General features: G+C 49.3%; 121 protein-coding genes, 1 tRNA gene and 2 pseudogenes (1 of these 124 only partly in view). 35 read left to right on the top strand and 89 right to left on the bottom strand.

Annotated elements, in window-relative coordinates; genetic code table 11:
- The 5 genes from era to rhaM form a co-directional block, all read left to right on the top strand.
- A protein-coding gene (gene era / locus U8T64_RS11745; protein WP_322183673.1) for a GTPase Era crosses the window boundary here: on the top strand, window positions 1-449 show its 3' portion. The gene continues 472 nt to the left of window position 1, outside the view; only the last 449 of its 921 coding nucleotides appear in the window; the start codon falls outside the window, past its left edge; its stop codon occupies window positions 447-449.
- 372 nt (window positions 450-821) lie between these two features.
- Window positions 822-1,565 carry a DNA repair protein RecO gene (gene recO / locus U8T64_RS11740; protein ID WP_322183671.1) on the top strand — a complete coding sequence of 248 codons (744 nt, stop codon included), beginning with the start codon at window positions 822-824 and terminating at the stop codon, window positions 1,563-1,565.
- A gap of 44 nt (window positions 1,566-1,609) precedes the next feature.
- Complete coding sequence (locus U8T64_RS11735) at window positions 1,610-3,961, top strand: endonuclease MutS2 (protein WP_322183668.1); 2,352 nt, start codon at window positions 1,610-1,612, stop codon at window positions 3,959-3,961.
- Between the two features lie 42 nt (window positions 3,962-4,003).
- A complete protein-coding gene (locus tag U8T64_RS11730; protein WP_322183666.1) occupies window positions 4,004-4,678 on the top strand; it encodes an HD domain-containing protein in 675 nt (224 codons plus the stop codon).
- A gap of 56 nt (window positions 4,679-4,734) precedes the next feature.
- Window positions 4,735-5,046 (top strand): L-rhamnose mutarotase, encoded by a 312-nt coding sequence (rhaM, locus tag U8T64_RS11725; RefSeq protein WP_322183664.1) that lies wholly within the window; start codon window positions 4,735-4,737, stop codon window positions 5,044-5,046.
- Between the two features lie 470 nt (window positions 5,047-5,516).
- On the opposite strand, the gene pdxT is transcribed toward rhaM, so the two are convergent.
- Window positions 5,517-6,098 (bottom strand): pyridoxal 5'-phosphate synthase glutaminase subunit PdxT, encoded by a 582-nt coding sequence (gene pdxT / locus U8T64_RS11720; protein WP_322183662.1) that lies wholly within the window; start codon window positions 6,096-6,098, stop codon window positions 5,517-5,519.
- Window positions 6,095-6,976 carry a pyridoxal 5'-phosphate synthase lyase subunit PdxS gene (pdxS, locus tag U8T64_RS11715; RefSeq protein ID WP_322183660.1) on the bottom strand — a complete coding sequence of 294 codons (882 nt, stop codon included), beginning with the start codon at window positions 6,974-6,976 and terminating at the stop codon, window positions 6,095-6,097. The genes pdxT and pdxS overlap by 4 nt, the downstream gene beginning before the upstream one ends.
- A gap of 454 nt (window positions 6,977-7,430) precedes the next feature.
- On the opposite strand from pdxS, the gene pdxR reads away from it, so the two are divergent.
- The 10 genes from pdxR to U8T64_RS11665 all read left to right on the top strand — a co-directional run bounded on the left by pdxR (window position 7,431) and on the right by U8T64_RS11665 (window position 16,271).
- Window positions 7,431-8,828 carry a MocR-like pyridoxine biosynthesis transcription factor PdxR gene (pdxR, locus tag U8T64_RS11710; protein WP_322183658.1) on the top strand — a complete coding sequence of 466 codons (1,398 nt, stop codon included), beginning with the start codon at window positions 7,431-7,433 and terminating at the stop codon, window positions 8,826-8,828.
- Window positions 8,829-8,902: 74 nt separating this feature from the next.
- Complete coding sequence (locus tag U8T64_RS11705) at window positions 8,903-9,637, top strand: YwaF family protein (RefSeq protein ID WP_322183656.1); 735 nt, start codon at window positions 8,903-8,905, stop codon at window positions 9,635-9,637.
- Window positions 9,638-9,997: 360 nt separating this feature from the next.
- On the top strand, window positions 9,998-10,447 hold the full coding sequence (locus tag U8T64_RS11700; protein WP_322183655.1) for an RNHCP domain-containing protein: 450 nt from the start codon (window positions 9,998-10,000) through the stop codon (window positions 10,445-10,447).
- A gap of 195 nt (window positions 10,448-10,642) precedes the next feature.
- A complete protein-coding gene (locus U8T64_RS11695) occupies window positions 10,643-11,236 on the top strand; it encodes a TetR/AcrR family transcriptional regulator (protein WP_322183653.1) in 594 nt (197 codons plus the stop codon).
- On the top strand, window positions 11,233-11,790 hold the full coding sequence (locus U8T64_RS11690; RefSeq protein ID WP_322183651.1) for a flavodoxin family protein: 558 nt from the start codon (window positions 11,233-11,235) through the stop codon (window positions 11,788-11,790). Before U8T64_RS11695 ends, U8T64_RS11690 begins: the two co-directional genes overlap by 4 nt.
- Before the next feature lie 43 nt (window positions 11,791-11,833).
- Window positions 11,834-12,565, top strand: a complete 732-nt coding sequence (locus U8T64_RS11685) for a histidine phosphatase family protein (protein WP_322183649.1) — start codon at window positions 11,834-11,836, stop codon at window positions 12,563-12,565.
- A 222-nt stretch (window positions 12,566-12,787) separates the two neighbouring features.
- Window positions 12,788-12,997 (top strand): FeoA family protein, encoded by a 210-nt coding sequence (locus tag U8T64_RS11680; protein WP_322183647.1) that lies wholly within the window; start codon window positions 12,788-12,790, stop codon window positions 12,995-12,997.
- A gap of 60 nt (window positions 12,998-13,057) precedes the next feature.
- Complete coding sequence (locus U8T64_RS11675; RefSeq protein WP_322183645.1) at window positions 13,058-13,285, top strand: FeoA family protein; 228 nt, start codon at window positions 13,058-13,060, stop codon at window positions 13,283-13,285.
- 255 nt (window positions 13,286-13,540) lie between these two features.
- On the top strand, window positions 13,541-16,042 hold the full coding sequence (gene feoB, locus U8T64_RS11670; RefSeq protein WP_322183812.1) for a ferrous iron transport protein B: 2,502 nt from the start codon (window positions 13,541-13,543) through the stop codon (window positions 16,040-16,042).
- 25 nt (window positions 16,043-16,067) lie between these two features.
- The gene (locus U8T64_RS11665) at window positions 16,068-16,271 is read left to right on the top strand and encodes a FeoB-associated Cys-rich membrane protein (protein WP_322183643.1); all 204 of its coding nucleotides are present in this window, start codon (window positions 16,068-16,070) and stop codon (window positions 16,269-16,271) included.
- A 73-nt stretch (window positions 16,272-16,344) separates the two neighbouring features.
- On the opposite strand, the gene U8T64_RS11660 is transcribed toward U8T64_RS11665, so the two are convergent.
- Window positions 16,345-16,908 (bottom strand): N-acetylmuramoyl-L-alanine amidase family protein, encoded by a 564-nt coding sequence (locus U8T64_RS11660; RefSeq protein ID WP_322183641.1) that lies wholly within the window; start codon window positions 16,906-16,908, stop codon window positions 16,345-16,347.
- A 273-nt stretch (window positions 16,909-17,181) separates the two neighbouring features.
- On the opposite strand from U8T64_RS11660, the gene U8T64_RS11655 reads away from it, so the two are divergent.
- Window positions 17,182-17,258: transfer RNA gene (locus tag U8T64_RS11655), tRNA-Arg, on the top strand.
- A 194-nt stretch (window positions 17,259-17,452) separates the two neighbouring features.
- Here U8T64_RS11655 and U8T64_RS11650 read toward each other — a convergent pair.
- From U8T64_RS11650 to U8T64_RS11605, 10 genes are all read right to left on the bottom strand, one after another.
- Entirely contained in the window at window positions 17,453-18,838 is a 1,386-nt protein-coding gene (locus U8T64_RS11650) for a site-specific integrase (RefSeq protein WP_213540032.1), read from the bottom strand.
- 20 nt (window positions 18,839-18,858) lie between these two features.
- Window positions 18,859-19,065, bottom strand: coding sequence for a helix-turn-helix domain-containing protein (locus tag U8T64_RS11645; RefSeq protein ID WP_016220545.1), 207 nt, complete (start codon window positions 19,063-19,065; stop codon window positions 18,859-18,861).
- A 680-nt stretch (window positions 19,066-19,745) separates the two neighbouring features.
- Entirely contained in the window at window positions 19,746-20,195 is a 450-nt protein-coding gene (locus U8T64_RS11640; protein WP_173892446.1) for a sigma-70 family RNA polymerase sigma factor, read from the bottom strand.
- Window positions 20,196-20,695: 500 nt separating this feature from the next.
- Window positions 20,696-21,139, bottom strand: coding sequence for a helix-turn-helix domain-containing protein (locus tag U8T64_RS11635; protein WP_213540033.1), 444 nt, complete (start codon window positions 21,137-21,139; stop codon window positions 20,696-20,698).
- Between the two features lie 148 nt (window positions 21,140-21,287).
- A complete protein-coding gene (locus U8T64_RS11630; RefSeq protein ID WP_257329151.1) occupies window positions 21,288-21,419 on the bottom strand; it encodes a hypothetical protein in 132 nt (43 codons plus the stop codon).
- Between the two features lie 15 nt (window positions 21,420-21,434).
- Window positions 21,435-22,133: an Rv2686c family ABC transporter permease subunit gene (locus U8T64_RS11625; protein ID WP_213540034.1), complete on the bottom strand. Its 699-nt coding sequence runs from the start codon at window positions 22,131-22,133 to the stop codon at window positions 21,435-21,437.
- A complete protein-coding gene (locus U8T64_RS11620; protein ID WP_213540035.1) occupies window positions 22,130-22,813 on the bottom strand; it encodes a fluoroquinolone export ABC transporter permease subunit in 684 nt (227 codons plus the stop codon). The genes U8T64_RS11625 and U8T64_RS11620 overlap by 4 nt, the downstream gene beginning before the upstream one ends.
- On the bottom strand, window positions 22,810-23,655 hold the full coding sequence (locus U8T64_RS11615; protein WP_213540036.1) for an ABC transporter ATP-binding protein: 846 nt from the start codon (window positions 23,653-23,655) through the stop codon (window positions 22,810-22,812). Before U8T64_RS11615 ends, U8T64_RS11620 begins: the two co-directional genes overlap by 4 nt.
- A 103-nt stretch (window positions 23,656-23,758) precedes the next feature.
- On the bottom strand, window positions 23,759-24,340 hold the full coding sequence (locus tag U8T64_RS11610; protein WP_213540037.1) for a TetR/AcrR family transcriptional regulator: 582 nt from the start codon (window positions 24,338-24,340) through the stop codon (window positions 23,759-23,761).
- Between the two features lie 78 nt (window positions 24,341-24,418).
- Entirely contained in the window at window positions 24,419-25,276 is an 858-nt protein-coding gene (locus U8T64_RS11605) for an alpha/beta hydrolase (protein WP_213540038.1), read from the bottom strand.
- A 324-nt stretch (window positions 25,277-25,600) separates the two neighbouring features.
- Between U8T64_RS11605 and U8T64_RS11600 the strand changes: the two genes are divergently transcribed.
- The 4 genes from U8T64_RS11600 to U8T64_RS11585 are packed head-to-tail and all read left to right on the top strand — an operon-like array spanning window position 25,601 to window position 27,680.
- Window positions 25,601-25,978: a GntR family transcriptional regulator gene (locus tag U8T64_RS11600; protein ID WP_016220536.1), complete on the top strand. Its 378-nt coding sequence runs from the start codon at window positions 25,601-25,603 to the stop codon at window positions 25,976-25,978.
- Between the two features lie 2 nt (window positions 25,979-25,980).
- Window positions 25,981-26,841 (top strand): ABC transporter ATP-binding protein, encoded by an 861-nt coding sequence (locus U8T64_RS11595; protein WP_213540039.1) that lies wholly within the window; start codon window positions 25,981-25,983, stop codon window positions 26,839-26,841.
- Window positions 26,838-27,485, top strand: a complete 648-nt coding sequence (locus U8T64_RS11590) for an ABC-2 transporter permease (protein ID WP_213540040.1) — start codon at window positions 26,838-26,840, stop codon at window positions 27,483-27,485. Before U8T64_RS11595 ends, U8T64_RS11590 begins: the two co-directional genes overlap by 4 nt.
- A gap of 27 nt (window positions 27,486-27,512) precedes the next feature.
- On the top strand, window positions 27,513-27,680 hold the full coding sequence (locus U8T64_RS11585; RefSeq protein WP_016220533.1) for a DUF6440 family protein: 168 nt from the start codon (window positions 27,513-27,515) through the stop codon (window positions 27,678-27,680).
- An 87-nt stretch (window positions 27,681-27,767) separates the two neighbouring features.
- Here the strand turns inward: U8T64_RS11585 and vanX are convergent, their stop codons facing one another.
- The 45 genes and pseudogenes from vanX to U8T64_RS11360 all read right to left on the bottom strand — a co-directional run bounded on the left by vanX (window position 27,768) and on the right by U8T64_RS11360 (window position 63,275).
- Window positions 27,768-28,376, bottom strand: coding sequence for a D-Ala-D-Ala dipeptidase VanX (gene vanX, locus U8T64_RS11580; RefSeq protein ID WP_213540041.1), 609 nt, complete (start codon window positions 28,374-28,376; stop codon window positions 27,768-27,770).
- A 5-nt stretch (window positions 28,377-28,381) separates the two neighbouring features.
- Window positions 28,382-29,413: a D-alanine--(R)-lactate ligase VanD gene (gene vanD / locus U8T64_RS11575; RefSeq protein ID WP_213540042.1), complete on the bottom strand. Its 1,032-nt coding sequence runs from the start codon at window positions 29,411-29,413 to the stop codon at window positions 28,382-28,384.
- The gene (vanH-D, locus tag U8T64_RS11570) at window positions 29,406-30,377 is read right to left on the bottom strand and encodes a D-lactate dehydrogenase VanH-D (protein WP_213540043.1); all 972 of its coding nucleotides are present in this window, start codon (window positions 30,375-30,377) and stop codon (window positions 29,406-29,408) included. The genes vanD and vanH-D overlap by 8 nt, the downstream gene beginning before the upstream one ends.
- Before the next feature lie 19 nt (window positions 30,378-30,396).
- On the bottom strand, window positions 30,397-31,506 hold the full coding sequence (gene vanY-D, locus U8T64_RS11565; protein ID WP_404852196.1) for a transpeptidase-like D-Ala-D-Ala carboxypeptidase VanY-D: 1,110 nt from the start codon (window positions 31,504-31,506) through the stop codon (window positions 30,397-30,399).
- 67 nt (window positions 31,507-31,573) lie between these two features.
- Window positions 31,574-32,719 (bottom strand): vancomycin resistance histidine kinase VanS, encoded by a 1,146-nt coding sequence (vanS, locus tag U8T64_RS11560; RefSeq protein WP_213540045.1) that lies wholly within the window; start codon window positions 32,717-32,719, stop codon window positions 31,574-31,576.
- Window positions 32,709-33,407 (bottom strand): vancomycin resistance response regulator transcription factor VanR-D, encoded by a 699-nt coding sequence (gene vanR-D, locus U8T64_RS11555; RefSeq protein ID WP_213540046.1) that lies wholly within the window; start codon window positions 33,405-33,407, stop codon window positions 32,709-32,711. Before vanR-D ends, vanS begins: the two co-directional genes overlap by 11 nt.
- Window positions 33,408-33,612: 205 nt before the next feature.
- Complete coding sequence (locus U8T64_RS11550) at window positions 33,613-33,906, bottom strand: winged helix-turn-helix domain-containing protein (RefSeq protein WP_244976534.1); 294 nt, start codon at window positions 33,904-33,906, stop codon at window positions 33,613-33,615.
- 305 nt (window positions 33,907-34,211) lie between these two features.
- Window positions 34,212-35,027, bottom strand: coding sequence for an AraC family transcriptional regulator (locus U8T64_RS11545; RefSeq protein WP_322183635.1), 816 nt, complete (start codon window positions 35,025-35,027; stop codon window positions 34,212-34,214).
- 130 nt (window positions 35,028-35,157) lie between these two features.
- Window positions 35,158-35,586, bottom strand: a complete 429-nt coding sequence (locus tag U8T64_RS11540) for a DUF3788 domain-containing protein (RefSeq protein ID WP_213540048.1) — start codon at window positions 35,584-35,586, stop codon at window positions 35,158-35,160.
- A 14-nt stretch (window positions 35,587-35,600) separates the two neighbouring features.
- Window positions 35,601-36,530, bottom strand: coding sequence for an AraC family transcriptional regulator (locus U8T64_RS11535; protein WP_213540049.1), 930 nt, complete (start codon window positions 36,528-36,530; stop codon window positions 35,601-35,603).
- Window positions 36,531-36,708: 178 nt separating this feature from the next.
- Complete coding sequence (locus tag U8T64_RS11530) at window positions 36,709-37,314, bottom strand: GNAT family N-acetyltransferase (RefSeq protein WP_213540050.1); 606 nt, start codon at window positions 37,312-37,314, stop codon at window positions 36,709-36,711.
- Between the two features lie 11 nt (window positions 37,315-37,325).
- Complete coding sequence (gene tsaA / locus U8T64_RS11525; protein WP_213540051.1) at window positions 37,326-37,799, bottom strand: tRNA (N6-threonylcarbamoyladenosine(37)-N6)-methyltransferase TrmO; 474 nt, start codon at window positions 37,797-37,799, stop codon at window positions 37,326-37,328.
- Window positions 37,800-37,917: 118 nt separating this feature from the next.
- On the bottom strand, window positions 37,918-38,730 hold the full coding sequence (locus tag U8T64_RS11520) for a MerR family transcriptional regulator (RefSeq protein ID WP_322183632.1): 813 nt from the start codon (window positions 38,728-38,730) through the stop codon (window positions 37,918-37,920).
- Window positions 38,731-39,194: 464 nt separating this feature from the next.
- The gene (locus tag U8T64_RS11515; protein WP_128125203.1) at window positions 39,195-39,959 is read right to left on the bottom strand and encodes a MerR family transcriptional regulator; all 765 of its coding nucleotides are present in this window, start codon (window positions 39,957-39,959) and stop codon (window positions 39,195-39,197) included.
- On the bottom strand, window positions 39,949-40,872 hold the full coding sequence (locus U8T64_RS11510; RefSeq protein WP_322183630.1) for a DUF2268 domain-containing putative Zn-dependent protease: 924 nt from the start codon (window positions 40,870-40,872) through the stop codon (window positions 39,949-39,951). The genes U8T64_RS11515 and U8T64_RS11510 overlap by 11 nt, the downstream gene beginning before the upstream one ends.
- A 206-nt stretch (window positions 40,873-41,078) precedes the next feature.
- Window positions 41,079-41,339, bottom strand: a pseudogene (locus U8T64_RS13935) (hypothetical protein); the annotation flags it as partial.
- 638 nt (window positions 41,340-41,977) lie between these two features.
- Window positions 41,978-43,342 (bottom strand): sensor histidine kinase, encoded by a 1,365-nt coding sequence (locus tag U8T64_RS11500; RefSeq protein ID WP_322183628.1) that lies wholly within the window; start codon window positions 43,340-43,342, stop codon window positions 41,978-41,980.
- On the bottom strand, window positions 43,333-43,992 hold the full coding sequence (locus tag U8T64_RS11495) for a response regulator transcription factor (protein WP_029471092.1): 660 nt from the start codon (window positions 43,990-43,992) through the stop codon (window positions 43,333-43,335). The genes U8T64_RS11500 and U8T64_RS11495 overlap by 10 nt, the downstream gene beginning before the upstream one ends.
- Before the next feature lie 61 nt (window positions 43,993-44,053).
- A complete protein-coding gene (locus U8T64_RS11490) occupies window positions 44,054-44,869 on the bottom strand; it encodes a NisI/SpaI family lantibiotic immunity lipoprotein (RefSeq protein WP_029471091.1) in 816 nt (271 codons plus the stop codon).
- Window positions 44,862-45,593: a lantibiotic immunity ABC transporter MutG family permease subunit gene (locus U8T64_RS11485; RefSeq protein WP_029471090.1), complete on the bottom strand. Its 732-nt coding sequence runs from the start codon at window positions 45,591-45,593 to the stop codon at window positions 44,862-44,864. The genes U8T64_RS11490 and U8T64_RS11485 overlap by 8 nt, the downstream gene beginning before the upstream one ends.
- A 4-nt stretch (window positions 45,594-45,597) precedes the next feature.
- Entirely contained in the window at window positions 45,598-46,317 is a 720-nt protein-coding gene (locus U8T64_RS11480; RefSeq protein ID WP_322183625.1) for a lantibiotic immunity ABC transporter MutE/EpiE family permease subunit, read from the bottom strand.
- Window positions 46,318-46,320: 3 nt separating this feature from the next.
- The gene (locus U8T64_RS11475; RefSeq protein ID WP_322183623.1) at window positions 46,321-47,022 is read right to left on the bottom strand and encodes a lantibiotic protection ABC transporter ATP-binding protein; all 702 of its coding nucleotides are present in this window, start codon (window positions 47,020-47,022) and stop codon (window positions 46,321-46,323) included.
- Window positions 47,023-47,130: 108 nt separating this feature from the next.
- Window positions 47,131-48,531 carry a relaxase/mobilization nuclease domain-containing protein gene (locus U8T64_RS11470; RefSeq protein WP_322183621.1) on the bottom strand — a complete coding sequence of 467 codons (1,401 nt, stop codon included), beginning with the start codon at window positions 48,529-48,531 and terminating at the stop codon, window positions 47,131-47,133.
- A 32-nt stretch (window positions 48,532-48,563) separates the two neighbouring features.
- A complete protein-coding gene (locus U8T64_RS11465; RefSeq protein ID WP_322183619.1) occupies window positions 48,564-49,076 on the bottom strand; it encodes a DUF3849 domain-containing protein in 513 nt (170 codons plus the stop codon).
- A 90-nt stretch (window positions 49,077-49,166) separates the two neighbouring features.
- Window positions 49,167-49,457, bottom strand: coding sequence for a CD1845 family protein (locus tag U8T64_RS11460; protein ID WP_322183617.1), 291 nt, complete (start codon window positions 49,455-49,457; stop codon window positions 49,167-49,169).
- A gap of 88 nt (window positions 49,458-49,545) precedes the next feature.
- Window positions 49,546-49,890, bottom strand: coding sequence for a plasmid mobilization protein (locus U8T64_RS11455; protein WP_322183615.1), 345 nt, complete (start codon window positions 49,888-49,890; stop codon window positions 49,546-49,548).
- Window positions 49,887-50,594, bottom strand: coding sequence for a hypothetical protein (locus tag U8T64_RS11450; RefSeq protein ID WP_322183613.1), 708 nt, complete (start codon window positions 50,592-50,594; stop codon window positions 49,887-49,889). The genes U8T64_RS11455 and U8T64_RS11450 overlap by 4 nt, the downstream gene beginning before the upstream one ends.
- Window positions 50,594-51,532, bottom strand: coding sequence for a DUF4316 domain-containing protein (locus U8T64_RS11445; protein ID WP_322183611.1), 939 nt, complete (start codon window positions 51,530-51,532; stop codon window positions 50,594-50,596). The genes U8T64_RS11450 and U8T64_RS11445 overlap by 1 nt, the downstream gene beginning before the upstream one ends.
- An 11-nt stretch (window positions 51,533-51,543) precedes the next feature.
- Entirely contained in the window at window positions 51,544-52,182 is a 639-nt protein-coding gene (locus U8T64_RS11440) for a hypothetical protein (RefSeq protein WP_322183609.1), read from the bottom strand.
- 11 nt (window positions 52,183-52,193) lie between these two features.
- Complete coding sequence (locus tag U8T64_RS11435; RefSeq protein ID WP_322183607.1) at window positions 52,194-52,718, bottom strand: hypothetical protein; 525 nt, start codon at window positions 52,716-52,718, stop codon at window positions 52,194-52,196.
- A 240-nt stretch (window positions 52,719-52,958) separates the two neighbouring features.
- On the bottom strand, window positions 52,959-53,336 hold the full coding sequence (locus tag U8T64_RS11430) for a cysteine-rich VLP protein (protein WP_213540063.1): 378 nt from the start codon (window positions 53,334-53,336) through the stop codon (window positions 52,959-52,961).
- Window positions 53,333-55,441 (bottom strand): DNA topoisomerase 3, encoded by a 2,109-nt coding sequence (locus U8T64_RS11425; RefSeq protein ID WP_213540064.1) that lies wholly within the window; start codon window positions 55,439-55,441, stop codon window positions 53,333-53,335. Before U8T64_RS11425 ends, U8T64_RS11430 begins: the two co-directional genes overlap by 4 nt.
- Window positions 55,442-55,459: 18 nt before the next feature.
- Window positions 55,460-56,353 (bottom strand): LPD28 domain-containing protein, encoded by an 894-nt coding sequence (locus U8T64_RS11420; RefSeq protein ID WP_213540065.1) that lies wholly within the window; start codon window positions 56,351-56,353, stop codon window positions 55,460-55,462.
- Window positions 56,322-56,486, bottom strand: a complete 165-nt coding sequence (locus U8T64_RS11415; RefSeq protein ID WP_213540066.1) for a DUF3789 domain-containing protein — start codon at window positions 56,484-56,486, stop codon at window positions 56,322-56,324. Before U8T64_RS11415 ends, U8T64_RS11420 begins: the two co-directional genes overlap by 32 nt.
- Window positions 56,487-56,649: 163 nt before the next feature.
- A complete protein-coding gene (locus tag U8T64_RS11410; protein WP_213540067.1) occupies window positions 56,650-57,075 on the bottom strand; it encodes an RNHCP domain-containing protein in 426 nt (141 codons plus the stop codon).
- Between the two features lie 170 nt (window positions 57,076-57,245).
- Window positions 57,246-57,359 (bottom strand): annotated as a pseudogene (locus U8T64_RS13930) (cysteine-rich KTR domain-containing protein); the annotation flags it as partial.
- 110 nt (window positions 57,360-57,469) lie between these two features.
- Complete coding sequence (locus U8T64_RS11400) at window positions 57,470-58,114, bottom strand: TetR/AcrR family transcriptional regulator (RefSeq protein ID WP_213540068.1); 645 nt, start codon at window positions 58,112-58,114, stop codon at window positions 57,470-57,472.
- Window positions 58,115-58,385: 271 nt separating this feature from the next.
- Window positions 58,386-58,937, bottom strand: a complete 552-nt coding sequence (locus U8T64_RS11395) for a DUF3795 domain-containing protein (protein ID WP_213540069.1) — start codon at window positions 58,935-58,937, stop codon at window positions 58,386-58,388.
- Between the two features lie 84 nt (window positions 58,938-59,021).
- Window positions 59,022-59,438: a pyridoxamine 5'-phosphate oxidase family protein gene (locus U8T64_RS11390; RefSeq protein ID WP_213540070.1), complete on the bottom strand. Its 417-nt coding sequence runs from the start codon at window positions 59,436-59,438 to the stop codon at window positions 59,022-59,024.
- A gap of 35 nt (window positions 59,439-59,473) precedes the next feature.
- Window positions 59,474-60,031 (bottom strand): CD3072 family TudS-related putative desulfidase, encoded by a 558-nt coding sequence (locus tag U8T64_RS11385; RefSeq protein ID WP_213540071.1) that lies wholly within the window; start codon window positions 60,029-60,031, stop codon window positions 59,474-59,476.
- Between the two features lie 250 nt (window positions 60,032-60,281).
- Window positions 60,282-61,034 carry an inositol monophosphatase family protein gene (locus U8T64_RS11380; protein ID WP_213540072.1) on the bottom strand — a complete coding sequence of 251 codons (753 nt, stop codon included), beginning with the start codon at window positions 61,032-61,034 and terminating at the stop codon, window positions 60,282-60,284.
- 86 nt (window positions 61,035-61,120) lie between these two features.
- Entirely contained in the window at window positions 61,121-61,534 is a 414-nt protein-coding gene (locus U8T64_RS11375; RefSeq protein ID WP_213540073.1) for a DUF3788 domain-containing protein, read from the bottom strand.
- Window positions 61,535-61,621: 87 nt separating this feature from the next.
- On the bottom strand, window positions 61,622-62,107 hold the full coding sequence (locus U8T64_RS11370) for a hypothetical protein (RefSeq protein WP_213540074.1): 486 nt from the start codon (window positions 62,105-62,107) through the stop codon (window positions 61,622-61,624).
- A gap of 49 nt (window positions 62,108-62,156) precedes the next feature.
- Window positions 62,157-62,621 (bottom strand): VOC family protein, encoded by a 465-nt coding sequence (locus U8T64_RS11365; RefSeq protein ID WP_173892412.1) that lies wholly within the window; start codon window positions 62,619-62,621, stop codon window positions 62,157-62,159.
- Between the two features lie 138 nt (window positions 62,622-62,759).
- A complete protein-coding gene (locus U8T64_RS11360) occupies window positions 62,760-63,275 on the bottom strand; it encodes an SLOG family protein (RefSeq protein WP_317786135.1) in 516 nt (171 codons plus the stop codon).
- A 148-nt stretch (window positions 63,276-63,423) separates the two neighbouring features.
- Here U8T64_RS11360 and U8T64_RS11355 point away from each other — a divergent pair, with 148 nt between their 5' ends.
- Complete coding sequence (locus U8T64_RS11355; RefSeq protein ID WP_213540077.1) at window positions 63,424-63,738, top strand: helix-turn-helix domain-containing protein; 315 nt, start codon at window positions 63,424-63,426, stop codon at window positions 63,736-63,738.
- A gap of 87 nt (window positions 63,739-63,825) precedes the next feature.
- On the opposite strand, the gene U8T64_RS11350 is transcribed toward U8T64_RS11355, so the two are convergent.
- The 28 genes from U8T64_RS11350 to U8T64_RS11210 form a co-directional block, all read right to left on the bottom strand.
- Entirely contained in the window at window positions 63,826-64,239 is a 414-nt protein-coding gene (locus U8T64_RS11350; protein ID WP_317786136.1) for a dUTP diphosphatase, read from the bottom strand.
- Window positions 64,236-64,988, bottom strand: a complete 753-nt coding sequence (locus U8T64_RS11345) for an FAD-dependent thymidylate synthase (RefSeq protein WP_404852197.1) — start codon at window positions 64,986-64,988, stop codon at window positions 64,236-64,238. The genes U8T64_RS11350 and U8T64_RS11345 overlap by 4 nt, the downstream gene beginning before the upstream one ends.
- A gap of 1 nt (window position 64,989) precedes the next feature.
- Window positions 64,990-65,277 (bottom strand): hypothetical protein, encoded by a 288-nt coding sequence (locus U8T64_RS11340; RefSeq protein ID WP_317786137.1) that lies wholly within the window; start codon window positions 65,275-65,277, stop codon window positions 64,990-64,992.
- Window positions 65,278-65,400: 123 nt separating this feature from the next.
- Complete coding sequence (locus U8T64_RS11335; protein ID WP_317786138.1) at window positions 65,401-66,399, bottom strand: nucleotidyl transferase AbiEii/AbiGii toxin family protein; 999 nt, start codon at window positions 66,397-66,399, stop codon at window positions 65,401-65,403.
- 2 nt (window positions 66,400-66,401) lie between these two features.
- Window positions 66,402-67,013, bottom strand: coding sequence for a DUF6088 family protein (locus tag U8T64_RS11330; protein WP_213540256.1), 612 nt, complete (start codon window positions 67,011-67,013; stop codon window positions 66,402-66,404).
- A gap of 200 nt (window positions 67,014-67,213) precedes the next feature.
- Window positions 67,214-67,696, bottom strand: coding sequence for a hypothetical protein (locus U8T64_RS11325; RefSeq protein ID WP_213540079.1), 483 nt, complete (start codon window positions 67,694-67,696; stop codon window positions 67,214-67,216).
- 66 nt (window positions 67,697-67,762) lie between these two features.
- Window positions 67,763-72,535, bottom strand: a complete 4,773-nt coding sequence (gene srtB, locus U8T64_RS11320; protein ID WP_317786139.1) for a class B sortase — start codon at window positions 72,533-72,535, stop codon at window positions 67,763-67,765.
- Between the two features lie 178 nt (window positions 72,536-72,713).
- Window positions 72,714-73,910, bottom strand: coding sequence for a DUF4366 domain-containing protein (locus U8T64_RS11315; RefSeq protein WP_213540081.1), 1,197 nt, complete (start codon window positions 73,908-73,910; stop codon window positions 72,714-72,716).
- Window positions 73,900-74,145, bottom strand: coding sequence for a DUF4315 family protein (locus tag U8T64_RS11310; RefSeq protein WP_213540082.1), 246 nt, complete (start codon window positions 74,143-74,145; stop codon window positions 73,900-73,902). Before U8T64_RS11310 ends, U8T64_RS11315 begins: the two co-directional genes overlap by 11 nt.
- 18 nt (window positions 74,146-74,163) lie before the next feature.
- Window positions 74,164-76,791, bottom strand: coding sequence for a CD1108 family mobile element protein (locus U8T64_RS11305; RefSeq protein ID WP_367575420.1), 2,628 nt, complete (start codon window positions 76,789-76,791; stop codon window positions 74,164-74,166).
- Between the two features lie 80 nt (window positions 76,792-76,871).
- Entirely contained in the window at window positions 76,872-79,343 is a 2,472-nt protein-coding gene (locus U8T64_RS11300; protein ID WP_322183598.1) for a VirB4-like conjugal transfer ATPase, CD1110 family, read from the bottom strand.
- Window positions 79,243-79,677, bottom strand: coding sequence for a PrgI family protein (locus U8T64_RS11295; RefSeq protein ID WP_162220586.1), 435 nt, complete (start codon window positions 79,675-79,677; stop codon window positions 79,243-79,245). Before U8T64_RS11295 ends, U8T64_RS11300 begins: the two co-directional genes overlap by 101 nt.
- Before the next feature lie 33 nt (window positions 79,678-79,710).
- Window positions 79,711-80,265 (bottom strand): MT-A70 family methyltransferase, encoded by a 555-nt coding sequence (locus tag U8T64_RS11290; RefSeq protein ID WP_322183596.1) that lies wholly within the window; start codon window positions 80,263-80,265, stop codon window positions 79,711-79,713.
- Window positions 80,265-80,708, bottom strand: coding sequence for a SpoVG family protein (locus U8T64_RS11285; RefSeq protein WP_065535491.1), 444 nt, complete (start codon window positions 80,706-80,708; stop codon window positions 80,265-80,267). Before U8T64_RS11285 ends, U8T64_RS11290 begins: the two co-directional genes overlap by 1 nt.
- Window positions 80,709-80,747: 39 nt before the next feature.
- Entirely contained in the window at window positions 80,748-81,611 is an 864-nt protein-coding gene (locus tag U8T64_RS11280; protein WP_162220583.1) for a VirB6/TrbL-like conjugal transfer protein, CD1112 family, read from the bottom strand.
- A 6-nt stretch (window positions 81,612-81,617) separates the two neighbouring features.
- Window positions 81,618-81,833, bottom strand: a complete 216-nt coding sequence (locus U8T64_RS11275) for a Maff2 family mobile element protein (protein ID WP_006861290.1) — start codon at window positions 81,831-81,833, stop codon at window positions 81,618-81,620.
- 244 nt (window positions 81,834-82,077) lie between these two features.
- Window positions 82,078-83,925 carry a VirD4-like conjugal transfer protein, CD1115 family gene (locus U8T64_RS11270; protein ID WP_322183589.1) on the bottom strand — a complete coding sequence of 616 codons (1,848 nt, stop codon included), beginning with the start codon at window positions 83,923-83,925 and terminating at the stop codon, window positions 82,078-82,080.
- Window positions 83,922-84,398 (bottom strand): PcfB family protein, encoded by a 477-nt coding sequence (locus U8T64_RS11265; RefSeq protein WP_257329229.1) that lies wholly within the window; start codon window positions 84,396-84,398, stop codon window positions 83,922-83,924. Before U8T64_RS11265 ends, U8T64_RS11270 begins: the two co-directional genes overlap by 4 nt.
- A gap of 30 nt (window positions 84,399-84,428) precedes the next feature.
- Entirely contained in the window at window positions 84,429-85,229 is an 801-nt protein-coding gene (locus tag U8T64_RS11260; RefSeq protein WP_257329230.1) for a hypothetical protein, read from the bottom strand.
- Window positions 85,230-85,235: 6 nt separating this feature from the next.
- Window positions 85,236-86,339, bottom strand: coding sequence for a DUF3846 domain-containing protein (locus U8T64_RS13925; protein ID WP_437126004.1), 1,104 nt, complete (start codon window positions 86,337-86,339; stop codon window positions 85,236-85,238).
- Window positions 86,336-87,166 carry a hypothetical protein gene (locus U8T64_RS11245; RefSeq protein ID WP_322183585.1) on the bottom strand — a complete coding sequence of 277 codons (831 nt, stop codon included), beginning with the start codon at window positions 87,164-87,166 and terminating at the stop codon, window positions 86,336-86,338. The genes U8T64_RS13925 and U8T64_RS11245 overlap by 4 nt, the downstream gene beginning before the upstream one ends.
- A gap of 15 nt (window positions 87,167-87,181) precedes the next feature.
- Window positions 87,182-89,206, bottom strand: a complete 2,025-nt coding sequence (locus U8T64_RS11240) for an LPD1 domain-containing protein (RefSeq protein WP_322183583.1) — start codon at window positions 89,204-89,206, stop codon at window positions 87,182-87,184.
- Between the two features lie 29 nt (window positions 89,207-89,235).
- A complete protein-coding gene (locus U8T64_RS11235; RefSeq protein WP_322183582.1) occupies window positions 89,236-90,138 on the bottom strand; it encodes a hypothetical protein in 903 nt (300 codons plus the stop codon).
- Complete coding sequence (locus tag U8T64_RS11230) at window positions 90,131-90,421, bottom strand: helix-turn-helix domain-containing protein (protein ID WP_322183580.1); 291 nt, start codon at window positions 90,419-90,421, stop codon at window positions 90,131-90,133. The genes U8T64_RS11235 and U8T64_RS11230 overlap by 8 nt, the downstream gene beginning before the upstream one ends.
- Before the next feature lie 32 nt (window positions 90,422-90,453).
- Complete coding sequence (locus U8T64_RS11225) at window positions 90,454-90,678, bottom strand: hypothetical protein (RefSeq protein WP_322183578.1); 225 nt, start codon at window positions 90,676-90,678, stop codon at window positions 90,454-90,456.
- Between the two features lie 13 nt (window positions 90,679-90,691).
- The gene (locus tag U8T64_RS11220; RefSeq protein ID WP_322183576.1) at window positions 90,692-91,672 is read right to left on the bottom strand and encodes a DUF3991 domain-containing protein; all 981 of its coding nucleotides are present in this window, start codon (window positions 91,670-91,672) and stop codon (window positions 90,692-90,694) included.
- A gap of 77 nt (window positions 91,673-91,749) precedes the next feature.
- Window positions 91,750-92,622 (bottom strand): DUF6017 domain-containing protein, encoded by an 873-nt coding sequence (locus U8T64_RS11215; RefSeq protein ID WP_322183574.1) that lies wholly within the window; start codon window positions 92,620-92,622, stop codon window positions 91,750-91,752.
- A gap of 29 nt (window positions 92,623-92,651) precedes the next feature.
- Window positions 92,652-93,173: a DUF5720 family protein gene (locus tag U8T64_RS11210; RefSeq protein WP_322183572.1), complete on the bottom strand. Its 522-nt coding sequence runs from the start codon at window positions 93,171-93,173 to the stop codon at window positions 92,652-92,654.
- Between the two features lie 640 nt (window positions 93,174-93,813).
- Here U8T64_RS11210 and rpsT point away from each other — a divergent pair.
- The 3 genes from rpsT to U8T64_RS11195 all read left to right on the top strand — a co-directional run bounded on the left by rpsT (window position 93,814) and on the right by U8T64_RS11195 (window position 95,539).
- Window positions 93,814-94,074, top strand: a complete 261-nt coding sequence (gene rpsT / locus U8T64_RS11205; protein WP_322183570.1) for a 30S ribosomal protein S20 — start codon at window positions 93,814-93,816, stop codon at window positions 94,072-94,074.
- A gap of 261 nt (window positions 94,075-94,335) precedes the next feature.
- On the top strand, window positions 94,336-94,485 hold the full coding sequence (locus tag U8T64_RS11200; RefSeq protein WP_322183568.1) for a hypothetical protein: 150 nt from the start codon (window positions 94,336-94,338) through the stop codon (window positions 94,483-94,485).
- A gap of 136 nt (window positions 94,486-94,621) precedes the next feature.
- The gene (locus U8T64_RS11195; RefSeq protein WP_322183566.1) at window positions 94,622-95,539 is read left to right on the top strand and encodes an aldo/keto reductase; all 918 of its coding nucleotides are present in this window, start codon (window positions 94,622-94,624) and stop codon (window positions 95,537-95,539) included.
- Window positions 95,540-95,674: 135 nt separating this feature from the next.
- Here the strand turns inward: U8T64_RS11195 and spoVAE are convergent, their stop codons facing one another.
- Both spoVAE and U8T64_RS11185 read right to left on the bottom strand, forming a co-directional pair.
- On the bottom strand, window positions 95,675-96,031 hold the full coding sequence (spoVAE, locus tag U8T64_RS11190) for a stage V sporulation protein AE (RefSeq protein ID WP_322183564.1): 357 nt from the start codon (window positions 96,029-96,031) through the stop codon (window positions 95,675-95,677).
- 127 nt (window positions 96,032-96,158) lie between these two features.
- On the bottom strand, window positions 96,159-96,965 hold the full coding sequence (locus tag U8T64_RS11185; RefSeq protein WP_322183562.1) for an HAD-IIA family hydrolase: 807 nt from the start codon (window positions 96,963-96,965) through the stop codon (window positions 96,159-96,161).
- 265 nt (window positions 96,966-97,230) lie between these two features.
- Here U8T64_RS11185 and U8T64_RS11180 point away from each other — a divergent pair, with 265 nt between their 5' ends.
- The 10 genes from U8T64_RS11180 (at window position 97,231) to U8T64_RS11135 (ending at window position 109,845) form a co-directional block, all read left to right on the top strand.
- On the top strand, window positions 97,231-97,704 hold the full coding sequence (locus tag U8T64_RS11180) for a hypothetical protein (RefSeq protein ID WP_322183560.1): 474 nt from the start codon (window positions 97,231-97,233) through the stop codon (window positions 97,702-97,704).
- A 29-nt stretch (window positions 97,705-97,733) separates the two neighbouring features.
- Window positions 97,734-98,369 (top strand): CpXC domain-containing protein, encoded by a 636-nt coding sequence (locus U8T64_RS11175; RefSeq protein ID WP_322183558.1) that lies wholly within the window; start codon window positions 97,734-97,736, stop codon window positions 98,367-98,369.
- Window positions 98,370-99,928: 1,559 nt separating this feature from the next.
- On the top strand, window positions 99,929-100,567 hold the full coding sequence (locus U8T64_RS11170; protein WP_322183556.1) for a redox-sensing transcriptional repressor Rex: 639 nt from the start codon (window positions 99,929-99,931) through the stop codon (window positions 100,565-100,567).
- A 36-nt stretch (window positions 100,568-100,603) separates the two neighbouring features.
- Entirely contained in the window at window positions 100,604-103,198 is a 2,595-nt protein-coding gene (adhE, locus tag U8T64_RS11165; protein ID WP_322183805.1) for a bifunctional acetaldehyde-CoA/alcohol dehydrogenase, read from the top strand.
- A 15-nt stretch (window positions 103,199-103,213) separates the two neighbouring features.
- On the top strand, window positions 103,214-103,963 hold the full coding sequence (locus tag U8T64_RS11160) for a phosphotransferase family protein (protein WP_322183554.1): 750 nt from the start codon (window positions 103,214-103,216) through the stop codon (window positions 103,961-103,963).
- Between the two features lie 51 nt (window positions 103,964-104,014).
- Window positions 104,015-104,254 carry a (2Fe-2S) ferredoxin domain-containing protein gene (locus U8T64_RS11155; protein ID WP_322183803.1) on the top strand — a complete coding sequence of 80 codons (240 nt, stop codon included), beginning with the start codon at window positions 104,015-104,017 and terminating at the stop codon, window positions 104,252-104,254.
- Window positions 104,255-104,359: 105 nt separating this feature from the next.
- Complete coding sequence (locus U8T64_RS11150) at window positions 104,360-106,033, top strand: [Fe-Fe] hydrogenase large subunit C-terminal domain-containing protein (RefSeq protein ID WP_322183552.1); 1,674 nt, start codon at window positions 104,360-104,362, stop codon at window positions 106,031-106,033.
- Window positions 106,023-107,198, top strand: a complete 1,176-nt coding sequence (locus U8T64_RS11145; RefSeq protein ID WP_496196606.1) for a SpoIIE family protein phosphatase — start codon at window positions 106,023-106,025, stop codon at window positions 107,196-107,198. Before U8T64_RS11150 ends, U8T64_RS11145 begins: the two co-directional genes overlap by 11 nt.
- 72 nt (window positions 107,199-107,270) lie before the next feature.
- The gene (locus U8T64_RS11140; protein WP_322183550.1) at window positions 107,271-108,713 is read left to right on the top strand and encodes a 4Fe-4S dicluster domain-containing protein; all 1,443 of its coding nucleotides are present in this window, start codon (window positions 107,271-107,273) and stop codon (window positions 108,711-108,713) included.
- Between the two features lie 124 nt (window positions 108,714-108,837).
- Window positions 108,838-109,845: a zinc-dependent alcohol dehydrogenase family protein gene (locus U8T64_RS11135; RefSeq protein WP_322183548.1), complete on the top strand. Its 1,008-nt coding sequence runs from the start codon at window positions 108,838-108,840 to the stop codon at window positions 109,843-109,845.
- Window positions 109,846-109,938: 93 nt separating this feature from the next.
- Here U8T64_RS11135 and U8T64_RS11130 read toward each other — a convergent pair whose 3' ends face one another.
- On the bottom strand, window positions 109,939-110,493 hold the full coding sequence (locus tag U8T64_RS11130) for a phosphatase PAP2 family protein (RefSeq protein WP_322183547.1): 555 nt from the start codon (window positions 110,491-110,493) through the stop codon (window positions 109,939-109,941).
- Between the two features lie 147 nt (window positions 110,494-110,640).
- Here U8T64_RS11130 and U8T64_RS11125 point away from each other — a divergent pair, with 147 nt between their 5' ends.
- A complete protein-coding gene (locus tag U8T64_RS11125) occupies window positions 110,641-113,280 on the top strand; it encodes a calcium-translocating P-type ATPase, PMCA-type (RefSeq protein ID WP_322183545.1) in 2,640 nt (879 codons plus the stop codon).
- Window positions 113,281-113,589: the final 309 nt, after the last annotated feature.

Genomic DNA, 113,589 nt, shown 5'->3' with positions numbered 1-113,589 from the left:
CCGCGAAAACCGGAAGCGGTATGAAGGCGCTTCTCGGTGAACTGAAGGAGCTTGCGGAGCCGGGCGGCTATTTCTTTTCCGAGGATATGCTCACCGACCAGCCGGAGCAGGTCATCGCTTCGGAAACAGTGCGGGAAAAGGTACTGCGGCTTTTGGAAAAAGAGGTGCCCCACGGCGTGGCGGCGGTCACGGAGAGAATGGTGGAGCAGGGAGATCTGCTGGAGATCGACGTCACGATCTATTGCGAGCGGCAGAACCATAAGGGAATCCTCATCGGCAAGGGCGGCGCCATGCTCAAGCGCATCGGTTCCGACGCCAGAGAGGATCTGGAACGGTTTTTTGGCTGCAAGGTGAATTTGCAGCTGTGGGTCAAGGTGAAGGAGGATTGGCGGCAGCGCCCGCAAACCCTGCAAAGCCTGGGCTTTTCTGAAAAGAATTTAGAGCTGTAGTTTTTTGCGGGCGATCTGGGTTGCCTCAACCCAGATTGCCTTAGCACAAAAACAATAAAAAGTCTGTTTCTTCCTGTCGAACAGACAATTATTTTCCAGTCATAGCGGCGGGTCTGTCTGCAAATACTTTTCTTAAGGCAACATCGCACAAAGATTGTGCGCAAGTTGTATTGTGTACAAAGGCTTCAAGCCGGTCTTTGTGCGGTATTGCCTTAAAGGGAATCTTGCCTTTCATAAAGGGGGAAGTATTTGTGGACGAAAAGCAGGCTTGGCGCAATTTTGCCCGTTCGGGAAAAATAGAGGACTACATCAGGTACACGCAGATCAGGAACCAGGCAGGGGCGCAGGGCGTCTTTTCCATGGAGGGATACGGTGCAGATCAAAACCCAGGGGATCATTATCCGGGAACAGGTGATCGGGGAAAGCGATAGGCTGATCACTGCCCTGACCCAGGACGAGGGCGTAGTGCGCGCCTTTGCCCGGCGGGCGAAAAACCTGAAGGACAGCAAGAATTCCGCTACCGGACTTTTATGCTATTCCCGCCTGAACCTTTACAAGGGGCGGGAAAAGTACATAGTAAACGACGCCTTTCCCATCGAGGTGTTTTTCGGCCTGCGGCAGGATATCGTCCGCCTGGCGCTGGCCCAGTATTTTTGCAGCCTTGCCGCGGAGCTGGTGCCGGAGGGGGTAGAGGCCGGGGAATATCTTCGCCTGGTCTTAAACGCCCTGCATTTTTTGAGCGAGGGGACAAGATCCCCGGAGCTGTTAAAGCCCATTGTGGAGCTCAGAATGCTGTCCCTTGCCGGCTACATGCCGGATCTTGTCTGCTGCGCCCAATGCGGGGCTTATGAAGCGGAGCGCATGTATTTTAAGATAAATCGGGGCACCATTTATTGCCAAAGCTGTTATTTGAATAACGGGGACCCCTGCGCGCCGCTTTCCAAGGCGGCGCTGACTGCTATGCGCCACATTATTTACTCGGATTTTGAAAAGATTTTCTCCTTTGCCCTTTCCGAGGGTGCCGGAAAAGAGCTTTCCACCGCCGTGGAGGCCTATTTACTCCACATTCTGGGAAAGCGCCCGAAAACGCTGGATTTTTACCAGAGTCTTTTATAGCTTTGTAAAACGGGGCCAACACGCTCCGGGAAGAAAGGATCGATATGGATAAAAATTACAGAGCCTTGGAGCTCGATAAAATTTTGGAAATGGTGGCAAACGAAACCACCGGTGAAGATGCCGCGGAGCAGGCGCGGAAGATCAAGCCTGTCTTTACCGCGGCGGAAGCCCGTTACTTATTAGAGGAGACAGATGCGGCCTTTGTGCTGATGGCAAAATTCGGCGCGCCCTCCTTTTACGGCTTGAAAAACGTGACCAACGCCCTGCGCCGGGCCCAGGCAGGCGGCGGGTTGGGCTTTCGGGAGCTTCTCGATATTGCCGGGACCCTTCGGGCCATTCGTTCCCTGTCTCAGTGGCATGGAAAAAGCGAGGGCATGCAAAACGCCCTTTCCGGCAGGTTCACGATTTTGGCACCCAATAAATATCTGGAAGAAAAAATCTTCACCTGTATTCTGAACGAGGAGGAAATGGCGGACGGCGCTTCTCCGGCGCTCGCTTCTATCCGGCGGAAGATCCGAAACGCCTCCGCCCGGGCCAGAGATCAGCTGGACAAGCTGATCCACTCCCAAAGCCATCAGAAGCATTTGCAGGAAAGCATCGTCACCCAGCGGGGCGGGCGGTATGTGGTGCCGGTCAAGGCGGAATTTCGCAGTGAGATCCCCGGCCTGGTACACGATACTTCCGGCAGCGGGGCTACGGTGTTTATCGAGCCCATGAGCGTGGTGGAGGCTAATAACGAGATCCGGGTGCTGCAAGCCGACGAGCAGGACGAGATCCACCGCATTCTGCTGGAGCTTTCCGGGGAAGCGGGAGAATTTGCGGATTCCGCCATTGAAAGCTATGAATACGCCGTACAGCTTAATGTAATTTTTGCCAAGGCTCAGGTGGCCTACCGCATGAAGGCCGTTGTGCCGGAGATCGATGAACGGGGCCGCACCGTGCTACAGCAAGCCCGTCACCCTCTGATCGATAAGGAAAAGGTAGTGCCCACCGATATTTCCCTGGGGGAGAGCTTTGATACGCTGATCATCACCGGCCCCAACACCGGCGGTAAAACCGTGGCCCTGAAAACCCTGGGCCTTTTGACCCTGATGGCCATGTGTGGTCTCATGATCCCGGCGGGGGACCACAGCCGGGTAGCGGTGTACCGCCACATTTTGGCGGACATCGGAGACGAACAGAGCATCGAGCAATCTCTTTCCACCTTTTCCGCCCATATGACGAATATCATTCATATTCTGGAGCTTGCCGGGGAGCACAGCCTTGTGCTGCTGGACGAGCTGGGCGCGGGCACCGATCCTGTAGAGGGAGCGGCGCTGGCCGCCGCCATCATTGAAGAGCTGCGCCTGAAGGGCGCCAAGCTTGCCTGTACCACCCATTACGCGGAGTTGAAGGCCTACGCCCTGCAAACAGAGGGAGTGGAAAACGGCTGCTGTGAATTTGATGTCGCCACCCTGCGCCCCACCTATCGGCTGTTGATTGGGATCCCTGGAAAGTCCAACGCTTTCGCCATTTCTAGCCGTTTGGGCATGGAGGAGCGTATCGTGGACAGGGCCAGGGCCCTGGTATCTCAGGAAAGCCGTGCCTTTGAGCAGGTGGTGGGGCGGCTGGAGGAGAGCCGCCGGAAAATGGAGAACGAAATGGAATCCATGCGGGCCTCCTCTCTTCAGGCGCAAAAGAGCGCCCAGCAGGCGGAAACCGCCAAGGCCCAGGCAGAAGAGCAGGCGAAAAAGGAGATCGACAGGGCACGGCAGGAGGCGGCCTTGATCGTGCAGAAAACCCGCCAACAGGCGGACGCTCTTTTAAACGAGCTGGATGAGCTGCGCCGCAGAAAGAACAAGGCCCTGTCCGCTGAGGAAAAGGCCCGGCTCCGCTCCGGTATGAACAGCCTGGAAACCCTTTCCGACCCGGTGCGAAAGCGGAGCAACGAGGGCTATACCCTGCCCAGAGACCTGGTACCCGGCGACAACGTGCTGATCTTCGACCTGGATAAAAACGCCACCGTGCTGGAAGCGCCCAAGGACGGTACCGTTCTGGTGCAGGCGGGGATCATCAAAACCAGAGTGGAGCTTGGAAACCTGCGCCTGCTGGGCGAAAAACAGAAACAGAAGCAAAAGGGCCGTACCGTGACCCGTTCCATCTCCTCCGCCGAAACCTCCAGCAGCCTGGATCTGCGGGGCATGAACACGGAGGAGGCCCTTCTGGAGGTGGATTCCTTCCTGGACCGGGTCTCCAGAATGAACCTTTCCCAGGCCACGATCATTCACGGCAAGGGAACAGGCGTGCTGCGCACCGCCGTGCAGCAGCATTTGCGGAAATGCCCCCAGGTCAAAAGCTTCCGGCTGGGCGTTTACGGAGAAGGCGAAAGCGGCGTCACTATTGTGGAATTGAAGTAGAGAAAAGCGTTTGGGAATTTGGACGATAGAAAGGGGAACGCCGTGAAACGGGAGAAGTATCAGGAGCTCAAGAGCTATATGCAGGAATGTATGTCCGACGCTGCTCACGATAAAGAGCATGTCTGGCGGGTGCTGGGCTATGCTTTGAGGCTGGCGGCAGAGCTCAAAGAACCTGTGGATCACGATCTCCTGATCGCGGCCTGTCTGCTCCATGATATCGGCCGTGCCGCCCAGTTCAGAGATCCTTCTCTGGACCACGCCGCCGTAGGGGCCGATATGGCCGCCGGGTGGCTCAGTGACCACGGCTATTCCCCGGGGTTCTGCCAGGCGGTTCGCAGTGCGATCCGCTCACATAGATACCGTACCGGCGGCAGGGCGGAAAGCATAGAGGCTCAGCTGCTGTTTGATGCGGACAAGCTGGACGTATGCGGGATCATGGGGCTGCTTCGCACGGTTTCCTATTGCGACCATGTGGGAGAGCCCTACTACACGGTAGGTGAAAACGGACTGGTGGAATTCACCGCCGATTCAGAAGCCTCCGTGGTGCAGGAATATTGCTATAAGCTGCGCCAGGTAAAAGAAAGGCTTTATACCGATGGAGCCAAACGCCTGGCGGAAGAGCTCTCTCATCAGCTGGACACGGCGGTGAACGCCGTGGTTCAGCAGGCGAATTTTGCCCGCACAGGTCTTGCGGAGCTGGAAAGCCGGCTGCTGTAGCAAACTGCCCTGGCCAGACGGCACAGATTTTGAAAAAGAGAAGGAAGGTACGCGGTATGATCCTTGGCTTTAAGATGAAGCTCTATCCCGGCAAAGAAGAGGAATATGAACGCCGTCACAGGGAGCTGTGGCCGGAAATGAAAGAGATGATCCATGAATACGGCGGCAGGAACTACACCATTTTTCTGGATCGGGAAACGCTGACGCTTTTCGGCACCCTGGAGGTGGAGAACGAAGAACGGTGGCGGCAAAGCGCCGATACGGCCATCTGCCGCAAATGGTGGGACTATATGGCGGAACTCATGGAAACAAACTCGGACAACAGCCCGGTCAGCATTCCGCTGAAGCAGGTGTTCCACTTGGAATAACTGATTAGTTGTTAGCTGTGAGTAGTTAGTTGTTAGAAAAGGAAAAGGTCTCTCCAAATTGTCATCCTGAGTCACCGAAGGTGGCGAAGGATCTCGTCCTTCGGTCTTTTTGAAGGGCTTTAAGGATGACAAGGGGGAACTGTGTGATAAATTGGAATTTGGCGGTGAGGAAAGCCTCCCTTTGCAAGCAGGGGGAGGGGGACCACCGTAAGGTGGTGGAGGGGATAGTCACACGCAGAAAGCGGGATAGAACCGCCAGTTTCAATCCCTTCAGTCACGGCTTTGCCGTGACAGCTCCCCTTACTCGCGCAAGTGGATCCCAAGGGCATTAAACTATAATTTACTGAGCATTGCTAATTGTATGTGCGCCGTCCAGTATCTAAAGAAAAGCAAAAGAACTGCTGCAAAATTTGGCATTTTGCAGCAGTTCTTTTGGTTTCTGTCTTGCAGCACATTGATTGTGCCCTGAGTCAAATACGTTCAGCTTCCAAAACCATTTCCAGAAAATACCGATGCAGGAGAAGGCTGTCCGTCAGCTCCGGGTGGAAGGCCGTCACCAGCTGGTTTCCCTGCCGGGCGGCGACGGATTTTCCGTCTACCGCCGCTAGAATCTCGGCGTTTCCCCACGCCTGCTCAATGTAGGGGGCCCTAATAAAGGTCATGGGAACCTTGCCGATCCCGCGGAATTCTTCTTCCGTGTGAAAGCTTCCCAGCTGCCTTCCATAGGCGTTTCGCCGGGCGCTGATACTCATGGTGGCAAGGTGGGGCCTCTCCCCGTCCTGAAGCCTGCTTGCCAGCAGGATCAGCCCGGCGCAGGTGCCGAATACGGGAAGACCATTTTGAATGGCCTCCCGCAGGGGAGAAAAAAGCTCCAGTTCCCGCAGCAGCTTTCCCATTACCGTGCTTTCGCCTCCCGGCAGGATCAGGCCGCCGAGGGGCGCCTCCAGATCCTTTTTCTGCCGAAGCTCCCGCCAGGGAACGCCCAGCCGGGAAAGGGCCTGCTCATGTTCTAAAAATGCCCCCTGTACCGCTAAAATCCCGATCTCGCTCATTGCCCACGCTCCGCCATCAGCAGGGCGATCTCCTGCTCGTTGATGCCTACCATGGCCTCTCCCAGGTCGGCGGAGAGCTCCGCCAGCAGCTTGGCGTCCTTGTAGTTGGTGACAGCCTGCACAATGGCGGCGGCCCGCTTTTCCGGGTTGCCGGATTTGAAAATGCCGGAGCCCACGAAGACGCCCTCCGCTCCCAGCTGCATCATCAGCGCGGCGTCCGCCGGGGTGGCGACGCCTCCGGCGGCAAAGTTCACCACGGGAAGCTTGCCGTTTTCCCGGACAAACCGCGCCAGCTCATAGGGAACCTGAAGCTGCTTGGCGGCCTCATAAAGCTCATCGTCGTTTAGAGAGGCAAGGCGGCGGATCTCGCTTTGCATTTTCCGCATGTGCCGCACCGCTTGTACCACGTCTCCGGTGCCGGGCTCGCCTTTGGTGCGGATCATGGAAGCGCCCTCCTGAATACGCCGCAGGGCTTCCCCCAGATCCTTCGCGCCGCAGACAAAGGGGACACGGAAGGCCGTTTTATCGATGTGGTATACGTCGTCGGCAGGGGAAAGAACCTCGCTTTCATCGATATAATCGATCTCAATGGCCTCCAGGATCTGCGCCTCCGCGAAATGGCCGATCCGGCATTTCGCCATGACGGGAATGGAAACCGCCTCTTGAATGCCTCGAATCATTTTGGGGTCGCTCATACGGGAAACGCCGCCTGCCGCCCGAATATCCGCCGGAATGCGCTCCAACGCCATGACGGCGCAGGCCCCGGCCTTCTCGGCGATTTTCGCCTGCTCCGGGGTGGTAACGTCCATAATAACGCCGCCCTTGAGCATCTGCGCCAAATTCCTGTTTAATTCCGCTCTGTTTTCCTGCTGTTCCATAGGTCACATTCTCCCTTCGGCAAATTTTTCTTGACAAACGCTCTGTTTTTTATCATACTCAAAACTGGACTGATGAAAATACCCATTTTGCAAAAATAATACCAGACCAGAGAGAAGGGCAGATACTTAAATGAGCAATTAGAAATGAGTAATGAAGGGAAAGCCTTCTCCTTGTCATTGCTGAGCAAAAAGTGCAGAAAGCTATGACTTTCTGCACTTTCCCGGCGAAGAATCTCGTCCTTGGTTCTTTTATAGAAGGACGAGATCCTTCACTTCGTTCAGGATGACGGAAAAAGAAGGCTGTCGTTTTCTCTAACAACTAACTACTCACGACTAACAACTAACACGCTAAATCCCAATTTAACGTACTAAGCCTTTGCCCTTCCTAATTATACGCGCCCTTCTCTAACCACTAACCACTAACTACTAACAACTACCAAGCGGGGTCACGGCAATGCTGACATATTCTTTAGAGCGGCGGGGAAAACTGCCGGTATATGAGTTTTTGTACAAAAGCATTCGGGAGGATATCCTTTCAGGAAAGCTGAAGGCGGGGGAAAGGCTGCCTCCGAAGCGGGGGCTGGCGGAGCACCTGGGTGTAAGTGTGATGACCGTGGAAAACGCTTATGCCCAGCTTTTGCTGGAGGGCTATCTGCGCGCGGAACAGCGCCGGGGTTATTTCGTGTGCGCGCTGGAGCAGCCGGTGCGGCAGCCTTCCGCTTTGCCGGTACGATCGGCGGAGCCGGAGGACACAGGGAAGGAATGGTTTGCCGATCTGAAAACCAACCGCACGCCTCAGGAACAGTTTCCCTTTTCCGTGTGGGCAAAGCTCATGCGGGAGGTGCTCACCGAGCGGGACCCCTCTCTGCTTGCCCCCATGCCGGGGCGGGGCCTTTTTCAGCTCAGGCGGGCGATTGCGGAATATCTGGACCGTTTCCGGGGTATGGCAGTCTCCCCAGAGCAGATCCTGATCGGCGCGGGAACAGAATTCCTCTATGGAATTTTGGTACAGCTTTTGGGAAGAGACACTGTTTTTGCGGTGGAGGACCCGGGATATTCCAGAATCCTTCAGGTGTATCGAGCCAACGGAGCCCGCTGTGTGCCTGTTCCTTTAGATTCCCAGGGCCTTTCCGTAAACGCGCTGCGGCAGAGCGAAGCAGAGACAGTCCATATTTCTCCCAGCCACCATTTCCCCACTGGGGCGGTTATGCCGGTTTCCCGGCGCAGAGAGCTTCTTTCCTGGGCGGAGGAGAAGGAGGATCGCTACCTCATAGAGGACGATTACGACAGCGAGTTCCGCTTTTCCGGAAAACCGGTTCCCACCATGCAGAGCATAGACCGGGCGGGACGAGTACTCTATGTCAATACCTTTTCCAAAACGCTTACCCCGGCGATCCGTATCAGTTACCTGGTGCTGCCGCCGGAGCTTTCCCGGCGGTTTTCCCGGCGGCTCGGTTTTATTTCCTGTACGGTTCCCAGCTTTGAGCAAATGACCCTGGCAAAATTTATCGCGGGAGGCTTCTTTGAGTCTCACCTAGCCAGAACCCGGCATTTTTACCGCCGCCGGCGGGACGCCATGGTCGAGGCGATCCTGAAAAGCCCCCTGGGAAGCCGCTGTCAGATCCGGGAAGCGGACGCGGGCCTGCATTTCCTGCTGGAAACACATTCACCTTATCCCGATGAAGAGCTGACGCGCCGGGCGGCGGAGCGGGGCATACAGCTTTCCTGCCTGTCCGGATATCACAGCCGCCCGGCACGGGCAGGCGGCGGGTGTATCGTGGTGAATTATTCCGGTATCGCTCCGGAGCGCATGGAGGAAACCGCCCGGCGGCTGGCGGAAGCCGTGTACTGAGTAAGGGCATAAGGCAAAGCCCATGACCGGCGTACTCGGCATGAACTTCGCCAAGGACAAAAGAGGTGATTCGATTGGCAAAATACTTTTGGGATACGGGTTTTACGATCTCGCCCGGAAAAGGATTTTCTCTGTTTAGCCTCGGGCATTTAGCCTGGCTGGGGGCCTGCCTTTTCTTGTGTCTTTTGCTGGGAAGCCGTTATCGGGCCTGGGGGGAGAGAAAGCGAAAAAGCTGTCTCCGGCTTTTGGCGGCTCTGCTGCTCCTGGACGAGCTTTTTAAGGTCTGCTCCACGCTGATAACCGGCCGTTTCCGGGTGGATTTTCTGCCCCTGCACCTTTGCAGCATCAATATTTTTGTGATCCTGGCGGACGTGTGCAGGCCCACCGCCGCTCTGCAGGAGATCCTCTATGCCATATGCCTGCCGGGAGCGGCCCTTGCCCTGCTGTTTCCCGGCTGGAGCTATCTGCCCTTGTGCAACGCCCTGTGTATTCACAGCTTTACCGCCCATATCCTGCTGTTTCTGTATCCCTTTTTGCTGCTGTGCGGCGGTTTTCAGCCCAGCCTTTCCCGATTCCTGAAGGCGCTGCCCTTCTGTTTGCCGGTGGTAGCGGCCGTCTATTGCTTCAACCGAAGCTTCGGCACCAATTTCATGTTCCTCAGCTCCGCGGGAGAGGGAAATCCCCTTTCCCTGTTTGAAGCCTGGCTGGGAACCCCCGGTTATCTGATCGGCCTGCCGGTTCTCTGCCTCCTCTGCTGGACGGTTCTTTATGGAGGACAATGCCTGCTGAAAAGAACCAGGCGATCATAGGCAATGGCAATTAGCAATTAGTAATTGATAATTAATAATAAAAGACAATTGCCCTTTGCCATTCTGAGCCGCAGGCGAAGAATCTCGTCCTTAATTTCAGGACAAAAGGACCAAGGACGAGATTCTTCACCGAGAAAGCAAGGCCTCCTTGCTTTCTGTTCAGTAATGACAGGAGGGAGGTGCGTGGATAGCCGCTAAATTCCAATTTAACGTACCAATCCCCTTGCCCTTCCTAATTGCTCATTCTTCATTGCACACGCTCTTCTCTAACAACTAACAACTCAAAATCCTGCTGGACGAACGGCTAAAAATTGTGTAGAATAGGCACAGAAGAATTTCGGCGAAAGGGGCCGCGATAACATGAACCGGGAAAACAAAAGAAGACAATACGAGAAGGGCTATTATAAAACCCATGCCTGTGACGAAACCTTTACCTGCAAAAACTGCGGGCGCACGGTGGTGCCCGGCGGCGCCGGCAGTGACCACCGCAATCATTGCCCCAACTGCCTTTCCAGCCTCCATGTGGATAACGAGCCGGGGGACAGGGAATCGGACTGCGGCGGCCTGATGGAGCCCATTGCCGTGTGGGTGAGGAATAATGGCGAGTGGGCCATTGTTCACCGCTGCCGCCGGTGCGGGCACCTCAGCTCGAACCGGGTCCTGGCGGACGATAACCCCATGAAGCTGATGTCCATCGCCTTAAAACCTTTGGCAAATCCCCCCTTTCCGCTGGAGCGGATCGAGGAGCTGACCGCCCTGATGGGCGGGGAAGGAAGCCTGCCGGAAAGAAAAACAGAGCCGGAGGAATAAGGCGGAAGGGCTTATCCTGCGGCTGTTCTGCAAAACGCGCGCCTGCTCGGGCAATCCGATGGGCGCGCCGCTTTTTGTGCCGCGGCGGCGCTTGGAACAGGCGGACGGAGAATATTTTGCTTACAGCATTGACAAAGGGCCGCAGCACACATATAGTTAAGTTATATAACTGGGTTATATATAGGTGGTGAAGCAGTGCCAAAGCAGAGAATTACAAAGGAAATGGTGGTAGAGGCGGCCTTTGAAGCGGCCCGGTCCGGCGGCATGGAGCAGATCACGGTAAAGGGGCTCGCGGAAAAGCTGGGCTGCTCCGTACAACCGATTTACAGCTACTGCGAAAGCATGGAGGGCCTGCGGCAGGATGTGATCCGCCGGGTCAAGCGGTTTGTTCGGGAATACGCGGCGGAACGCGCAAATCCGCAGGAGCCCTTCCGGTCTATCGGGCAGGCTTATGTTACGCTGGCAAAGGACGAGCCCCATCTTTTCAAAATTTTTATTTTGCACCAAAGGAATGGGATTTCTTCCCTGGACGATCTTTACCGGGAAGAGGCAGATCGGAACATGGCAAAGCGCCTTGCGGAGGAATTGCGGATCGGCAGGGAAGAGGCCCGGCAGCTCCACCTGCAAATGCTGATCTATACCATAGGTCTGGGGGCAATTTTTTCCATGACGTCGCCGGGGATCTCCACAGATGAAATATTCGCGCAGCAGGAAAAAGCCTACCGGGCTTTTTTGGAACAGGCAAAACGAGACCGGCAGGAGCAGGAACAGAAAGGTGGATTTGCATGAGCGGTAAAATTGTGATAGTCTATCAAAGCAAAACAGGCTTTACCGAAAAATATGCCAAGCTTGCGGCAAAAGAAACAGCCTGTGATTTGATGAAGCTCAGCGAAACGACGGCTAAGCGGCTTTCGGCGTATGACACAGTGGTATTTGGAAGCCGGGCCCACGCGGGGCGGATCGATGGTTACGGAAAAATGCGCAAGCTGCTTCAAAATGTGCCGGTTTCGAAATTTGCCTTATTTGTAACCGGGGCAACTCCCAACGAAGCGAAGGAAACCGTGGAAGGCTTTTGGAAACAGAATCTCTCGGAAACAGAGCTTGCAGAGCTTCCTCATTTCTATTTGCAAAGCGGCCTGTGTTATGAAAAAATGGTTTTTTGGGATCGCCTTCTCATGAAAGCGGCAGCCGCCATGATACGGAAGAAAAAGGAAAAAACCTCGGAGGAAGCGGCCTTTGAGCAGGCAATTTCCCATTCCTACGATATTTCCTCGGAGGAATATCTGAGTCCCCTTGTGGAATGGATCCGCAGGGAACAGGCAGAGGAAGAACCGACTTCGTAGTAAAACGCTATGAAACCGAATTTCAGCGGAAAGGACGTCTTTTATGAAGCTTTACTTTGTTCGTCATGGAGATCCCGATTATTCCATCGATTCTCTTACGGAAAAGGGTTGGCGCGAGGTGGAATATCTCTCGGAGCGCATGGTAAAGATCCCGGCAGTTGCCTATTTCTGCTCTCCCATGGGAAGGGCAAAGGATACTGCCCGGCCCACCCTGGAAAAACTGGGACGCACTGCTGTGGAATGCGAGTGGCTCAGAGAGTTTAGCGGACAGATCCACCGGCCGGATCGTGTGGAGCAGGAATCTATTTGCTGGGATTGGCTTCCCCAGGATTGGACGAAGGATTCGAGGTTCTTTTCCCATCGGGAGTGGCTTCAAAACGAGACTATGGCAGCGGGAGATGTGGCCCGGGAATACCATTGGGTCATTTCCGGCCTGGATCAGCTTTTAGCGGAGTATGGCTACCGGCGGGAGGGAGCGCTGTACCGGGTAGAGCAGGGCAATAACGATGCTCTGGTGTTTTTCTGCCATTTCGGCGTGGAATGCGTGTTGCTCAGTCACCTGTTGAACGTGTCTCCCATGGTGCTTTGGCATGGCTTTGTGGCGCTGCCCTCCTCCGTTACCACGGTGATCACGGAGGAACGCCGGCCGGGGATCGCCAGCTTTCGGGTCAATGCCTTTGGGGATATTTCTCATCTTTATGCGAAAGAGGAGCCTCCGGCCTTTGCCGCCCGCTTCAGCGAATGCTACGGCAATGAGGGAGAACGCCTAGATTGACAGAAAACAGCGGACTGTTCAGGCAGGTTTTACAAAGAAACCGGTTAGTTTCTGCTAACTGATTGTTGATCCCGCTGAAAATGGAAAGCTCCTATTGACAATTTCCGGAAGTGGAACTATGATATACCAGAAGGTTAGCTACAGCTAACCGGAAATTTAAGCGCGGAGTTAGCTTTGGCTAATTCGACTGAGCGATTTCATGAGAGAAGGGCTGGAAGAAAAATGCCATTGACATTCGCAGGGCTCGGAGAAGAAAAAATGATCAAAAAGGTGGGGGGAACGCCGGAGGTAAAAAAGCACCTGGAAAACCTGGGCTTTGTAGTCGGCGGCACCGTAAAGGTGATCACGGCCATGGGCGGCAATATCATCGTCAAGGTGAAGGAAGCCCGGGTGGCGATCAGCCGGGAAATGGCGCAGAAAATTTTGGTTTAAGGCAGACCGCTTTCCAAGCAAGCGGTCTGTGTAAAAGTATTTAGAAAGGAGGGCAAACCAATGAAAACACTGCGGGAGGCGAAAATCGGCGACCGGGTAACGGTGGTAAGGCTCCACGGAGAAGGCGCGGTAAAGCGCCGGATCATGGATATGGGGATCACAAAGGGCGTAGAGGTGCAGATCCGTAAGGTGGCGCCGCTGGGAGATCCGGTAGAGGTCACTGTGCGCGGCTATGAGCTTTCCATCCGGAAGGCGGACGCGGAGCTGATCGAGATCATGTCCGCTTAGGAGTCGTTTGAAAAATCGCAAACGTCGTCTTTTTGCCCGATTCGGACGGATTTCCGCGTTGGAGCTCCTGTGGTTCCTCCGCCTGGAAGCCGTCTCGCCTTGTACAAAAAAATCCGACGCTTTCTCTATTTTCAAACAACCCCTAAAGCGATACGAAAAACACAGGGGAGGGGCCCCAATTTTTTTCAGCAGGCGGTTAGTCTCGGCTATCTACCGGCTCTGCCTTGAAACTCAGAGGAAAGGAACGTGAGTACCATGAAAATGCGGATCGCCCTGGCGGGCAACCCAAACAGCGGAAAAACCACCTTGTTCAACGCCCTGACCGGTTCCAACCAATTTGTGGGGAACTGGCCCGGCGTAACGGTGGAGAAAAAGGAAGGAAAGCTGAAAAAGCACGAGGACGTCATTGTCACCGACCTGCCCGGCATCTATTCGCTTTCTCCCTATACGCTGGAGGAGGTAGTGGCCAGAAATTATTTGATCGGTGAGCGTCCCGACGCAATTTTGAACATTGTAGACGGCACCAATCTGGAACGGAACCTGTATCTTACCACGCAGCTTACAGAATTGGGCATTCCGGTGGTGATTGCCATCAACATGATGGATCTTGTCAGGAAAAACGGCGATAAGATCAATATGGAAGAGCTTTCCCGCACTTTGGGCTGTCGGGTGGTGGAGCTCTCCGCCCTGAAGGGGACGGGGATCGCGGAAGCGGCGCAGGCGGCCATTGAGGCGGCCAGGTCAGAAAAAACCGTGCCGATGCATACCTTTTCCGGCGCGGTAGAGCATGCCATCGCCCATATCGAAGAGGCGGCGGTCCACGAGCTGCCCGCTGAGCAGCAGCGCTGGTACGCCATCAAAATATTTGAGCGGGACGACAAGGTGCTGGAACAGCTTGCGGTAAAGCCCGAAATACAAAAGCACATAGAAGAGGATATCAAAGCCGCGGAAGTGGAGTTAGAGGACGACGCCGAAAGCATCATCACCAACGAGCGGTATCTCTATATTGCTTCTTTGCTGAAGGGCTGTTATCACAGGAAAAACGCCGGACAGCTTTCCGTTTCCGATAAAATCGACAAGGTGGTCACCAACCGCTTCTTGGGTCTTCCCATTTTTGTTGCCGTGATGTTTGTCGTATATTATCTTGCCATGGTGACTGTGGGAACCTCCGCTACCGACTGGGCCAATGACGGCCTCTTCGGAGACGGCTGGCATCTGTTTGGCATCGGCACCTCCGCCTATGAAGAGGCTGCCGAAGCCTATGGAGACAGCGATCAGATCATTGGCGCTTTTCTGGAAGAATACGGCACAGAGGAAATGGCGGAGGCGCTGGATGGGGAGAGCGAGAGCTATACCGAAGAAGGGGCCAAAGCGGCTCTGACGGCGTTAGCAGCCGCCGTGCCGGAAGACGCCAAGGTTACTTACGAGCTGGAGGACGAGGAAACTTTGGAAATCACAGCGGTTTCCGATACAGGCCGGGCACAGCTTCTGGACGCTGTGGAGCAGTATCTCAATACAGAATATAAAGAAGGCTTCGGCGCACCTGATACTGCCGCTTACGGCGTGTGGGTGCCGGGAATTCCGCCGCTGATCGAAGGCGGTCTGGAGGCGATCCACTGTGCGGACTGGCTTCAGGGCCTGATCCTGGACGGCATTGTGGCAGGCGTTGGAGCGGTGCTGGGCTTTGTGCCGCAAATGCTGGTGCTGTTCCTGCTGCTGGCCTTTTTGGAGGCCTGTGGGTATATGTCCCGTATTGCCTTTGTGCTGGATCGCATCTTCCGAAAATTTGGGCTTTCCGGAAAGTCCTTTATTCCCATGCTGATCGGCTCCGGCTGCGGAGTGCCGGGGATCATGGCCTCCCGCACCATTGAAAACGAACGGGACCGCCGTATGACCATCATGACCACCACCTTCATTCCCTGCAGCGCCAAGCTGCCCTTTATCGGCATGATCGCCGGCGCGGTGTTTGGCGGTTCAGCCTGGGTGGCGACCTCCGCTTACTTTATCGGAGTGGCTGCCATCGTGGTATCGGGCGTCATGCTGAAGAAAACAAAACTGTTTTCCGGCGACCCGGCTCCCTTCGTCATGGAACTGCCCGCCTACCACTGGCCCACTGTGGGGAACGTGATTCGTTCCATGTGGGAGCGAGGCTGGTCCTTTATCAAAAAGGCGGGAACCATCATTTTACTTTCCACCATTCTGGTCTGGTTTACGACCTACTTCGGTGTAGTAGATGGCACGTTCCGTATGCTCAGTGAGGAGGAGATCAATTCCTCGATCCTTGCTGCCATTGGCAGCGCCATCGCCTGGATCTTTACTCCTCTGGGCTGGGGGAACTGGCAGGCGGCTGTGGCCTCCATCACTGGACTGATCGCCAAGGAAAATATTGTGGGAACCTTGGGCATTCTGTACGGCGGCTCCGGCGGAGCCTGGGCGGGCTTCTCTGCGGCTTTCTCCGGGATCGCGGCCTATTCCTTCCTGGTGTTCAACCTGCTGTGCGCGCCCTGCTTTGCCGCCATCGGCGCGATCAAGCGGGAGATGAACAGCGCCAAATGGACCTGGTTCGCCATCGGCTACCAGTGCGGCTTTGCCTATGTGATCTCGCTGATCGTGTATCAGTTCGGCTCGGCCTTTACCGGAAACCTGAATGTTTTCGGGCTGATCGCGGCGCTGGTGCTGCTTGCCGGAATGCTTTATCTGCTGTTTCGTCCCTATCGGGAAGCAAACCGGCTGACTACCACTGTTCCCGTAAAATAAGTGAGAAGACAGGAGGAAAAGCTTTATGCTTCATTGGCTTGCCGCAAATTGGGGAACGCTTTTGGCAGGAAGCGTTGTGCTGCTGATAGTAGCCGCTGTTTTGGGTTCTCTGATGAAAAATAAGAGAAAGGGCAAATCCGCCTGTGGCTGCTCCGGCGGATGTGCGGGCTGTGCTCTCTGCGGCAGCTGTCATTCGGGGGAACCTGAGAAAAGGCTTTCCTCAAAGTAAAACTTCAAAGTAAAAACCGCCGCGGTCAGGCAGAAGCCTCTCCGCAGCGGTTTTTCTTCTTCGGCGCCAGGCTCTAAAATCCAAAGTAGCTGAGCATACCGTTGTAAATTCCCCTGGCAAAGCCTCTGGGATCGTCCCGAAGTTTTTGGGCGTCGGCGGTGTTGCTCAGATAAGCCAGCTCCACTAAAACGGCGGGCATTCTGGTGCGGCGCAGCACATAAAGGGAAGGGTTGACGCGAACGCCGTTATCCCGGGTTCCAACCTCGGCTACAAGGCCGTTCAGAATATGTTGAGCCAGCCAGTAGGATTGGGTATTCTCCTGGTATACATATACCTCGCTGCCGTTGATGGCGGGGTTTGTGTTGGAATTGCAGTGAATGCTCACAAAATAATCGGCGGGCCAGGAATTTGCCATATTGACCCTGGCCTGCAGGCTGGTGGAGTTATTGGTGCCCAAAATGGTGTCCGGCGTGGGGCGGGAGAGCCGGGCGGTAAAGCGGGGGTCGTCATTTAGCAGCTGAGCCAGATAGAGCCCGACCTCGTAGGTGATATCCTGCTCCACCAGGCCGTTTCCCACGGCCCCGGTATTGTGGCCTCTGGGGTTGTGGCCCTGGTCAACAAAAATGCGAATCGGCATGGAAAGCGCCTCCTGATCAAACTTTTTCCATCTTATGCGTTGGGCGGCTTCTTTGTGCGCCTCAGGGCGATTCAAGGCAGCTTTGCCGGGGAAAAGAGCAAAAGTATATTTTCAAATTGACAAAAGCCGCCGCTTGCGGTAAAATACAAGGGAAGTGAGGAAACCTTGGTTCTTTGAATACGCCTCCATAGTTAAACGGATATAACAGCCCCCTCCTAAGCGGTAGATGGTTCGAGTCTAAATTAGGAATACAAGTTCATATTTTTTGCATAAGTCCCAGTAGCTCAGTTGGATAGAGCACACGCCTCCTAAGCGTGGGGTCGGAGGTTCAAATCCTCTCTGGGACGCCAGAAACAACGCTGTAAGCCTTTGTTTTCAAGGGTTTACAGCTTTTTTGTTCAGCCATAATCCTTAGACGAAACCATCTTCCTTTGGTTGGAGGGTAGTTGAATGTTTATGAGTTGCAGTGTATATTTTGCTAATTGGAAACGAACAAAAATCTGAGCCTTGCTAATAAAAACTGCCTCTTTGCTAATTTGAGATTTCAGACCGCTTTTTGGCCTGCAATCAGCGCCGCCAGCGTACTTGCAAGCTCCGGTGATTTTTGAAGCTGTTCGATCAATGCCGCAAGGTCTACAGTCTGTGCCTGAGGCTGTTCTTGCGGAGGCGTTACCTTCCTCAAATCAGGATTCGCATAGAAGGCACTCTCAAATTTCTGCGCATTGATCTTGCGGTCCTCGTCGAGAATGTGAGCATAGACCTTTGTAATCATATCTATCTCTGCATGTCCTGTATCGCCCTGTGTGGCCTTCAGATCGCCGTGGTTGAGTTTCAGCTTGTAAGTTGTACTGGAATGTCTCAAAGAGTGAAAGACGACGTTAGGGAGCTCCGCCTTTTGTTTCAACAGTGAAAACTCTTTCTCGATAATCCGATTTTCGCAAGGTCTGCCATTTGGCAACGCAACCACCAGGTCAAAATCCTGGTACTCGTCACCGAGAAATCCCTTTAATTCTTCCTGCGACTTTTTCCATTCACGGAGGATATAGGCAACCGTTTTAGGCAGCCATACCTTACGGACACTGGAATCTGTTTTCGGCTTTTTCAGAATCAGGCGGGTACTGGTATTCGGCATGAGCGGGGTAAAAATATAATAAATATCTTTTTGCCCCAACATTTCAATAGCCTGCTTGGAGGCCCTTGTCAGCTCTGCCTCTATGTAAATATAAGCATTGTCCGCTGCAATATTTTCATCCTCAATGTGAACATTTTTCCAGGTTAGTCCAAGAATCTCTCCCATACGCAGAGAACACGCAAAAGCAAGATTCATGGCGATATACAGCTTACTGTCCGTACACTGATCCAGCGCCAGACGAATTGTTTCCGCATCCCAGATGTCCCGCTTTTTGTACTCGGTCTTTGGAAGGACCGCATTATCAAAAGGGTTTTTCCCGATCAGTTCCCATCTTACCGCCTGCTTGAAAGCACAGCGGAGCAGCTTGATAATCTTTTCAATGGTCTGGTTGGTAACAAATTCCGTCCGGGCTTTCCGGTTCTTCCTGGAAACAGAAGGCGTCTTTTGAAGGGTCTGAATGTACTTGTCCACCACGCGGGGAGTAATGTCCTGAACCTCCATGTCTCCGATAATCGGATTGATATAGTTGGCAATCAGGGCTGTTTGGCCGTCATACATAGACACGCCCCATTTTTTCTCTCCATAGGTGGAAACAAAGTCATACAGAAAATCCGATACCTTTTGATTGTTCGGAGGAAGAAATGTGCCGTTGTTCTGCTGGTTCTCAACTTCTGCTTTCCGTTTCAGGGCTTCTTTATGGGTATGCCAAGTTTCCCATTTCTGTTTCGTTTCTCCATTTTCATCAACATAGTTGTAAACAACGGAATAAGATTTTTTACGTTTGATAATAGATGCCATATTCGATCTTCCTTTCTAAGTTAGAACGTCTGTGCGTCTAACCATTCATCAAATGATTTTTTGGAAACTCGTATGGCATTACCAACCCGTACAATTTTGAAATGACCCTCTTTTACCAGACTATAAGCAGAAGTGCGGCCAATATTCAGCATGGCAGCAATATCCTCCACTTTGTAAGTCCTCTGTTCGGGAACATTTCTTTGCACACTGTTTGTTGTCTGGCTCATTTTCCCTCCTTTCTGCATCCGACAAAGACAGTGTGCGGGATATGACTTCCTACCATTATTCTACCGCGCCGCCTGCCATTTGTCTGCTGCTAATTGAAAAATTTACGATTTATCCATAGTTTGAATTTGTGTGTGGAATTATCAAAACCACATGAATAGGTCGGGCCTGCGGCATCCAGAACCACAGACCCGGCCCATTGTATCTGATTTCGATTTTGTTTGCCGTATTTGCCACGCCCCCCGGCAGCCCTGTTTACACAAAGCGGGGTTGCCATAGGCTGCGGCCAGCTTTACCGCATCATAGCCCCACAAATGCCGCCGCTTTGCCAGAGCAAGCGCACACCGCAGGGACTTCCCTTCAAGTCTGTGAGGGATTGTGAAAAAGTACCATTATGATCTGTGCCGTCGTCGCGCCCGGCCTGCCACAGCCGGGTCAATGAGTTGCGTGGATCGCTCGGATAGCCGGATTCATCACCTCCTTAGCTGCCTGTCTTTGCGCCGCCCCATTTGCCGCTCGGAACACAGAATGACGTACCTACAGCAACGTATATTCGGTTGTCAAGGAACAGCGAGGGGCGTGGCAGTTATGACATTTTTACATTCGGGGCGGGCCGGAGCATGTGCTGTACGGCCACACCCATCAGGCTTGTCCCGCCGAATATGTCCCTCTATTATTCATTTCATTTTCGGGCATTATTTTCGGGGTCTGTATCCATTTTTTCTAAAACTTTTTTCAAACGCCGAAGTCCGCGCTGGATTCCTTCATGCACGGAGCTGACGCCGGAACCCTCGCTTTTTGCAATTTCCGATATGCTCATGCCGAGCAGGAAATGCGAGGCTATCCGGTTTCGTTGTTTCTCCGGTAGGGAAGCAAGCGCCTGATACAGTCGGGCATTTTCCTCCTTCTGTTCAAGAATTTCGGCTGGTGTCAGGACGATCACCAGCGCATCACGCTCCACGTTGGCATCATAATCAAGAGAAAAATATGCCTTATGACGGTATGTACGCAGGATATAGGCGGCTTCAGCCAGCTTATACTCTCGGAGCAGATCAGCCACCTCGTCCGGCACTTCAACAATAACGTCCTGTGTATAAAACGGGTAGTAATCCCGCAGATTGATTTCTTTCATGGGTAATTCCTCCAATTTCGATTTTTAGGGTGGTAAGCAAAATCGAAATCAGAGGGTGGGGAGCGGCAGCGCGGATAACCCTTGTTGTAACAGCCGCTTATATATGAAATGCGCGCCCATAAAAGATTGGGCGCGCAGGAAGATGTATGATAAAGTATTTCCTCAAATGCGGTCAAACTTAAAAACGCCGCAATCCACACCACATGGATTACGGCGCATAAAGCTCTATATGCAAAATAACCTTTCTGTTGAACATTCCCCTTTGGCAGCATTTATCAGCCCTCCCCGAAAAGGAAGCGCAGAAGGCCTATCCTTCATCAGCCTCCTTTTGGGGAAATTATATAGGGGTAAATTCTATATTTTTCCTTGAAATATCATAGTTCTGGTAAGGCTTATATAAAGTGTGTTTTAAGGTAATCACGGTCTCGAACGGATTTTACAAAAGATCCCCATATTATGATAAAGACCACAAGACAAATAAAATTGCCTCATGGTCTTTATCACAATACTTCAAATTTGTAACCAATGCCAATAACACTTTTAATGTAGTCCGGGGAACCAGGTATGATTTTCAATTTCTTCCGCAGATTACTCACATGGTTATTGACTGCCTTGCGGGAGTAGTAGGAATAATCCTCGTTCCAGACCAATTCCATAATCAGTTCATAAGTAAATACCCGCTTCGGGTGAGTAATTAACAAAGCGAGGATGTCAAATTCCTTAGCTGTTAATTTGATTACCTGCTCCCCAATACATACAAGCCGTTGTTCCTGGCAGAAGTATAAATCACCCATGTGAATCTCTGTAAACGGTTCATCAATGACTGTCTGCACCTTATAAGTTTCGGGAATGGCACATGGGCTGTCAGCCGGATTGTTCTGTTGCTTTTGAGAATCGAGAAGATAATTTACTAACTCCTGACGCTGACGGGCGCTTAACAACATGAGCAGCTTTTCCGCAATTCTGCTGCCCGGTTCAGATACATCAAATACAGCTAATTTCCCATATCGTCACATCCCTTCCGCCAGTATAGGCATTTATTTCGTCGTTTCAATCGAATACCCAAATTTTACTGCCTTTTAAAAGTTAGCCTTAATTGTCCTCACTATCTTTTGAACGATTGTTTGAATTCTTCTTATCATTATACTTTTTCATAATTACAATTTTGAGAAGCCCAATAGCAATTAAAACACCAATCAGTATCAGCCACCAATACCAAGCCATATTATATATCACCTCCTAACCAGCTAATTTTTTCAATAACTTGCTTATCAATACATAGAACCATATAGAAGCAACGAGTAAAGCAATCAGCAAATTTATATAACCATTGTTCTGTATTGCTTTTCCCACCCAAAATGAGGGTAGAAAACCAACTACATATTGAAACATACCCTTTACAAAAAAAGGGGCTGGAATACCTAATAGTGTAAGTGCAGAGAGTTTTGTTACAGCCATACCCTCTAATTTATTACCTGATAACGTAATAATCATAAGTGAAACAATGATTGCCTGTACTGAGCCGAGAAGCGCCAAACATATTGTCATTCCAATGGACAACTTTTCTAATGAAAAAAGCAACAGTACGATAAAAGCAATGACCGCTGAAATAATTGCGGGTACTACCAACCTTGTAAAGAGATACCCCACCTTACCAAGAGGGGTAATTGAAAAGTACCGCGATACTTTATCATCGATTTCCTCTAACGTAATCATGGCAAATGCAAAACAAAGCAATACAGGAGCCATGATAGAAAGCAATAAATCAAAAATCGGATAGTACCCTTGCAAAGAAAACTCTGTTATTCTTTCAAGAAATGGAATACCAAACTTAATCAAGGCACCCATAATAAACGGTGTGAAACAGGCTGCAAACATCATAGGATCACTCTTGATTTGCCTAAATACCTGTATGGTACTGGATAATATCTTTTTCATAGCTTTACACCCCCTAAACTTCTCCACATATGCTCAACCGTATGCCGCGCAACCATATAGAGAATAATCAGCGTAGAAAATACAAGTATCGTATCAAATGATAGTAAAGAGCTTGTTCCGGTTATAAGGTTCATGCAGGATATAAACGGGAAAAAGCAAAATATTTTTGGCAATTCCACAAATAGACCAACAATAGGTGGAACAAAACAAACAATTTCTATCGGCATAATTACAATGAGAAATTGGTTCAAGTTTGAAATTTTTGTAGCTGCAATTATGCCGAGCATAGTAAAGATTGCCGATGTTAAGGCGGTTCCAACGGCGATACCGAGTAAATGATTGCTCCCGGAAACTAATCCTAATATCAATGCAATAATTGTGGAAATAGCAATCAGTGCGATTGTTTTTGAAAGTATATATTCCGACATCTTTACAGGTGATACCACCATAGCATTTAATACCTTTTGACTTTTTTCTAAAAGTACAATCGCCCCCATAAAAAACAAGCCCATAGCTGCCGGGTCAGAGTAAATCATGATGGCTGCAATATCTTTTTTCCAATGCTCCGGCAAGGCAGCAATCGCGCACACATACAGAAGTGTCAAGATACAGTAAATAAAGTAGAAACCATATTTCCATTGGAAATGTATATCTCCACGGATTAAACGCCCTAATCTCATTGTAGTGTCCTCCCCGTAATATCAACAAAAATGTCATTTAATGTAGGTTCGCTACTATGTATAGAAAGCAGACGGTTTTCAGAAATTAAACTCTTTAACGTTTTATCCTCTGTGGTTCTGTCAAGCAGACATTCCCCGGTTTTTTCGCCGTTGTCATAATAGGTATATTGTATTTTTGCAGCACCCCTTGACATGATTAAATTATGTGGTCTGTCTAACGCGCTGACTTTTCCCGCAACAATAAAAGCCACATAGTCGCATAGCTCCGTTGCGTCAAACATATTGTGAGTGGTGATTATGATAGTTTTTCCGCGCTTCTTCTCTGCAAGGATAATATCTTTCATCAAGCGATTATTTGTAGGGTCAAGACCGCTTGTTGGTTCATCAAGGAATAATATATCGGGGTCATGGATTAACGCTTTGATAAAATTTAAGCGGGAACGCATACCTTTGGAAAAGTCAGAAACCTTTTTGTTCCCGTCATTTTCCAAGCCCACCATATGCAATAATTCGTCAATAGACCGGGGCTGCTTTTCATATAGTGAAGCAAAATAGGCGAGGTTTTGTCGTGCCGTAAATTTCTCATAGCAGGTAGAAAATTCAAAGTCCACACCGATATTTTCATAAAACCGATTTGTGTGTTCCTTTATTTCAATACCTGCAACTTTTACGCTGCCTTTATATTTTGTATTAAGCCCAGTCAATACTTTTTGTATGGTTGATTTTCCAGCACCAGAGGGTCCTAAAAAACCGAAAATTTCTCCTTTCCCAACATGGAAACTTACATTCTCCACAAACGGTTTGTCAGTATAGCTAAAATACAGTTTTTTTACATCAATCATTATTCATTCCTCCTTTAACTTTATGACGTTTATAGATATATAGTCATATAAACTGTTAAAAATTTGTTTGGCTACCTGCCTGTCAAATAACCAAACAAAATTGTTACTCTGCTACTACTTGCTGAATAATACCATTCACTAAAAGATTTTGTATCATATTCAGTTCTTCGTCCTCTTTGAATTGTTCCAAACAGGATAAAACAGAATACAGGGATTTTATAATTACCGTATGCGGAACCAAAAATACAACCCCTAAATCTTCCAATATCTCCAATATACGAATATCACTGTACATATGATTTTCAAAAATATCTGACGATATTTTTCTTTGCAGATAGTCCATTAAAGATAAATCAATCTGTGAAAGAATAGGCGAAGTAATCACCCCCGTTAAACTTAGCATGATAACGTCCTTTGCTAAATCTCTATGGTTCTTATACTTTTTCTTTTTAATGGTTGTTTCTATACTTGTAAATAACTCTTTTTGTAAGCGAAAATTGATTTCAATATATAGGTGTTCTTTACTGGGATAAAAAGCATAGAAAGATCCCTTTGATATGTTTACGGCGGCCACTAGATCATCAACCGTTACTTTTTTCAAACCGTGTAATGCAAACAGCTTTTCTCCCTCTATCAAAAGTTTATTGCTGATGATTTCTTTCTCTTGTTCTGTAAATCGTGGCAATTTTTATAACCCCCTTATGACTAAATTGTTAGTATCGTCATGAAAAGTATAACATTCACTGCTCATATTATCAATATACTATCCGAGATATTTATGCAATGTAGGTTCCAATGCGTTTATTGTAGTGTCCGTGTCCTCATTAAAAATCATGTGACGATTAAGCTCTAAAGCAAGTAATTCCTTTTGCGGTACATGAATTAAATCAAATACTTTGTTGGTATAATCAAAGCTAAAAAGCGGGTCGCCTTTGGCAGTAATTAAAATAACAGGACATTGTATAGCCCCATTCTCCAAGCACGATAAGTCAGCATTAAATAAGCTGCCGACAAATCTTAAAGGATAATAGGGTAAAAGCATAGGGTCATTTAAGCAATCTTGTTTTGCCTGTTCACTATAAAATACTCTGTCATAGTCTAAATAAGCGTCTCCTGGAACCTTGTAGTTAGGCAGCAATTTTCCACCTACACGAAAGCCCCACTGTATCAGCCCCATAAAACGGTGCGACCATGCGGGATATTTTGTTAAGCTCATAGTTTCTTTTAATGTAGTCAGCATGATATTATGTGGAAAAACGGCTTTTAACCTTGTGTCCCTCCCCGCCGCCATTGCAGCTAAAATCCCGCCTTGACTGGAACCCATGACAGCTATGTTTTCACCGAAATTTTCTATTCCGTAAGTTGTTGCGTCATATACATTATGCAACATATCTTCCATTATATAATTTTTTTTGATTTTAGGGCTTTTTCCGTGTGAAAGATAGTGAACACCTATTATATTAAACCCTCTTTCGCTCAATCCACATAGAAAATTCTCATACATGAGAGGGTGTGACATAGTACCCGGCAAAAAAACAATGGTAGGACTACTTCTTTCTGTATACCAAATAGAAAGTGTTATCGGAACATTATTTGAAGAAATGCCAACTTCTTTATACATACACAATACCACCTATATGACTGATTTGATTTTATAGTCATATTATAGCTTATTGCAAGCAGAAAGTCAATAGCTATAAATACATACCATATTGCTGTGAGAATATCGAATCCTCACGGTGGGATTGTGTACTCACTGTGCAATCCATATCCGCAGCAAAATGCCCACTCATGGTATTTTGTGAGCCTCGCCGAACCACGGACAACGATGTAAGGAGATTTACTATCTTCTATATATACACAGCCCCTCCTCTTGACAAACCCGTTTTAAATGAATATAATGTACTTGTACGATAAGTACAATTATGGACATAGGAGGGACATTGTGGAAATTATCATAAGCAGCAATACGAGCAAGCCGATATATGAGCAGATAACTTCACAGATAAAAGCCCTGATTATGAGCGGAGAATTACAAACAGGCGACCCTATTCCCTCTATGCGGGCGTTGGCAAAATCTATCCATGTAAGCGTGATTACCGTTCAAAAAGCGTATGAGGATTTACAAAGGGACGGATTTATTGAAACAACTATCGGCAGAGGAAGTTTTGTATCGGCACAGAATAAGGACTTTTATCAAGAGGAACAGCAGCGATTAGCAGAGGAACATTTACAGGAAGCCGCTGATATTGGACGAACAAGCGGTATATCGTTGAAAAAACTGATTGAGCTTTTATCGCTTTTTTATCAAGAGGAGGAGTGACTATGGACGCTATTTTACAGGTTGAAAATCTGACAAAACAGTACGCCGGTTTTATGTTAGACCATGTTTCGTTCTCTGTTCCCAAAGGAACTATCATGGGGCTTATTGGCGAAAATGGAGCCGGAAAAAGTACAACGATCAATGCAATTCTTGACCTTATCCATAAAGACGATGGTACAGTTACTTTTTGGGGACAGGAATTATCCTCATCAAGTCAGCTTAAAGAGGATATAGGTGTTGTTTTCGACGGCATCAATTTTTATGACACTTTGACTCCTGCCAAAGTCGGAAAAATCTCAAGTGCCGCCTATAAACAGTGGGACGAATATTTATATCAGGATTTTCTGAATCGCTTTCAGCTTCCATCAGATAAAGAGATTAAAACACTCTCCAAAGGAATGAAAATGAAATTGTGTATAGCCGTTGCGCTTTCCCATAAGCCAAAGCTGCTGATTTTAGATGAAGCTACCAGCGGTCTTGACCCTGTGATGCGGGATGATATTCTTGACGTATTTCTTGATTTTGTGCAGGACGAAAACCACTCCATTTTGATGTCGTCCCATATCACAACCGATTTAGAGAAGGTTGCAGATTACATTACTTTTATCCATCAGGGTAAAGTGCTTTTTTGTAAAACAAAAGACGAACTTCGTTACCACTATGGTATTATCCGTTGTGGAGCTGCAATGTTCGATCAGCTCGATAAAGATGAGATTTTGGCATACCGAAAAGATGATTACCAATGGAATGTGCTTGTAGCAGATAAAGGAAAAGCCAGAAGAAAATATAAAAATGCAGTAGTGGACGACGCAATAATCGACGATATTCTGCTGCTGTATGTGAAAGGAGAGCAAGCCAGATGAAAAGCCTTATTTTGAAAGATTTATTCAATATCGGCCACAATGCGAAATCCATGCTGTTCATTCTCGCGGTTTTTGCCGTTGCGCTTATCCCATTTTCCGGCGTAGAGGGATATATATTTGTATGTGCAATTTTGTGCAGCATGATGATCGTAACAACCTTTTCTTTTGATGACAATTCCAAATGGACGCGATATGCCATGATAATGCCTGTTTCAAAGAAGGAGTTAGTGGTTGGGAAATTTGTTGTATTAGCAATCTTTTGTGCTGTCGGCAGCCTGTTTGGTCTGGTGATTGGTTCCATCAGTGGATTTGCTATGAGAAAAATCACTTTTGACTTCGCGGGAATTGGAGAGCTGTTATTTTTGGCTTTGGCAGCATGGGTGATCTCCCTGATCTTTGGAAGTATGTCAATGCCTCTTGTGTTCAAATTCGGAGCCGAAAAAGGCCGTGTGCTGCTGTTAGTATCATTCCTCATTCCGGCAGGGATTTGTTTTGGGATATACCAGCTTCTTACCATACTGGGAGTTGAATTGACAGACCAGCTTGTGTTTATCCTTCTGTGCTGTTCTCCGCTCCTTGCATTGGCGTGGTGCTATGTAATGTACCAAATCAGTTATCATATCTTTTCAAGACAGGAACTTTGATTTTAACCTATACAGGAGGCATTTTTTATGGAAAGCAAGAGATTTGAAATTACAGAAACCGAGGGAAGCGTTAAGGGCTTTTATGTGGTAGTAGATAAAGAAACCGGTGTTAATTACCTTGTCGCAAAGTTTGGAACGGGCGGGGGTATTTGCCCATTAGTTGACAAAGACGGAAAGCCCCTCGTGACAAAATAAAGTAATCGAAACGAAAAGCGGAGAGAAAATCACTCTCCGCTTTTCGTTTGGAAATGACGAATATCATCAGTATACCAGTTCAGTTAGTCATGAAATGCAAAAATTGAAATATGTATTTGGGTACGGTTCATCTGCCAGAACATAATGCCACCATTCGTTACAATAGGCTTCAAATCCGCTGCTTTCCATAATATGACACAGACATTCCCGGTTTCTTGATTCCGCTTCTGTCAGACCGCTTGCAGTATGATGGGACCGTTCATCCATAAAATCAAAGTCACCGCCCATAGGAACAAGCATACCAGTATCTAAATAAAAAATCGTGAGATCAACTGCACCTCCGCGGCTGTGGCTGGACTGTGAAGCCACATATCCCTTTGTAACCATCTCATTCCTCTTTATATTTGGGTAATACCGCTTTTTCGTCAGATTGTTCTCCGGGAGTGACGCCCAGTGTAGAAAACAATCTACGGCACACTGAGGGCGATAACCGTCCCATAAGAGTAGACCATATCCTTGTTTTCTGGCAAGTTTTTGAGCTTTGCGTAAAGCAGCTCCCAACTCTTTCGTTCCCACAATACGGTTTACCGTATATCCGTCCACCGGTTTACCAGTGAAATTATCCCATGTGGCATATTTGGCGTCCCAACGGACACCGGGCAGCATTTCATCTAAAAAAACAAAATTCTTTTCCATCGTGTTTACCTCCTGAGAGCCAGTTCAATCAAACGGTCAATGAGTTCCGAAAGGGTAAAGCCTGCCGCAGTCATCATGCGGGGATAGCGGCTATACGAAGTAAAACCAGGCATGGTATTCACTTCATTGAGGACAATTTGCCCGTCCTCCCGCAAAAACAGGTCAATGCGGGCCAAGCCTCTGCACCCAAGTGTCTGATAAATCTTCTTAGCTGTTTCCTGAATCTGTTCCCTTACCTTTGTCGGAAGGTCAGCCGGAACTTTGATCGTTGCATTTTCAGACCCCTTTTCTGGCTGTGCTTCCTGGTGAATCTTAAAGAATCCGTGTTTCAGGCTGATCTGATCGACCTCGCCAACAATTAAGTCAGTACCATTTCCCAATACGGCGCAGCCGACCTCACTCCCGGAAACCGCCTGCTCGATCAATACTTTTCTGTCATATTGCTTTGCTTCATTTATCGCTGCACATAAATCCTCCGCTTTATCTACCTTGTTTACGCCAAAGGAAGAACCAGAGCGTGCAGGTTTCACAAAAAGGGGAAAACTAAACTTCTCTGTTTCCGGGCTGCCGCCGTCCTGGATGAGCTGGAAATTGGGGGCTTCGATACCTGCATTTTTTACAACGGTATAAGCAAGCGATTTGTCCATGCAAATCACGGAACTTTGAATATCACAGCCAACATAAGGAATACCCGACAGTTCGAGCAGCCCCTGTATTGATCCATCTTCCCCAAATTTGCCATGAATCATTGGAAATACTACATCCACAGGCTGTATTTCATATCCATCATCTTTTTGTATCAGCAGGCCATGCGTATTTCTTCCCGGCGAAAAGACGACCGGATATTTTGCATATCGTTCCCAATCCAGGCAGGGCTTTTCGCACAGTTTCCAAACGCCGGATTTTGTGATCCCAATATAAAAAGGCTGATATTTTCCCGTATCTATGTTTGCGGCAAGCTCTATTGCAGATTTTATCGAGACAGTATGTTCCTCTGAGCAGCCCCCAAACAGGACCGCAACGTTTATCTTATACATTTCCAAGACTCCTTTCAAAATTCAGACAATTCCGAATCGTATTGCTCACTGTGTCAACCAACACCCGTTCCGTATGGTAGGCAGTATGCGGCGTAACAATTACATTTGGCATCCTTTGTAGGGCCGATAAAAAGGGATGTTCTAACGCCTTGTGCGTGCAGTCATAATAAAAAACCCCTTCTTCGCCTTCCAGTACATCTAAGGCGGCGCCTCCAATTCTCCCATCTGCCAGCGCGTCTACCAATGCCTCGGTGTCCACTAAAGCGCCCCGCGCTGTATTGATAAGAAGCGCCTCTTTCTTCATCATTTCTAATTGCTCACGGCCAATCATATGGAAAGTATCTTCTGCCAGTGGGACATGAAGCGTAATGATGTCGCTTCTTTGCAGCAGTTCACGAAACGGAACATAGTCTGCTCCTGCCTTACGATTGCGGTCATATGCCAGCACCCTACAGCCAAATCCCTTCAGGCGTTCCATCACTGCCTGTCCGATCCGTCCTGCCCCTAACACGCCAACCGTCATATCCCGCAGTTCCTTCCCGCGAAGGTTATTCAGGCAATAATCCTGTTTTTCTGTTCTGTGTATTACGGATTTTGTTCCACGCATCAGCATAAGCATCAGCATAATGGCATAGTCGGCGACGCTCCCTGGTGAGTATGCAACCGTGCCGATGGTCATTCCCATTTGCCCGGCTGCCTGTATATCAATATGGTTGAAACCGATACTCCGGGTGCAGATATATTTTACGCCGGCACTTTTCAGCGCAAGAAGGAGAGGTTCTGATAGTTCCGCTTTGTGGCTTATACTGACACACTGGCATCCTTCCGCTAATTTTGCATTGTTTTCCGATACGGCTTCTCCTATGAGTGAGACCGTAACGCCAAATTCACGGGAAAGTTTATGGAAAACCGCTGCTTCGTCCGGCTCACATCCAAAAACAGTAATATCAATCTTTTTCTTCATTGGTTCCCTCCTTAGTATTCTATTGGTTTTTAATTGCGTCGATAATATCAATGCTGTCCTGGAATCTGTCGTTCTCAGTGGAGCCCATGACTGCACAGATATAGGTGTTCCCGTTAATGACAGCAGCAGAAACGATACAGGCGCCGCCGAGACTGCTGGTTCCCGTTTTTAGGCCGATCACTTCTGGCCGATAATACTGGCTGTTTGGATTGAGAAGTTCATTTGTATTGTTGTAAGTGACTTCCCGGCCATTCGGCCATCTTTCATAAGACGAATAGCTTGCCACGATCTCCGAAATACAAGGGTCATCCAAACATGCCTTTGCAATAACCGCGAGATCGTAGGCCGTAGTATACTGCCCATCGGCGTCATATCCGTCCGGGACTACAAAGTTTGAGCTTTCAGCCCCAAGCGTCTTGGCCTTCTCATTTACTTTATCCATGAACACATCAATGGACTGCGCATCTGACAAGCCGTTATCTCCGGCAATTTTCTTTCCGGTATTCACCGCGAGCGTATAAGCTGCGTCATTGCCGGAGGGAAGCATAAGGGCAATTAAGAGCTGTCTGACGGTCAGGGTATCGCCCTGCATAAGCCATGCCCTTGACGAATCACCAGACATCATTTCAATTTCCGCGCCTACCCTCATTTCATCGTCCGGGGAACAATAGTCCAGCACTGTCAATGCTGTAATCATCTTAGCTGTGCTGGCCGGCGCAATTTTGTCTGTTCCGCTTTTCTGATACAATGTCTCATTGGTATCAGCATTGATTACAATAGCATTTGCCGCCGTGATGTCTACGGAAAGAGAATTGCTTAAGTCAAGGGACGGGGAAACCGTCTTGTTTTGTCCGCTATCCCCAAGAGAATAAGCCTCATTATTTTGAGTAACCTTTTTGCTGGGGATAGGGGTTTCTTTGCCGCTCCTTATCAGATTCACAATTCCGAATGCTGTAACGGCTATGAGTAAACAGAGCACGATACATACAGCTCTGTAATAACCCCCTTTTTTCTTTTTTGATTTCCTCCGGTTCCTGTTATCGTAGTTTCCGTTATTGTTCTGATATTCCATCGTTATCCCAAACTCCTTTCTGGAAGTAAAAAAATCGCTCCACCCGATATATAGCATATCAGAATGGAGCGATTTATGTTTTCGCTTTCCTTTGCGGATAATATATGATTTTTAGCGGAATTTCTTACGATTTTCCTACGAGCGGCAATGATACCTCAAAGCAGGTAAAGCCGTCCGTACTGTGGGCGGTAATCTGCCCGTGATGAAGTTCAACAATCTCCTTTGCAATGGCTAGTCCCAGGCCGGCTCCGCCAGTGGTTGAACTTCGTGATACATCCAGGCGGTAGAATTGCTCAAATATTCTTTCTAATCGTTCCTGCGGGATTGTATTTCCCTCATTTACGACTTTAATCAGCACTTGATCTTCTATTTGCTCTGTAATTATCTTAATGCTTGTATCTGCATTACAATAGCTGACAGCGTTTCGCAACAGGTTATCAAATACACGCTGCATCTTGTTTGCATCACACGAAACAAAAATATCCGGCTGCATTTCAAATTCCAGCTTGAGGTCTTTCCCGGCCAGCATCGGCTTAAACTCATATGCCAACTGTTCGAGCATCCTCGTCAGATTGATTTTGCCGTATACAAGCGTAATACTGGAAAGATTGAACCGTGTAATCTCAAAAAATTCGTTAATCAAATCTTCAAGGCGCTCTGCCTTATCCAATGATATGGTTAGATACCGTTCCCTAAGTTCATCGGAAATCTGGCCTTCGTCCCTTAACAGGGTCAAATATCCGATCACCGATGAAAGAGGGGTTTTTAAGTCATGGGCCAGATACATAACAAGGTCATTTTTCCTTTGCTCTGCAAGCTCGGCGTCCGATTTTCTTTTCGTCAGGGTATGCCGTATGGAATTTATCTTTCTTTCTGTTGAGGCAAGTTCTGCCGGAAGGGCAATATCCTGGGCATCTTCATTCACCAGGGAATCAATTCCACGGTTGATCTCCTGAAAGTATTTTGAAACATTGCCCACAAACATGCGAAAAATCACAAAAAACACACCCAGAACCGCCAACAGGAAAAGCCATATCTCATATCTCTTGAAGGTTCTAAGATAGACAGACACAGCCTCGTCGCGGTCATAGTAGACAAAGCGTTCTAAAAAGCCTACTACGACATTTGCAAAATTTCCTTTTAAAATAAACAGATAAACAACCGCTATAATCAGAAGGGAACAAACCATCATGAGCAGCATTTTGATGGATAATCTGTTTTTGAAAAGCAAATAATCATCTTCATAATTTGTTTTCTTTTTATTTTTCAATGGTATATCCCACTCCCCACACAGTTTTTATGAATTTCGGATTTCTGGCCCGTTCGTTCATTTTCTCTCTGAGACGTCCGATATGGGCCATAACGGTATTATTGTTATCAATGTATTTTTCGCCCCATACCGCTTCAAATAATTCTTCTGTTGAAACAACCTTACCCTGGTTTTCACACAGATACCAGAGAATAGAGAACTCCGTTGGCGTCAGCCCGAGCTCTTTTCCAAACAAGATACATTTATGGCTGATCTTGCTGATCGTCATTCCTCTTATATCGTATTCGCTGCGTTCATCCTCCTGTTTGAGTGATGGTTGCCTGTATCTCATGTACTGTCTTAACTGCGCTTTTACTCTGGCAACCACTTCCAGAGGATTGAAGGGTTTGGTAATATAATCATCTGCAACGGAGAGCCCCATGATTTTATCCCCATCTTCAACTTTTGCCGTCAGCATAATCACAGGAAAATAAAATTTCTCCCGGATTTTCTGGCAAATTTGAAAGCCATCAATATCCGGGAGCATAATATCCAATATGGCTAAATCCAGAGGGGTGGACTCAATACACTTTAACGCATCCGTGCCGTTATAAAATTTATAAACGGTATATCCATCGTTTTTCAGATAGACTTCCACTAAATCGGCCAACTCTTTTTCATCATCAACCACTAAAATTTTTTCATTCATTGCATTACTCCTTACTGCTTCGATCAATATATCTTTATTATGTGCAAAAATGCTGTCACATTATCAGCCGATGGTAGCATAATTACAGATAATCGTCAAGGGAGCTTATTTCTAATCTTGACGATTACCTACATAAAGCGAAGCAGATAGCTACGGCAGCCACACCTTAAACACATTCAACTGCCGTCTGATTTCATAGTTTAAATTACGGCACTTCAAATTTATATCCAACGCCAACAACGCTTTTGATGTAGTCCGGGGAATCCGGCGTAATTTTCAATTTCTTCCGCAGATTACTTATATGATTATTGACTGCCTTGCGGGAGTAATAGGAATAATCCTCATTCCAGACCAATTCCATAATCAGCTCATAAGTAAATACCCGCTTCGGGTGTGTGATCAACAAAGCAAGGATGTCAAATTCCTTAGCGGTTAATTCAATTACCTGCTCGCCAATACATACAAGCCGTTGTTCCTGGCAGAAATATAAATTGTTCATTTGAATCTCTGTGAACGGTTCATCAATGACTGTCTGCACCTTATAAGTTTCGGGAATGGCACATGGGCTGTCAGCCAGATTATTCTGTTGTTTTTCGGAATCAAGAAGATAGTTTACTAATTCCCGACGCTGACGGGCGTTTAACAGAACAAGCAGCTTTTCCGCAATTCTACCGCCCGGTTCAGATATATCAAATACAGCTAATTTCCCATGTCGCCGCCCCCTTTCCGTAGTGTGGGTATTTATTCTTTTACCATCAACTAATATTCCTGTTGTATTCCAGCGTTCTATGCAAAAAGCTCATTTTAATCGTTATAAAGTTTGCTATATTGTTTCGGAGTCACTCTGGCATATTTTTTGAAAAAATTATTGAAATGGCTTTGGCTGCTAAAGCCGAGCTGATAGGTTATGTTTGATAAATCTTCTCCGTCCTTCAGCATTTTTTTGGCTTCTGTCATTTTAATACATTCAATAAAACGATAGGGGGATATACCCTTTTCTCTCGTAAACATACGTATAAAGTGGTACTTGCTAAAACCGGTAAAGGAACTCAAATCGCATAAAGAAATGTTTGTGGCATAGTGCCTTTCAATATACTCGCAAGCACGTTCTACACCATCCGAAATTTCCTTTTGTCCGCATTTCAATGGTTGAGCATAATCTGCAACCAAATCACCGATAATCATATAAAGCAGCTCTTCCTTTTGCAGATCACAATACGATCCATTTTCAATTAAATCAATCAACTCTTTGATTTGCGGAATAAGGTCGCTCTGGTGAACAATCTGCGGATCAAAATACGGGCATATAGCATATCCTATACATTCCAATGCCAATTCTTCCATGCGTTCGGTAGTGATGTGAAAACATCTAAAATCCAACAGTTCTTTTTCCAATTCTAAGCAGGTATGATTGTCATTCGGGTTAAAAAGGAGCAGATCATTTTTCCCTATTGTATACTCCTTGCCTTGACATATTACCCGTCGGCTTCCGCTTTCTATATAGCCCAATTCATAGTAATCATGAAAATGCGGAGATAAGTTTTCTATCATTCCTGTCAGTGTTAATACCTCTATATTAAGTTTTTCGTCAAAAACAATTCTACTGCCAGCGTTATCCATAAGTCACCTCCATAAGCTACCTCCACAAAGTTGTCCCGATAATATCATTATAGTTTATGCGCATCTCGTTTTCTTGCATAATGTTGCTATCTTTATCAGGGCTTGTCGAATATTATGTTTCCATTTCCTGTTATGACTGTATGCGCTTTCTGAGATTGATGAGGCTAAATACATCATCCATAATTTCTCTATCCTTTACATCCAGCATCAACCACTTCTGTCCATTTCCGGTTTTCGTGTTTTTGAATACCGTCTGCACATAGTCGGAACATAGCGGCATAAGAAGCTCTGCCTCCGTAAGTTCACGACTTCCTACAACCACGAGAGCGATAAAATAGCCTTGCATCGGATAGAGCGTACAAAGAGACTTTCCACCTTTTTTATACTTAATATTCCAGCCAGCCTGCATGGAACAGCGGCTGTGTTCCATGCAGGGCTTGATCTGGTAGGCGGACTGGATACGCTCATTAAACTCCGCCCATAACGGACTGCCGATATATTCTGTGACCTGCTCCCACGTAGGCGGCGTTACATTTGAATAGAGCAAATTCCAATCCATTCTTATTTTCCTCCTTAGCTTTTATTTTTCAGCGGCAGGGGTTTAACCCAAATTTCCATGTAGGCCATGTCCTCCGCATCTCTGTAATACTTCTCTGCAGAGAAGGGCTCTGTGGTCAGGCTGTGGTGCTGCAACCATGTACCAAAAAGGTACTTGCTGGCCTGATCCAAAGCTACCGTCACCAAATCCTCAAAATTTTCTGCTTCGACTCTGCAAACGATGTATTCTCCTGCCGAGAGTTCTCTCTTAACAAAACCATCCTGCAGCCGGTCCGGAATATTTTGAACAAGACCGCCTGCAAAATAAGTGAAAAGGGGTTGTGCAGTACCTTTCGCATGGGACATTCCCATTTCTACATTAGTATTTAGATTGGCTACGATTGAAGCCTTCTCCATGTGGTAGCGCTTCCAAAGCTGCCCTGGCACATCTACACCTGTGCTTTCTCCAACTGGTATTTGTTCAGAAATGCGAACTTCCGTTTCCAGTCCGAAATAAATTTCCGGTTTTTCCAATGTCTTTCTCTGAATCTCCAAGACAATATTTCCTACCACTAGCGGAACCCCTTCGTCTACCAAAACGTAATTCATAGAAACTTCCGGCTTGTCGAATGTATTGAGCATTGGTAAATCCCTTCTGTAGTTTTCAGGCGTAATCCCATACGTTTCCTTGAAAGCTCGTGTAAAATTCGCATGGCTTGAAAAACCATAGTCCAAGGCAGCGTCAAGAATCCTCTGTTCGGTACTTTTCAGATTTTCAATAACCTTTGCCAAACGGCGGAGCTTCACATATTCCTGAACCGGTTTATTTACCAGCCGCCTGAATAAGCGCTGAAAATAAAAGGGGGACAGGCCGACAGTATTTGCCAGTTCTTCCGTTGAAATTTCTTTTGTCAGGTGTTCCTCGATAAAAGTCAAGGATTGTTCGATCGCTTCATATGCGTGCATTGCGGCACCTCCTATATTTGATGTTCAAATTATATCATTTTATTTTTTGCCAGGCTTTTCACGCAATGCGCTTTTTGATTAAGAAAATGCACTTTGTAAAATAGAGACATGGAATAAGGGCTGCTGAACGACAGCTTTTTTCTTTTGCCGTCGTTCAGCAGATTGGGGCTATATGGATTTAGTTTTTTCGGAAAAAGCGTTCACAGTGCTCGTAAGGGGGTAGCCCCTTATCGGTGATTTCAATATAATCAGCTTTAATCATACCGTACAAATAGTAATCGCAGTATGTGTTTACCATTTTACCCTCACGGATTAGTCCCTCACGCTTGAAGCCTGCTTTTTCCAATGTTTTATACGATGCCATATTTTGCGTGTGAACATCAGCCCATAAACGTTGTAGTTCCGTTTCTTCAAAGCAGAAGATAGCTACTCTCGCCAGCGCTTCTGTCATAAACCGGTTCCCTTGATAGGCAGGTGAAAGACGAAATGCCACTTTTGCCATGCGGTCATTCTCAATGAGATATACCCACATATCACCAATAACTTTATGATCCTGTTTGTAGACAACACCCCAATGAAAACTTTTCGTAGGTTTTTCTGGTTTTTGGAAAAGTAATTCCGGATTTAAGTCGCTTTTTCCGGGGCGTTTGCCCCAATACTGATAAATGGAGCTGTCGCCCAGCCATTCTTTCAAATCCGCAACATCTTCTTTTCGCAAGGGGCGCAGGATAAGCTGCTCCGTTTCAAGAACAGGTTTATCCTGAACAAAATCCTGTAATTTCATAAGCCGCCCCCTTAAAAGTTGAACACCTGTCCCCAATCGAAACAGCCGGACGCTTCTGTGCTTTTCGGCCATCCGCTGCACCATGCGGGAACACCGGGCGTTTCAACCCTGTCAAAACTCGGTGTGTAGGGCTTGATGTCGAGTACGGGCGTATTGTCGTTTGCGTCAATAAATGTAATGCGAATCATGCCGTTGATGAAATCAATATCGATAATTTCGGACGCCGTTAATGCGATAGGGTTCGGACGTGCAGGAGATCGTGTCGCAAATACACCCATGACTTCGGGTGAGCCTCTATAGGGCTGTTCTGTCTGTAATTCATTCCGGTCTGCATCGTTGTCACAATCACTGAACCACCAAAGAACATTGATATGGCTGAAGCCCTCTAAGGCTTGCAGTCCGGGAATGTACTCCGGCTCTAACTGAATAAATGTGCCGGTTTCATCATTTTTTACTTTGCCAATGGCTTTTAATTGATAGGTCATATTTTTCCTCCTTGCTTTGTTGGTAAATCCAGTATAATACCTCACATCATGTGAGATGCAACAGGGAAAAATAAAAAATGCCCTGTATTTTTAGCAGGACATTTCAAAGCCTGCACAATCATATGTGTTCCAGCGGTATTTGAAGTTCGATCAGATATTTTTCAGGGTCATTCTCATTCCACGGGCCTCTATGTACGATCTGACGCATCGGGTTAGACATTTTGTATTTGCTGTTTTTCTGCAGCCATTCGGCAAAGGCAAGGTAGGCTCCTTTTATATTTGCAAAATCTCCATAGACCATTGTACAAGCCATATGTGGGACTGGTTCTGTCATGCGGAAACAAAATGGTTCTTTTGCCGTTCCCATTTTCTTTACCGGAGCACATAACTCAATATCAACATCTGTCTCCCGAAATTCTGTATCGTGATAAATGGAAAATGTATTGCTCGTTATTTCTATTTTTTGCGCATCTGTAAAAGCAGAAAGTTCTTTCCATAAGTCGCCCTCGGAATAGTAGGTTGGTACAACTTTCCGCAAGGATAGCACCTGATACGCAGGGATCGACTTAACGGAGATGTTATAATGCAGTTCTCCTTTGCCACCCTGTATTTCACTTTTTGCAAGTTCAATCTTCCGCAGTTTTTCTCGTTCGGCCTGTATTGCATCTTCTATCTCTATGTGCTTTTTGTCAAGCTGCGCAAGAAGTGATTGCTCGTCCAGCGTCAGGGCAAGCGCGATTTCTGAAACATTCAGCCCACTATCCCGCAAATACAGGATTTTATTTAGGCGTGGTATTTGCTTCACCGAATACAGCCGGTGTCCCGTCCATTTATCAACCTCCGCTGGCGTTAAAATGCCTGCCTCGTCATAATAGCGGAGCATACGAATAGATACCTGCGTCAGCTTTGAAAATTCTCCTATCCGAAACATCGTTTCACCACCTACTCTAACTATATTTGTGCTTTTATCTCATTACAGCTTTATATGTTACTTGCTGCATCCTTATTGTACCGTCTTTCGTTTAGTCTATCAATGCTGTTCATGGTATGAGAACTTTTTCCTAGTCACCACAAAATGGCAAGCAATGCAATCTTCCGTAAGATTGCGTATTTTGGCAGGAATCCGTTTCCGGTATTCCTGCCAAAATGCTTGTTGGTGACATATCCCCAAACCCCTGAGATCATCACCTGCGGTGATGGCTGCGCGTTTCGTTGGAACGCTGAAGTCTTTATATATGAAGATAGAAAAAGAAAAAACCTTATCATAGCTATAGTAAAACGGCATGGCGGTCTTGATTTCTTAAAGCCACCGTCAGTAAAATGTAATAGGAGCGTGGGAAAGGAGCTGCTTAGCAACGTTTTTCTTTTCCACCGCCAGGTAGATACAATAGGTTATTAGCGATTACAGCAATAGACTTTAATTGCTTCACCAAAAAACTCTGCAACATTCCATGTAGCAAATCTGTTGATGTACTCGGCAAACCGTTCGTCTGTTTGATAGAGTTCGCCCAGATACATCAGCATATCATCCGAACAGGGATAGAAGTTTTCAGAAATATACTCTTGCCACTCTGCAACAATAGATTGGACGGCGGGTAAAGTAGGTGTTTCTGCCTTATATTCCGCCAGTCGTTCAAAGACATTTTGGGAATATATTAAAAAATCATTCCACTTCTGATTTCTCTCTTTTTCGGCTCTGGCTGAAAAAAAAGAAGAAAACTCTTGATACTCATGGGTGCTGCCCCAACGTTCGATAACTTCATTCCTATATTTTTCTTGTAGAGCAGAAATTTCTGCATTTGAAAATGCTGTAAACGAGTAATCACTCTTTCCGGCCAAAGTATCGTTGACTAAGCAAATAAGTCCCTCTATTTTCTTTTTTCTAAGATTAAGAAGTTCTAAATGTCTTTCTAGCGCTTCTCGTTTATTATATACGGGTGCTGATAATAATGCCTTGATCTCTTTTAGAGAAAACCCCACTTCACGGTAAAATAGAATTTGTTGTAACTTTTCTAAATCATTTTCGGAATATAAACGATATTTTGTCTTATCTGCTTTGGTAGGTTCCAACAGACCGATTTCATCATAGTAATGCAAAGTACGTATCGTAATACCGGTCAGCTTTGCAACCTCATGAATCATCATTTTTTTAGGATTCATTCCAAAATCCCTCCACTTCTTTTAATATTTCATCAGCAGGTGTCATGGTAGCTTCAATGATAGATTTTCCTGTTTTTTTCAGATAATATTTTATCATATGATAGCCACAAGCATATCCAGCACAATAGGGTAAACCAACAGGAAAATAATTTTGCATTTGAGCCATTTCATCACCATATAGATATGCTGTCAGGTTATCTAAGCCTTGTACATCCAGCCCTTCCCGGATGATGGGTTTAATATATCCGTTCAAAGTTTCCATATCTGTCTTGCTTACCCACGGTCCTACATTTTCCTCACCATATAGGTAAGTAGCAAAGTTTTCAGCAAGGCCCTCACTTATCATCATTTCAGCAAGAGTAATGTCATTGTGCCATTTTATAAACTGGAAACGGACATTATGATTTGTTTCATGTGCCAACGCTACGGGAAGTCTGCTCTTAGTGTGTTCAGATGGAACAAGCCATGTAAAAATGTAGCCGGGAATACCTCCATCTCCACAGTAATTGTCATTCATTATCGAATAAGGATTTTGGGGGTCAGCCAGCAAAACAGTGTATAGATATTCTTTCACAGGAAATTCTATTCCAGCATCGGAAAAACACTTTAATGACCGCTCGATAGACTTTTGACAGTTATCCCAAAATTGGTTGTCGTCCAACAGTATAATACTTTGGGCCCATGTTCCATCAATTTTTTCTGGCAGAAGAAAGCCCAACATACCACTTGCCATAATAACATCATAGCCATTCGGTTGTGCAGCCTTCATTGGCACATTGTAGCAGGCCCATTTCTTTTCAAAAGGCTTCATCATTTCATAGCGATAAATATCATTTTTTTTAGAAGCTGGCGCTTCCATGATTTTTCTGTAGATACCGTCAGAACGAACGGCCTGTACTTTTAGGATGTTCATATTTTGTACTTCCTTTCAATATTTTGTAACCTTATTTTACGGTATGACGGAACGTCAAAGTCAATAGTTTTTGAAAAATTTCTTTCCTGAACATTGAATTATAATTTAAGCAATTGGATTAAAAAACAAAGCTATCACTAGCGTGCATTATCCCGCTCCCGTTCCATCACAGACCCGCCCAACAGATAGTCCATTGGCTTTAACTAAAGCTCTTTCATATCGGCTCTGGCCTGCTTATAAGAAGAATAGGCTTTTCGTTTCTGTTCCAGAAGTCCGGCGTATTCCTCCCGCAGAGATTTGATGGAGGGCAGCTTTGTGATCCCCAGCTCGTCAAAGTGTTTCTTCGCCGCCTGGTGCAGAAGGATTTCCGTCTCATGCGCCGCGCGGAACTTTTTGCTGTACCCGGCTTTCCGGTACTCCACATAGACCGCCCGCGTCTTGGCATAATTTACGATCTGTTTCTGCAGCTCTCCGTTGGCGGTCATCTGTGATTCCAGTTCCTTGATCTGTACCGACAACGCATTGAAGCTGGCGGTAGCGGCATCTGATTTTTTCTGCAAATCCTCATAGCTCATATCGCCATGCTCTTTGAGCCAGATCACCGCCTGGGAAAGCTGCTTTAAGTTGAACACCTTCGCCCAGCGTTCATACCCCGGCCCTTTGCCGGAACGGATCGCCGACTCAATATCCACCAGCAGGCCGACTTTGGAAACCGGCTTTTGGGGAGAGGTACGACGCGGCTTCACCGTCCGGGTGCCGGCGATCCGTTCTTTGATGGCCTGCTCGGTATAGTCGCCCTTTAGCGTGTCACACCGGCTATATCGATCCTCCGGCGACAGGCGAAAACGGAGGTACTTCCGCTCTTGGTTGACTTCAATCCCAGCCGCCTCCAGCTTCTTCAAAAGTTCTTCAAAGTCTTTTGAGATCATCACCTGCGGTGATGGCTGCGCGTTCCGTTGGAACGCTTGATTATAGGTTGCCGCCTCCAAATAAAAGGACAGCAATACCCGTTTTCGATTTGCAATGAGAAGATGGATGGCATCAAATTCTTTCACAGTCAACTCAAACCAATAATGGACGATACCGCAATACCGCCCACTACTTTCTAATATGGGATTTTTATAATGACCTGTGCGCCGTTTGTTATATCAGAATTTTCCAATATGAGCTGCCCGTTATGCTGCCTGGTAATGCAGCTTGTAATATAAAGTCCCATACCAAAATGCAGGTTAGAAGTCCGGCTATGGTCACTCATGAAAAATTGCTCGTGTGCATGATGCAGGGCTTCCGGGGTAAAACCGCTGCCCTCGTCCGTTATGGAGATTTGCAGAAAGTTGTCTGCCTTTTTCGTTACTATATAGATGGTTCCTTTTGTAGGAGAGTAGTCTAGCGCATTGGCAATCACATTCATAATCGCCCGTTCCAGCAGCATTTTATCCGCTTTAAAAACACCTAAATCTATGCCGGTTTCCATGTGTAAGGAAATTCCTTTCGTAAGACACATAGAGCTTGCCCGGGCTTCTATCAGCTCCATATAATCAGCCATATCAAATTTTTCTAAATTAAGCTGATACCCGGAGGCAGTCCGGGATATATCTATTAGCGTCCTAATATAAACACCCATCTGTTCGGAGCTTTCTGTAATATACCCAGCATATAACCGCTGCTCGTCGTCAAGTTCCGTTTCACTTATAAGGTCGATATTTCCTTGAACGACAGTCAACGGTGTTTTTAAGTCATGAGCAAGCGCCGCGATTTGCTCCCTTTGTAATCGCTCTGCGTCCCATTGTTTTTCTAAAGATGATTTCAGATTGTTTTTCATATCGGAAAAAGAACAAAGTACATCCTCAAATTCTTTGATTTTGGAGTGTCCCACTTCAAAATCAAGATTTTGCCGTGCAACCTGTTCTGTTGCTTCAAAAAGCGGGGAAAGCTGCACCTGTAGATTTTTTGCGAATTTTGCCGTTAAGATTATGCACACCATTATACAGTTTATGGCAATGAGAATATACAGCAGGATTTCCGGCGATGGGAAATGCTCATAAAGCCATTCGTTGGTAAACTGCGAACCGACATAGTATTGAAGCACCACATATTCGTTTTCACGGGTAACAAATAAGTACTGCTTGTCCGGATTTTGATTTGCCTTCCCCGATATGGCATATTCCATAGCCGAGTCCAAATCTTCACCCTCTAAGGACGTTTTTACTACCCGATAATTCTTATCCAGCAACAGATACCTGCACCCCATAGGGAGCTGAACGTCTGCCAGATCCGGCGTGGCAGCGATAACCGGGGCGAGGTTTTTTGCGCTGCTTTCCATATAATTGGCATAAGTAATAAAGCCCATATTTGTTCCGGCTAAAATAAGGCCGAAGGGGACGGCTGCCGCCCCCAACAGTCCCACAAGCAGCATACATAAAAATTTCCAGAAAGACGCTTTCAATGATGTTGTTTTCTTCATTCCCATTTATACCCAATCCCCCAGACTGTCACAATCGGCTGAATATCCCACTTACTTAATTTCGCCCGAATATTTTTGATATGAGTGGAAATGGTGGAATTATCACTGTCGCCCTCTAAGCTAAAAACCGCTTCGTAAATCTGTTCCTTTGAAAATACCTGTCCTTTATTCCGGGCAAGGTATTCACAAATCAGGTATTCGCTTTTGGTCAGGGGAACAGGCGTATTATCTACCCGTAATTCTTTTGCAGATAAATCTATTTTTATCCTGTCAAAAGCAAGAGCCGTATGCCGTTCTCTGTGCTCCCGGCGTAAGTGAGCGTTTACCCGTGCCCTGAGTTCTGCAATGCGGAAAGGTTTTGTCAGATAGTCATCTGCCCCCAGCCCCAGCCCAAATGTAATATCATTTTCCATTGTCTTTGCGGTTAGAAAGAGAATCGGACAATCCACAAGGGAACGGATTTTATCACAATAGGAAAAGCCGTCTATATCCGGCATCATAATATCCAGTATAATCAAGTCGTACCTATTCAGTTTATCAAGTGGCACCTGTGCAGCAGACGTATAGATGGTAACGAGATGTCCGTCTTTTTGCAGCCCGTTTTTGACAAGTTCTAAAATAGACTGTTCATCATCAACCATAAGGATTGCTGCCATATTGTCGCCTCCTTTCGTTGTTCTTTTCAGTATAGCATAATCTTTAAGGGCAGAAAAACCATCATTGCCGCTTTGCGATATGATAGCTGTTATTTACTTTGACTGCAACTGCTTCGGTTGTATCGGTTCCATAAATCTCATAAACATCTGTGTAAAACCATTGCTCCCGCCCCTGCCCGGCATTCTCCCCGTTCCAGTCAATCTTGTTCAAATCCTCCTTTGAAAAAGGGATTTTTGTTTCGGTATCGAATGTAACGCTTTCTGCGAGAATATCAATATATCTGCCTAAGTCATCATTTGATACCACGTCAGACGTTACCTGATAGACCGTCCCATCACAAAGGAGCTGCGTAGCATTTGCCGGGTTGACTTCAAAGCTGCCGTTTATAGATTGTTTCGTTTCTTTAAAGTCAAAGACAATATCCGTGTCTTTCAGTTTTTCATGTGTAATAGCTTTGTGGTATTCTCCATTTACATCTACAATCAGATAGGTGTCGGCATTGGGAGCTGCATACACATTCAAGAAAGGGATAATATAAGCGGCTTCCGGGGCTTTTTCCGCTAAATCTGCCAACGTGTGAAAGGTGGCAGATTCCACATTTTCTTGAAGCAACACTTTTCCCGCTTCGTCTATGGCGGTAAGCTGCCGGATATATCCAACCCATTCCCCAAGCCCGCCGTTAAATACGGTGTCCTCTAAAATGATATAGTCATTTCCCTTATAGGAAAATTGCGTCACATTCTCCGCATCCAGATAGCATTGCTCCTTGTTACTGGAATATTCCTTGATTTTGTCCTGTAAAGAACAGCCTGCAAGAGAAAAGCAAACAACAAAAGCGACCAGTAATGCCGTCATCATTTTTCCACATTTATTCATAATTTTTCCGTCCTTCCCAATGAGAAAACCATAATAAGGTTACCAGTAAGCTGCCTATTGTCAGTACAGCAATCCATACCCATTCTGTCCCATGAGCAAAAATCTGATGATTCAAAATATCGCGCACCCAGTTCATAGACCATGCGAAGGGGATATACCGCGCTATGCCATTCAGCTCAATATTGCTATACAAAATACACTGCATACTTTCAAACACGCCCCAAAACAGTGAGATACCCAAGCCAAATTTAAGGCTGAGAAACAGGTGCAGGACATAGATAATCAAATTACAGAATGCGATTCCCGCGGCTGCCCTGGTTAGTGTGCCAAGCTGCACTGTATCAGCTATTCCCAAAAATTGTATTCCAAATACGAATAGCAGGAACAGACAGGATAACGAGGTGATCCCCGCGCCATAAAGATAAGTTAATTTTGCAAGTATCATCTTGCGCCGGTTTGGTACGGCGAGCAATGGCTGGAAATGGGAAGCCTTTTCTTCTAATGTAATATTCAGGCCAACAATAACGCTGATCAACAAAGGAAAAACCGTTGCTGTGAGTTCTAATATCATTTTTAGTTTTTTACCGTCTGCTGTGCTGCCATACAGAAAATAGTAAACAACAAACAGCAACGCTCCCATAACAGGTATACATAAATGAATAATTCCCAATGGCGTATGCTTTGTTTTGACCAGTTCGGAATGAACTGCACCAAGAAATCCCATTTCGTCACCTCCTTTTTGAAAAATCCTTTGCGTCCACGAAAGACAAAACAAAAAACAGGAATATTGACAACACGAGGGAAATCAGAATAGTTATAGAAAATCCAGTATTTCCCGCAAAGGTTCCCCGGAGTTCAATTCCCATAAGAGGCTCTGCCAATTTTGCCGCATAGCAATAAGGTACTAACCACCAGACCGCCGTATTTCCCAATAGGATAGGGATAAATATACCAAGTATAGTATTTACTATGATCGGTACAAACAATCCTGCTTTGCGAGCAAGGTATAAACACAACGGAATCTGCCATACAGATGCAAGGATAATTGCTATACTGCCCGCTATGCTTTGTGGAACGGAATATACTGCCGTTGCTGGGGAAATAACACTGCTGACAGAGATAAGTACCGCTAAAAATATTCCTGCGATAAGTAACTTTTCAATCAGAATAATCCCCTTTGCCAGTTCAAATTCTGAAAGATTCACAGGCATAGAATATATGGAATAGTATTTACCTGCGTTTTCTTCTTTCCGATGTGACAGCGAACATAAAATTGCGATTGCCCCCGGAAGCAGGAAAGCATACCACCAGTAAAGAGTCATATACTGGAAACCATAAAAACCGCCGATAAGCCATGCAAAGATAGCTGTGAGAAAGGGAATGATGAAAATCAGTTTGTTTGCTATTGACCGTTTGAATTTTAAATGTTCTGATTTTAAGTAGTTCATACCTTAACCCTCCCTGTGATTACTCTTTACAACGTCCATAAAAAGCTGTTCCAGATTTTCATTCGCATTCAGTTTCCCTTCATATCCTAAAATACCGCCCGCAATAATGCCAATATGGTCGGCTATCTGCTGCACTTCCGAAAGAATGTGACTGGACAAAATAACGGTAATGCCTTTTGCGGGGAAGGAACTGATCAGCTCCCTGAGTTCTTCAATTCCCACTGGGTCAAGACCGTTTGTAGGCTCGTCAAGAATGAGCAGCTTCGGATGATTCAGTAATGCAATCGCAATTCCAAGCCGCTGCTTCATGCCAAGAGAAAACTGCCCGACCCGTTTCTTGCCGGTATTTGTGAGCTGGACAATTTGCAATACCTCGTTAATTCGTGCATCGTCCAGGCCGAGCAATGCAGTTCTGACTTTGAGATTTTCGTATGCAGTCAGATTTTCGTAAAGCGGGGGCATCTCGATCAACGCGCCGATATGCTCCAGATCATTCCGCTTCCACAGGTGGCCGTCAAACTCTATACTTCCAGAGTTCGGTTTTAAAATGCCTGTAATCATTTTGAGCGTTGTAGACTTTCCAGCTCCGTTCGGTCCCAATAGTCCATAGACGGAATTTTTTTCAATGTTCAGCGATATATTATTTACGGCCATCTGCCCGCTGAAAGATTTGCAGAGGTCAATCGTTTTCAAAATCATATCCATATAATCAAGTCCTTTCTTTGATTTTACGGATAGCATACCGGGCAATTTTGAAGATTCCATAAAGATTTTCTACTTTTCTTAAAATACGCAAATGAATTTGGAATACTATTATTGTCGTGTCTTATCTCGATTCTGCTCAATGGTAGATACATTCAACAAGTAATCCACATTCGCCCGGACATTATACAGCTCCCTCATATCTGCTCTGGCCTGTTTATAGGAAGAATAGGCTTTCCGTTTCTGTTCCAGAAGTCCGGTGTATTCCTCCCGCAGAGATTTGACTGAGGGCAGCTTTGTGATCCCAACTTCGTCAAAGTGTTTCTTCGCCGCCTGGTGCAGAAGGATTTCTGCCTCATGCGCCGCGCGGAACTTTTTGCTGTACCCGGCTTTCCGGTACTCCACATAGACCGCCCGCGTCTTGGCATAATTTACGATCTGTTTCTGCAGTTCCCCGTTGGCGGTCATCTGCGATTCCAGTTCCTTGATCTGTGCCGACAACGCATTGAAGCTGTCGGTAGCGGCGTCTGATCTTTTCTGCAAATCCTCATAGCTCATATCGCCATGCTCTTTGAGCCAGATCACCGCCTGGGAGAGCTGTTTTAAGTTGAACACCTTCGCCCAGCGTTCATACCCTGGACCCTTGCCGGAGCGGACCGCCGCCTCAATGTCCACCAGCAGCCCAACTTTGGAAACCGGCTTTGGGGGAGAGGTACGGCGCAGCTTCACCATCCGGGTGCCGGCGATCCGTTCTTTGATGGCCTGCTCAGTATAGTCGCCCTTTAGCGTATCACACCGGGTATATCGATCCTCCGGTGACAGGCGAAAACGGAGGTACTTCCGCTCTTGGTTGACTTCAATCCCAGCCGCCTCCAGCTTCTTCAAAAGTTCTTCAAAGTCTTTCGGCTTTTCTTCCAGAGCAGCGTCAATAGCCCAGCGTAGCTGTTCCTGGTGGGAAGGCTGTTTCTGACTTCCCATCCATGTGCCGTAATGGTCGCGGCTGGGTTTCGGATTCTCTACAATGGAAAGCCCATGCTCCAGGCACAGCTTGTCATTCATGCGCCGGATTGCCCAGGTGGAACCCCAGAAGTTGCGGAATTTTTTCTGACAGTCCAGCGTTGTAGAGTTTATGATAATGTGGTTATGGACATGGTGTTTATCCACATGGGTGCAGACAACAAAAGCATGGTTTCCCTTCGTCAGCTTCAATGCCAGTTCCCGCCCGATCTGGTTCGCTTCTTCCGGCGTGACCTCACCGGGCTTGAACGCCTGCCGGAGATGGTAGGCAATCACATCATCCGCGCCCCGGTCACGTCCGGTCAAGTTCGCATACTGCCGCTTGGATAAAAGAAATTCCGCATCGGCGGTCCGGGTGTCGCACTCATAACCATAAATGAATTTCCCAAAATCAGTTTTCTGCGGATTCTCCACATAGTCAATGATGTCTGCTATGGCCGTGGAAACATCCCGGCCTTTTCCAACGTGCAGCGGCATGAGCCGTGTGGTCGCCATCCCATCACCCCCTTACTGTAAAACCGGCTCTGTTATCGTGCCTGCTCTTTTTTCATTTTCGTTTTATCACTATGCGCCGCCTGCTGCCCGGCGCTTTTATTCAGGCTGTCACGGACAGAAGGTTTCTGCTCCTGAGCCTGCACACACTCCCGCCTTGCCTGCGCAAGGAACAGGTCGGTAAGTCCGGGATTGCAGCGGTCCACAATAAAATAGACATTCCTGTCATGCCCGAAACCGTCCTTATCCTCACAGACCGGTATCGTCTGCGCCCATGCTTTGTTGTCCCGTGAGATTCGCCCGTCGTGATCTTTCTGCTGCACCGTGTTGGCAAGCACATAAAAAATCCGGTCAGGATCAAATTGCTGTAAGACCTGCTGCACACATGCGGAGCCCAAACGGTTATCCCGGTAGTTGTCCGCAATGGCCTGTTCGATTGCCTCCTTACACGCAATGTTTGCTTTGTGGGAAACGCGGTACTGATCCAGCTCCCCATGCTCATGTGCATAGGTGGCAGAATGAAAATAAATTGATGTTGTGTCTTTCAATGAAATTCCTCCAATCAAAAAAGCTGCCATCACAGACAGCCCGAATTATAGAAAAAGGGCGGGGCCGCCAATGCGCCCCGCCGAAACTATTTAACCAAATACGAAATCCTTTAGTGCGCTGTTTGCGCCGCCGATGATCCCCACCAGCCAGACCGCCGCCATTGGCAAACCATAGGGGCTGATCAGAAATGCAATTACCAGCCATGAAAGCCCCGGCCAGAATCCGGCAACGAAAAACAGCACCAGTGCCGCCAGAAAAACAATTCCTGATAGAATTCCCAGCACAGCGCCGGAAATTACGACAAGAAATTTACACATCAAATAGAGAATCCCCGTTACTAACACAAGGGGAAGTGCCAGCAATTTACCAATCAGGCGCATACGCTCCGCCTCCTTTCAATAGGGCAGTTTTGCCCTTATAGAAATTCTATCGTGCCAGCCTGAGAAAAGCAACCGCTTTCGTGCCTGTTTATGAAATGTTCGCAAATCCCCGCAGCAGCTTATCCATGCCATCCCACAAACTGTCCAGGCGGATGCGCAGATCGTCCACGTCGGCGGCGTAAATACTCCCTGTCTCATTGGCACGTCTGGCGTACTGGTTTAAGTTATTGGAGCAGATGCGAAGAAGCCGTATCATTTCCTGGATGTCGCTCATATCCAGATGGATGATATAACCGTCTACTGCCATCTTGCGCAGATACGCGGAGAGGTTGGTAATGCCGAGCTCCGCCATGCGCCCCTTTACCAGCTCCGCCTCCTGTTTAGACATAACGAATTCCACCCGGACGGATTTTTTGTTATGCCCGGCTTTCATCGTTCCGGCTCCTTTTTGGGGGAAGGGAAGGGCGGTTTATGAGCGGAAATGGCGGCTGTCCGGGACTCTTTGAGCTTTCCACGCAGGGTACCTTTTTTCAGACTGTCAATATACTCTTTTATATCGCCGTTTGTGGCATGGTAAGAGCGTTTGAGCCGTTCCCGTTTCAGAATCACGGCAAGCTCCCGCTCGTTCTCCGGCAGCTCGGTCATCGTTTTTGGACTTCCATGTACCGACATCAGCTCATTCATAAGCTGCCTCTGGTTCTGATAAGGGATTGTAATATTGGCCCCGTCCTCAAACAAAACGGCTACTTTTCCAATGGGGCAGGTCAGCAGCTTTACCCGCTCCACATGCGCCCCATAATCCAGCGGATAAATATTGCCGATCACTTTTCCATCCTGCACATCTTTGATAGAGAGGGCATAGGCAAGAACCGGGTCTTTCGTCTGCTCATGGTAGAACTTCCACACTTTATTTGCATGGCTGTCTTCCAGATAGACCTCCCATTCCCGCAGGGTATAGGTGCCGCAGGGCCGCGACAGCCAGAGAAGGTGCCGGTCCTCCGGTTCTCCCGATACGGCCAGCTTTGGAATCAGCTCTTTATCCAGGTCAAAATCATCCTTATAATGCTGCGTGTGCAGCTCCATGATCTGCTCCAGGCTGTTCAGTATATCCACACCCTCGAACCTTACCGCGCCCATCAGCGTTCCCTTTCCGGCGCAGGAGGGACAATCTGCCTGGCCTCATGTTCCGGGCGGTCTGCTTTCAGCTTTTCCATAAGAGAGGTTTTTTCCTCCGGCAACGTCTCCGGGGCAAGCTCCTGGATTTCCTCATACGTCTGCCCGTCTGTCAGGTCAGGGCGCACAGGCGGCTCATTGTTGAGCCTGCCATCCAGCATATTATAGTTTCCGGTTTGGCCTTCCTCGTAAAGCTCTGCATTACGCAGATAGTTCTCCGGCGCCTGGAAGGGCTGTCCGGCGAACAGGATTTCCCGGCTCGGTGTGAACAGTGAGAGCACGCCGTCCCGAAGCCTTGCAAATTCCTCATACTGGCGCAGGGTAAGGCCGCGATCCAGCATTTCCCCCTGGGTATGCGCCCAGCCCTCCCCATAGAGGAAATAGTACATATCCGGCTGGTCGCAGACAAAGCACAGGGAGCCGTCCTGATTGTCATAATAAGACGCCTGCATATCCTGATAGTGGCAGCGTTCCTCACGCCCCAGGTACACCCGGTTATCCGCGCCCAGCATGGCGACCATGCCCGCATAGTTGCTGTGGACCGCAGAGCGGATTTCCACCAATGGGTCCGCCTCCGGCATGATCTGTCTGCCGGGAATCTCGTTCTGCTTTTCTGCCGCGTCATTTCTCGGCATCACTTCCTCATGGGCGCGGGCATCCAAATCTGGCTGCGCCTGTGCGGAAGCCTTTCTGACGGCGCCCGGCTCCGGTTCTTTCTCCTGTGCGTAATAATGGACATTGGCGGTGGTTTTGCTGTTCATTTCCCTGGCGTATGCCTCCGCAGCCTCGCGGGAGTCAAATTCCAAAGGCTTTCCGTCCTCCTTGCACCACGCCTCGGCATGGCCGAAGATGGAAGCGCCGCTGCGCACCGCCCATACACCGTAGGTTGTTTCGTTTCCCATTCTGATCCTCCTTATCGTTCCTGCTGTTTTGATGGTTTCTGCTTTTGGGGCGTCTCCGTGTGCTTTGCGTCTTTTATCTGCTGCCGGAGGGAAGGTCTGTGCTCCGGCTCCGCTTCGGAATCCGTGATATTGACATACTCGCCAATGATACAAAGCGCCTCCCCGTAACTGCCGCAGGCAAACACCCGGTCCTTCATTTCCTTTGCCTGGTCCTTCAGGTCATGCTCCCGCAGGGTACGGGCAGCAATGCCTACCAGATTGAAGATGTTGCCGTCCTGGCCGATCAGTGCGCAATCTGGTTTTTCCGGCTCCGGCGAAGGCTCCCCGATAAAGCCGCCTAAACGGTTCGGTACAAAATCGGACAGCCATGTGCCGCCGAAATTCTCATGGGTCTGCAAACGCCACATGGCAAGTTTCCCAATGTCCAGCTTCACATCCTCGAAAGGATAGAGCAGACAGGTGAGCTCCCCATACTGGAAAGTGGAAACATCCTCAAATCTGCTGCCGTCCTTCAAAATCCCCGTTTCGGTGAACATCTCATTGATCCCGTCCACCCATTCCTTCAAATCCCCGCCGCAGCCCTGCAGGATCAGGCCGTCTTTGCCCTCCATGTGCCGCAGGTCATCGGTTGTGATCGTATTGATATTCAAAAAATCGCCTCCTATCGTTCCTGTTGATGATTCATTTTCTGCCGGGTGGCTTTTGCCTCCGGCTGTTTCTTTAGCTGCCTGCGGACAGAGGGTTTCTGCTCCGGTTCCCGCATATCCGTAAAAATATCGGATAACGGCTGCTCCCAGCGTTCCCCGAATCCACGGACCACCGTGCCCGCCAGCGCACCGTTTTCCTGAAACATTTTCAGTGTGTCAAAAGCCCGGTCAAACAGCGTGATATTTCTCTTATCTACACAGGGGGCAAAGTGGATCACCCCTTTGGGGTAGCCCCCGCCAGTGCCGATCCAGCCCCGGACAAAATCGTCATAGCCTTTTGTGATCCCGGCGTCGGCCAGTTCCTCGGCATGGCTGGCCGGTAAACCTTTGGCTTTTCCATACTGCCGTCCCAGCACAAGAACGGCGGTTATGGGATTATACAGAAAGCGCCGGTTATTGATCTGTTGCATGTCAATGGCCTGCGTCTTTGTATCGATCCGCATAATATCCGCCGTGATCGGTATTTTTTCTATAAGCATCCCTCCTGACTGTTTTCTGATAGCGGCAACGCCGCGCAGCCGTTCCCGAAGGGAACGATCTGCCAGATCGTTAGGTTTGGCGTCATCCCTGAGAAAGCAAAAAATAAGCGCCCTCAAAGCGCCTTTGTCCGCAACTTAACTTCATTTTGGAGGCTGGGAGTATTCTAATATAGATCCCCCTCAAACCGGAGCCTGAAAGCCTTAATAATCAAGCCTCTTTTTGGTTAAGTTGCGGACACATCACCTCTTATTCAGCCGTTCCCTGCGTTTGCGCTCCCGCTCGGATTTCCGTCTTGCGAAAGCACGGCAGGAATCAGAACAATACGCCTGGCTGGTGGTGGGAAGATATGCCCTGCCGCAGACCGGGCAAGTTTTCTGTTTCAGGGAAGTGTCCTCACCTGTAATGGCAGATTCCAGTGCCGGGTCCACCGGCAGCACCGCCTCTTGAAAGTACCGGCAGAAAGAGCCGGTCCACCATTTATGCAGCATGTAACAGGGGCAGTCTAAGGGGAGGCAGAGCTTTTCCTGATTGTCAAAGTTGGCGCAAAGGTCTGTCACCAGCCTTCGGATTGCCGCCCGTTCCTGCCTGGTTAATTCCCGTAAGGGAGGCCCGTTCATTTCCTCCTGCCTTTCTTAGCCGGAAATTCCAGCTTGAAATTTACATATTTGCCGCCTGTATCATCCAGCAGCACCACCGCGTCATAGTTTTTTCCCGTCTTTTCGCTGTAAAGCCCGGACATAGAAACGCGGCCCTCTTTCAGAAGGGCCGCCGCAACAGACTTTGTTATGGATTTTTTCTTTCCGGAAAAGAACTTATTATCTTTCCAGAGGGCAAAGGAACAGCTTTGGTTGTCGCAGAAAAACCCTTTTTTGCCCTCATATACGGTTCCGCCGCAGCGGGGGCAGGTGCCGACAGCCTCACGCCCATTTTTCTTTGCATCTGGGAACAGACCGGCAAAACATTCCTCCGGGGCGGTATGGGCCTTGACAAGCGCCCGGCTCATATCTGCGATCCCATCCATGAAATCTTTTGCCGGAACTTCGCCGCGCTCCACCTGCTTTAATATGGATTCCCATTCCGCGGTGAGCATGGGCGATTTAATGTTATCCGGCAGGACCAGAATCAGGTTCGTACCTTTTTCCGTGGGGATAAGCTGCTTTTTCTTCCGCTGCACAAATCCGGCAGAGACCAGTTTCTCCAAAGTAGCCGCACGGGTGGCCGGGGTGCCTAATCCCTTGCGCTCGGCGTCCTCCGGCATGTCCTCGGCGCCAGCGGTCTCCATAGCCGCCAAAAGGGAATCCTCCGTATAGTGCTTCGGCGGGGAAGTTTTGCCCTCCCGGACGCTGGCAGAGACCATTTCAAATAACTGTCCTTCCTGCAGCATGGGAAGGGAGACATCCGTATTCTCGTTATCCTCCGGCTTGGATTCTTCTAATCCCATTCGGTAGAGACGTTCCACTTCCTTCCATCCGGCCTGTAATACGGTTTTTCCTTTTGCCGTGAAGGAATTGCCCTGGCAGTCCAAAACTGCCGTTACCGCCTCAAACCGGTGGGCCTGGGCCGTGGCAGAAAGCAGCCTTGCAGCGATCAGTGTCAGTACATCCCGCTCCCCGGAAGGAAGCTCCGATAAATCCGCCCGGGCAATCTCCACCGTAGGAATAATAGCGTGATGGTCGGTGACTTTGCTGCCGTCCGTTATGCGGTCAATATCCGGTTCCCCGGCGCAGCCCTTTCCAAAAGGCATATTGTCCCGCAGCCAGAGAATCAGGGAGGTAGCGGTTGCCTGCATATCCTCGGTTAAATATTGGCTGTCCGTCCGGGGATAGGTCGCCAGCTTTTTCTCATAGAGGGATTGTACATAGTCAAGGGTCTGTTGAGCTGTATACCCATAGATACGGTTGCATTCCCGCTGTAAGGTTGTCAGATCGTATAGGCGGGGCGGCTGTACTGTCTTGACCTGTTTCTCCACGGACAGCACCGAAGCAGCCTGCCCGTCACAATCCATAAAGATTTTTTCAGCTCCGGCCTTATCCGGCAGCTTTTCGCCGGAGGAAACAAAGCCGCCGCAGGTGATCTCCGGCACATAAAAGGGCTTGCTCGTAAATGCTTGAATATCCGCCTCCCGCTGTACCAGAAGGGCCAGCGTGGGTGACATGACGCGCCCCACATTGAGCGTGACGCCATACAAGACAGAGAAAAGCCGGGTGGCGTTAATGCCGATCAGCCAGTCAGCACCGGCTCGGCAGACCGCCGCGTCATAGAGTTTATCGTAATCGCTGCCAGGACGCAGGTGTTCAAACCCATCACGGATCGCTGCGTCCTCCATACTGGAAATCCAGAGGCGTTCCATCGGCTTGCTGCATCCGGCATACTCATAGACCAGACGGAAGATCAGCTCGCCCTCACGCCCGGCATCCGTAGCGCATACAACCGATTCCACCCGTTTGTCTTTCATCAGCCGGCATAAGAGGTCAAGCTGCTTTTTCTTATCCTTCGGCACTTCGTATTTCCATTCTTCCGGCAGGATCGGCAGATCGCCATAACGCCATCTGGCGTACTGTTCCCCGTAGGCCTCCGGCTGTGCCAGTTCCAGAAGGTGCCCCACGCACCAGCTTACCAGATAACCGCCGCCCTCCATGTAGCCGTCTTTTTTCTCATTCGCACCCAGAACCGCCGCCAGCGACATGGCGACAGAGGGCTTTTCCGCAATTACTAATTTCATTCCTGTAACCTCCATTTCTTATAGTTCCGGTTTATTCCGGCCTATTTGCTTTGTTTTGGGTTTCATAGTGTCTTTTTCCTGTATCTGCTGTCGGTGGCTGGAAAGCTGCTCCACCACGCCTTTTTTCTGGCTGTCAGCGCACCCACTGAGGGCTGCGGTGGTTTCCTTTACCAGATTTGCCCGCTGGATGTTTCGGTCAAAGCAGGTAAGATAGGCATGGTAATCGCCTTGTCCGGGGGAGCAGCGCAGACAGTAGCGGTAATTCTCTGTCTCCACTACATATCCATAATTCTGCCGCCAGCCGCCTTCGATTGCCCCGCCGTGGCTGTAGCAGAAGCGGCTCATGGAATTTAAGTCCTTCAAAACACTGTCTCTAAGCTGATCGACCACTTGGCCTAATTCTTTTTTAAAAGCGGCGCTGTTCAGACTTTCTTCCCCGCGCGGGTGCCAGGTATGCCAAAATTCCTTACCGCCTGCTCCAAAGTCAATGCGGACATGACCGATGGCGCCCATCTGTTTATCTTGATCTGGCGTCTGTGCATAAAAAATGCCTGCCTCATCATTGGAAGCAGGACGTATCTCAAAGCGGGGACAGTATTGAAGTTTGTATTCCGCACAGAATTCTTTCAAGCTGATTTCGTCGCCCAGGAAATTCAATCCATCCCGCAGACGCTTATAACCGCTCTTTGGAATCTTGACCGGTTCAGGAGTCAGGACAGTACCCGCATGGTTGACACCTACATACAACTCCAATGTTACCGGCCTGCCGGGATCATTGTCCGAACCCCGCAGGTTATAGCAGTAAAAGCCCAGCGGCACTGTACTCACATCCATCCGCGAATTTGTAAACAGAGCCGGTTTTCCAAACAGCTCCACATGTTCAAATTGTTCCTTCGTCGCATCCATGCTCATTTACACGATTCCTCCTTTGCATTTGTTCAAATTCTTCGTCCGCTCGCTTTCCAGCCTGCAAAATACACATCAGTACAACGCCGGCAGACATACCGCAAGTAAAGGTCAGAAAGTGTGCTATAAGATTCCACATAAAAATCGCCTCCTTTTTGAATTTAGCTTATATAGCAAAGATAAAATCTGACACGGCAATACCGCCCTAGCGGTTGCCATTTCTTTCCCAAGAAAAAGAGCCGATAACCGCATTTTAATTTGCGTGTTATTGGCTCTGCGTCTTGCTCTGTATAGTTTTATATTTACTTTAACTTTCCATCTCCAGCCATTAAATCTGTCATTTCTTCAATTTTTTCAAGCGGGAATGGTGGAAGTGCTACGGGTTTCATGGCGATTGACATTAGTTTCATGGGATTGTCATCGGCTGCTATTCGGTTAGATGAAAGTTGTCCACATCTACGGCAACGGTGGATAATTGCCCATTCACCATTTTTACGTACCCATACCGCTATCGGCTCCATAATACCACCGCAATCAGACTCACGGTCGCCAGTTTCTATATCCACATGGAGACTGTGCAAACAGTTTGGACAATGATTGCGGTGATCACTTCCGGCACCTGCTGGCACAACAAGCCTGCCACAAACTTTGCAGGTAAAACTGTCATTACAAGCATGAGTACGATAATACCCTTTTTCATATTGTTTCCGTTTGTTTTCTCTATTCATGAAAATTGATCCTCCTAAAAGTCTTGGTAATTGCCCTTTTGGGAGGTTTGGTAGAGATTGATTTTACGCAAACCTCCCGGTTAGCAAACAATCTCCGATAATAAATATTTCTTATACATAAAAATCCTCCTGTTTTTATAAGCACAACTTTCGTTGGACTTTGTAAATTATTATATTTTCGGAAAACCAGATGTTTCCTCAATAACGACTATCTTTAAGTTTTCCGCTGAAATAATTCGTTCTTGTTTACACTTTGGACAGAACAAAGGGTAGTTTCTTAAAAATGTATCTTCTCTCTATTTCAAGAGTGTCTTGTTTTTGCAAACAGGGCACAAAACCCATTCAAATTCCATATGCTCACATTCCTACTTTACGTTATCTGTTAATTCAACAATTAGCCTTTTTCAGCATAGCCGTCCGTTATTGCATATTTTTCTATGAAACGATCCATATGCTCTGTAAAGAGATTTTCAATTTTTTCTCTTTCTTCCTTATCATGTGCTGCATCTGAAATAGTTAATAACAGATAAAAGGGAGCATAAAATTCAACCGCCATTTGCTTTGGCTCACCTTTGCACCAAACTCCTTGTTCCATCATTTCACGAAATAAATCCTCGATAAAACTGACAGGGCCATTTCCCAAAACTTTTTGATAAAGGCTTGTCATTTCGGAATTTCTGTACTGTTCCAATGTCAACATTTTGCGAAAATTGCAAGCAATTTCATCCTCTGTCCAATAATGAAATTGAGACTCCATATATGCCTTAACGCTTTGTATTGAAGTATTCCTAAAAAGTTCTGTGGTTCCATCAAATTCTTTTTCTGGAATGCCTGCTTTTTTAGATCGTTCAATGTCTAATTGGCATATATGTTCAAAAATCTTATCGAAAATATCGCGCTTATTTTTATAGTGTCTATATAGTGCGCCTTTTGTCATGCCCAATTCTCCCGCAATCTTACTCACAGAAACTGCTTCATAGCCATCTTGGGCGAACAGTCTAAGAGCGGTTACTAAAATATTTTCTTTTGTATTAGCCATTTTCACACCTCCTGCAAGTAAACGATCGTTTACATATCTGCATTATAGTAAACGAGCGTTTATTTGTCAAGTGTGTTTGAACGATTTATTTGTAAAATAACTTTTATTGGATTAAAAAAAGCAAAGGCTTCCAATACCTTTGCGTTTTATTACAGAGAAAAAGCACCACTGAAAATATGTGGCGCAGTTTCAAAAATATTTAATTGAGAGAAGGGAAGATTAGATGATCTATAAGCAATGATTCATGTGTAAAAATCATAGTATATTCAAATTATCCCTTTTTCTTATGAAGCTTTAAATCGATATTTTTCGTTGCCGCTGCATCTTGCAGTAATCCAGCAACAAAGGCGCTTTTTTCTTTGAGCGTCAGTGTTTCCATATCAGGTTTACGTTCAATTTCCCTGAGTACCGTTTGTAGGTCTTGCAGTTCTAAAAGGTTGACGGCTACACAAAAGAGTGTCTTTTTGCGGCCATCATTATAGCCCAACAAGAAAACCTCCAGGATTTTTGCTTTTTCCGCCTGCTCTGCATTATAAGCATCTATCCCGAATCGTTTGGCCTTTTCCATATCAGATTTTCGGTTTCGATGTGTTATAAAGGAATCAAAGTCGTCAATATGATCGTATTTTTCGCAAGGGTATTCACTGCATTGGAAACAATATTCAACACCGCCATGTTCCATGCTGCACCTTGCGATTTTGCAGGATTGGTTCCCCTCACCGCCGCCGCAGCCGGGGCAGTTTTTATTCAAGAACATGGGGCAAAGCCCGCAATTCAAACCGCAGAGGGAAAATAATTGATTTGGTCGGTTAAATCCTTTCATGGAACCTCCTTAAACAGCCTGCCTGCAAATATTCAAGACAAGCTCTGATAATACTTGACATAGCAAAGTAGAAAATTTGAAAACTTAAAACTCATATCTTGTACCATGCGAGAGCAACAAGCCATCTGTTAATTCCACACGCAGAATGATAGTGTTTTCATCGTCAAAATCAGTATGGCCGTTATCGATCCATTCTGCAAAGACCTTTTTCAGCTTTTCAGCAATCACACAATTCTCTTTTTTTCTGAAATAACCCAGGCTAACACCTTTCCCGTGCGCTGTAAACCATTCGCCGGCGATTGCAACAACAGAGTTATCTTTTATATGTTTCATTTTATTTGAGAGGGCATGGGTAATGATATAAAATGCACCATCTTCGTAATAGGCATTTACATATCGCACATAAGGCGTTTTATTTTCTGTTGTTGCCAATGCTATAATTGCGTCTTTTCCAAAGCGTTCATTCATGATCTGTTCGGCTTCTCGACTAAATTCTTTCATTGAATTATTCTCCCTTCAAATTACATTTTCCAGATCTATTCAAAGTTCTGACAGACTGGAATGATAGACTTTACTTGCTCAAGAACATTATCAGTGCCTTTGATACCCAGCATAGGAATATTCAAGTTTTCCGCATTTATTCTATTGCTAAGTTCGCTCATAAAAATACCTTTACCGTTTATCTCTTTGTTAAAATCTGATGTGGTTTCCACACCGCAGTTTGGCGAACGATTTGCACCAATAATCCCGATTATCTCGAAGCCGTAGGCATTGTATTCTGTTATCTGTTTCATCACATATTCAACCTGAACCATTAGCATTTTGTATGATTCCGCTTTTTGCATTTCCTTACGAATACGGGTATTTTCAATAACGACAGGAACATCTGCCCCATCGTTATTTCCTCTATTAAGCCCTAAACAGCAAAGTTCAGGACATGGCATTTGGACAATACCAATATCAGCATCAAGAAGAATTTTTATTACATCCTTAAAAGTTGCTGGAAAAACGGCTGTTCCATCAGATATTGAATTTTGATTTAATATACAATGCGCTATAAAAATAACTTTTTTGCTTCGACCGTCCTCAAACATAAATTTTCCTCTTTTTAAGCTCGAATTTGTTTTTTGTTGTGTTACTCTCTGATAAACTGTAAGTTGTCTTTATAATTTCAGAATTGCAATCAGCTCTTCTTCGTACATTTCTCCGGTTTTAACAAATCCAAACGAACGGTATAATTGACTGGCAATTTCGTTCTTAGGTTCATATGACAACCAGCAGTATTCCGCTTTACCCTATAAATATTTTCATATACTTTTCCTCCGAGTACTGATTTGTTACCCTTTATATCAACTTTAGCAGTTCTGTATGTATATATCCGTTTGTTCCTGCTACGCTGCTGCCTTTCCTCGGATCAAGCAGATTCCCCGTAAAATCAGTTATTTTACCTCCTGCCTCCTGAATCAACAGCATACCGGCAGCATAGTCCCAGGGATTCAGGTAAATCTCGAAATAGCCTCCCTGTCTGCCACAGGCGGTATATGCCAGTTCCAGAGCGGCAGACCCAATCCTGCGGACATCCTGACATTGGCCGAACACTCTGCGGAACCGGGCAAAGTGTTCATCCGCCAGCTCTCTTTTTGCTGTTCCCAGCCCAATTATCGTGTCGGATAGTTTTTCTGCGTTTGATACATGTATGGGCTGTCCATTTAGGAAGCTCCCCTTGCCTTTAATCGCTGAAAACACTTCTTCATGGAAGGGATCATACACGATCCCGATAACAATTTCCCCTTGGCGGCAAAGGGCTAAAGATACAACACTGTGCTGATAATCGTGCATAAGGTTTGTAGTCCCGTCAACCGGGTCTAAAATCCAAAAGCTCTCCGCTTTCATTTCCTGCAAACCGGTTTCTTCTCCAAGAAGCTGAATATCCGGTGCAAGGGCAAACAGCTCCTTTTTTAAGAAATTTTGCACAGCAATATCTACCTGCGTTACATAGTCCGCAAGACCTTTCTCTTTCACATGAGAAGCCATTTCACGGTTTTTTATTAGCCCCTGCGTTTTTGTTACTAAACTGATAATTTCCTGAATATCCATATACATTTCCTCCATTGGCGCAGTCATCTGACTACAAAACACTGCTACGAAAATGAGGTTTGAAGGAACTCGGCAAATGGGAATTGTTATTTCCGATTCGGTTTTCTTTTGATAGTCAGCAATTTCATGTAATCATCAAAATCAGCCGTATTGGTCGGTTCAAACATGACCCATTTTCCGTCACGATAGGTTTTTGCCTCATCATATTGCCTGCAAACGGCGTCAGAAAGAGTACCCCTTATATCTTCAAATTTTATTCTTTCATCTTTTCCAAAGATAATCATGAATCCAATGCAATTACTTTTAGCGTATAGGCAGCAAAGTGTTTTACCGCCTCTGCGATATTTATACTCGTAATCCCATTGCTTACCACCAGTATTCCATACTCGATCCATATCGTATTTTTTATCAATAGCCAAACATAATGCTTGCCAAACTTCAAGCAAGGATTGTCCAAGCAATTCCGTCATAGTTGAATGAGATGGTATATTTTCAAGCATCGTATCCCCCTCCATAAATTTCCATTTATTTTTCTGTTGCGTTACTCTCTGATAAACAGGAATTTATCGAACTTAACTATTCTGTCGCTATGAAGCCGACTTACGCACAGTAACCTCTGCACAGACCAACCTAGCTATATGCTCCGCTGTTTCGTTTGTCAGTAGGAAGAACATTCCGTCATTACGGCATTTTTTATGTGTATCGCCATTTAATGTATAAACAAAACCTTTAACACAGGTATCGCTACAAGCAGTAGGGTCAATAAGTCTCTTACAGTCACGAGAAGTAGTCATTTTCTTTTGCATTTCAGCAGGCAGAGAAGCGATCATATCCTCATACTTGCCAGCATTGTCTCCGTAAATACGTGCAAAAACCCCCGACTTCCGAAACACCCAATTCATTACAGTTTTCTTCTCTAGTTGGTATGAAGCAGCATAACCGCTCTTTGCTTCCTTGATTACAAGGTCACAGCCTTGTTCAATAAGTTTGTTATTAAGTTTCTCGACAAATGATTGATATTCTGGTGCAACTGCCGATAGAAACTCTTTGAACGAACCCTTTTCTTTTGCCATTACCTTTTCCCTCCATAAAATTCTAATTTGCTTATTCGTCCATCATGTATTAGCTGTTTAGAAGTTTTGTCAAATCCTCAATAGAAGCGTCCATTTTCACAGAGACTTCTTCCATTGTCATGCCGGAAGCAAGAAAACGCTTTATCACCATTTTCATATCCTCGCCAACCTCTATGATATGCCCGTCCAAATCGTAAAACCGAATCACCCGCTGACCCCAGCTATGCTCGATCACTTCTCCCAGATATTCAATATCCGGGTATTCTTTCAACTTGTTCAGAAAACCGTCAAAGTCCTGTTCCTCAAAAACGATTTCCGCATTATTGGATTTTTTTAATACCTTTTCTTTTGGCAGATCTACAAGCCAGTCAAAATCCTGCTGCAATGCCAGGCCGCAGGTAAAAGCAATGTTTCTGCCATAATCCTGGAACACCTCTAATCCAAACAAATCCTCATAAAATTTTCTCGCGGCGTTAATGTCGGCCACCGCTATAAGCATACATACGTGTTTCATGCAAATACTCCTTTCAAACTGTGGTTTCCCATTTTCGCAAAAGGTGATTTATTATTCTCTGTAAGTCCAACCGGATTGTCACTGGCCTTCACGGTTGAACATTTATTATACCATAGAGCAGCCTGTATCTCCACTTTTTCATATCCGGTTTTGTCCAGGATTTGTCCTGTTTTTGTCCAAGATTAGCCCTACGGGTATTTCCCGCAGTTCCTTCCGAAATTGGTGCGCATAACGAATGGTCTTAACTGTACCGCCTTTTTCCCGTCCGTCATATACTGCAATTACACGGTCTGCACGTTCCACCATGTAGCGGTTGCGTTTGGAATAGACGTTGGGTCTGTATTCTTCTTGGATTACGATAACCTCTGCACAGGCATTTAGCAGGGTGTTTGTGTGTTCCTTCTGGCACAGGCTGTCCTTCCGTTTCCGGTATGGAAGCACTGCGATCAGCTTCAAATCTGGATTTTTATTCTGCAGCTCCAGAATAATCTCCGCAAAGTATTGATCCACGCCATCCGCAAAGCCGGAGAGAAAGATAGTGAAACCATCGTTTACTGCTTTTCCAATTTCCCGGCGCAGAGCCACCTTTACATGGGCTGTTTCATCAGCAGGTATATCTCTGTGTCCTGTGACACAGCAAGTCTTTCCTTCCATCAGGTTCCTCCGATTGATAGATTTAATTTTGTATCTCTCATTATTATAATAGGTTTATTTTTGCAAGTCAACGCAAACACCCTTTTTCTATTTGTGAATAATGCGTCTGCGTGAGGTACAATCTATTATAGAATGGGAGGTGAGGGTGATGTATGAAGAATTCGTCCCGGAACGGCTGGCAAAGCTGAGATTACAAAAGGGTGTATCTGCACGCGACATGTCATTGTCGTTGGGGCAAGCGAACAACTACATCAATAACATCGAAAACAAAAAATCACTTCCTGCCATGCAGTCCTTCTTTTATATCTGCGAATATCTCGGCGTAACGCCGAAGGAATTCTTTGACGAAGAAAACCTTTATCCAGAGACCTTGCAGGAATTTATTGCAGAGGCAAAGAAACTGGATTCCAGATCAATGACATATATCCTCGGCATTATGAAAGAATTGAACAGCAAGAAGTAAAGCGGTCACGGAAAATGACCGCTTTCTTCTTATTATTTCCCATACTGTCCTAAATTAAGTCTGGAAACACTCTATATTTATCCTGATTTATGTCCCGGTACTTCCAAACCCTCCGGTTCCGCGCTCTACTCCCAAATCCGAAACAAAATCCGCAATTACAACCGGAGTAATCACAAGCTGTCCTACCCGCGCTCCTTTGGAAAGCTCCTGCGGTTTGTTGCTTACATTACTGATAATGGCATGGATTTCCCCGCGGTAGCCGGAATCTACCGGGGGCAGCTCACAGACCAGACCCTTTGCCGCCATGCTGGTGCGGGGGAATACATAGCCAGCGTACCCGTCCGGTACTTCGATCCCGAACCCAAGCGGAACCTTTGCAATTTCTCCCGGCTGCAAGGTGCAGTCATAGGGCATATACACATCCGCCCCGGCGTCGTTGCCGTGTGGACGGAAAGGGCGACGGCTCTCCGGCGCGCCAAAGTCAATTAGTTTGATCTTCATGTGCCGCCTCCTTCCAAAATCGCCGGATAGTCCATTTTCAGAATATCCTCCGGCGTCATGTCCTCTTTCAACATTTTTCCGCAGGTCATTTTCCCCTCCAGGCATTTATATCTCTGACAGAAAGGGCCTGTAAGACCAGACGCAAACAGCACCGGGCTTAAAGCATAAAGCTCCTGCCAGATTTTTAAGAGCACGATCCGGGTCTCGTCCGTATTGCGCCGGCAAACCCGCTGGCCGATGATGTGTTTCCACTGATAGGGCGTGGCGCTGATAATCAGCACATTCCGAAGCCCCTGGGGTGTGGCATATCCCGCCGCATCATGGCCGACGCCGGCATTACATAGCTGCTCATAGCAATCCATGCCTTCGTGACAGCTATTCAGGTACAGTTCCCGGACAAAATCGGGCGCGGTCAGCACTTCATAGGGTACGGCAAAATCTGCCTGCCCCGTATAATTGCTGTACTGCAAGGACGCACTCATAAACTTGACCTCATTCTGGTGGCGTGTGATCTGCGCCAGAAAGCGCCGGCTTGCCCCGACAATGGCAACGGTGATGAGTGCAAATTTCTGGACCGTGGGGTGCGGAAGCCCGCCGATGACCGCCACAGTATCGTTACTAAATGATTTTTCATAAAGGGCCATCAGATCATCCATTCTGGCGATCCGGTGGCCCCTTTGAGTGAGCCGGGCAGCAAAGACCATGTTTTTCTCGGCCTCTGCAACCGCCTGGCAATTCAAAATCTTCACTTCAATTCTGTTGATTGGTATGTCCCTCCTTTACAATGGCTTTCAGTAAAAACAGATAGTTGAGACTGTCTGTAATCTTTTCGTCCCATGTGTCCATGCCAAAGCTGACGCCATCGGCAAAACACATGTCATACAGGGAAACGATATGCTTTGCCAGCATCCCGGCAAGGGCACGCTCTGGCGTGGTTTGCTGCAAAGCTGCCGCCGCTTTAAAGGCTCCCAGCCGGTCCGTATCGTCTCCGGTGTATTCTTTTGTTTTCCGTTGCAGCGTGTCGGCGCAGAGCCGCACCTGCTCGTCAAAAACAGTATTGACTTCATTTTGTGTAATGTGACATTCCTCCTTTTTGAAAACAGAAAGCCGGCTATCCTAAAACATCTTAGAATAGCCGGCAAATAAATGGTTATGTAGTTGTTACAGGGTATTGATTTCTTTTTCCAGTTCCCGGACCTCTGCTATGACAGTATCGAATGTGGGAACATCACCATACAGCATATCCTTCATGGAATCGTAATCCGCCTCTAACGCTGCGAACCGGTATTCCGGCGGGATCAACTTTAAGGTGCCTGGCACAGCCTCCGGGTACTTTGCCCATGCTCTGGGATAGAATTTCATTTTGAAATCCACAACCTTCTTCAGCAGGTCGAGCCGGAAGAAAGCGGCTTCTTTTACCGGGGTCATAGCCATGCGGTACAAATCGTAATAATGCCTGGAATACCGCTGCGGCATTTCCAGATGTTCCGGCCTGTTGGCCTCATGGTGCAGGATCGTAGCTTTTTCCCAAAAGGTCCGCTCCGGAGCCACAGTCAAAATACTTGTGTCCTTCTGTGCAAATATGTCAGGGTAATACTCCGCGGCATACGGCATAATCTCCGCCGACTTCGCCGGCGTCCAGGCTGCCAGCGCCCCGATTTCCAGTCGGATCACCTGCAAGGTTCCCGCATTGGTAAACAGTTTTGGGTAGGCAAAAATAACTGTCTGCTTTTCTTCCTCGTCCATGTGAATGTCAGCTTCACGGCCAAGCTCCTGAGATAATCCTTCTTTGATTGCGGGGCAGAAGGTTTCTGCCAGAAAGACCTCCGCCCGTGCATTGGCCTCTTTGTTGAAAGCGTCCTGCTTCGTGTTGGAGCGTTTCTCCCAGGGCTCGTCTTTGCCATATCCTAAAACCCGCCAGTCCAGAATCAGGTCAATATCTTCGGAAAACCGGCTGATCAGGTGAAAGGCTTTTGACAAGCTGGTACCGCCCTTAAAGGTAATCGAATCTTTCCAGGGGGAACGTTGAAACAGATAATCCAGCGTAAAGCATACCCAAAAATCTTTTTCCACAATGGCATCGTTGAGCCCCATCTTATCTGCTGTGTTACGGAACAGCCTCCGCTTATCATTGTCTGAAAATTTTGCAACATGTTTCATCTCTATTGTACCTCCCCGGCAATCTGCCGTATCGCATTGTAAACCCAATCCGTAGATTCTGCCGCCTCTCTTAGCATAGCGGCTTTATCGTCCTCATTCAACCGGGAGCTAAGCGTCTGAATCGTTTTGGAAGTGACATTTGTTTTCCCCAAAGTTTTCAATGCCTGAATCACCAGAACCGTCATATAAGAAAGACCCGTGATCTCCTTATTAGTCCTGTGCTTAAATTCCAGCTTTGTGAAATTCCACTCATAGGTCTTATATGGACCGTCGCTGATATAGGACCATACCGCTGTTACCTGCGTGGAAAGCCCTAACAGGTTCAGCGCCGTATTCCCACAGGGAGCAATCGTCCAGTGATAGTTCCGGGCCAGCGCTTTTGCTACCGCCTCCGGGTCCGCCGCTACATATTCTTTCAGCATTTCGCTGTATTCCGGCTTCTCGTAAACACCTTTCAAAATCCGCCGGAGCGTACCTGCCTGTGTAAGCCGGTTCAGGTTCCGTCTTATGGTTTCCGTATCAGCAATATCAGCAAAATCAGAATTGACAAAAACGGTTCCTTCTGCCGCTGCGCCAATTCGCTCCTGAATCTGCCTGGAATATCCATTTGCCACTTTGCTCACCTCCTTTTGTCCCGAATATTATATATTATTCGGGACAAATTTTCAATAGGCTCCGAGAGTTTTGTTTATAGTATTCCCACGCAGATCAGGATTTATACAGCAATCTCAAAAAAGGAAGGAACCGCTGCCGGCAAGGGGCAGAGCATATACTACTTTTTTGTCCCGTATTTTATATATTATTCGGGACATTTTTAAGCAGAGGGCAGATAAATCCAGTCGTGCATCAGGCACACGCTGGGTTCGTCCTCCCTGGGAACCAGGCGATAGGTACATTCCCCGTACACGGTCCGTTTATCCTCGATCTCCATTTCATAAGCCTTGTAGAAGCGGTATTCGATATTGGAGATAATACATCTAAGCGTCTGCAATGCCTCCCGCTGGGAGGTCACGATCAGATCCCGGTCCACGCTGCGCTGTAGGAACAGTAGCGACTTATAAAGCTGTACCTCCGTGCGGTAGGGCCGGCAGTCCATCGTCTCCAGCCAGTGGCAGAAGGCTACCGGGCCGCTCTCAACCAGTTCCCGCTCCGGGTGGTAATACTCGTAGCAGTCCAGGTTGGCCGTGTTAAGCAAATACAGCATTTCCCTGATCTCATTTTCCGGCATGTCATAGAACCGGAGAAGGGAACGGTACAGGTGTACATAGCCGGGTATTGAAACAATGGTATTCACCATAGAAAAAATCCTCCTTGTAAATGACTGGTGCGGGAGCACATGCCCCCGCACCGGTTTTCACTCTGTTCAGTTGTTTACTTCCACCAGCTTAGCCATGACGATGAAGCGGCTCGCGCCTCCGGGCGTACAGGTGGAAAGGGTCAGCACTTTATCGCTGCTTGTCACCGTGACGTCCGTTTCCACAACGGAACGCTCTGCCATAGCGGTAAGCCAGGTCGTATAAGAGCCGTCATCCTTCCAGCTAAGACGCCAGGGAGAGGTATCGCTGCCGGATTCGGAAGGCTTTGCCACAAACGCTGCGAAAATCTCACAGAGATAACCGCCCTCCGGGGTCACAAGGTACATCTGCTTATGGGTATCAAAGTAGCTCTGTTCGTCATACTCATTCAGGGCGGCGAACATGGAGCCGTCCCGCATGTTATGCCCGTAAATAATGGTGTTTCGGTCAGAAAAATCCGCTTTGTTCTCATAATCCGCGAACAGGCATCCCACCTTATTGTAGGTGCCGTCATACAAGTGGTGCAGGTAATACTCGTTGTCGTCCGCCTGCGTCACCGGATAGTTGACAGGCGTATCAGGAAGGGTAAGCCATCCGATGATGTCCGGCCCGGTCTCCCTTAAAGCCTCAAAGTCTACCACAGGGAGGACCACAGAAGGTTCCTCCCCGGCAGGTTCCGTTTCCGTCGTATCATCCTCCGGCGCTTCGGTCTGCTCCGGCAGTTCTACAAGAGAAGCAAGGTCCTCATAGGCTCCGGCACTTTCGGTATACTGGCAGATGTCGCGAACCATCAGAAAGCCGCTGCCTAATGCCAGCGCCGCACAGATGGAAACCACCGTAATACCGACAGCTCTTGTCTTTGGGGTATTCTTACTGTATTTTCCCTTTTTGAAATAGAGAGCAGCGAACAGCCCGCCGCCGATCACAGCCAGCACAAGAAGCCCGCCGTATAGGAAAATAAAATTATCATCCCCGGTCTGCGGTACTCCCTTATCAGGATTAGAAGGGGTGGAAGGGTTAGACGGATTGGAAGGCGTTTTCGGGTTATCAGGAGTTTCCGGTTCCTCCGGCTTCTCGTTGAAGAACTGAACCGTGGCGGTCTGATCCGCCTTGATCTCCACCGTGGCCGCGTCAGGAATGATATAATCCTTGCTTGCACGGTTGGAAAGCTCGGTTACGGTATAAATACCGACGCGCAGTCCCTTAACCTCGATCACGCCGGATTTCGGTGTGGTGAATGTCTCACAGTAAGAACCGTCCGCGCTCTTGACCTCAATGGCAAAGCCGTCCTTTCGTCCGTCACTGGAATCTTTGGTAATTTTCAAGTTGCCGCGGTATGCCTCATTAGTAAAGCCCCGGCCTGCCTCGCCGTTTTCGATCACAACGGTCTGGCCGTCCTCGGTGATTTCAAAATAGTAGGCGTTTTCGTCAGGCTGGTAGCCCTCCGGCGCTTTCTTTTCCTTTACGAAATAGCCTTTAGCCAGAAGATCCTCCGCCATGTGGAATCCGCCGTCTGTTTCTTTCAGAGTGCCTACCAAGGTATCTTCGGCATCCAGCTCCTTGTTGCCGTTGATGTCCTCATACAGTTCAAATACTGCGCCGGAGAGGAAGCGCAGGAAGGTATTCTCTTTGTCGCTCTCCACAGAGGAAGGTTCATCCACCGCCTCGGTCTTATGGAGCTGCACCCGTCCGCGGATCAAGGTATCATCCACACGGATTTCGATTGCCTGGCCGTCCACACCGATATAAATATGGTGTTCCTCCGGGCTCACTGTATAAAGCGCGGGAGCGGAAATTTCCTTTACGATCCAGTGGCCGTAAGGGATATTCTCAAAGGCAAAGCTGCCCTCCTGGCCGGTGGTTACGGTAAGCAGTGCGTTTTCTTCGGTAAATTCCTCGGTGTCCGGCTGAAACAGGCCCATCACCGCGCCGGCCAGCTTCACAGTCTCGCCGCCCTCCGGGTTTTCACCGTATTTCACACCGTCTACACGCCCACGAAGCAGGTCATTGGGAACGGCCTCGCCCTCACCCACAAGAATCTGTACCAGCGCCGCCTCCTGGCCCGCATATTCAAATACTACCGGGTACTCGGTATCGGAAAGGATATAAGCGCTGTTTGTGGTGCGTTCCTTCACATAGTAGCTGCCAAAAGGAAGGTCAGAGGCGAAAGAAGCGTCATAGCCGCCCGCCTCATTTGCAGAAACGGAAACCACTTCCAGAAGGCCGCCAGCCGGGATCACGCTGCCATCCGCAGCCGTCAGGTTATCGGAAGCATACAGTCCAAAAGAAATATCCTTGTATTCCTCATTCATGCCAAGCCCGAACAGCTCGTCCGTTTCCAGTGCTTTGAACAGGCTCACATCCACCTTCTGGCGCTCGTCATAAAGGCCAACGGCGGTCTGTGTCACTTCCACAGTTTCACCAGCATAGGTAAGCTCTACATATTCTGGCTGAGAATTTAATACCATGCCTGCCGGCGCCTGGCGTTCCTCCAGGCGGTAGCGGCCCAGGTACAAAAGCCCGCTCTGTGCCGTCCCGTCATCCCCGGTGGTAAGGTTTTCCACAACCGTGTCCTTTGCCGCGCGAAGCGTACCGTCACCGGTATAAATATCTTCGTCGGCGATCACATCATAGACCGCACCGGGAAGCCCGGCCACTTCATATACCGGCTGATACAGGCCGTCGTTTTCCTGGACGGAAGTGAATACCTCGCCGGTCTTTGTAATGGTGAGCTGTCCCTTTTGCGGCATGTTATACTGTGTTACGGTCACAACCGCCTCGCTGCCGTCAATGGTGAACGGTACGGGCTCACTGGAAAGGACATAGCCGTAAGGTGCCGCCACCTCGTAAAGCTCATAATCCCCGGTATGCAGAGGTTCCGGCAGCATGAGCCAGCCTTCGTCCGAAACATAGAAAGTATCAAGGGTTTCCGGATTCGGATAATAGATTTCCTGGTTGACAAATTCCCCGGTAGACAAATCCTTGATCTGGAAACCAGTGCCCGTCATCGGGATAATATTGCCGGTCTCCGCATCGCATTTCTCCACTTTCAGTCGTGCCGTGATGGTACGGTTATTCAGGATATAGCTGTAAGTCTGGCCGTTTGCGGAAATAAATACGGTAAAGTCCGGGATAAACGCCTTTCCTTCTTCGCCGGCTACCTGGTGAACCGTATAACGACCATAAGGCAGCATTTTGGAGGAAGCGAAGCCATCCCCATCGGTTGTGAGCAAATCACGCTCGCTTTCCTTCGCCGCGTCATAGCTGCCCGCCGCTTTCAGGTAGATTTCAAAGACAGCCCCGGCCTCCGGGCGCTCGATCACACCCTCATTTGGTTCGTCCGTATTTTCATCCTCGGACACATCCGGGTCCAGGTCGTCCGTATGCTTTACAAGCTGGATATTGCCATAGATCACGGTTTCCGTGACCTGGTTCTCCGTGGTGTTCAGTTCCACTTCGTACAGCGTCGGGGAAGCGCCCACCTCATAGACCATATCATTTAATAGGTAGCCGGTGCTGGGATCAATTTCCCGTACCGTCCAGCTATCACCACAGACATAGTAGCGGGTCATAAAGCTGCCGTCCGGCCCGGTGGTATAGGTATCTACCAGATCACCGTTATTGAACAGGCCGTAAGTCGCACCCGCAAGGGTAGCATCACCTTGGGCGGTTCCGGTGTCCGCGTCGCTCTTAATCACATGGACGCGGAATTTCTTCAGGATATTGCTGAAATGGACGGAGGCCGTCTGACCGCTCTCAACCGTCACATACTGCGCGGAAGGGGTCACATAGCGGTCCACCGGCAGCTCCTTCACCAGATAGGTGCCGGGCAGCAGCTTTTCTTTGATCTGCCCGTTGTCTCCGGTAGTTACAGTTTCATCCACTTTATTTCCCAGAATGTCCGTGCCGGAGATACGGAAAGGAATCCCGGACACAATGCCGTCCTCGCTGGTCTTGACAATCTTTGCGGTGCCGTAGGTTTCGGTCTTGATCTTCACAAAAAAGGAAACCGGGTCGCTGGCACCGGTCATCATAGTCTGGTAGCCGGGTCTGCCCCAAATCAGCATGTCATTGGCAACCGGAATATCCTTTCGGAATTCAAAGGTGACAGGGTTCATAATCATGTTCTTGCTGGTGAACGTGTACTTGTTCCCGTTTCTTGTGACGGAAACGCCGCTGCCTTTCAAGGTTTCCAGATTGATTTTCAGGTTATTGGTGTCAGTGACAGTCAGGGTATAGACTTTTTTCACCGTGTCCCATTTCAGTTCCAACTCCGGGGCTTCGCTTTTCTTCGTGGAAGTAAAGGATGGAACCGTAGAATGGGAAGCAACCTGTGAAAGAATCCAGTTGTAGGCTTTCTCTGCCGGGCGCCCAGCGATTATATTGTAAAACTGATCTGCCGGTGCCTGCCCATTTCCGTGGCGGCTATACGGGTCGGTACGGAGCTGTTGCTGGTACTCCCACAAAATAATCTGAGTCGCCATTTTATAGTCATCTGCGTTAATTCCGGAAACCGGCAGAGATGAGCCGGGTTTCCAACCGTAAATTGTTGTCAAGGTAATTCCGCGTCGGGCAGCAGAAGGAAGCAGATTCAAATAAGTGCTGTTTTTTCCGCTTTCGGAAGTATAGCCATTATCAGAAGCCTCATAGGGAATCCCACTCTCCACGCAGTAGACAGAATGGGTTACACCGTCCGAATCTGTCATCATATAGTGCTTGTATCGATGGCCGCCGGAACTGGATAAAAATTCCGCGGTTCCGTCTGCATGATAGGCCATGAAGATGGTCGGAGCAGGAGAATAATATCCGTTTCCGTCAGAACCGACATAATAATCACCCATCCATGAGCTCGCCTTTTGACCTGGCGACATGGCAAATGCCTGTGTGGGGATTAACCCAAAGACGCATACCGCACAGAGTAAAAATGCCACGATCCTGTGCAGGCCGCGGCGGTGTGTGTTTGTTTTTATATTCACGATAGAAAGACCTCACTTTCATAAAATAGGTAAGGACGGCGCATTACTCGCCGTCCTCATGGGTGCTATCCTCAAAGTCATCCTCGGAGAGATATTCCGGCTCACCGTAAGCCTCGTCCGGGTCAAAGCCCTCCCCGTAGCCGTCGTCCTCGTCAAATTCGGCCTCCGCCTGCTGCTTCGGGCGCACGATCTTCACATAGTAGCCGATACCTCCGACTGCAAGCAAGGCGACGATCACAAAAATAATCGTGCCAGCGCTGCCATTGTCCTTTTTCGGCTGTTCGGTCTGTGCGGGTTCCTCTGTTTCCGCAGGTTTTTCTTTTCCGGTGCAGCCCTTCAGGTCGTTCTTGCAGACCGGGCAGGCGGTATTGACTTTTCCGGCCTCGCATTTCTCCGTACAGGTGCAGACATCCGCAGCCGGGATCACGCTCACGCTGCCGTCGCCCTTTTCCGCCAGGGCCATCAAATCAGCTTCGGTAACGCCGTTCAGGAAATAGACGTTGTTATTGTCCCTTTTTCCGTCGATGATAAGATAGAATACATTTCCGGCTTCGGTGGTAATCGTATAAAACTGCTTATCGTCACCCTCGCCGGTAGCTTCATCCAGAACCGTTCCGGTACCTTCCGGGGTAAATGCTCCCTCCGGGATAGAAGAAGTAGTTTCCGTTTCCTCCTGTGAATTGGAGCTATTGCCATTTCCGTTTGTGCCGGACGCTGCATTGCTGCCGGCATTATTGCCCGTGTTCGTACCTGCATTAGAGCCATTCCCGGAATTGCCGCTTTGGGCGCTGTTGTTTGTACTTCCGGAAGAAGCCGCCTGAGCCTGTACCGGTTTTACAGATGGCGTACTGCTCTGGGCCTGCTGTACTGTGGCAGAAGGTTTTTCCGTAGGTGCCGGTTCCTTGTAATAGGGATTCTCAAACTTCACGGTCTTTGAGCGGTTCCCGGCATAGTCCTGGGCATACACACTCACCTGTTTTTCTGTGCCGGCATAGTCCTTTAAGGCAACGGAAGCCGCCCCATTGGTTAAAGAATTGATACGATTCCCGTCTACAAAAACCGCCTCCACGCCGGAATGATCGTCGCTGCTTTCTATTTTCAGCGAGTCGCCGTCCAGGGAGGCCGTGAGTTTTGGCGGTGTGGTATCTTTGTCCCCGGCAGCATAAGCCGTCAGGGGCAAAGCTATGGCGCTTATGATAAGCACAAGCGCCAGTAGCAGAGAGATTTTTTTAGTCCTCATTCATTTCCTCCTGTTTCTTAAGCGGACCATCCCCGCCCGGGGCGGCCTGCTGCGATTTCAGAAATTCGGCCAACTGCTGGGGGGTCAGATGGAAGCTGCGGGCAATCGCCACATAATCGGTGTTCTCCAGCTCCGTTTTCTGTTTTTCCAGATCGCGGAGCTTGGCCTGCATCTCCGCGATCCTGGTTTTTGTCTTGTCGATCTCTTTCTCCAGTTTTTCAATCTTAGGGTTCAATTTATTACCTCCAATCTGTCAGGGCAGACGCCCAAATGTATAAAAGTGCTGTTGCCAGTAGCTTGTGTTGATATTTGCGTAGGAGATTGGGTCCCCACAATGGATCATCATTCCGTTACCCACATAGATTCCTACATGGCTTGCGCCGCTGGTGTTATAGGTGCCCTGGAAGAATATCAGGTCGCCGGGTCTTGCATCGGCGCTTGATACAGGCGTACACACGCCTAAAAGCCCATCTGCGGTCAGGCGTCCGAAATTCCAGCCCACGCCGCAATGGTTGACTACCCAGGAAACATAGCCGGAACAGTCAAAGGAAGTGGAAGGGCTTGCGCCGCCCCATACATACGGATAGCCTAAATACTTTTCAGCCTCCGCGAGCATAGCGGCAAACTTTTCATCCGCAAGAGCCTCCGGTGGAACATCATAGTCAAAATAGTTTCCTCCGCCGCCTGCGCCTGCCGCTGGCAAATGACGCTCGCTGGTATCGCCGGTATCGGCAAAGTACAGAGGATTCAGGTATTGCCCGTCAACCAACACTTCCAGGTGCAGGTGCGGCCCGGTGGAATTTCCGGTGCTGCCGACCTTTGCGATCACATCCCCGGCCTTGACCTCCTGGCCCACGGACACAAGAATCTGCGAACAGTGCCCGTATTTCGTCGTAAGGGTATGCCCCTCGTAAGCCTCGCCCTCAATGGCGACACACAGGCCATAACCACCGGCTTCACCGGCCAGCGTGACCGTGCCGTCATGCCCGGCAAGGATTTGTGTACCCTGGGACATCCCAATATCAACGCCGGTATGGTAATTCTTTTCCCCGCTGATCGGGTGTACCCGGTAGCCGTAGTAGCTGGTGACATAGGGCAGCCAGTTCGTGCCAAATACATTTTTCACATACTGCCGGTTGCCTTTGGTCTGCAATAAAATCTCGCAAATTTCCTTCTGGTCTGCGTCCATGCGTGAAACCACCAAGTTTTCAAGCGGCATGGTAGTAAGTGTTACATTTAGAATGTGCCACTCATAAGGCACTTCTTCCTCTGTTTCCTCGCCGGTCTCCGGGTCAATGCTTGTTTCTGTCCGGTAGCGGATTTCCGTTTCCTCCGTGCAGGATAGGGAATACTGCCCGTTAAAAAGCTCCCGGAGGACGCTCTCAATCTGTGCAGAGGTGAAATCCTGATACGCAGAGGTGAGATACCCCATTAAAACGTAAGGATCATGCTCAATGGGGCCGATATTATAGCGGTACTCGTCATAACCGGGCCGGTCCGATTCCACACGGTTGATCTGCATCTGCAGGTCCGTTTCCCACTCGGTATATATAAGCTCCGCATTGTTGATGTCCGCATCGTCCGCCAGATAAGTAGAGGCAGCAAGGCTCCCCAGCCCTCCGGTTCCAATATTAGAAAAGGAAGAAAACAGGGATGTAATCAGGAAAAATACCAAAAGGAGCAGGATCACGATTCCGCATATAACTGGGTGACGCTTGATGGCATGGACCACGCCGGCAGCAATCTTTTCTGTTGTAACAGCGGTGTCCTTTGCGCGCTTTCCCGCTTTTTTCGCCTCTCTGGCTGCTTTGGCATACTGGCGTTTTATTTTCTGTTTCTGCCACATCCGGGCAAGAAGATTTTTCTTCAGCTCCGGGTTGTCCTGTAATGCCTGCCGGTAGGCAAGCCGGGCATTGGCCCTGGCTGATTTCTGCTGTAATTTTGCCACCCTGCGGTATGGCGCGGTCTTATGCCTGTGGTATGCCATGCGCAGCCCCGACTCGCTTACAAGCTCGGTGCGGTGGGCCGCTTTAATGCCGACATTTTCATTTTCCGCCTGGTAGATTTTTTTATGGGCGTAACCAACCGCCATATTTGCGCCGGCCTTTACCGGGCGCATCGGAGCAGGCCCCTTTACATGGGCCCGCTGGGATTTCACCTCCTTTTCAAATTTCAGGCGTTTTTTGGCCTTACCCGTATCAGGGTCAGAAGATGTTTCCATACGCAGCTTACGGCGGGCAGGCAGGCGGTTTTCCGCCTGTTCCAGCTTTTCCGCTGTCCGTTCTGCTTTCCGTCTGGCCTGGGTGAGTTTCTTATCCGCTGTTTCCGGTGGGAGTTCGTCAGCGGCAAATTCCAGCTTGGAAGGCCGTTTCGGTTCTCCTTCGGCTGCCTCCGGCGGTTTCTCCTTTGGTTCCTCGGCTTTGGCCGCCTCCTGGAAGCGCTGCTGGTATCTGTTGCCGTGCTGGTGCATCCGGGAACGGCGTTCTGCCTGACCGGGTTCTCCCTGTGTGTGGCGTTCTGTACCAGAATTGCCGCTGTCAGAATCCTCACGCCGGGAATCTTCATATCTGAAATCCCTCCGGCGCGGTTCCGGTGCAGAAGTTCCCGGTTCCAGAGGGTTCCGTGTTTCAGGTGCCCGTGCCGGCTCATGGTCCATATCCCTGCTTTCCAAATGTTCCGGTATGGAAATATCCGGCTGCTGCGGTACATCCGCTTTGAAAGGCTGTGTACCTTCCGCTGCCTGCTGTGCTGCGGTTTCATACCTCCGGCTCCGGGCCGTTCCCGAAGAAGAAAGGGCGTCCCTGGCCCGCAGCAGGTTAAAATCCTGTTCGCTCTGCCGGGTGTCCATACGTTCCTCCGCATGGGAATCACGGACCGGCATCCGGGTATCTTTCTTTTTCCTCTGAAATTCTTTTTCCCGCGGCACTGTTATCACCTCCAGTCATTTTTATTTTCGGGAATTTACGCACCTGCCACTTCATCAGGCCGTGTTGTGAGTACGCTGTATAACAGGGTGTCTTTCGGAAAATGATCGACAAAGGGGATGATCACATTCCCGAAAAACAGAAGCCCCTCGCCAGGGCCGGAATGGGTCACATAGGAAAGCTGGTGCGGGGAAATCCCCAACTGCTTCGCCAGAATCTGCCGGTCTCCCTGGGCCTGGTTCAGCATGTAGATAAAATCCGAGTTCTCAAAGATATTCTCAATCTCACGGGAGGCCAGCAGGTCCTTTACATTCTGCGTCAGGCCCGATGGTATGCCGCCCCATTTACGGAATCTTTTCCAGATTTCCACGCTGAAACTCCCGGTTTGGCCTTTCAAAAGGAGGTGGAATTCGTCGATATAGAACCAGGTCGTCTTATGTTTGGAGCGGTTGGCGGTGACACGGTTCCACACGGCATCCTGCATAATGAGAAGCCCGATCTCTTTCAGGGCCTTGCCTAGAGACTTTAACTGGAAGCAGAGTACCCGGTGGTTGTTCATGTCAATGTTGGAACGGTGATTGAACACATTCAGGGAGCCATTGACGTAGATTTCCAGCGCCGTAGCGATATTCTGCGCCTCCGGCTCCGCCTGTTTCAAAAGCAGCTCATACAAGTCGCCCAGGACCGGCATATTTTCCGGGCGTGGATCCTGCAAATAATCCCGGTACACAAGCCTCGTGCAGCGGTCAATGATGGTCCTCTCAATCGGGGAAAGCCCTTCCTTGCCGCCGATAATCAGGTCACACAGCGACAGGATAAAATCGCTTTTCAGAGTGATGGGGTTTTCATCGTCCGAATAGTCCAGGTTGATGTCCATCGGATTGATATAGTTGGTGGAAGTCGGGGAAATGTCAATGACCTGCCCCTGGGCGCCGAACTGCTGTACCAGAGGCCCGTACTCATTTTCGGGGTCTGCAATGATGATGTCATCCTCCGTCAGAAGGAACACATTGACGATTTCACGCTTTGCTGAGAAAGACTTGCCGCTGCCGGGCGTTCCCAGGAACAGGCCGTTTGGATTCTTCAAGTTCTTGCGGTTCGCCATAATCAGGTTATTGCTTAAAGCGTTCAGGCCATAATAAAGCGCCTCGCCCTCCTGGAACAGTTCGCAGGTCGTAAACGGCACGAAAATGGCGGTGCTGCTTGTCGTAAGCCCACGCTCAATTTCAATCTGGTTCAACCCTAAGGCAAGAGAGGACATAAGCCCCTGTTCCTGCTGGTAGTCCAGACGTTTCAGGGCACAGTTATATTTCTGCGCAATACCGGAGGCAGACAGAATATCGTTAAGCAGCTTCTGGCGTTTCGGCGCGATGTTCTCCACCAGTACCGTGACTAAAAACATACGCTCATTCCGGCTCTGCAAATCCTGCAGGAGATTTTTTGCTTCTTCCCCATAGGTGGCAAGGTCGGTAGGTATGATGTCCATGTCATACCCGGCACGGACCGCTTTCTTCTGTTCCTCAATGGTCATTTTCTGCAGGTCTGACATCTTGCGTTTGATGTTCTTGATCGCCTGGGCCTGGTCGATGGACTGGATATGCAGGTTCACCGTCACGGCGTCGTCCAGGTCAAGCAGCTCCGCCAGCAGCCGGTCCGTCAGCTCCGGCGCTAAAATCTGCAAAAAGGACACTGCCCCGGAATGGTCAGCCACCCGGAAGGTCTTTCCGTCATTCGAGAATGACAGGCCGGAGGGCGCAATAAAATCCTTTGTGGAAAGTCCGGTTTTCGGCAGATCCGCCCAGGTAAAATGAAACTTTTCCTGCCCGTCCGGGTGGAGCTGGCTGTGCAAAAGCTCCAGGCGTTCCAGCCCGTCTAACGGCTTTGCCTGTGCTCCTAAGGCTTTGAAATTTGCCAGCACATCGGCCTCGATCCGCTCCAGGCGCATCTTCGCGGTGCGAAGGTCGTCAGCCTCAATGCCGAAGGTGATATATTTCCGCTTGGTAAGGCCGTTGTTGCCTTTTTGGAGCTGTCCCTTTAACATATCCCCATACTCCCTGCGGATTCCGTCATACTCGTCCCCACGGGTAGGAATATCTATGCTCCGAACAAAGTCCTGCATATTGGCCTGCTGGTTGATAAAGGTGAGCTGCACATGGATAGAAGCGTCAAAATAATTGAGGAAATCGCAGTAACCCTCAAAAATCTGCGCTTTATCATCTGCCTGTGCAAGCTGGTAGTTAATGTCGAAGAACTGCACCGTCTTGGTGTAATAATTGCCGCTTACACGGCAGATACCGTCCCGGTACATTTCCTTATAGCGAATACTCTGCTGGACCGTCTGTGGCGCGTCCGCTTTCAGCCTGGAAAAAAAGCCGGGCTTTTTCTTCGGCCCGGCAGGAGAGGCAGCTTTACTTCCTGCCTTTCTTGCTTCGGCGCGGGTCTTTTGGGCCTGCTTTACGTTTCTTTGCAGACGTTTTTCCTGCGCCTCCTGCTGTTTGGTTTTTGGCAATCTGTGATACCTCCTTTTTGGAAATGGATTTATAGAGATTTTCCGTCCGGTAAGGGCGGTTCTTCGGCCAGAGCTTATAGCGGAGCCGGTTCCTCAATAGCTTTTCCGCCGGCTGCCCGTCCTTCTCATACATGGCAAAGAAGAAAAAGGGCATCATCAGGCCGATCATAAGGAGCACCGCCGCTGAATTGCCGATGGCGCCGCGGGTAAGGAAATATACCGGCAGCCCCACCAGTGCGGCCAGACTGAAACAAATAAGCTGGCGCTTCGTCAGGCCAGCGGCTACTTTGGTCTTGACTGTAGTTAAGTCTTTGGGTACGGGTACATAGGGCATTTCGTTGTCACCTCCGATCTGCGAGAATCTTTTCTATCCATTCTGCGGCATCGTGATACTGCAATCCACTTCGTTGCCCCACACATCCCATCCGGGCATCTGCTGCCTGGCAAAGAGCTCCACCCTGGGCTGATCGCCCATGAGCTTTACGATCTTGTCCCGCACTTCATCGGGCTTCTTGCTGTGCTGCTCGATATGGGAGATCACAAACTGGTGGATTCCCGCGCACTGGCGTTTCGGGTGCCCGCGTGTTGCAAGCAGGCACACCTCCGCGTTAGAGCGGGTCCAGAAGCCCATCCCATAAAACCAGCTATCGGCTTTCCGGTTCTGCTTCAGCCACAGAAACGCCAGGGTCTTATACTGGAAACCCCATGCCTCCATCACCCGGAACGCCTCATTGAGCTGCGGGAAGGTGGCCCATAGAAAAAGCGCACTGTCTTTGGCTGCAAGGTCTGCAACCGGCAGTGCGCATATTTCATCAATGCTCATGGTAGGATAATGGTTTTCCGCCACGCCTTTTCCGCGCTTCATGTCATAGCGCCAGGGCGGGTCTGCGTACACAATGCCATATTTTCCGGTATCTGGCATCAGCGGGCCTGCTCACTCTTGGCAGTTGCGGGCTTTGCCGGCTGCGTCTTGACCTTCCCGGCATTTTCCTTCAGGGTGCCGGTCAGGGAAGGTTTCTCCGCTGCCCCTTTGGTCGCTTCAAGGGTGGCCTGCAAATTTTCAATCGCCTGGCCGTACCCTTCGATCAGGGCATCATTAAGCTGCCTGCGAAAATCCGCCGTCACAGGCCAGCAGACATCCCTCCATTTCCCCTGCTTATCCTGGGTGGAAGGCATGTTGACATACAGGCCGTTTTCGCCGGAGCAGATACGGAAGCCGTCGATCTTGAAGCAGTCGCCAATCGTCACGTTGGCAAAGGCCAAGAGGTTCCCCATCGGGGCAATCGGGCGCACGGTTACATCCAGCTTCAAGCCTTCGGACACCTGGGCCTCCGGCTGCATGGGTTCAGTGTTGGTTTTACTCATAATGAAAGTTCCTCCTTGTTAGAATATAGTTGTTACCCGCTAATGCGAGTTGAAAATACTTTTTGATAACGAGCCTGTCTTAAAGAGGGCGAAGGCCAGCAGGACGGTATATCCCGCCGTGCCCCAGATCGCACCGTGAATATCGCCGGACGAGGGGATCGACTGGACCAGCACCGCGTAGATTGCGACGCATACCAGGATCAGGAACCCCTGGAAACCCAGGGCGAACAGGGAACGAAGGTAATTCGTCCCCATCTGTCCCCATTCACGGTTTGCCATTGTGGAAAACGGTATGGGTGCCAGACTGACCGTGAGATATATTTCAATCATGCGGCCATAGACAATGACAAAGATTACAATAGACAGTACCCACATGCACAGGTTGATGATGTTGGTTTCCAGCCACAGGCCGATCAGCTCCCACATACCCATTGCTTCAAGCTGCGTTTCCAAATCAGCCAGCGCCGCCGTGACATCCAGATTCCCGTTTATTACGCCGGCGCTCTGCGATACCACATTTTGGGCGACATCAAACACCGCCATGACAATCGTAAAGCAGTTGGTGAGCAGGTAGGTGGCTACGAAAGTTTTGAAAATCCACTTAAAGATGTTGAAGGTATCAAAGTCGTGCATGTTGTTCTTTTCCAAAATCATCTGAATCAGCTCATATACCAGCACAAAGGTCAGGATAATGCCCGCAATGGGAATGACGACGGTTTCAGAAAGATTCTGGATCATACTGAACACGCCGCCATTCCAGCCCTGCGGGGTCTGTCCGACCTGCCCGGCCACATCTGCGACCTGGTTATTTACCGATTCAAAAATACTGGTGTACTGCCCGGTGATCGCTTCGATCAGGCCCTCTTTGATCCAGTCTGTTATCCAGTCAAACAGACTGCCCATCGGCTATTAACCGAACAGGCCGGACAGGAGCGGAATCAGCGTGGCACCCACCAGGGCGATACCGCCGCCCGCCATAAGCTGCTTCATTCCCTGTGATTTGGCCCCAGGGTTGTCATTTCCGTATCCTTCCAGAAGGTTGATGACGCCCCATGCGCCGAGGCCGGCGCCCAGAGCGATAACGAGAATCTTCAAAGTGTCAATCGCGCTTGCGAAAAATGCCATATATTTTAGTCCTCCTTAATATTTATAAAATTTGTTGTTGTGGCCGCATTGGCTCGGAAACGAAAAAAGCCGCCGCCATGCTCAAATAGAAAATCTACAAAAACATGACGGCGGCATAAGGGGCAGGGTAAGACCTGCGGGGATATTCAGTTGTCAGGGAGAATCACGAATCCGCAATAGGCACCTCCTTTCAAAAGGATATATAAAATCCCGCCATATAATAAGGAAATGATACGGCGGGATTTTATGCGGTTGTCTGTGCTGCCAGTTCTTCCGGCGTGATCTCATAGTTGGGGTACAGCTCTCCGGGACGTACAGGCAGCCTTGTAGACAGGTATTTCTCTATGTCAAAGACGTTCTTTTCGTCAAAATCCGAAAGGTATTTGTAATTCGGGTGTTTGGTAATATCATACTTACGGGACAGGAAGGGACGCACACCCCTAATCTGCAAGAGGCATTTGCCGCCGTCCATTACCGCAAGCTCGTCAACGGACATCAAATCTTTCCCCAATTTTTGAAAGTTCTGCCCGTGGGATTCCTGGGTGCCCTTCGTGACGCTGGTGTTATACATATCAATGGTTTCTTTCCCCAGCAGGGAGTTCCAGCTTTTCAAGGTGGTTTCCTCCTTACCGCCTAAGAAAAGAGAAGAATCACAGTTGCCTATGATCGTGTCCATGTTGTCCTTATAAAGTGCTTTGAGCTGGCTCTGCGCCTGCAATACCAGGCAGGCCGAAATTTCACGGCTTCGGATCGTTGCCATCAGCTTTTCCAGGTTCGGGATTTGCCCGATATTGGCCGCCTCGTCGATTAGGCACCGCACATGGACCGGGAGCCTGCCCCCGAATTTATCATCCGCCCGCTCACAGAGCAGGTTAAATAGCTGGGTATAAGCCATGCTGACAAGAAAATTAAAGGTCGCATCCGTATCACTGATGATAAAAAACAGCGCCGTTTTCCTGTCGCCCACCAGGTCAAGCTCCAGCTCGTCATACATGGTGATCTCCCGGACTTCCTTAATGTCAAAGGGGGCAAGTCTGGCGCCGCAGCTAATCAATATGGATTTTGCGGTCTTACCGGCGGCCAGCTTGTATTTTTTATACTGCCGGAGAGCAAAGTGGTCCGGCTCCTTCTGTTCCAGGGCGTCAAAGAGCAGGTCAACCGCGTTCTTGAAAGTCTCGTCATCCTCCCGGACCTCCATAGCGTTTATCATTTCTACCAGCGTGGAAAAGTTCTGTTCATTGGAGGGCGCTTCATAGTAGATGTAGCCGATCAGCGCCGTATAGAGCAGCGTTTCGGCCTTGACCCAAAAGTCATCCCCGGATTTTCCTTCTCCTTTGGTATTTGCGATCAACACCGTTACCAGTTTAAGAATATCTTTCTCATTGTGGATATACGCAAAAGGGTTATAGTGCATACTCTTTGAGAAATTGATGGTGTTGAATACCTTGATTTTATAAGGCTCATACACAATCTTCCCATTTTTGCCCCGGACCGGCTTTCCGTCCTTATCCAGTTTCGCGGTTCCCCGGCTTAACAGCTTTCCAACCTCAATCAAGACCGTGCCCTTCGGGTCGGTAACGACATAGGAGCTGTGCATCTGCATGAGATTGGGCTTGATAAAAAATCTTGTTTTGCCGGAACCGGAACCGCCCACCACCAGCACATTTTTATTCCGGGCATTGGCCGGATTCTTCGGCCTGCCGGACATCATAAGCCCCTCTGTCTGCGTCAGAATGATGTTGTTTTCCGGCTTTTGGTCCATAAACGGTGCAATATCCGTTTTGCTGCCCCAGCGGGCAGAACCGTATTCCACGTTTTTGCGGTACTTTTTGGCGTCCTTTCCTTTGAGATAGACCGCCAGCCGCACAATGGCCGCACCGCAAAGACCAATCAGCCAGTCGATCCCAGCACCGGGCCACATGCTCTGAAAGGCATAGGTGAATCCTTCACTTAACCCCAGCATTTTTTGCGAAGCATCTGCTCCGGGAGCCAACCGCACCGCCTGGCCCAGCTTCGCGAATACCAAAAGGAACAGAAGGTAAGGCAGGTGGAGGATCACCTGCTTTTTCAGGGTATCGGTATCTATCTTCAACGCTCCGGCCCTCCATGCTCCTTGTTCTTTACCTTGTCACGACCAAGCGCCTGCGCCAGTTCCTTAAATTTGGCAAGCTGGGAAAGCAGCGACGACCTGGTGCTGTGGGCAAGGTCTTTTCTTGTATATTCCTTAAATGCCGCGGTCAGAGCGTCCGCCTGGTTCGCCTTGAAATACACCGTCCATTTGGGCGGGTCTGTGCCGGGGTCCTTTTCAATGTGATAGCGGACCTCATGCTTTTTGGCGATCCGTTCAAAAGAGCGAATCCGCCCGGTCACTTCAATGGTATTCGCGCCGGGGTCCCTGGCCGTCAGCCGCTTCATGCTGTTGCGGCCAACCTTTGGGGTATTGCGTTCCTGCTCTATCTTTTGAAGTGCGGCGGCAATGGCCGCTTTCAGCACCCGTCCGGTCAGCTTTGACGCCTGGACGGTGATGGAAACAGTTCTTTGTTCAATATCTTCCTGCACCTGCATCCTCCTTCCTGAAAAAATGTAGTTTGTTCATTACCGCGCCTCGCTTAGCACCTGCTGGCGCGGGGCGTGTTCATGGGCCTTCGCCGCCTGTTCAATCTGAATACGGGCGTGCCGAAGGAGCGTCTTAATCATGGAAGCCGGCTCTTTCACTTCCGAAAGGTGCTCCGTCATGCCTTTGCACTCGTCCGGCAGATAATCCGCCATTGCTTTACAGGCATCTTCCAGATTCCCAATGAAGCCCCAGCAGCTATCCGAAAGCTCACCGTTTTTATACAGCTCAAAGCCATAGCACTCACCCCGGAGATAGGCATCATACTCGGCAACCTCGCTCCGCAGCAAATCCTCGGCTTTCTTTCGGAGGGCACCGGTCATTTTCTCCGCGCCAAATTCTTTCAGCACATTCTCTTTGGAAACATACACCCATCCTACCTGCCCGCTGTCCCAGGGATCGTTGAAACTGGTGGTCTGCATGGCAAGGCCGCTGTGATCCAGGAGATACAGGGGCATCACTATGTATTTTTCAGAGATCACCCGGAGCATGGTATCATCCACGGCGCGGGGATCGGGGTGGTCGCCGGTCATTTTCCGGCTCCAGACCATATTTACCATGCGCTCATAGCGTTCCATGCCGCGCTCGTTGTTGCCAACGGTGTTTAAGTACATTTCCCGCAGGAAATCGTCTTTGTCCATATAATTGTGATGGTCGCCCAGGGCATAACGGGGGTGGAAGCATACTATTGTCCCGAAGTTGTCATTTACCTCACGGGGACTAATCAGCATATCGTCCGGCTGCACCATTAAGGCATAGGGTTCCTGTTCTGCCATCAGCATAAGCTATCAGCTCCTTTCTGGTTCTTTCTTTTTCTCCGGCGTCTTAGGTTCCGCTTTTGCCGCCTGTTTCTTTGCGTCGTCAAGCTGCTCCCGCAGCGAACCGTCCCGTTTTGCCTCCTGCTGCCGGGTGCCGCCGAAGAAATCCGGCAGCTCCTTAAATCCAATGCTGTCCACATAGTAGGCGCTGTCGCTGCCTTTTTCATGGAGCACAACCACATCAGAGACAGAAAGAGAATGACCCTTAAAGTCCTCCGGGTGGTCGATATTAAAGCGTGTATAAATATCCTCCAGCGTTTCGCCGGGCGAAAGCTGTGCCGCATAGACCATTTGGTAATTGTCCCTGTCTACCGGGAGCCCTTTCTTTTCCAGCCAGTCAAGAGACATAAAACGGAGGTTATCCGCATTGTCCGATAAGTCAAGCTGGTAAATGGAATAAGTGCTGATCCCATACTCCTTTTCATAGGAAGAAATACGCTCCAGAAGCAGTGCCGTTTCTCCCTCCATGTGTTCCTCACGCTCAAATGCCGCCAGCCTCATGCGGATTTTTCCGGTATCGCCTGAAAGCAGTTCGTCCGCCATGCGTTCCTTTTCTGCATGGAAATCCGGGTACAGCTCTGCATAGGCCCCGCTGTTCTGTCTGAAAAATTCATCCAGGTCAAAGGCCAAATCCGTGGTATCGTCAAGCCTTATGTCATCCCTGTCAGGTTCCTCCATGACAGGAGCCGGTTGCTGCTTTTCCTCTGGCGGGAGGGGCTGCTTCACCGCAACGATCTCACCCGCCAGCCGGAAGAACTTCTCTGGGTATTTGAACTGCTCACTGAATTTCTCCATCAAGTCGGGGGAAAGGCCGATAAAATCTTCCTCGCCAAGCCCAACGATCAAAAAGTTTCCGGCAACAATATCATACATACGCCCGCCATCGTCATAAAGAGCCCGGTTTAAGGGCATCCCTATGAGCTTGCCTTCGTCATTACAGATCAGCGCCACCGGGTCCTCATAGGGATAAGTTGCCTGAATGTCTCCGCCAACGGCAGCCTGCAGTGATTCCAGCCCGCTCTCAATTTCAGTTTCAGAGGGAGATTTGCCCGGCTCTACCATTAACACTTTCATAGCTGCATATCCTCCTTCTTTTTATTTGCCGCACCGGGGGCAGCAGGTGTTTTCTCCTGCGTTTTGGCCGCAGACAGCTTTCCCAGCACGGAAGGTTTCTCCGGCTTTTCGGGCATAGAAATACCGCCCTCCGAAATGTCGGCGGCGGTGCGGTCCGTTTTTACCGGTTCCTGGCCTTCCACTGTGTACCCCGGCAGGAGTGCTCCATATACGGTAAAATGGCGCTCATACTGTTTGGGTATCTGCGGGGAAATTTCCGTGAATAAATGGGAGTAGGCTTTCTTCCGTCCTTCCAGGTACTTTTCCGCAGCGGCTTTGTCCGTATAGCGTTTCTGATTTTGCCCGGCAATCTTTTCGCCATAACCCTGTTTTGGGGAGTTCACATAGACATCCCAGGTCACATACCAGGCAACCGGTACGCTCTGTTTGGTTTCCCGGTCATATTTGGTATCTTCCCAAATACCACAGGTCATACGGTAGACGCGGTTACTGATTTCCTCGTCATTCCGCCAGTTGTCGGTTTTGCGCCATTCATTTGCGGTATGCGTCACCTCCGGGGTCCGCAGGTAAGAAAGCGCCCGGTTAATCATTTGCGTGGCGGCTGCCTGCTTTTCCCATTGCTTTGCCGCAGCAACCACAATCTCATAGGCTTTCTGCTCGCCGTCAATGCTGCCCTGGCGCATGGCCTCCAGATTTTCAGCGCCCATTGTAATCAGGGAAGAAATATCTACATCTTCACAAAAAATACTGTGCTCGATTTTCAACTCTGCACCTGGTTCCAAATGATCGCCGTACCGGTAAGCGCGGTAATCTTTATTTTCTTCCAAAATCTTTCACACCTCCTATATCTCCGGCACATGGCTCTTTTTCGGAACCGCCTGTGCCGGGGTGGTTTTTTCTGCCGGCTTCGCCGTTGCAAGCTGTGCCATGACCGAAGGCCGATCCATCGTAAATATGGAAATCTGCTCATTCTCCGCCAGTGGCCGCGTTGGTAGGGGCAGTGTTTCGTCCGAATGGGTTAGTATCTGCTCCCGTTTCAGGTCTGCCACGATCTCGTCAAATACCGCATTGATGGCTCTGCGTTCCTCACCCTCAGGATAGGCTTTCAAAACTTCCATTTCTCCGCTTTTATCTGTCACGAAGGTAACGGCGCAATCTGCGTGACCCGCCAGATAATCGGAGCTGTAAGGCAGCTTATCCTTGATGTAACAGGCAAAGGCCCTGGCAGTCATTTCCACGTTGCTGTCCCAATAGCCGCCGTCCTTTTCGCATTCCTTGCCCATGCGCACGGAATTCCGGTAGAAATCGGTTTCCACCCGCCCAATCTGCGGCGCCTCCTGCACCTGCATCCCGGACAGCATGTGCTCGAATATTTCCAGCCGTTCCCGCTCACTTTTGGGGATCACCCGCCCAGTGACAGACTTCTTAAAAGCGCTGATCTGTTCCACGGAGCCGTCCTCGCCGGACAAAAAAGCCTCCCTGAGAACTGCGTATGTTTCCATCTGTGCCTCATTACCGTGCCGTTTCAGGGAACCGAGCACCGCAGAATCCAGCCAGCTTGCCGCATTTTTCCGGGTACGCTCTGTCTGTGCTTCGGTACGGGCTGCCGCCTGCTCCGGTGTTTCCGGCTTATATTTCATGGTTTCAATCAGCTTCTGGAATGGGGCATAGAGGCGGGGCTGTTCAGAGAGAAAACCCTTGGCACCTATTTTTACGCCAAGGTAATCGTCAAGTCCATGCCACCATTCATGTGCCAGGGAACCGGCCCCATGCATCTTCGTAAGGTTAATGACTTTGCGCAAAGGCTCATAATGAGCCACAGCGTTGCCGCTGCCCCTGGCGCCGAAAGCGATCGCAAGCGTTCCCTGATAGGCAATATCCTTGTCGCTGACCTGCAGGGCTGCCGCCAAATCTTTGAGCGCTTCAAAACCCATGTTGAGGGAAGCCTGCCGGTCATTCTGGTTCATCCAGTTCCCAAATTCACCGCCGCGGAATCCGAAGGTATCAAGGTAGTGCTGCCCGGTAATCTCCACGCCGTTTCTGTAATCCGGCCCGGTTCGCTGCACATGGGCGAGCTGGGGAGGCACAAACCGCGTCTTTCCGCTTTTGCTACGGCTTTTTGCCAGCTCTTGCACCCATTTCAGGGCAGCCTCCCGCGATTCAAAATTTGTCTTTATAATGGAATAGCCCTTCGTCACATAGTAGGTATCAGGTTTCCAGTCATTATTTTTAGAATAAGTATTCTTCCCGTCGTTGAAATGGATCACATAGCCCTTTGGTACCTTCTGGTCTTTGGAAACGCCAAACTGTTCTTTCTGCGCTTTCTGTGTAAAGTTCCGCTCAAAATATCCTGCCGAGCGGACCATCAGGGTATTGGACAGCTTGTTTGTAATGGCCGGGTTCTCCCGGCCCTTCTCCGTCACCTGGTAATGGGTGCCGCTGCCCCAGCCCTGCACCTGTTCCAAATACCCGTTTTCCACAAAGAAACGGTCATAGACCTTCATTGCGTCCTCCGCGGTGCGGACCTCCGAGACCACGCTCTGCAGCTCCCGTACCGTCTGGATATATTCTTTCTGTCTTGCAAGGTGTTTCTCCGGTGTGTCGTCCCTGCGGTAATACTGCGGGGAGGCATTTAATCCGTCCCGTGCCTTTTTAATGAAATAGACCACGCCAAGAGGAATCCCATCCTCCAGCATGGTCTCATAATCCGGTTTCTTCCAGATATTATCCTTTTTTACAAATTTCTCGGCTTCACGCTCATTCATGGCGTCCAGGTCGTTCACATAGAGCCCACGGTCCTTCCATAAGTCTTTTTTGGCGCCGCCGATCTTTTCCCCAAAATCTTCATGCTGTATGTTATCTGCCAATCATTATCACCTCCAATCTATGCAAAAATTTACCGCTCCGGGTTGGAACGGTCTTTCTCTGATTGATGAAGTTTCGGGCGGTTCCCTGCGAGCCGGTCCGTTTCCCTGCGTACCAGGGCATCTACCGCACCCAAATCCTCCGGGGTAACGGCAAATTCACGGTAGTTCTCGTACCACAAGCCTGTTGTTACCGCCGCAATAGGGGGTATCTTTTCCGGGCCGAAAGGGAGAAGCCGGTAAACCGGCGCTTCGTCATAAAGAAGCATCTGCCTGGCCGTACCCAACGGTATGCGGTACATATCTGTATCAGGATTTTGTGCCGTCTCCATGTAGCCGACATTCAGAAGTTCCTCCAAATCCTGGGGCATATAGGAAAATGCCTGCTCCTTCCACTGGCCGAACATACCGGAATAGTGGTGCTGCCATTCTGTGACCTGCTCCGGCCTGTAGCAGAACCCCCAGCTTTTCAGGGCGTCTTTTTCGTAGAGCTCCATAGAGTGCCATTTTTCAAGGCTGACTGTTTCCATGCGTCCATTCGGATGATATACATCAACACCATAAGGAGAAAGGATATTTCTTTTCACGTCCTTGCGCAGCGTATCTAAGTCCAACATCATAACATCACCGTACAGGCGGCCATCCTCTTTCCGGTTCGTGTGAAATAAGAAAGCTCTTGCCCCGATATATTCCGTTGTGAAGATCATTTGGTGAAGGTCTGCCGTGGAACAGTAGGCGTGCAGGGCATCCGACAGCCACATGTGGTTTTTCCCCATAATGGCAATCGAATCCGCCCCGGTATTTGTCACCAGGGAATGGAGATTAAATTCTGATTCCCGCAGGAAGTCGCCCGCAAGGATATGGAGCTCATAAGCAAATGTAATAAGGTCCGTGTCGCGGATCAAATGAATCTGCGGAAGAGCTTCATTATTCAATCAAGTTCCTCCCATCCTCCGGGCGCTGTCCGCCGGCGATCTTGCTCACGATTTCCGGCCCGGTCTCATAAATCTGCATCAGGCGTTTTGCCGTGCCGCTGGGCTGTACGGCGCCGCTGGTCCAGAGCCGGACAGTGGAGGGCGTAACGTTCATCAGAAGCGCAAAGCCCTTTTCGTTCATATCCAGCTTTTCCATCAGTGCCTTAACCATATCCGGGCCGTATTCCGGGCACCGGGCGGCTTCGGCGATCATCTGCAAAGCGGTATTTTCTGTTTTCGTCATGTTATAATCCTCCTGTTATTCTGGCCCCATTGTTAAGCTGGGGTAAAACTGATTTTGTTGTGTTCCATTCTCCGGGCAAATTCCCGGAGAGAATATTTCACGCCGTCAATCTCCGCATGGGTTTGGTTCAGACGACGGCAAAGAGAAAAATGCCGGTCTCCATTCCCATAGCGCAGACAGAGAAGGTCATCATCAGGAATTGAAAACAACGCCTTTCCAGTGCTGTCCGTAAAGCAAATCTGCTGTGTTTCATTCATACCAAAATCCCCCTTAAATTGAAACTGCCGCCTGTTTCTGGCGGCATAGTAGTTGGCGGTCCTTGATCTGTTCCCTGGTATGTAACAGCTTTTCGTTATAGTCCTTTCCGATGCGGGGCGGGTTGATGCCTACTCGGATATGTTTAAAACGCTGATCCTCATGGAGCATGGCTTTGATTTTCCGGGCATTGATAAGACCCCCAAAATCATTGTCCATGTAAAGCGTGACCCGCTTTATTTCCGGGTGGCGTTCCAGAAATGCGGTCAGAGCCACATGGGAAGTGCCTCCCAAGGATAAGCGGTAGCCATCCCATTTCCAGCTTTCAAGCTCCTGCAGCGTGGCATGGGAAAGGGCGTCAATGGGAGCCTCAAAAACAGCCACATGGCGGCTGCCCGGATTCCGCGGCGGGTAACAGAAGCTAAATTCCTTGTCGCTACCGTAAACATCCTTTTTGAGATTGCCGGTGATACTGCGCATACAGGCAAACTTCGCTTTCCCCGCGTTGTCCTTACCGACAAACACACAGACCGGTTCGCCATGATACCGGGCCTCATAGAAAAGCCCGTTCCGAAAGCACCGGCTGATCACATCCGAGCTGATTCCGCGCCGCTGCAAATACGAAATAGTAGCGGTGGCGCACCGGCTGGCCCAGGGCAGCGTAAACGTTTTCTTTTCCGGCTCTTTTCGCATCTGCTTTGCCGCCGCACTTTGATAAGCCGGCATCTGCCGGATTTCTCCGCCTGCCAGTGTTTGAACCGCATCCACCAGACCATAGCCCCGAATCTGGATCAGGTAATCCAGGGCGTTGATACTCCGGCCCCGGCTGTTCCAGTACCAGTACCGCTTCCCGGTCACATAGACCAGGCTGTCATGCTCCTTGTGCCGGTAATTGGGGCCGTCCCGTTTGAGCACACCGGGCTCATGGGATTGCAAATAAGCGAACAGGTCTGCCTCCCGTGCCGCCTGAATCTGCTCTTTAGTTACGCCGGGCATGGTGCCGGCACAGATTTTCGTTTCATCGTGCTTCGCCTCCTTCCTGTGATGATATGAAAAAAGATGCCCGAAAGCTCCTAACAGCCGTACAGGTCATGGTTGACCTCCGCACGGTAATAGCTGTCCATCGTTGCCAGAGCGTTATACAGCGCCGCCAGCAGATAAGCCTTGATATTGTTGACCTTCGTAACGTTCTTGTCGATACAGTCAAAAACATACTCCAAGTGGCCGGAATTGATCTTTAAGAACCGGCTCCTGACAACCTCCCGTGGGAAGTCATCGCCAGCAATGCGGATATATGGCCGTCTTGACAGCACCGTTTCCAGCATAAGCTCCACAGTCTCGTCTAAGCGTTCTTTCCCATACCGGGAAACCATACAGTCATACTCAATATTCTCTTTGATAATTTCACGGTATGCCTCTGCCATATCCATCCTATCAATTCCATCCTGACGGCCTGCCGTTTCCGGTTCTGCCGGATAGATTGATTGATGTGTTCTTGATATATCCGTTTTTGATTTTTTAGTCCTTTGTGGATTAGTATTTAATTGTGCGGGATTTTCCTGTTCAGGTTCCGCCTGTTCAGGTTTTGCCTGTCTTGGATTTACCTGTCTTGGATTTTCCCGTTTAGGTGAAACACCTTGTTTTACGCCGGTTACGGGCTTTTCGTGGATCGTATACTCGATGTCTCCGAGCTGTCCGTTTTCATAGCGGAGGCGCTGCCTGGTGAGATACCCGTACCGTTCCAGCTCCTTCAGGGCGGTGGTAATGGAATCCACGCCATCCCTGCAAATGCGGGCCAGACCTTTTGTGGTATAGTCCCAATCTTCCGGCAGCGACAGCATAAGGGAAAGAAGCCCCTTCGCCTTTAAGGACAGTTCCGTATTGCGCAGGTGGTGATTGCTCATAACCGTAAAGTCCTTCGTTTTCTCTACACGGAATACAGCCATTTCACAGCCTCCTTTCTTCGGTTATTCCGTTACAAAGCGCGGTCCCTGCGGTCATAATGGAGATAGCCGGCTGAGACCTTTGCATGGTTTTTCAGTTTGACTTCGCCCCGTTTCTGGCTCTCTAAGAATTTCTGATAGCCGGCCTCCGTAAGAAACAGGCGCATCTTATCGCCCTTATCCCCCACAGGGGAATCATAGGACAGCACATTAAAGACGATCATGTGCTTTACCTCCGGGTCAAATCGTTCCAGCCCCATGATGTCATGCCCCTTTAATTTCTCTGCGCCGGATTGCTGTCTGGCCTCGGCAATCTTTTCCCCAATCGTCCGAGCCGGGTAGGGCAGACGGTAATTCTTTTGAATATCCCGTACTATGGCCATGCACTCGGTGTCTGTCAGGGTGCGCAGCTTTGCCATCAGACTTTCTGCCGCCTCCTGTTGTTCAGGATTCTTTGTGTACCGGGCAGTCATGTAAAGCTCGTTCAGGATTTTGGATTGATAGTCACCTTCAACCTGAAACAGCAGCCGTTTTTCCATTTCGTTTAATTCCATGTGAATCTCCTTTCTTCTAAAAATGGGTATAATAAAACGCCATAGGATTCTGAAAGCCTATGGCGTTGAATGTTCATATCAAATTGTAATTAGGGGTGTTTACTCACGTTTCAATGCTTGACATAAGGTAGTCTCAAAAGGTATAATAATCGCAGTCAACAAGCGTGAACAGAAGAAAGATTTCCCTAGGTCGGCATAAGGAGTTTGCTAATAGCGTGCTAATTGGACGGTACAGAATTAGTAAAAAACGCGTTGTACAAGCGAGCACTCTGTAATGAGTGGAACGCCCCCAAAAGCCCGTGGTTGCAAGGTTTCTGGCGTATTGGAAGTCACGCATCCGTATGACGTACAAGGTGGTATGCCATACTCCTAAGGGGCAGTTATCGGTTCGATTCCGGTTGGGGGTGCCAAAAATCGGCAAGTCTCTTCAGTGACTTGCCGATTTTTTCTTCTTCACTTTTCACGAAACGGCAGGGCCGATTTTTGGGAAGCTAGAAGGTAGAGAGAATAGTGAAGAAGTCAATAGAAGTATCTGTTTTACGGCGGTGGAGAAACAGGAAAAATCAAAAAAAGCTTGCTTTTTTTAAGGTTCCGTGCTATGATTATTTCTGCGTTATTGGATAGCAAGGAGGTGTAACTCATGCCGAACATCAAATCAGCGAAAAAGCGTGTCAAGGTGATCGCTGCCAAGACCATGCAGAATAAGGCGATCAATTCTGAGCTCAAAACGGAGATCAAGAAGGCCAACGCCGCTATTGAGGGCAATGCCGAAAACAAGGCCGCCGCTGTACGCGTTGCGATCAAGAAGATCGATCAGGCTGCCGCCAAGGGTATCCTGCATAAGAATACCGCTTCCAGAAAGAAAGCTGCTCTGGATAAGAAGCTGAACGCCAGCGCGTAAAGGCCGATGCGTCTGTTATGCTCTTTGCTGAAAAATAGAATTCAGAAAACCGAAGGGATTTGCCCTTCGGTTTTTAGTTTGTCTTTTGTCACATTTTGCGTTGGATTTTCTGAGGAGAGTTCTTTTTTCTGTTGACTTTTCTCGGGAGATTGGGTATCATATTCTTAAAGTAGCACCGCAAATTTACGGCTATTGTCTTAAGCGATATATTTCGGTGCTGCCTTAAATAGAGAAACTGAAATCCTATTCGGAGGTGTTCGTATGAAAAAAGGAAGCAAGCTGGCTGTTTTTATCGGTGTGATCGCGGCGGTGGCGGCGGTAGTAGCCTCTTTGTCCGCACTGCTTCTGTATCTCGATAAAAAGCGGGACGAGGAAGAGTTGGAGCACTATCTGGATTGTTCTATTCAATAAAGCCGAAACCTGAAAAGCAGTGTGGACGAGAAGCGGCGGCAGGGAAGAAATGGTCTTTCGCTGCAGCTTTGTTGTGTCCACGCTGCTTTTTTATCAAACGGCGGTAAAGGCTGTGAAACGAGAGGAGCTTACCGAAATGAAAAGGATCGATCTGGGCGGATCCGGTATACAGGCCTCTGTGATCGGGCAGGGCTGTATGCGGATCGGCTCTCTGAGCGAAAAAGAGCTGAGTACATATTTGCACAGCGCACTGGAATGCGGTGTAAACTTTTTTGACCATGCCGATATTTACGGGGGCGGAGGCTGTGAAGAGCTTTTCGGAAAGGTGCTGGCCCGGGAGCCCGGTCTGCGGGAACAGCTTGTATTGCAGAGCAAATGCGCCATTCACGATGGCATGTATGATTTTTCCAAGGACTATATTTTGCAGAGCGTAGACGGTATTTTAAACCGCCTGCATACGGATCATCTGGATTTTCTGCTGCTGCACCGCCCGGACGCCCTGATGGAGCCGGAGGAGGTGGGAGAGGCCTTTGACCTTCTGGGATCCTCCGGAAAGGTGCGGCAGTTCGGCGTCAGTAATTTCAACGCCCGCCAGCTCATGCTGCTGCAATCGGGGCTCAGGCAGAAGCTTCGGGTGAATCAAATGCAGTTTGGCCTGATGTGCACAGGCATGATCGACCACGGGATCCAAACGAATACCCGCTTTGCGAACGCGGCAGATCACGACGGCGAGGTGCTGGACTATTGCCGCCTGAACGGCATCACCCTGCAGGCATGGTCCCCATTCCAATACGGCTTTTTTGAGGGCACCTTCCTGGAGAACGATCAATTTCCGGAGCTGAACAAGGCGCTTGGGGAGATGGGCGAAAAGTATCACGTATCGAAAACCGCTATGGCGGCTGCCTGGATCCTTCGCCACCCCGCTAAGCTGCAGGTCATTACCGGTACAACAAATATTCGCCGCCTTGCGGACATTTGCACCGCCGAATCGGTCGAGCTTACCCGCGCCGATTGGTACGCTTTGTACCGCGCCGCCGGGAATGAACTTCCATAAAACGAAAGAAACAGACGTGCTCCTTTTTTGAGGACGCGTCTGTTTCTTCATAGCAACCACCGGGCCTTAAGAATTTCTACTGATAGAACAAAGCACATATCGAGGATCTGTATGCGTATCTTATCGGTACAAGTTTTAAGATTTATCTCTGGGCTTTGCCAGCAGAGCCGCCAGGTATCCGAAGAAAACGGCGGCGGCGGTTCCGGCGGCTCCAGCGGTAAATCCGCCGGTAAAGATGCCGAGAAAGCCCTTTTGCTGTACGGCCTCTTTTACGCCCTCGGAAAGGGCCCAGCCAAAGCCGGAAAGGGGAACCGTAGCCCCGCAGCCCGCAAAGTCCACCAGCGGCTTATAGAGCCCCAGTGCCCCCAGGACCACTCCGGCAGTAACATACAGAACCATGATCCGGGCCGGGGTCAGCTTTGTCAGGTCGATCAGCAGCTGACCGATCACGCAGATCAGCCCGCCCACCCAAAAGGCATTTACGTATTCCATAACATTCACCATACCTTTTTCTTTTCTGTTCCCTAGTATGTTCCAACAAGAAAAGACTATACATCTGCTACGAGATGGATAGTCTTTGATATAGAAAGCCAAGAGTTCGCAATAGGGGAAATAAAATTCAACAAAGCAAAAGCAGCTTACTGAGTTCTTCCAAATCACGGAGAACAAAATCGGGCCTATACTTGCTGGCGGCAAGCAGCTCCGGCGTGGTTTCGCCGCTCATGACCAAAATAGAGGTAACGGCCGTACCGTCCGCCACGGCAATATCGGTATAAAGCCGGTCACCGATCACCGCCAGCTCCTCCGGCCGGCAGCCGGTGCGCTTCAGCAGGTAAGAAAGCGTGTGCCGGGAGGGCTTTCCGAAAAATTCGCATTCCACGCCGGTAGAGGCCTTGACCAGGGCGGCAATGGAACCGCAGTCCGGAAGAAAGCCGTCCTCCACAGGACAGTTGAGATCAGGGTTTACGCCGTAAACGGGTTTTCTCCGCCGGATCAGGGAGCAGGCCCGAGAAAGCTTTTCATAGGTCAGCGTGGTGTCAAAGCCCAGTACCACGTAATCCGGGTCCTCTTCCTTCAGCGGAATCCCGGCCTTGCGGAAATCCTCCAGCAAAAACGGCGTACCCACCACATAGCAGCTTTCTCCGGGGTGGTGTTCTCTGAGCCATTCTAAAATCACATCGTTTGAGAGCAGCATCTGCTCCGAAGCGGCGGAAATTCCCATGCCGCGCAGCTTTTGAAGATAGGCTTCCCGGTTTTTTGAGCTGTTGTTCGTAAAAAAACAGAAATCCTTTCCGGCGCTTTTTATATTCTCCAAAAATTTTTTGGTAAAGGGAAAAAGCCGGTCGCCCAAATAGATGGTGCCGTCCATATCCAATACGAACATTCGAATGCTCTTCAGGCGTTTTTTCAGATCGCTGTGGTCCATTCCCGTTTCCTTCCTTTTCCATTGCTGTTGGAGCCATTATACAGGCTTTCCGCCGATTTGTACAGGCTCAAAAAGTCACGATACAGAAGCCTGTTGGGTGCGGCCTTATAAAGAACGCCGGGAAAATTCAGAAAATTCAGAAAATAGGGGGTGTTATTTTTTTTCGAAATGCGGTATAATAAATGCTGAAAGCATAGAAACACCTGTCAGGCCTGTGCATGGCCGTTGGTGAAAAAATACATATCCGCGAAAAGGAGCTGTCAGCATGAAATTTTTAGAAAGCATCGGAAAAGCAGTAGGAGACGCCGCCGGCTTTTTGGGGGAAAAGAACCGCAAGGCTGCGTATCTCAACCGCATTCGCACGGTGATCCGCTGTGAGGAAGCGGCGGCGGAAAAGGAATATCTGGCCTTGGGACGTTATTATTACAACAATCTGCGGGATCAGAACAATCCGGTAACAGAAGCGCACTGCGCGGAGCTGGAGGCTATTGAGGGCCGCTTGGAAAAGGCGCTGGATCAGCTGGAGCAGTTTTATCAGGCGGACAGCAAAGAAGCGGCTTCTGTAGGGATCATCGTCGGCGCGGACGGTCCCACAGCTGTTTATGTGCGGGATGGCGAGGCCGAGGAGATCACCCTGGAGGATGTAAAGCGTTTTGACCACGATCCGACAAAGGCGGCGGAAGAGGCTCCCGTACCCGCGCAGCCGGACGAAAACGCCGGCCTGCCTTTTGAAGGCTGATCGAGCCGGGCTTTGGAGGGAATGCGGGAATGTCTACGGAAATTATCAAGGATATCATCTGTCCTCAATGCGGGGAGTCTCAGAAATATCAGCTGTTTTCCAGCATCAATGTCAGGGAGAACCCGGAATTCAAGCAGAAGATCCTGGAGGAAACCCTGTTTGACTGGCGCTGTAAACGCTGCAACTATTTTGCGGCCATGGCGTACCCTTTTATTTATACCGACCCGGTGGCCGGTTATGTGATCAGTACCGCTCCCATGGGCACCAACGGCGCGGTAGAGCCCACAGAGGCGGTAAAGGATTACGTCAAGCGCAGCGTAAAAAACCTGGCAGAGCTGAAGGAAAAGATCCTTACCTTTGATGCGGGCTATGACGATGTGGCGGTAGAGCTGGTGAAAAACGCTCTTTGCGGCATCATTAAAAATACGTATCAGGTCAGTAGGGTACACGCCTATTTCAGCCGGATCAATGAAAAGGAGGGGGAAATGGAGTTCGCCATTTTCCTGCCCAGAAAAACAGAGCCGGTGTATCATTCCACCAAGCTGGACGTGTATAAGCAGTCCCAAGAGGTACTGCGCACCCTGGATTTTGTAGACCCGGAGGGCTTTATCCGGGTAGACGCCAAGCTGGCCCGGCAGATCATTGAGGAATACCAAAATATTTGACGCAGAATAGCTGCGGGGGGATACAGCTTTCAAATGATAGAAATCGGGGCAAGGCAGACTTTTCAGTTTGCCTTGCCCTTTTTGTACACGGGCCGAAAACAGGGAGGCGTGCAAAGGGCAATTAGAAATGAGCAATGAGAAAGGGCAGAGCCCGGCGAATTGGAATTTAGCGGTTATCCGCTCACCTCCCACCTGTCATTCTGAACGAAGTGAAGAATCTCGTCCTTTGACCTTTTGCCCTGGAATTAAGGACGAGATTCTTCTTCACTTCGTTCCTCAGAATGACAGGAGGGGACTAATCGATAAATTAGAATTTAGCGGTTGCCCGCTTACCTTCCACCTGTCATTCTGAACGAAGTGAAGAATCTCGTCCTTTGCCCTTTTGCTCTGGAATTAAGGACGAGATTCTTCTTCACTTCGTTCCTCAGAATGACAAGAGGGGACTAATCGATAAATTAGAATTTAGCGGTTATCCGCTCACCTCCCACCTGTCATTCTGAACGAAGTGAAGAATCTCGTTCTTTGCCCTTTTGCCCCGGAATCAAGGACGAGATTCTTCTTCACTTCGTTCCTCAGAATGACAAGAGGGGACTAATTGATAAATTAGAATTTAGCGGTTATCCGCTCACCTCCCACCTGTCATTCTGAACGAAGTGAAGAATCTCGTCCTTTGCCCTTTTGCCCCGGAATCAAGGACGAGATTCTTCTTCACTTCGTTCCTCAGAATGACAGGAGGGGACTAATCGATAAATTAGAATTTAGCGGTTGCCCGCTTACCTTCCACCTGTCATTCTGAACGAAGTGAAGAATCTTGTCCTTTGCCCTTTTGCCCTGGAATTAAGGACGAGACCCTTCATCGAGAAAGCTATAGCTTTCCGTACTTTTTGCTCAGTAATGACAAAAGGGGGGGCTTGCCCTTTTCTAAACAACTAACATCTTACGACTAATGACTGGTCAGCCGCTCTACAAAAATACTTATAACAAGCTTGTCCCAGGTGTTTTTTCTGTGAAATGAAAAATAAACATAAAAAGGCACCCCGAGCGCAGACGCCTGAGGCGTCTTGAAAAATTTTTGCGCTCTTGATTTTTACTAGAATTTCTATTAGAATGAGAGAAATAGAAAAATAGAATAAAAAGCCGGTTTGATATTCTGGATTTTTATAAATATTGCCTTTTGAGTCCCGTAAACAACAAGAAATCAGACTTCGGGTATCAAAATGCACAATTTTTTGAAAAATTTTTTGATTCTGCTGTCAGAGCAGACAATTTACATTTCGAGAAAAGAATGTTAAAATATTATCAAAGTCAAAAAGGAGAATTTCACAGTCATTTCCGCTCCGAAAGGAAATGGCAAAATTGGTCTCCAGACAGCTGCTTTTATGATACGCTGCAATACCGTAACAGCTTTTTGAAGACTCGCTTTTGAAGTGTGATCCTTTTTGAAAAAGGGGGAGGAGGGGAAAACGGTATTTTCGTAATGGCTTTGCAGCTTTTCGGGAAGAAAGCGCTTCTTCCTGCCAAAAAGCTGGCCCTTGTGAAATTGCCAAAGGTCTCAAGCTATGGAGATTCAATCTGTTTCCAGACAGACTTTACAACGCCTTCCGAGATATTTGAGTTATCTGAAAAGCTTGCCGGACAGCGGCTCAAAATGTATTTCCGCCACGATCATCGCGGAAGCATTGCATTTGAATCATGTGGTGGTCCGAAAGGATCTGGCGGCTGTCAGCGGTTCCGGCAGACCGAAAATCGGGTATGTTCGGCTGGAATTGATCCGGGAGCTGGAGGCTTTTCTGGGGTACGATAATCTGGAGGACGCTGTATTGGTAGGAGCCGGAAGAATGGGAAAGGCGCTGCTTTCCTATGACGGCTTTCAGCAGTACGGGCTGAATATCGCGGCAGCTTTTGACAGCGATCCCGCGCTTGCGTATACCGAAGCGGAGGGAAAAAAGATCCTGCCCATGGAAAAACTGGGGGATCTATGCAGGCGGTTGGGGATCCACATGGGGATCATCACCGTGCCTGGCTCCAATGCGCAAGCCGTGTGCAGCCTGCTGGTCGACAGCGGTGTGCTGGCTATTTGGAATTTTTCCAATGTCCATTTGGACGTTCCTGAGGGAGTCCTGGTTCAAAATGAGAATTTGGCAGTTTCCCTTGCCCTTCTTTCCAATCACCTCAAGGAGCGGTTTCCTACAAAATAAATCAAGAAAAGGATGGATCATCTCATGGAAAGCAAGATGACTTACGAGATCGTGGAGAACGCGGAAACCTTTGAAAGAATGCTTGCCCGCGTTCGGGAAGCGCAGAAGATCTACGCTGCCTATACCCAGGAGCAGGTGGACGAGATCTTCCGGGCTGCGGCTATGGCCGCCAACCTGCAGCGCATTCCGCTGGCGAAGATGGCTGTGGAAGAAACCGGTATGGGTGTGGTGGAGGATAAGGTCATCAAAAACCACTATGCCGCCGAGTACATCTACAACACCTATAAAAACACAAAGACCTGCGGCGTGGTGGAGGAGGATCCGGCCTTTGGTATTCGGAAGGTAGCGGAGCCCATCGGTGTGATCGCAGCGGTCATTCCCACCACGAACCCCACCTCTACCGCGATCTTTAAAACCCTGCTCGCTTTGAAAACCAGAAACGGCATTATCATCAGCCCTCATCCCCGTGCCAAGAAATGCACCATTGAGGCTGCCAAGGTGGTACTGGAAGCTGCGGTAAAGGCCGGCGCGCCGGAAGGACTTTTCGGCTGGATCGATATTCCCTCTCTGGAGCTGACCAATCAGGTCATGGCGGAGGCGGATATTATTCTGGCTACCGGCGGCCCCGGCATGGTAAAGGCCGCTTATTCCTCCGGAACCCCTGCTTTGGGCGTGGGCGCGGGCAATACTCCCGCCATTATTGACGATACTGCCGATGTGATCCTGGCGGTGAACTCCATTATTCATTCCAAAACCTTCGATAACGGCATGATCTGTGCCTCCGAGCAGTCTGTGATCGTGCTGGATAAGGTTTATAAGGCCGTCAAGGAGGAATTCCAGAAGCGCGGCTGCTATTTCCTGAACAAGGCGGAAACGGAGAAGGTTCGGAAAACGATCCTGATAAACGGCGCCCTGAATGCGAAGATCGTAGGTCAGAAGGCCCATACGATCGCTGCTTTGGCAGGCGTGAATGTGCCGGAGGATACCAAGATCATCATCGGCGAGGTGGAGCGTGTGGATATCTCCGAGGAATTCGCCCATGAAAAACTCTCTCCTGTGCTTGCCATGTATAAGGCAAAAACCTTTGACGAGGCCATTGAAAAGGCGGAGCATTTGATCGCTGACGGTGGCTATGGCCATACGGCTTCCCTTTATATCGACCCCACCGAGGAAGAAAAGCGTGCAAAGCATCAGGAGGCTATGAAAACCTGCCGCATTTTGATCAATACCCCCTCCTCTCAGGGTGGCATCGGCGACCTTTATAACTTCAAGCTGGTTCCCTCTCTGACGCTGGGCTGCGGCTCCTGGGGCGGCAACTCTGTTTCGGAGAATGTGGGTGTGAAGCATCTGCTGAATATCAAAACCGTTGCCGAGAGGAGAGAGAATATGCTGTGGTTCCGGGTGCCTGAGAAGGTTTATTTCAAGAAGGGCTGTATGCCCGTGGCTCTGGATGAGCTGAGAACAGAATATCACAAGAAGAAAGCCTTTATCGTGACCGATACCTTCCTGTATCAAAACGGCTACACCAAGCCCATTACCGATAAGCTGGACGAAATGGGGATTCGCTATTCCTGCTTCTGGAATGTTCAGCCCGATCCTACCCTGGGCAACGCCCTGGAGGGCGTGGAGCAGATTCGCGCCTTTGAACCCGATGTGATCATTGCCCTGGGCGGCGGCTCCGCCATGGACGCGGCGAAGATCATGTGGGTGCTGTATGAGCACCCGGACGCCGACTTCCAGTCCATGGCCATGGACTTTATGGATATCCGCAAAAGAATCTACAAGTTCCCCAAAATGGGAGAAAAAGCCATGTTTGTGGCGATCCCCACCTCTGCCGGTACCGGCTCTGAGGTGACGCCTTTCGCCATTATCACCGATGAAAAAACGGGCACCAAGTGGCCTCTGGCCGATTATGAGCTGCTGCCCAACATGGCCATTGTGGACGTGGACAACATGATGAACGCCCCCAAGGGCCTGACCAGTGCTTCCGGTATCGATGTCATGACCCACGCCATTGAGGCCTATGTATCTATTATGGCCACACAGTTTACAGACGGCCTTGCCCTGAAGGCCATGAAAGCTGTATTTGATTATCTGCCCTCCGCCTATGAAAACGGCGCGAAGGATCCCGTTGCCCGGGAAAAAATGGCGGAAGCCTCCTGTATGGCGGGTATGGCCTTTGCCAACGCCTTCCTGGGGGTAAACCATTCCATGGCCCACAAGCTGGGCGCATATCACCACCTGCCCCACGGTGTGGCAAACGCCTTGATCCTCACAGAGGTCATGCGCTATAACGCGGCCGATGTTCCCGTAAAGATGGGCACCTTCTCCCAGTACCAGTATCCTCACGCCAAGGAGCGCTATGTGGAGGCCGCCCGGTTCTGCGGAATTCAAGGGAAAAACGATGATGAAGTCTTTGAAAACTTCCTGAAAGCTCTGGAAGAGCTGAAGAAAAAGATCGGGATTAAAAAGACCATCAAAGATTACGGCGTGGACGAGAAGTACTTCCTGGAAACCTTGGACGAAATGGTAGAGAACGCCTTTAACGATCAGTGCACCGGCGCCAATCCCAGATATCCGCTGATGAGCGAGATCAAGGAAATCTACCTGAAGTGCTACTATGGGAAATAATTGGAGGAGTTTATTATGAAGCTGGAAAAAATTATCGCGGTCAGAAATTCCAAAACCATCTATCGGGACGGAAAGTACGCCATCAAGGTATTCGATGAAGAGTATTCCAAAGCAGATATTCTGAACGAAGCACTGAACATTGCCAGGGTAGAGGAGACCGGCATGCCGATCCCCGGCGTGGAAGAGGTGGCGAAGATCGATGGAAAATGGGCGATCGTTACCGAGTTTGTAGAGGGAAAAACCATCGCGCAGCTGATGGAGGAAAATCCTGAGAAGAAAGAGGAATATCTGGAGCGTTTTGTGGATATTCAGCTGGAAATGCACCAAAAGACCGCGCCCCGCCTCAATAAGCTGAAGGATAAGATGAAGCGGAAAATTTCCGAAACCAAGCTGGACGCCACCACCCGCTATGAGCTGGACGCTCGTCTGGGCAGCATGCCGAAGCACAATAAGCTTTGCCATGGAGATTTCAATCCCACCAACGTGGTGATCCGGGCGGACGGCAGCTATGCCATACTGGACTGGGCCCACGCCACCCAGGGCAACGCCAGTGCCGATGCCGCCCGCACCTATCTGCTGTTCTGCCTGAACGGCGATACGGAAACAGCGGATCGGTATATGGACCTGTTCTGCAAAAAGAGCGATACCGCTAAGCAATATGTGCAGAAGTGGCTTCCCATTGTGGCGGCTTCCCAGTCTGTAAAGGGCAAACCGGAGGAGCAGGAATTTTTGATGCGCTGGGTCAACGTGGTAGAGTACGAATAAAGACAGCTTCCATTTGTTTGCCCAGCTAAAGAAAGGATCGTGGTGCTTACAATGAAGGTTACCATTTGTATTGGCAGCTCCTGCCACCTGAAGGGTTCCCGGCAGATCGTGGAGCGGCTTCAGGCGCTGGTGAAGGAAAATCATCTGGAAGACAAAGTGGAGCTGAGCGGTACGTTCTGTATGGGAAATTGCGTGAATGGCGTCAGTGTAACCGTGGACGGGCGGCTTTGCTCGCTGTCACCGGAGAATACGGAGGAGTTCTTTCAAAAAGAGATCCTTGCCGCCATATAAAGCCGCACGGCGGGCAGGCTCCATCGGGAAATTTCCTGTGATGGGGCCTGCCTCGCATACGGCAGTCTCCGGTTACTCTATCGGACACAAGAGAGGGGAAGGTCCATGGCCGACTATCTGAAGCTGAAAAAGTCAAACTGCGTAAATTGCTATAAGTGCATTCGCCATTGTCCGGTAAAGTCTATCAGGTTTTCTTCCGGGCAGGCCCATATCGTCAGTGATGAGTGCATTCTCTGTGGCAGCTGTTTTGTGGTTTGTCCTCAGAACGCCAAGGAGATCCGCAGCGATATCGGGCAGGCAAAGGAGTTGATCCAAAGCGGTAAAACTGTGGTAAGCCTGGCGCCGTCCTTTGTGGCAAATTATGAAGGCGCCACCATTGCCTCCATGGAAGCGGCGTTAAAGAAGCTGGGCTTTTCCGCGGTGGAGGAAACTGCTGTAGGCGCGTCCATTGTTAAAACCGAATATGAGAAGCTCATTCAGGAAGGAAAAATGGACGTGATCATTTCCTCCTGCTGTCATTCCCTGAATCTGCTGGTTCAGAAGTACTATCCCGAGGCGCTTCCGTACCTTGCTCCTGTGCTGTCTCCCATGCAGGCCCATTGCCGAAAGCTGAAAAAGGAAGACCCTCAGGTACATACGGTATTCATCGGCCCCTGTGTTTCCAAAAAGGCAGAGGCGGAGGAATATCCCGGCGATGTGGATTGTGTGCTCACCTTTGAGGAACTGTCCCAATGGCTGAATCAGGAGGGAATCGCGATCGAAAGCGGCGAAGATCATCAGGAGGAAAGCCGTTCCCGGTTGTTCCCAACCTCCGGCGGCATTTTGCGCAGCATGGAGCAGGATTCTCCAGACTACGCCTATTTGGTGGTGGACGGCGTGGAAAACTGCATGCACGCTCTGGAGGATATCAAGCAGGGCAAGCTGAAAAAGTGCTTTGTGGAAATGTCGATCTGCGCGGGAAGCTGTGTAGGCGGCCCGGCCATGGAGAAGAGCCGCCGTATGCCTATTACCGATTATATCGCGGTGAACCGGTATGCCGGAAAAAAAGATTTTCCGGTGGAGCAGCCTCCGGAGGAGGAGCTTTTCAAGAACCACAAATTCTTAGGGCTTCACCGGCAGATGCCGGGGCAGCGGGATATTGAAGAGATTCTGCGGAAAATGGGCAAGGAGAGCCCGGAAAAGGAATTGAACTGCGGGGCCTGCGGCTATAATACCTGCCGGGAAAAGGCCATGGCGGTCTATTTCGGAAAGGCCAGCATTGAAATGTGCCTGCCCTTCCTGAAGGATAAAGCGGAGTCCTTCTCCGACAACATCATCAACAATTCTCCCAACGGCATTATCGCGCTGAACGAGGCGCTGGAGGTACAGCAGATCAATTCCGCCGCCTGCCGGATCATGAATATCCGCCACCCCTCCGATGTGATGGGCGACCAGGTGATCCGCATTCTGGATCCCAAGGTGTTTCTGGACGTGATGCAGACGGGGCAAAGTGTGCGGGACGAAAAGGTGTACCTGGCGGAATACCGGAAATACGTGGAAGAAACCGTGATCTATGATAAAAATTATCATGTGGTCATGTGCATCATGCGGGACGTGACCGAGGAAGAAAACGAGCGAAAGAAGAAAGAAGAGCTGCACCGGTCCACCGTAGCGGTGACAGATCAGGTCATTGAAAAGCAAATGCGCGTCGTGCAGGAGATCGCCTCTCTTTTGGGCGAGACCACCGCGGAAACGAAGATCGCGCTGACAAATTTGAAGGATTCGCTGCATGATGAATGATCTTTGTACTGATATTGGCTATATGAGCCTGAATAAATGGGGCGAACAGCTCTGCGGCGACCGGGTGGAGGTCGTGGAGCAGGGTGAAAACTCCAGCGTGATCGTTCTGGCGGACGGTATGGGAAGCGGCGTGAAGGCCAATATCCTGTCTACGCTGACCTCCAAGATCATCTCTACCATGATGGCCGCCAATATGCGTTTGGAGGACTGTGTGGCCACCATAGCGGCCACTCTGCCGGTGTGCGCGGTGCGTGAGGTGGCCTATTCCACCTTTACCATTATTCACATCATTGAGAATGAGGAAGCGGAGATCATTCAGTACGATAACCCGCTGCTTATTCTGATTCGGGACGGGAAATTTGTGGAGATCCCAAAAACGGGAAACGAGATCGGCGGTAAAATGATCTACCGTTCCCGGATCCGCCTCCAGGAAAACGATTTTCTCTTCACCATGAGCGACGGCACGATCCACGCCGGGGTGGGGGAGAACCTGAATTTCGGCTGGCAGCGGGAAGACATCATTCAGTATCTGGAAATGATGTACGACAGCTCCTATACCGCCAAAACCTACGGTGCTCTGCTGCTGGAAGAGTGTAACCAGCTCTACGGCGGAAAACCGGGAGATGACACCACCGTGTGCGTGGTGAAGATCCGCAACCGTTCTCAGGTGAATTTGATGATTGGCCCGCCTTCGGACAGACGGGACGTAAACAAAATGCAGTCGCTGTTTTTCTCCAAGGAAGGAAAGCACATCGTCTGTGGAGGAACCACCTCCACCATCACTGCGGAATTTTTGGGAAAACCCATGATCGCCGATCTGGATTATCTGGATCCGGAGATCCCGCCCACAGCAAAGATAGAAGGGGTAGACTTGGTGACAGAGGGCGTGATCACCATCAGCAAGGTGTTGGATTACGCCAAGGACTACCTTCTGGAGAACGATTCCTACCGGGATTGGGGCTATAAGCGCGATGGCGCTTCCCTCATTGCCAGAATGCTGTTTGAGGAAGCCACCGATATCAATTTCTTTGTGGGCCGGGCGGTGAACCCCGCCCATCAAAACCCAAACCTTCCCATCAGTTTCAATATCAAAATGCGTTTGGTAGAGGAGCTCAGTGACTGCCTGAAAAAGATGGGAAAGCGGATCAAGGTCAGCTATTTTTAGGAGACACCGCTTCAAGCGGCCGCCGTGGATCGTGCGGTGCTGCCTCATATATTGGAAAAGGAGGGGGAACCCGTGCCAACAAAGCCCCTGCAGGACAGAAAATTTGATACCAAGGTACAGTACCTGAAATACAAGGTGCTGCGCGCCGTTGCCTATTACGCCTTTGAAGATAAGCTGATGGACGCTTACGCTGAGATCCCAAAGCTCATCGTACAGAAAAAGCCCACCATGCGCTGCTGCATCTATAAGGAGCGCGCCATTGTGGGGGAGCGTATCCGCATGGCGCTGGGGGGAGATAAGGAGAACCCCAATGTCATTGAGGTGATCGATATTGCCTGTGATGAATGCCCGGCCAGCGGCTACGTGGTCAGTGAGGCCTGCCGGGGCTGCCTTGCTCACCGCTGTGAGGACGTTTGCCCCAAGGGAGCCATTTCCTTTGATGAAAATCAGAAAGCGCATATTGATAAATCGAAATGTGTGAACTGCGGGAAATGTGCCAAGGTCTGTCCCTACAGCGCCATTATCGATCATAAGCGCCCCTGTGAACGGGCCTGCAAGATCGGCGCGATCAGCATGAGCGAAAGCGGAGAGGCCCATATCGACAACGATATCTGCATTTCCTGCGGCGCCTGCGTGTATCAGTGTCCCTTCGGCGCTATCGTGGATAAGTCCTTTATTCTGGACGTGGTAGATCTGATCAAAAAGAGCGAGCAGAACAAAAAGTATAAGCTCTATGCGGTGATCGCGCCCTCTGTTTCCAGCCAGTTTTCCTATGCCAAGCTGGGCCAGGTGATCACCGGCATCGAAAAGCTGGGCTTTTTCCATGTGGTGGAGGCGGCCTTGGGCGCGGATATGGTGGCCTATGCCGAATCGAAGGAGCTCTCGGAAAAGGGCTTTTTGACAAGCTCCTGCTGCCCGGCGTTTGTAAGCTATGTGGAGAAAAAATTTCCTCAGCTGAAGGAGCATGTTTCCCACAATCTGTCCCCTGCGGCCACCATTGCCAAGTATATCAAGGAAACCACGCCCGGGGCAAAGGTGGTGTTTATCGGCCCCTGCACCGCCAAAAAAATGGAGTTCCAGAAGGAAGAGGTACGTCCCTATATCGATAGCGCCATCACTTTTGAGGAACTGCAGGCGCTGTTTGACAGCCGGGAGATCGATCTTCCCTCACTGGAGGAGGGCGTGCTGGACAACGCCTCCTATTACGGCAGAATCTTTGCTCGCAGCGGTGGTCTCAGTGACGCTGTAGCCCAGGGTCTGAAGGAGCAGGGGCTGGAATTTGATCTGAAGGCTGTTCCCTGCGATGGGATAGAAGCCTGCCGCACCGCTCTGCTGAAGGCTTCTAAAAACCTTCTGCCCGGCAATTTTATAGAAGGCATGGCCTGTGTAGGCGGCTGTATCGGCGGCGCCGGCTGCCTGACCCATGGGGAAAAGAACAAGGCCGATGTAGATCAGTACGGTAAGGAAGCTTATGAAAAAACCATCAGCGAGGCCATCGGTCTTCTTCAGAAATAGAAGCGGTCAGCTGCCAAAAACTGGCTTTTTCAAATTTAATGGTTCGCCTTTTCGAAAATTATTGACAAATCCTCCTTTGCATGGTATGAATGATAGCAAATACCGGCAGAGGAGGATCTTTTTTGTGAAAGCTTCATTTTTCCTGGGAAATAAAACCTTCGAGGTACGGGAGCAGGGGCTGCCCCGTGCGGGAAAAGGGGAGGTCGTTGTTCAAAACGCCTTCTGCGGCGTGTGCGGTACCGATGTACATATCTATCACGGCGAACCCGGCTCCGCCGATGTGACCCCGCCGGTGGTGCTGGGCCATGAGTATTCCGGAGTTGTCACGGAGGTGGGAGAGGGTGTTTCCTCTTTGCGTCCGGGAGACCATGTGACCATCGACCCCAACATCTATTGCGGGAAATGCGAATACTGCCGGGCGGGGAAGAAACAGCTCTGTGAAAGCATGGAAGCCATCGGCGTAACCAGAAACGGAGGCTTCGCCCAGTACAGCCTGGTGCCGGAGTCCCAGGCTTTTCTGCTGTCTCCGGAGCTGCCGCTGGAATTCGGCGCCATGGCGGAGCCTGTGGCCTGCTGCCTGCACGGCGTCGACCGGGCGGAGATCAAAGAAGGCGATACCGTCTGCATTGTGGGCGGCGGAGCCATCGGTCTGATCATGGTGCAGCTGGCAAAACTGGCGGGTGCGGCGAAGATCGTTCTCAGCGAGCCCAACGGAAAGCGCCGGGAGGCAGGGCGAAAGCTGGGAGCTGATGAGGCGGTAGATCCCACCGCGGAAGGGGCCATGGAGCCTCTGCTGGAAACCGCCGATGTGGTGATCGAGTGCGTGGGCAATCTTCCGGCGGTGAAAAGCGCCTTCCGCTTTGCCAAAAAGGGGGCCAACATTGTGCTGTTCAGCGTGCCGAAGGTAGAGGCCCGGTTTGAACTGCCGCTGTTTGACGTGTATAAGAAGGAGCTGACCATCAAGGGCTCCTTTGTCAACCCCGATACCCACAGCCGCGCCGTGGCCCTGCTCAACGCCGGAAAGCTGGACTTCTCCCAGATCATCACCCACCGCTTTCCGTTAGAGCAAATGGATGAAGCCATCGCCATGCAGATGAGCGACCAGTCCATCAAGGTAGTGGTTTTCCCGTAGGACTGAGAAAACGATATTTTTATAAAAAACTGATCGGATAGCTTCTGGCAGGCTTGTCCGATCAGTTTTTATTGTCTATAGGAAGCTTCCCAATCACAGGTTACCTTTCTCCGTCCTTTGCTTTTCCAGCCTCTTGGAAAGAAAAACCGTCAAGAGCCCGCAGGCGATCCCCAATACTGCGCCTGCCAGTACATCTGTAGGCCAGTGTACAAACAAAAAGACGCGGGAAAAGGCAATGAGACAGGCCAGAACAAGAGCCGGGATCCCCCATTTTTTGGAGTGGCAGAAAAATACCGTGGCCGCGGCAAAGGAGGCGCAGGTGTGCCCGGAGGGAAAGGAAAAACCGGAGGGCGGAGAGATCAGCAGGGAAATGTAGTTTGGGAAGGCCTGAAAGGGCCGTTCCCGGCAAACGATATTTTTCAGCAAAATCTCTCCCAGTAAAAAGCCCGCCGCTATGGCGCAAAGCGCGAAAGCTCCCTGCCGCCTTGTCTTTTTCAGAATCAGGAAAAGCAGCGAGGCAATGATCCAAACAAGCCCGGCTTCTCCCAAATAAGTGAGAAAAGGAAATATTCTGTCTGTAACAGCGTTGTGAAAATGGTTTTGCACAAAAGCCATCACGATGCTGTCGAATCCATTGATCCCGTTCAAATGCTTCTCTCCCTTTCAAAAAGCGGAATTTTCTATAGATCCAGTATAGCATAGTTCCCGGAGATTTTCACCCTTTTCCGCAAAACATAAAACTCTTTTTTTCCGCGTATATATGCCAGAGACCTTGAAAACCGGGGAGGATGGAAAATGGAGCTTCATAGTGTAAGCTGGCGGGAAGCTGCTGAGCGGCTGGAAACAGACAGCGAGCGGGGCTTGAGCCGGGGAGAGGCCCAAAGAAGACTGCAAAAATTCGGAAAAAATGAGATCCGGCAAACCAGGCGGAAAAGCCTGATCGTTCGTTTTTTCAGCCAGTTTCAGGATTTTATGGTATTGATCCTGCTGGCCTCGGCAGCGGTTTCCTTTTTTGTTTCCCGTATGCGGGGAGACAATGAATTCATTGACTCTGTTATCATTCTCGCCATCGTGGTGTGCAACGCCATCATCGGCATGGTGCAGGAGCTTCGGGCGGATAAGGCCATAGAAGCTCTGAAAAAGCTTTCCTCGCCTCATGCCAGGGTGCTGCGGGAAGGAAGAAAGCATACGGTGGAAAGCTGGGAACTGGTGCCGGGGGATGTGGTGATCCTGAAGGCGGGAGACCTGGTCCCGGCGGATATTCGGCTGATCAAAAGTGTGGAGCTTCAGGCGGAGGAATCCGCCCTGACAGGAGAATCGGTTCCCTCCGAAAAGGACGCCAATGCCTTTTGCCCGGAAAACGCCACCCTGGCGGAGCGAAAGAACATGCTCTTTGCCTCTACCGGTATCGCCTCCGGCGCCGGTGTGGGGATCGTAACGGCTACCGGCATGGATACCAGCATGGGCCAGATCGCCAAAATGCTGGAAAATGAAAAAGCCCCCGCCACGCCGCTGCAGCAGAAGCTGAAGCAGACGGGGAAGGTGCTGGGCATCGGTGTGGTGGTGATCTGCGCCGTGATCTTTACCCTGGGGCTGATTCAGAAAATAGAGCCCCTGGAAATGTTTATGATCGCCATCAGCTTAGGCGTGGCGGCGATCCCGGAGGGCCTTACGGCGGTAGTGACCATCGTGCTCGCTATGGGGATCAAACGCATGGCGCAAAAACGGGCCATTGTGCGCCATATGCCCGCTGTGGAGACCCTTGGCAGCACGCAGGTGATCTGTTCGGACAAAACAGGCACCCTCACCCAGAACAAAATGACAGTAACGGCGTTTTCCGGCGCATACGGAGAAGAGCGGCTGGATACCCCTACCGCTCAGTTTGCCCTGGAGCTTGCCACCCTTTGCAACAACTCCGAGGAGCAGGAGGGAAAGCTTTTCGGAGACCCCACGGAAACGGCGTTTCTGCGGGCCTGCCACACGGCAAAGTCCGCCCTGGAGCAAAGCTTCCCCAGGGCGGGGGAGATCCCCTTTACCTCAGCGCGGAAAATGATGACCACCGCCCACCGTACCGCCCAGGGCTACCGCGTCATTTCCAAGGGCGCGCCCGATGTGCTGATCGCCCGGTGCGGCCAAATGCAAAAGGGCAGCACGATCGTTCCCTTAAGCGGTTCCCTGAAAGCAAAGCTGATGGCGGATAACAGCGCTCTGGCGGAGCGGGCCCTGCGGGTGCTGGCAGTGGCCTATAAAGATGTTTCCTCCCTGCCGGGCGATGATAACGAAACGGAAAGCGGCCTGATTTTCTGCGGCCTTATCGGCATGGAAGATCCGCCCCGCAGCGGGGTAAAGGCGGCGGTTTCCGAGTGTAAGCGGGCGGGAATTCTGCCGGTCATGATTACGGGCGACCACGCCGCCACGGCCCTTGCCATCGGAAAACGGATCGGCATCGCGGACGATTCCGGCGGCGTGATCACCGGTGCGGAGCTGGATCGCCTCAGCGAAGGAGAGCTGAGCCGGCAGATTTTTGACTACCGGATCTTTGCCAGGGTCTCTCCGGAGCACAAGGTGAAGATCGTGAAGGCCTTTCAGCGCCGGGGCATGGTGGTGGCCATGACCGGAGACGGCGTCAACGACGCGCCTGCCCTGAAAAGTGCCGATATCGGCTGTGCCATGGGGAAAAACGGCACCGAGGTGGCGAAATCCGCTGCCGATATGGTGCTGACGGACGATAATTTTTCCACCATCGTTTCGGCGGTGCGGGAGGGCAGGGGAATCTATAAAAATATCCGCAAAACCATTCACTTCCTGCTTTCCTGCAATATCGGGGAGATTCTGGTGGTATTTGTGGCCTTCCTGCTGCGGGCCCCGGCGCCGCTATTGGCCATTCAGCTGCTCTGGGTCAATTTGGTCACAGATTCCCTGCCCGCTCTGGCCTTGGGGGCTGACCCCATTGAGCGGGACGTTATGGAGGAGCCTCCTCACCGGAAAAATGAGGGGATCTTCTCCGGCGGCATGGGCTTTTCCGTGGCGGCGGAGGGCTGCCTGGTGGGCGCTCTGGCGCTGCTTGCCTACACCATCGGACGGGTCTGGTTCGATACCGACCCCATGGAGCCCTGGATCGGCCGCACCATGGGCTTCGCGGTGCTGAGCCTTTCCCAGCTGGTGCACAGCTTCAATATGCGCTCGGAGCATTCCGTGCTGAAGCTGGGTCTTTTTTCCAATAAAAAGCTGCTGGCCGCCTGCGCCCTGTGCTGCGCCATGATGGTCAGCGTGATCTTGGTGCCTGCGTTGTCCGCCATGTTCAAAACCGCCGCCCTGAACGGCCTTCAGTGGCTCATTGTGGCCGGGCTTTCTCTGTTCCCTCTTGTGGCGGTAGAAGGCGAAAAGCTTTTGCTGGAGCATATTCCTGCCAGAAAACAAAGCAAACGGAAATAAAGACCGCGCTGTAAATTAGATGATCAGTTGTGGAAAAGGGCAAAAAGAATGAGCAATTGGGAAGGGCACAAGCGTTGCAAGCAACACAAGCATTGTAACCAACGCTCGATAAATTGGATTTTATCTGCCCTTTGCCTCCCCTTATTTATAGAGGGGAAATAGACTGCTTCGCAGTCTGCGGGGACCGCCGAGGGGTGAGCGCGTCCCGGTGGGGGGAAGGTCTCCAGTGGAGAACTCAGCTGTCGCTTCAGACATTGCTGAACGTGCCCCACTGGGGCACAGCAACCGCTCTGACCCGTTCTCGTTTGT

Source organism: Neglectibacter caecimuris, from assembly GCF_034335015.1.
GTDB classification, from domain to species: Bacteria; Bacillota; Clostridia; order Oscillospirales; family Acutalibacteraceae; genus Acutalibacter; species Acutalibacter caecimuris_A.
Note: the sequence above shows the minus strand (reverse complement) of the source record. Positions and strands in the feature narration are given on the sequence as shown.

Coding starts and splice junctions, on each gene's coding strand:
- U8T64_RS11290 (WP_322183596.1), bottom strand. CDS start 80,265: ATGCCAGATACCGGAAAATATGGCATTGTGTACGCAGACCCGCCCTGG.
- U8T64_RS11125 (WP_322183545.1), top strand. CDS start 110,641: ATGGAGCTTCATAGTGTAAGCTGGCGGGAAGCTGCTGAGCGGCTGGAA.
- U8T64_RS11305 (WP_367575420.1), bottom strand. CDS start 76,791: ATGCCGGTCCGTGATTCCCATGCGGAGGAACGTATGGACACCCGGCAG.
- U8T64_RS11435 (WP_322183607.1), bottom strand. CDS start 52,718: ATGCTTATAGAAAAAATACCGATCACGGCGGATATTATGCGGATCGAT.
- U8T64_RS11360 (WP_317786135.1), bottom strand. CDS start 63,275: ATGGAAGGAAAGACTTGCTGTGTCACAGGACACAGAGATATACCTGCT.
- U8T64_RS11400 (WP_213540068.1), bottom strand. CDS start 58,114: ATGGCTAATACAAAAGAAAATATTTTAGTAACCGCTCTTAGACTGTTC.
- U8T64_RS11520 (WP_322183632.1), bottom strand. CDS start 38,730: ATGTTTCGGATAGGAGAATTTTCAAAGCTGACGCAGGTATCTATTCGT.
- U8T64_RS11280 (WP_162220583.1), bottom strand. CDS start 81,611: ATGGGCAGTCTGTTTGACTGGATAACAGACTGGATCAAAGAGGGCCTG.
- U8T64_RS13925 (WP_437126004.1), bottom strand. CDS start 86,339: ATGAAAGTGTTAATGGTAGAGCCGGGCAAATCTCCCTCTGAAACTGAA.
- U8T64_RS11215 (WP_322183574.1), bottom strand. CDS start 92,622: ATGGCTGTATTCCGTGTAGAGAAAACGAAGGACTTTACGGTTATGAGC.
- U8T64_RS11390 (WP_213540070.1), bottom strand. CDS start 59,438: ATGAAAGAATTTAGTCGAGAAGCCGAACAGATCATGAATGAACGCTTT.
- U8T64_RS11595 (WP_213540039.1), top strand. CDS start 25,981: ATGGACGCTATTTTACAGGTTGAAAATCTGACAAAACAGTACGCCGGT.
- U8T64_RS11275 (WP_006861290.1), bottom strand. CDS start 81,833: ATGGCATTTTTCGCAAGCGCGATTGACACTTTGAAGATTCTCGTTATC.
- U8T64_RS11585 (WP_016220533.1), top strand. CDS start 27,513: ATGGAAAGCAAGAGATTTGAAATTACAGAAACCGAGGGAAGCGTTAAG.
- U8T64_RS11395 (WP_213540069.1), bottom strand. CDS start 58,937: ATGAAAGGATTTAACCGACCAAATCAATTATTTTCCCTCTGCGGTTTG.
- U8T64_RS11430 (WP_213540063.1), bottom strand. CDS start 53,336: ATGAACGGGCCTCCCTTACGGGAATTAACCAGGCAGGAACGGGCGGCA.
- U8T64_RS11365 (WP_173892412.1), bottom strand. CDS start 62,621: ATGAAACACGTATGTATGCTTATAGCGGTGGCCGACATTAACGCCGCG.
- U8T64_RS11350 (WP_317786136.1), bottom strand. CDS start 64,239: ATGAAGATCAAACTAATTGACTTTGGCGCGCCGGAGAGCCGTCGCCCT.
- U8T64_RS11485 (WP_029471090.1), bottom strand. CDS start 45,593: ATGGGATTTCTTGGTGCAGTTCATTCCGAACTGGTCAAAACAAAGCAT.
- U8T64_RS11180 (WP_322183560.1), top strand. CDS start 97,231: ATGAAATTTTTAGAAAGCATCGGAAAAGCAGTAGGAGACGCCGCCGGC.
- U8T64_RS11380 (WP_213540072.1), bottom strand. CDS start 61,034: ATGGATATTCAGGAAATTATCAGTTTAGTAACAAAAACGCAGGGGCTA.
- U8T64_RS11315 (WP_213540081.1), bottom strand. CDS start 73,910: ATGAGGACTAAAAAAATCTCTCTGCTACTGGCGCTTGTGCTTATCATA.
- U8T64_RS11630 (WP_257329151.1), bottom strand. CDS start 21,419: ATGGCTTGGTATTGGTGGCTGATACTGATTGGTGTTTTAATTGCTATT.
- U8T64_RS11620 (WP_213540035.1), bottom strand. CDS start 22,813: ATGAGATTAGGGCGTTTAATCCGTGGAGATATACATTTCCAATGGAAA.
- U8T64_RS11590 (WP_213540040.1), top strand. CDS start 26,838: ATGAAAAGCCTTATTTTGAAAGATTTATTCAATATCGGCCACAATGCG.
- U8T64_RS11480 (WP_322183625.1), bottom strand. CDS start 46,317: ATGAACTACTTAAAATCAGAACATTTAAAATTCAAACGGTCAATAGCA.
- vanD (WP_213540042.1), bottom strand. CDS start 29,413: ATGTATAAGATAAACGTTGCGGTCCTGTTTGGGGGCTGCTCAGAGGAA.
- U8T64_RS11285 (WP_065535491.1), bottom strand. CDS start 80,708: ATGAGTAAAACCAACACTGAACCCATGCAGCCGGAGGCCCAGGTGTCC.
- U8T64_RS11685 (WP_322183649.1), top strand. CDS start 11,834: ATGAAGCTTTACTTTGTTCGTCATGGAGATCCCGATTATTCCATCGAT.
- U8T64_RS11700 (WP_322183655.1), top strand. CDS start 9,998: ATGAACCGGGAAAACAAAAGAAGACAATACGAGAAGGGCTATTATAAA.
- U8T64_RS11335 (WP_317786138.1), bottom strand. CDS start 66,399: ATGAAACATGTTGCAAAATTTTCAGACAATGATAAGCGGAGGCTGTTC.
- U8T64_RS11210 (WP_322183572.1), bottom strand. CDS start 93,173: ATGGAATTAAACGAAATGGAAAAACGGCTGCTGTTTCAGGTTGAAGGT.
- rhaM (WP_322183664.1), top strand. CDS start 4,735: ATGATCCTTGGCTTTAAGATGAAGCTCTATCCCGGCAAAGAAGAGGAA.
- U8T64_RS11150 (WP_322183552.1), top strand. CDS start 104,360: ATGGCCGACTATCTGAAGCTGAAAAAGTCAAACTGCGTAAATTGCTAT.
- vanX (WP_213540041.1), bottom strand. CDS start 28,376: ATGGAAAAGAATTTTGTTTTTTTAGATGAAATGCTGCCCGGTGTCCGT.
- vanH-D (WP_213540043.1), bottom strand. CDS start 30,377: ATGAAGAAAAAGATTGATATTACTGTTTTTGGATGTGAGCCGGACGAA.
- U8T64_RS11530 (WP_213540050.1), bottom strand. CDS start 37,314: ATGAAATTACAGGATTTTGTTCAGGATAAACCTGTTCTTGAAACGGAG.
- pdxT (WP_322183662.1), bottom strand. CDS start 6,098: ATGAGCGAGATCGGGATTTTAGCGGTACAGGGGGCATTTTTAGAACAT.
- U8T64_RS11295 (WP_162220586.1), bottom strand. CDS start 79,677: ATGCCCTATGTACCCGTACCCAAAGACTTAACTACAGTCAAGACCAAA.
- U8T64_RS11490 (WP_029471091.1), bottom strand. CDS start 44,869: ATGAATAAATGTGGAAAAATGATGACGGCATTACTGGTCGCTTTTGTT.
- U8T64_RS11375 (WP_213540073.1), bottom strand. CDS start 61,534: ATGCTTGAAAATATACCATCTCATTCAACTATGACGGAATTGCTTGGA.
- U8T64_RS11680 (WP_322183647.1), top strand. CDS start 12,788: ATGCCATTGACATTCGCAGGGCTCGGAGAAGAAAAAATGATCAAAAAG.
- U8T64_RS11425 (WP_213540064.1), bottom strand. CDS start 55,441: ATGAAATTAGTAATTGCGGAAAAGCCCTCTGTCGCCATGTCGCTGGCG.
- U8T64_RS11650 (WP_213540032.1), bottom strand. CDS start 18,838: ATGGCATCTATTATCAAACGTAAAAAATCTTATTCCGTTGTTTACAAC.
- U8T64_RS11265 (WP_257329229.1), bottom strand. CDS start 84,398: ATGCAGGTGCAGGAAGATATTGAACAAAGAACTGTTTCCATCACCGTC.
- U8T64_RS11170 (WP_322183556.1), top strand. CDS start 99,929: ATGGAGATTCAATCTGTTTCCAGACAGACTTTACAACGCCTTCCGAGA.
- U8T64_RS11450 (WP_322183613.1), bottom strand. CDS start 50,594: ATGGGCGCGGTAAGGTTCGAGGGTGTGGATATACTGAACAGCCTGGAG.
- U8T64_RS11445 (WP_322183611.1), bottom strand. CDS start 51,532: ATGGGAAACGAAACAACCTACGGTGTATGGGCGGTGCGCAGCGGCGCT.
- U8T64_RS11645 (WP_016220545.1), bottom strand. CDS start 19,065: ATGAGCCAGACAACAAACAGTGTGCAAAGAAATGTTCCCGAACAGAGG.
- pdxS (WP_322183660.1), bottom strand. CDS start 6,976: ATGGAACAGCAGGAAAACAGAGCGGAATTAAACAGGAATTTGGCGCAG.
- U8T64_RS11175 (WP_322183558.1), top strand. CDS start 97,734: ATGTCTACGGAAATTATCAAGGATATCATCTGTCCTCAATGCGGGGAG.
- U8T64_RS11495 (WP_029471092.1), bottom strand. CDS start 43,992: ATGGCAGCAATCCTTATGGTTGATGATGAACAGTCTATTTTAGAACTT.
- srtB (WP_317786139.1), bottom strand. CDS start 72,535: ATGGGTGATTATTATGTCGGTTCTGACGGAAACGGATATTATTCTCCT.
- U8T64_RS11185 (WP_322183562.1), bottom strand. CDS start 96,965: ATGGACCACAGCGATCTGAAAAAACGCCTGAAGAGCATTCGAATGTTC.
- U8T64_RS11155 (WP_322183803.1), top strand. CDS start 104,015: ATGAAGGTTACCATTTGTATTGGCAGCTCCTGCCACCTGAAGGGTTCC.
- U8T64_RS11510 (WP_322183630.1), bottom strand. CDS start 40,872: ATGAACATCCTAAAAGTACAGGCCGTTCGTTCTGACGGTATCTACAGA.
- U8T64_RS11420 (WP_213540065.1), bottom strand. CDS start 56,353: ATGAGCATGGATGCGACGAAGGAACAATTTGAACATGTGGAGCTGTTT.
- U8T64_RS11230 (WP_322183580.1), bottom strand. CDS start 90,421: ATGACGAAAACAGAAAATACCGCTTTGCAGATGATCGCCGAAGCCGCC.
- rpsT (WP_322183570.1), top strand. CDS start 93,814: ATGCCGAACATCAAATCAGCGAAAAAGCGTGTCAAGGTGATCGCTGCC.
- U8T64_RS11500 (WP_322183628.1), bottom strand. CDS start 43,342: ATGGGAATGAAGAAAACAACATCATTGAAAGCGTCTTTCTGGAAATTT.
- vanY-D (WP_404852196.1), bottom strand. CDS start 31,506: ATGCTATATATCGGGTGGAGCGATTTTTTTACTTCCAGAAAGGAGTTT.
- U8T64_RS11225 (WP_322183578.1), bottom strand. CDS start 90,678: ATGAATGAAACACAGCAGATTTGCTTTACGGACAGCACTGGAAAGGCG.
- U8T64_RS11625 (WP_213540034.1), bottom strand. CDS start 22,133: ATGAAAAAGATATTATCCAGTACCATACAGGTATTTAGGCAAATCAAG.
- tsaA (WP_213540051.1), bottom strand. CDS start 37,799: ATGACCTATCAATTAAAAGCCATTGGCAAAGTAAAAAATGATGAAACC.
- U8T64_RS11415 (WP_213540066.1), bottom strand. CDS start 56,486: ATGTGGAATCTTATAGCACACTTTCTGACCTTTACTTGCGGTATGTCT.
- U8T64_RS11470 (WP_322183621.1), bottom strand. CDS start 48,531: ATGGCGACCACACGGCTCATGCCGCTGCACGTTGGAAAAGGCCGGGAT.
- U8T64_RS11455 (WP_322183615.1), bottom strand. CDS start 49,890: ATGAAAGCCGGGCATAACAAAAAATCCGTCCGGGTGGAATTCGTTATG.
- U8T64_RS11410 (WP_213540067.1), bottom strand. CDS start 57,075: ATGAATAGAGAAAACAAACGGAAACAATATGAAAAAGGGTATTATCGT.
- U8T64_RS11545 (WP_322183635.1), bottom strand. CDS start 35,027: ATGGATAACGCTGGCAGTAGAATTGTTTTTGACGAAAAACTTAATATA.
- U8T64_RS11160 (WP_322183554.1), top strand. CDS start 103,214: ATGAAGCTGGAAAAAATTATCGCGGTCAGAAATTCCAAAACCATCTAT.
- U8T64_RS11665 (WP_322183643.1), top strand. CDS start 16,068: ATGCTTCATTGGCTTGCCGCAAATTGGGGAACGCTTTTGGCAGGAAGC.
- U8T64_RS11355 (WP_213540077.1), top strand. CDS start 63,424: ATGTATGAAGAATTCGTCCCGGAACGGCTGGCAAAGCTGAGATTACAA.
- U8T64_RS11145 (WP_496196606.1), top strand. CDS start 106,023: ATGATGAATGATCTTTGTACTGATATTGGCTATATGAGCCTGAATAAA.
- U8T64_RS11535 (WP_213540049.1), bottom strand. CDS start 36,530: ATGCACGCATATGAAGCGATCGAACAATCCTTGACTTTTATCGAGGAA.
- U8T64_RS11220 (WP_322183576.1), bottom strand. CDS start 91,672: ATGCCCGGCGTAACTAAAGAGCAGATTCAGGCGGCACGGGAGGCAGAC.
- U8T64_RS11735 (WP_322183668.1), top strand. CDS start 1,610: ATGGATAAAAATTACAGAGCCTTGGAGCTCGATAAAATTTTGGAAATG.
- U8T64_RS11385 (WP_213540071.1), bottom strand. CDS start 60,031: ATGTTTGAGGACGGTCGAAGCAAAAAAGTTATTTTTATAGCGCATTGT.
- U8T64_RS11460 (WP_322183617.1), bottom strand. CDS start 49,457: ATGCGCCTGATTGGTAAATTGCTGGCACTTCCCCTTGTGTTAGTAACG.
- U8T64_RS11550 (WP_244976534.1), bottom strand. CDS start 33,906: ATGAACAATTTATATTTCTGCCAGGAACAACGGCTTGTATGTATTGGC.
- U8T64_RS11515 (WP_128125203.1), bottom strand. CDS start 39,959: ATGAATCCTAAAAAAATGATGATTCATGAGGTTGCAAAGCTGACCGGT.
- U8T64_RS11640 (WP_173892446.1), bottom strand. CDS start 20,195: ATGAAAGAAATCAATCTGCGGGATTACTACCCGTTTTATACACAGGAC.
- U8T64_RS11370 (WP_213540074.1), bottom strand. CDS start 62,107: ATGGCAAAAGAAAAGGGTTCGTTCAAAGAGTTTCTATCGGCAGTTGCA.
- vanR-D (WP_213540046.1), bottom strand. CDS start 33,407: ATGAATGAAAAAATTTTAGTGGTTGATGATGAAAAAGAGTTGGCCGAT.
- U8T64_RS11635 (WP_213540033.1), bottom strand. CDS start 21,139: ATGTTGTTAAGCGCCCGTCAGCGTCAGGAGTTAGTAAATTATCTTCTC.
- U8T64_RS11675 (WP_322183645.1), top strand. CDS start 13,058: ATGAAAACACTGCGGGAGGCGAAAATCGGCGACCGGGTAACGGTGGTA.
- U8T64_RS11325 (WP_213540079.1), bottom strand. CDS start 67,696: ATGGTGAATACCATTGTTTCAATACCCGGCTATGTACACCTGTACCGT.
- U8T64_RS11475 (WP_322183623.1), bottom strand. CDS start 47,022: ATGGATATGATTTTGAAAACGATTGACCTCTGCAAATCTTTCAGCGGG.
- U8T64_RS11690 (WP_322183651.1), top strand. CDS start 11,233: ATGAGCGGTAAAATTGTGATAGTCTATCAAAGCAAAACAGGCTTTACC.
- adhE (WP_322183805.1), top strand. CDS start 100,604: ATGACTTACGAGATCGTGGAGAACGCGGAAACCTTTGAAAGAATGCTT.
- U8T64_RS11540 (WP_213540048.1), bottom strand. CDS start 35,586: ATGGATTGGAATTTGCTCTATTCAAATGTAACGCCGCCTACGTGGGAG.
- U8T64_RS11615 (WP_213540036.1), bottom strand. CDS start 23,655: ATGATTGATGTAAAAAAACTGTATTTTAGCTATACTGACAAACCGTTT.
- U8T64_RS11660 (WP_322183641.1), bottom strand. CDS start 16,908: ATGCCGATTCGCATTTTTGTTGACCAGGGCCACAACCCCAGAGGCCAC.
- U8T64_RS11605 (WP_213540038.1), bottom strand. CDS start 25,276: ATGTATAAAGAAGTTGGCATTTCTTCAAATAATGTTCCGATAACACTT.
- U8T64_RS11200 (WP_322183568.1), top strand. CDS start 94,336: ATGAAAAAAGGAAGCAAGCTGGCTGTTTTTATCGGTGTGATCGCGGCG.
- spoVAE (WP_322183564.1), bottom strand. CDS start 96,031: ATGGAATACGTAAATGCCTTTTGGGTGGGCGGGCTGATCTGCGTGATC.
- U8T64_RS11260 (WP_257329230.1), bottom strand. CDS start 85,229: ATGCTGATGGCAGAACAGGAACCCTATGCCTTAATGGTGCAGCCGGAC.
- feoB (WP_322183812.1), top strand. CDS start 13,541: ATGAAAATGCGGATCGCCCTGGCGGGCAACCCAAACAGCGGAAAAACC.
- U8T64_RS11195 (WP_322183566.1), top strand. CDS start 94,622: ATGAAAAGGATCGATCTGGGCGGATCCGGTATACAGGCCTCTGTGATC.
- pdxR (WP_322183658.1), top strand. CDS start 7,431: ATGCTGACATATTCTTTAGAGCGGCGGGGAAAACTGCCGGTATATGAG.